At 60.3% G+C, this 110,736-nt stretch carries 108 protein-coding genes and 12 pseudogenes (2 of these 120 only partly in view); 53 read left to right on the forward strand and 67 right to left on the reverse strand.

Going from position 1 to position 110,736, the window contains the following annotated elements; all coding sequences use genetic code 11:
* From JOH52_RS30550 to JOH52_RS30575, 6 genes are all read right to left on the reverse strand, one after another.
* Positions 1 to 994 carry the 5' portion of an MFS transporter gene (locus JOH52_RS30550; RefSeq protein ID WP_014531926.1) on the reverse strand. 605 nt of this gene lie to the left of the window's left edge, so the window shows 994 of its 1,599 coding nt (coding positions 1-994); it begins with the start codon at positions 992 to 994; its stop codon lies beyond the left edge, outside the window.
* Positions 991 to 1,434: a DoxX family protein gene (locus tag JOH52_RS30555; RefSeq protein WP_010967202.1), complete on the reverse strand. Its 444-nt coding sequence runs from the start codon at positions 1,432 to 1,434 to the stop codon at positions 991 to 993. Before JOH52_RS30555 ends, JOH52_RS30550 begins: the two co-directional genes overlap by 4 nt.
* Positions 1,435 to 1,594: 160 nt before the next feature.
* Positions 1,595 to 3,577: an amidohydrolase gene (locus JOH52_RS30560; RefSeq protein WP_014531927.1), complete on the reverse strand. Its 1,983-nt coding sequence runs from the start codon at positions 3,575 to 3,577 to the stop codon at positions 1,595 to 1,597.
* The gene (locus JOH52_RS30565; RefSeq protein ID WP_003525954.1) at positions 3,577 to 3,864 is read right to left on the reverse strand and encodes a XapX domain-containing protein; all 288 of its coding nucleotides are present in this window, start codon (positions 3,862 to 3,864) and stop codon (positions 3,577 to 3,579) included. Before JOH52_RS30565 ends, JOH52_RS30560 begins: the two co-directional genes overlap by 1 nt.
* A 64-nt stretch (positions 3,865 to 3,928) precedes the next feature.
* Entirely contained in the window at positions 3,929 to 4,618 is a 690-nt protein-coding gene (locus tag JOH52_RS30570; RefSeq protein WP_010967200.1) for a hydrolase, read from the reverse strand.
* Positions 4,619 to 4,933: 315 nt separating this feature from the next.
* A complete protein-coding gene (locus tag JOH52_RS30575) occupies positions 4,934 to 5,866 on the reverse strand; it encodes a VOC family protein (RefSeq protein ID WP_014531928.1) in 933 nt (310 codons plus the stop codon).
* Positions 5,867 to 5,977: 111 nt separating this feature from the next.
* On the opposite strand from JOH52_RS30575, the gene JOH52_RS30580 reads away from it, so the two are divergent.
* Entirely contained in the window at positions 5,978 to 6,877 is a 900-nt protein-coding gene (locus tag JOH52_RS30580) for a LysR family transcriptional regulator (protein ID WP_010967198.1), read from the forward strand.
* A 441-nt stretch (positions 6,878 to 7,318) separates the two neighbouring features.
* Positions 7,319 to 8,319 (forward strand): annotated as a pseudogene (locus JOH52_RS30585) (IS30 family transposase).
* Positions 8,320 to 8,410: 91 nt separating this feature from the next.
* Here JOH52_RS30585 and JOH52_RS30590 read toward each other — a convergent pair.
* Positions 8,411 to 8,668: a plasmid partitioning protein RepB C-terminal domain-containing protein gene (locus JOH52_RS30590; protein ID WP_080567622.1), complete on the reverse strand. Its 258-nt coding sequence runs from the start codon at positions 8,666 to 8,668 to the stop codon at positions 8,411 to 8,413.
* A gap of 273 nt (positions 8,669 to 8,941) precedes the next feature.
* Between JOH52_RS30590 and JOH52_RS30595 the strand changes: the two genes are divergently transcribed.
* The gene (locus JOH52_RS30595; RefSeq protein WP_014531931.1) at positions 8,942 to 10,141 is read left to right on the forward strand and encodes an NAD-dependent formate dehydrogenase; all 1,200 of its coding nucleotides are present in this window, start codon (positions 8,942 to 8,944) and stop codon (positions 10,139 to 10,141) included.
* Between the two features lie 261 nt (positions 10,142 to 10,402).
* Here JOH52_RS30595 and JOH52_RS30600 read toward each other — a convergent pair whose 3' ends face one another.
* From JOH52_RS30600 to JOH52_RS30610, 3 genes are all read right to left on the reverse strand, one after another.
* Positions 10,403 to 10,693: a type II toxin-antitoxin system RelE/ParE family toxin gene (locus JOH52_RS30600; RefSeq protein ID WP_014531932.1), complete on the reverse strand. Its 291-nt coding sequence runs from the start codon at positions 10,691 to 10,693 to the stop codon at positions 10,403 to 10,405.
* Positions 10,690 to 10,998, reverse strand: coding sequence for a type II toxin-antitoxin system RelB/DinJ family antitoxin (locus JOH52_RS30605; RefSeq protein ID WP_010967242.1), 309 nt, complete (start codon positions 10,996 to 10,998; stop codon positions 10,690 to 10,692). Before JOH52_RS30605 ends, JOH52_RS30600 begins: the two co-directional genes overlap by 4 nt.
* Positions 10,999 to 11,383: 385 nt before the next feature.
* Positions 11,384 to 11,644 (reverse strand): hypothetical protein, encoded by a 261-nt coding sequence (locus tag JOH52_RS30610; protein ID WP_013845025.1) that lies wholly within the window; start codon positions 11,642 to 11,644, stop codon positions 11,384 to 11,386.
* 193 nt (positions 11,645 to 11,837) lie between these two features.
* Between JOH52_RS30610 and JOH52_RS30615 the strand changes: the two genes are divergently transcribed.
* On the forward strand, positions 11,838 to 12,044 hold the full coding sequence (locus JOH52_RS30615; RefSeq protein ID WP_013845026.1) for a CsbD family protein: 207 nt from the start codon (positions 11,838 to 11,840) through the stop codon (positions 12,042 to 12,044).
* A 1,044-nt stretch (positions 12,045 to 13,088) separates the two neighbouring features.
* On the opposite strand, the gene JOH52_RS30620 is transcribed toward JOH52_RS30615, so the two are convergent.
* The gene (locus JOH52_RS30620) at positions 13,089 to 13,364 is read right to left on the reverse strand and encodes a hypothetical protein (protein WP_014531159.1); all 276 of its coding nucleotides are present in this window, start codon (positions 13,362 to 13,364) and stop codon (positions 13,089 to 13,091) included.
* A 549-nt stretch (positions 13,365 to 13,913) separates the two neighbouring features.
* On the opposite strand from JOH52_RS30620, the pseudogene JOH52_RS30625 reads away from it, so the two are divergent.
* Positions 13,914 to 14,336 (forward strand): annotated as a pseudogene (locus tag JOH52_RS30625) (hypothetical protein); the annotation flags it as partial.
* Positions 14,337 to 14,711: 375 nt separating this feature from the next.
* Here JOH52_RS30625 and JOH52_RS30630 read toward each other — a convergent pair.
* From JOH52_RS30630 to JOH52_RS30640, 3 genes are all read right to left on the reverse strand, one after another.
* The gene (locus tag JOH52_RS30630; RefSeq protein WP_192937090.1) at positions 14,712 to 15,827 is read right to left on the reverse strand and encodes an AI-2E family transporter; all 1,116 of its coding nucleotides are present in this window, start codon (positions 15,825 to 15,827) and stop codon (positions 14,712 to 14,714) included.
* Positions 15,828 to 16,229: 402 nt separating this feature from the next.
* Complete coding sequence (locus tag JOH52_RS30635) at positions 16,230 to 16,646, reverse strand: DUF4112 domain-containing protein (RefSeq protein ID WP_014531152.1); 417 nt, start codon at positions 16,644 to 16,646, stop codon at positions 16,230 to 16,232.
* Positions 16,643 to 17,008 (reverse strand): DUF1810 family protein, encoded by a 366-nt coding sequence (locus JOH52_RS30640; protein ID WP_014531151.1) that lies wholly within the window; start codon positions 17,006 to 17,008, stop codon positions 16,643 to 16,645. The genes JOH52_RS30635 and JOH52_RS30640 overlap by 4 nt, the downstream gene beginning before the upstream one ends.
* Positions 17,009 to 17,301: 293 nt before the next feature.
* Between JOH52_RS30640 and JOH52_RS30645 the strand changes: the two genes are divergently transcribed.
* From JOH52_RS30645 to JOH52_RS30655, 3 genes are all read left to right on the forward strand, one after another.
* Positions 17,302 to 17,589, forward strand: coding sequence for a hypothetical protein (locus JOH52_RS30645; RefSeq protein WP_017271827.1), 288 nt, complete (start codon positions 17,302 to 17,304; stop codon positions 17,587 to 17,589).
* Between the two features lie 811 nt (positions 17,590 to 18,400).
* A complete protein-coding gene (locus tag JOH52_RS30650) occupies positions 18,401 to 19,462 on the forward strand; it encodes a sensor histidine kinase (protein WP_014531149.1) in 1,062 nt (353 codons plus the stop codon).
* Positions 19,459 to 19,845 carry a response regulator gene (locus tag JOH52_RS30655; RefSeq protein ID WP_014531148.1) on the forward strand — a complete coding sequence of 129 codons (387 nt, stop codon included), beginning with the start codon at positions 19,459 to 19,461 and terminating at the stop codon, positions 19,843 to 19,845. The genes JOH52_RS30650 and JOH52_RS30655 overlap by 4 nt, the downstream gene beginning before the upstream one ends.
* Before the next feature lie 338 nt (positions 19,846 to 20,183).
* Here the strand turns inward: JOH52_RS30655 and JOH52_RS30660 are convergent, their stop codons facing one another.
* A complete protein-coding gene (locus JOH52_RS30660; protein WP_013845034.1) occupies positions 20,184 to 20,708 on the reverse strand; it encodes a dihydrofolate reductase family protein in 525 nt (174 codons plus the stop codon).
* Between the two features lie 45 nt (positions 20,709 to 20,753).
* On the opposite strand from JOH52_RS30660, the gene JOH52_RS30665 reads away from it, so the two are divergent.
* Positions 20,754 to 21,317, forward strand: coding sequence for a TetR/AcrR family transcriptional regulator (locus JOH52_RS30665; RefSeq protein WP_013845035.1), 564 nt, complete (start codon positions 20,754 to 20,756; stop codon positions 21,315 to 21,317).
* A gap of 176 nt (positions 21,318 to 21,493) precedes the next feature.
* Here the strand turns inward: JOH52_RS30665 and JOH52_RS30670 are convergent, their stop codons facing one another.
* Complete coding sequence (locus tag JOH52_RS30670; RefSeq protein ID WP_234826756.1) at positions 21,494 to 22,126, reverse strand: 3'-5' exonuclease; 633 nt, start codon at positions 22,124 to 22,126, stop codon at positions 21,494 to 21,496.
* Here JOH52_RS30670 and JOH52_RS36660 point away from each other — a divergent pair.
* Entirely contained in the window at positions 22,094 to 22,978 is an 885-nt protein-coding gene (locus JOH52_RS36660) for an RCC1 domain-containing protein (protein ID WP_100220003.1), read from the forward strand. The genes JOH52_RS30670 and JOH52_RS36660 overlap by 33 nt on opposite strands.
* Before the next feature lie 126 nt (positions 22,979 to 23,104).
* Here JOH52_RS36660 and JOH52_RS30680 read toward each other — a convergent pair whose 3' ends face one another.
* The 3 genes from JOH52_RS30680 to JOH52_RS35550 all read right to left on the reverse strand — a co-directional run bounded on the left by JOH52_RS30680 (position 23,105) and on the right by JOH52_RS35550 (position 26,217).
* Entirely contained in the window at positions 23,105 to 24,181 is a 1,077-nt protein-coding gene (locus JOH52_RS30680; protein ID WP_014531934.1) for an ISAs1-like element ISRm21 family transposase, read from the reverse strand.
* A gap of 121 nt (positions 24,182 to 24,302) precedes the next feature.
* Entirely contained in the window at positions 24,303 to 25,388 is a 1,086-nt protein-coding gene (locus JOH52_RS30685) for a helix-turn-helix transcriptional regulator (RefSeq protein WP_013845039.1), read from the reverse strand.
* Positions 25,389 to 26,013: 625 nt separating this feature from the next.
* A complete protein-coding gene (locus JOH52_RS35550) occupies positions 26,014 to 26,217 on the reverse strand; it encodes a hypothetical protein (protein WP_026029935.1) in 204 nt (67 codons plus the stop codon).
* A gap of 516 nt (positions 26,218 to 26,733) precedes the next feature.
* Between JOH52_RS35550 and JOH52_RS30690 the strand changes: the two genes are divergently transcribed.
* The 3 genes from JOH52_RS30690 to JOH52_RS30700 all read left to right on the forward strand — a co-directional run bounded on the left by JOH52_RS30690 (position 26,734) and on the right by JOH52_RS30700 (position 29,395).
* Positions 26,734 to 27,114: a hypothetical protein gene (locus tag JOH52_RS30690; RefSeq protein ID WP_014531936.1), complete on the forward strand. Its 381-nt coding sequence runs from the start codon at positions 26,734 to 26,736 to the stop codon at positions 27,112 to 27,114.
* Between the two features lie 72 nt (positions 27,115 to 27,186).
* On the forward strand, positions 27,187 to 27,630 hold the full coding sequence (locus tag JOH52_RS30695; RefSeq protein ID WP_017274041.1) for a hypothetical protein: 444 nt from the start codon (positions 27,187 to 27,189) through the stop codon (positions 27,628 to 27,630).
* Between the two features lie 655 nt (positions 27,631 to 28,285).
* A complete protein-coding gene (locus JOH52_RS30700; protein WP_013845043.1) occupies positions 28,286 to 29,395 on the forward strand; it encodes a sulfite oxidase in 1,110 nt (369 codons plus the stop codon).
* A 546-nt stretch (positions 29,396 to 29,941) separates the two neighbouring features.
* Here JOH52_RS30700 and JOH52_RS30705 read toward each other — a convergent pair.
* Positions 29,942 to 30,739, reverse strand: a complete 798-nt coding sequence (locus tag JOH52_RS30705; RefSeq protein ID WP_014531940.1) for a hypothetical protein — start codon at positions 30,737 to 30,739, stop codon at positions 29,942 to 29,944.
* Between the two features lie 167 nt (positions 30,740 to 30,906).
* Positions 30,907 to 31,188: a hypothetical protein gene (locus JOH52_RS30710; RefSeq protein WP_014531941.1), complete on the reverse strand. Its 282-nt coding sequence runs from the start codon at positions 31,186 to 31,188 to the stop codon at positions 30,907 to 30,909.
* A gap of 171 nt (positions 31,189 to 31,359) precedes the next feature.
* On the opposite strand from JOH52_RS30710, the gene JOH52_RS30715 reads away from it, so the two are divergent.
* The 6 genes from JOH52_RS30715 (at position 31,360) to JOH52_RS30740 (ending at position 38,195) form a co-directional block, all read left to right on the forward strand.
* Complete coding sequence (locus tag JOH52_RS30715; protein ID WP_014531943.1) at positions 31,360 to 34,122, forward strand: ATP-binding protein; 2,763 nt, start codon at positions 31,360 to 31,362, stop codon at positions 34,120 to 34,122.
* A gap of 96 nt (positions 34,123 to 34,218) precedes the next feature.
* A complete protein-coding gene (locus JOH52_RS30720) occupies positions 34,219 to 34,767 on the forward strand; it encodes a type 1 glutamine amidotransferase family protein (RefSeq protein WP_014531944.1) in 549 nt (182 codons plus the stop codon).
* Between the two features lie 257 nt (positions 34,768 to 35,024).
* Entirely contained in the window at positions 35,025 to 35,855 is an 831-nt protein-coding gene (locus JOH52_RS30725; protein WP_041862579.1) for an alpha/beta fold hydrolase, read from the forward strand.
* Positions 35,856 to 35,963: 108 nt separating this feature from the next.
* Complete coding sequence (locus tag JOH52_RS30730; RefSeq protein WP_014531946.1) at positions 35,964 to 36,425, forward strand: membrane protein; 462 nt, start codon at positions 35,964 to 35,966, stop codon at positions 36,423 to 36,425.
* Positions 36,426 to 36,462: 37 nt separating this feature from the next.
* The gene (locus tag JOH52_RS30735; RefSeq protein WP_014531947.1) at positions 36,463 to 37,263 is read left to right on the forward strand and encodes an SDR family NAD(P)-dependent oxidoreductase; all 801 of its coding nucleotides are present in this window, start codon (positions 36,463 to 36,465) and stop codon (positions 37,261 to 37,263) included.
* On the forward strand, positions 37,260 to 38,195 hold the full coding sequence (locus JOH52_RS30740) for an MBL fold metallo-hydrolase (RefSeq protein WP_014531948.1): 936 nt from the start codon (positions 37,260 to 37,262) through the stop codon (positions 38,193 to 38,195). The genes JOH52_RS30735 and JOH52_RS30740 overlap by 4 nt, the downstream gene beginning before the upstream one ends.
* A gap of 319 nt (positions 38,196 to 38,514) precedes the next feature.
* Here JOH52_RS30740 and JOH52_RS36345 read toward each other — a convergent pair.
* The 7 genes and pseudogenes from JOH52_RS36345 to JOH52_RS30770 all read right to left on the reverse strand — a co-directional run bounded on the left by JOH52_RS36345 (position 38,515) and on the right by JOH52_RS30770 (position 43,965).
* Positions 38,515 to 38,704, reverse strand: a pseudogene (locus JOH52_RS36345) (hypothetical protein).
* Positions 38,705 to 39,261: 557 nt separating this feature from the next.
* Entirely contained in the window at positions 39,262 to 40,881 is a 1,620-nt protein-coding gene (gene tnpC / locus JOH52_RS30750) for an IS66 family transposase (RefSeq protein WP_014531950.1), read from the reverse strand.
* A gap of 75 nt (positions 40,882 to 40,956) precedes the next feature.
* Complete coding sequence (gene tnpB / locus JOH52_RS30755) at positions 40,957 to 41,229, reverse strand: IS66 family insertion sequence element accessory protein TnpB (RefSeq protein ID WP_011970902.1); 273 nt, start codon at positions 41,227 to 41,229, stop codon at positions 40,957 to 40,959.
* Between the two features lie 68 nt (positions 41,230 to 41,297).
* A complete protein-coding gene (locus JOH52_RS30760; protein WP_015008426.1) occupies positions 41,298 to 41,684 on the reverse strand; it encodes a transposase in 387 nt (128 codons plus the stop codon).
* A gap of 36 nt (positions 41,685 to 41,720) precedes the next feature.
* Positions 41,721 to 42,830, reverse strand: coding sequence for a hypothetical protein (locus JOH52_RS35555; RefSeq protein ID WP_014531952.1), 1,110 nt, complete (start codon positions 42,828 to 42,830; stop codon positions 41,721 to 41,723).
* The gene (locus JOH52_RS35560; RefSeq protein WP_234834455.1) at positions 42,827 to 43,771 is read right to left on the reverse strand and encodes an adenylate/guanylate cyclase domain-containing protein; all 945 of its coding nucleotides are present in this window, start codon (positions 43,769 to 43,771) and stop codon (positions 42,827 to 42,829) included. The genes JOH52_RS35555 and JOH52_RS35560 overlap by 4 nt, the downstream gene beginning before the upstream one ends.
* A 38-nt stretch (positions 43,772 to 43,809) precedes the next feature.
* Positions 43,810 to 43,965, reverse strand: a complete 156-nt coding sequence (locus JOH52_RS30770; protein WP_014531954.1) for a hypothetical protein — start codon at positions 43,963 to 43,965, stop codon at positions 43,810 to 43,812.
* Here JOH52_RS30770 and JOH52_RS36665 point away from each other — a divergent pair.
* Together JOH52_RS36665 and JOH52_RS30780 are read left to right on the forward strand one after the other, a co-directional pair.
* Positions 43,947 to 44,387 (forward strand): SDR family NAD(P)-dependent oxidoreductase, encoded by a 441-nt coding sequence (locus JOH52_RS36665; protein ID WP_164820540.1) that lies wholly within the window; start codon positions 43,947 to 43,949, stop codon positions 44,385 to 44,387. The two genes, JOH52_RS30770 and JOH52_RS36665, sit on opposite strands and share 19 nt — an antisense overlap.
* A 308-nt stretch (positions 44,388 to 44,695) precedes the next feature.
* Entirely contained in the window at positions 44,696 to 46,561 is a 1,866-nt protein-coding gene (locus tag JOH52_RS30780; protein ID WP_234942951.1) for an adenylate/guanylate cyclase domain-containing protein, read from the forward strand.
* Here JOH52_RS30780 and JOH52_RS30785 read toward each other — a convergent pair.
* Positions 46,553 to 46,771: pseudogene (locus tag JOH52_RS30785) on the reverse strand (transposase domain-containing protein); the annotation flags it as partial. The gene JOH52_RS30780 and the pseudogene JOH52_RS30785 sit on opposite strands and share 9 nt — an antisense overlap.
* A gap of 315 nt (positions 46,772 to 47,086) precedes the next feature.
* Here JOH52_RS30785 and JOH52_RS30790 point away from each other — a divergent pair.
* Positions 47,087 to 47,266, forward strand: a complete 180-nt coding sequence (locus JOH52_RS30790) for a hypothetical protein (protein WP_017266853.1) — start codon at positions 47,087 to 47,089, stop codon at positions 47,264 to 47,266.
* Positions 47,253 to 49,328: a recombinase family protein gene (locus JOH52_RS30795; protein ID WP_014531100.1), complete on the forward strand. Its 2,076-nt coding sequence runs from the start codon at positions 47,253 to 47,255 to the stop codon at positions 49,326 to 49,328. The genes JOH52_RS30790 and JOH52_RS30795 overlap by 14 nt, the downstream gene beginning before the upstream one ends.
* A 27-nt stretch (positions 49,329 to 49,355) precedes the next feature.
* Here the strand turns inward: JOH52_RS30795 and JOH52_RS30800 are convergent.
* From JOH52_RS30800 to tnpA, 3 genes and pseudogenes are all read right to left on the reverse strand, one after another.
* Positions 49,356 to 50,792 (reverse strand): annotated as a pseudogene (locus JOH52_RS30800) (IS66-like element ISRm14 family transposase); the annotation flags it as partial.
* 62 nt (positions 50,793 to 50,854) lie between these two features.
* Positions 50,855 to 51,208 (reverse strand): IS66 family insertion sequence element accessory protein TnpB, encoded by a 354-nt coding sequence (gene tnpB, locus JOH52_RS30805; protein WP_014531098.1) that lies wholly within the window; start codon positions 51,206 to 51,208, stop codon positions 50,855 to 50,857.
* Positions 51,205 to 51,651 (reverse strand): IS66-like element accessory protein TnpA, encoded by a 447-nt coding sequence (gene tnpA, locus JOH52_RS30810; protein WP_014531097.1) that lies wholly within the window; start codon positions 51,649 to 51,651, stop codon positions 51,205 to 51,207. Before tnpA ends, tnpB (JOH52_RS30805) begins: the two co-directional genes overlap by 4 nt.
* A gap of 382 nt (positions 51,652 to 52,033) precedes the next feature.
* Between tnpA and JOH52_RS30815 the strand changes: the two are divergent.
* Both JOH52_RS30815 and JOH52_RS30820 read left to right on the forward strand, forming a co-directional pair.
* A pseudogene (locus tag JOH52_RS30815) lies at positions 52,034 to 52,853 on the forward strand (alpha/beta fold hydrolase).
* A 306-nt stretch (positions 52,854 to 53,159) separates the two neighbouring features.
* Positions 53,160 to 55,049, forward strand: a complete 1,890-nt coding sequence (locus JOH52_RS30820; protein WP_014531959.1) for an adenylate/guanylate cyclase domain-containing protein — start codon at positions 53,160 to 53,162, stop codon at positions 55,047 to 55,049.
* A 115-nt stretch (positions 55,050 to 55,164) separates the two neighbouring features.
* Here JOH52_RS30820 and JOH52_RS30825 read toward each other — a convergent pair.
* The 7 genes and pseudogenes from JOH52_RS30825 to JOH52_RS30855 all read right to left on the reverse strand — a co-directional run.
* Positions 55,165 to 55,662, reverse strand: a pseudogene (locus JOH52_RS30825) (AMP-binding enzyme); the annotation flags it as partial.
* A 213-nt stretch (positions 55,663 to 55,875) separates the two neighbouring features.
* Positions 55,876 to 56,355, reverse strand: coding sequence for a (R)-mandelonitrile lyase (locus JOH52_RS30830; protein WP_013845055.1), 480 nt, complete (start codon positions 56,353 to 56,355; stop codon positions 55,876 to 55,878).
* 83 nt (positions 56,356 to 56,438) lie between these two features.
* Positions 56,439 to 57,542 carry a PQQ-dependent sugar dehydrogenase gene (locus JOH52_RS30835; protein ID WP_013845056.1) on the reverse strand — a complete coding sequence of 368 codons (1,104 nt, stop codon included), beginning with the start codon at positions 57,540 to 57,542 and terminating at the stop codon, positions 56,439 to 56,441.
* A 65-nt stretch (positions 57,543 to 57,607) separates the two neighbouring features.
* On the reverse strand, positions 57,608 to 58,597 hold the full coding sequence (locus JOH52_RS30840) for an aldo/keto reductase (RefSeq protein ID WP_013845057.1): 990 nt from the start codon (positions 58,595 to 58,597) through the stop codon (positions 57,608 to 57,610).
* A 10-nt stretch (positions 58,598 to 58,607) separates the two neighbouring features.
* Positions 58,608 to 58,982: a DUF2255 family protein gene (locus JOH52_RS30845; RefSeq protein ID WP_013845058.1), complete on the reverse strand. Its 375-nt coding sequence runs from the start codon at positions 58,980 to 58,982 to the stop codon at positions 58,608 to 58,610.
* Positions 58,983 to 59,134: 152 nt separating this feature from the next.
* Complete coding sequence (locus tag JOH52_RS30850; RefSeq protein ID WP_013845059.1) at positions 59,135 to 59,914, reverse strand: carboxymuconolactone decarboxylase family protein; 780 nt, start codon at positions 59,912 to 59,914, stop codon at positions 59,135 to 59,137.
* Positions 59,915 to 59,935: 21 nt separating this feature from the next.
* Positions 59,936 to 60,328: a putative quinol monooxygenase gene (locus JOH52_RS30855; protein WP_013845060.1), complete on the reverse strand. Its 393-nt coding sequence runs from the start codon at positions 60,326 to 60,328 to the stop codon at positions 59,936 to 59,938.
* 123 nt (positions 60,329 to 60,451) lie between these two features.
* On the opposite strand from JOH52_RS30855, the gene JOH52_RS30860 reads away from it, so the two are divergent.
* On the forward strand, positions 60,452 to 61,339 hold the full coding sequence (locus tag JOH52_RS30860; RefSeq protein ID WP_014528335.1) for a LysR family transcriptional regulator: 888 nt from the start codon (positions 60,452 to 60,454) through the stop codon (positions 61,337 to 61,339).
* Between the two features lie 557 nt (positions 61,340 to 61,896).
* Here the strand turns inward: JOH52_RS30860 and JOH52_RS30865 are convergent.
* From JOH52_RS30865 to JOH52_RS36040, 3 genes are all read right to left on the reverse strand, one after another.
* Positions 61,897 to 62,061: a hypothetical protein gene (locus JOH52_RS30865; RefSeq protein ID WP_014531164.1), complete on the reverse strand. Its 165-nt coding sequence runs from the start codon at positions 62,059 to 62,061 to the stop codon at positions 61,897 to 61,899.
* Positions 62,062 to 62,136: 75 nt separating this feature from the next.
* The gene (locus JOH52_RS30870; protein WP_014531163.1) at positions 62,137 to 62,865 is read right to left on the reverse strand and encodes a class I SAM-dependent DNA methyltransferase; all 729 of its coding nucleotides are present in this window, start codon (positions 62,863 to 62,865) and stop codon (positions 62,137 to 62,139) included.
* 38 nt (positions 62,866 to 62,903) lie between these two features.
* The gene (locus JOH52_RS36040; protein WP_017266777.1) at positions 62,904 to 63,227 is read right to left on the reverse strand and encodes a DUF1127 domain-containing protein; all 324 of its coding nucleotides are present in this window, start codon (positions 63,225 to 63,227) and stop codon (positions 62,904 to 62,906) included.
* A 95-nt stretch (positions 63,228 to 63,322) separates the two neighbouring features.
* On the opposite strand from JOH52_RS36040, the gene JOH52_RS30880 reads away from it, so the two are divergent.
* Positions 63,323 to 64,159, forward strand: coding sequence for an AraC family transcriptional regulator (locus JOH52_RS30880; protein WP_014531162.1), 837 nt, complete (start codon positions 63,323 to 63,325; stop codon positions 64,157 to 64,159).
* A gap of 76 nt (positions 64,160 to 64,235) precedes the next feature.
* Here the strand turns inward: JOH52_RS30880 and JOH52_RS30885 are convergent, their stop codons facing one another.
* Positions 64,236 to 64,637 carry a GFA family protein gene (locus tag JOH52_RS30885; RefSeq protein ID WP_014531161.1) on the reverse strand — a complete coding sequence of 134 codons (402 nt, stop codon included), beginning with the start codon at positions 64,635 to 64,637 and terminating at the stop codon, positions 64,236 to 64,238.
* Positions 64,638 to 64,927: 290 nt separating this feature from the next.
* Here JOH52_RS30885 and JOH52_RS30890 point away from each other — a divergent pair, with 290 nt between their 5' ends.
* From JOH52_RS30890 to JOH52_RS30900, 3 genes are all read left to right on the forward strand, one after another.
* Positions 64,928 to 65,128, forward strand: a complete 201-nt coding sequence (locus JOH52_RS30890) for a type II toxin-antitoxin system VapB family antitoxin (RefSeq protein ID WP_013851145.1) — start codon at positions 64,928 to 64,930, stop codon at positions 65,126 to 65,128.
* Entirely contained in the window at positions 65,125 to 65,508 is a 384-nt protein-coding gene (locus tag JOH52_RS30895; RefSeq protein WP_010968151.1) for a type II toxin-antitoxin system VapC family toxin, read from the forward strand. Before JOH52_RS30890 ends, JOH52_RS30895 begins: the two co-directional genes overlap by 4 nt.
* A gap of 261 nt (positions 65,509 to 65,769) precedes the next feature.
* Positions 65,770 to 66,483 carry a 3-keto-5-aminohexanoate cleavage protein gene (locus JOH52_RS30900; RefSeq protein WP_010967295.1) on the forward strand — a complete coding sequence of 238 codons (714 nt, stop codon included), beginning with the start codon at positions 65,770 to 65,772 and terminating at the stop codon, positions 66,481 to 66,483.
* A gap of 248 nt (positions 66,484 to 66,731) precedes the next feature.
* Here the strand turns inward: JOH52_RS30900 and JOH52_RS30905 are convergent, their stop codons facing one another.
* Both JOH52_RS30905 and JOH52_RS30910 read right to left on the reverse strand, forming a co-directional pair.
* Positions 66,732 to 67,055: a type II toxin-antitoxin system RelE/ParE family toxin gene (locus tag JOH52_RS30905; RefSeq protein WP_014531195.1), complete on the reverse strand. Its 324-nt coding sequence runs from the start codon at positions 67,053 to 67,055 to the stop codon at positions 66,732 to 66,734.
* Positions 67,052 to 67,327: a type II toxin-antitoxin system ParD family antitoxin gene (locus JOH52_RS30910; RefSeq protein WP_013845882.1), complete on the reverse strand. Its 276-nt coding sequence runs from the start codon at positions 67,325 to 67,327 to the stop codon at positions 67,052 to 67,054. Before JOH52_RS30910 ends, JOH52_RS30905 begins: the two co-directional genes overlap by 4 nt.
* A gap of 257 nt (positions 67,328 to 67,584) precedes the next feature.
* Here JOH52_RS30910 and JOH52_RS30915 point away from each other — a divergent pair, with 257 nt between their 5' ends.
* The 8 genes and pseudogenes from JOH52_RS30915 (at position 67,585) to JOH52_RS30950 (ending at position 73,685) form a co-directional block, all read left to right on the forward strand.
* On the forward strand, positions 67,585 to 68,067 hold the full coding sequence (locus tag JOH52_RS30915; RefSeq protein ID WP_013845883.1) for an NUDIX hydrolase: 483 nt from the start codon (positions 67,585 to 67,587) through the stop codon (positions 68,065 to 68,067).
* A gap of 445 nt (positions 68,068 to 68,512) precedes the next feature.
* A pseudogene (locus tag JOH52_RS30920) lies at positions 68,513 to 68,716 on the forward strand (chemotaxis protein CheB); the annotation flags it as partial.
* A gap of 284 nt (positions 68,717 to 69,000) precedes the next feature.
* Positions 69,001 to 69,954: an AraC family transcriptional regulator gene (locus tag JOH52_RS30925; protein WP_013845885.1), complete on the forward strand. Its 954-nt coding sequence runs from the start codon at positions 69,001 to 69,003 to the stop codon at positions 69,952 to 69,954.
* A 128-nt stretch (positions 69,955 to 70,082) separates the two neighbouring features.
* Positions 70,083 to 70,736 carry a nitroreductase family protein gene (locus JOH52_RS30930; RefSeq protein WP_014531189.1) on the forward strand — a complete coding sequence of 218 codons (654 nt, stop codon included), beginning with the start codon at positions 70,083 to 70,085 and terminating at the stop codon, positions 70,734 to 70,736.
* Between the two features lie 33 nt (positions 70,737 to 70,769).
* The gene (locus JOH52_RS30935; protein ID WP_013845887.1) at positions 70,770 to 71,339 is read left to right on the forward strand and encodes a carboxymuconolactone decarboxylase family protein; all 570 of its coding nucleotides are present in this window, start codon (positions 70,770 to 70,772) and stop codon (positions 71,337 to 71,339) included.
* Between the two features lie 19 nt (positions 71,340 to 71,358).
* Complete coding sequence (locus JOH52_RS35570) at positions 71,359 to 71,673, forward strand: NAD(P)H-dependent oxidoreductase (RefSeq protein ID WP_014531188.1); 315 nt, start codon at positions 71,359 to 71,361, stop codon at positions 71,671 to 71,673.
* A gap of 466 nt (positions 71,674 to 72,139) precedes the next feature.
* Positions 72,140 to 72,607: a DUF3788 domain-containing protein gene (locus JOH52_RS30945; RefSeq protein ID WP_013845888.1), complete on the forward strand. Its 468-nt coding sequence runs from the start codon at positions 72,140 to 72,142 to the stop codon at positions 72,605 to 72,607.
* A gap of 160 nt (positions 72,608 to 72,767) precedes the next feature.
* Positions 72,768 to 73,685 carry an NADP-dependent oxidoreductase gene (locus JOH52_RS30950; protein WP_014528821.1) on the forward strand — a complete coding sequence of 306 codons (918 nt, stop codon included), beginning with the start codon at positions 72,768 to 72,770 and terminating at the stop codon, positions 73,683 to 73,685.
* A 611-nt stretch (positions 73,686 to 74,296) separates the two neighbouring features.
* Here JOH52_RS30950 and JOH52_RS30955 read toward each other — a convergent pair.
* Positions 74,297 to 74,800 carry a cupin domain-containing protein gene (locus JOH52_RS30955; protein WP_014528822.1) on the reverse strand — a complete coding sequence of 168 codons (504 nt, stop codon included), beginning with the start codon at positions 74,798 to 74,800 and terminating at the stop codon, positions 74,297 to 74,299.
* 426 nt (positions 74,801 to 75,226) lie between these two features.
* On the opposite strand from JOH52_RS30955, the gene istA reads away from it, so the two are divergent.
* Together istA and istB are read left to right on the forward strand one after the other, a co-directional pair.
* Positions 75,227 to 76,756 (forward strand): IS21 family transposase, encoded by a 1,530-nt coding sequence (gene istA, locus JOH52_RS30960; RefSeq protein ID WP_012477342.1) that lies wholly within the window; start codon positions 75,227 to 75,229, stop codon positions 76,754 to 76,756.
* Positions 76,757 to 76,768: 12 nt separating this feature from the next.
* Complete coding sequence (istB, locus tag JOH52_RS30965) at positions 76,769 to 77,506, forward strand: IS21-like element helper ATPase IstB (RefSeq protein WP_014529841.1); 738 nt, start codon at positions 76,769 to 76,771, stop codon at positions 77,504 to 77,506.
* 339 nt (positions 77,507 to 77,845) lie between these two features.
* Here the strand turns inward: istB and JOH52_RS30970 are convergent, their stop codons facing one another.
* Together JOH52_RS30970 and JOH52_RS30975 are read right to left on the reverse strand one after the other, a co-directional pair.
* The gene (locus tag JOH52_RS30970) at positions 77,846 to 78,823 is read right to left on the reverse strand and encodes a hypothetical protein (protein ID WP_014531961.1); all 978 of its coding nucleotides are present in this window, start codon (positions 78,821 to 78,823) and stop codon (positions 77,846 to 77,848) included.
* 30 nt (positions 78,824 to 78,853) lie between these two features.
* Positions 78,854 to 79,288: a hypothetical protein gene (locus tag JOH52_RS30975; RefSeq protein WP_014531962.1), complete on the reverse strand. Its 435-nt coding sequence runs from the start codon at positions 79,286 to 79,288 to the stop codon at positions 78,854 to 78,856.
* Between the two features lie 529 nt (positions 79,289 to 79,817).
* Here JOH52_RS30975 and JOH52_RS30980 point away from each other — a divergent pair.
* The gene (locus tag JOH52_RS30980; protein ID WP_014531963.1) at positions 79,818 to 80,411 is read left to right on the forward strand and encodes a DUF6088 family protein; all 594 of its coding nucleotides are present in this window, start codon (positions 79,818 to 79,820) and stop codon (positions 80,409 to 80,411) included.
* Positions 80,404 to 81,426, forward strand: coding sequence for a nucleotidyl transferase AbiEii/AbiGii toxin family protein (locus JOH52_RS30985; RefSeq protein ID WP_014531964.1), 1,023 nt, complete (start codon positions 80,404 to 80,406; stop codon positions 81,424 to 81,426). Before JOH52_RS30980 ends, JOH52_RS30985 begins: the two co-directional genes overlap by 8 nt.
* 31 nt (positions 81,427 to 81,457) lie before the next feature.
* On the opposite strand, the gene JOH52_RS36045 is transcribed toward JOH52_RS30985, so the two are convergent.
* A complete protein-coding gene (locus JOH52_RS36045) occupies positions 81,458 to 81,589 on the reverse strand; it encodes a hypothetical protein (RefSeq protein ID WP_014531965.1) in 132 nt (43 codons plus the stop codon).
* A gap of 130 nt (positions 81,590 to 81,719) precedes the next feature.
* Here JOH52_RS36045 and ku point away from each other — a divergent pair, with 130 nt between their 5' ends.
* Positions 81,720 to 82,526 (forward strand): non-homologous end joining protein Ku, encoded by an 807-nt coding sequence (ku, locus tag JOH52_RS30990; protein ID WP_014531966.1) that lies wholly within the window; start codon positions 81,720 to 81,722, stop codon positions 82,524 to 82,526.
* A pseudogene (ligD, locus tag JOH52_RS30995) lies at positions 82,523 to 83,558 on the forward strand (non-homologous end-joining DNA ligase). Before ku ends, ligD (JOH52_RS30995) begins: the two are co-directional and overlap by 4 nt.
* Before the next feature lie 34 nt (positions 83,559 to 83,592).
* Here the strand turns inward: ligD (JOH52_RS30995) and JOH52_RS31000 are convergent.
* The 4 genes from JOH52_RS31000 to ligD (JOH52_RS31015) form a co-directional block, all read right to left on the reverse strand.
* Entirely contained in the window at positions 83,593 to 83,805 is a 213-nt protein-coding gene (locus tag JOH52_RS31000; protein WP_014531969.1) for a DUF768 domain-containing protein, read from the reverse strand.
* A 218-nt stretch (positions 83,806 to 84,023) separates the two neighbouring features.
* Positions 84,024 to 84,542: a DUF4334 domain-containing protein gene (locus tag JOH52_RS31005; RefSeq protein WP_014531970.1), complete on the reverse strand. Its 519-nt coding sequence runs from the start codon at positions 84,540 to 84,542 to the stop codon at positions 84,024 to 84,026.
* Positions 84,530 to 85,423 carry a hypothetical protein gene (locus tag JOH52_RS31010; RefSeq protein ID WP_017265962.1) on the reverse strand — a complete coding sequence of 298 codons (894 nt, stop codon included), beginning with the start codon at positions 85,421 to 85,423 and terminating at the stop codon, positions 84,530 to 84,532. The genes JOH52_RS31005 and JOH52_RS31010 overlap by 13 nt, the downstream gene beginning before the upstream one ends.
* Positions 85,424 to 85,454: 31 nt before the next feature.
* A complete protein-coding gene (gene ligD, locus JOH52_RS31015; protein ID WP_014531972.1) occupies positions 85,455 to 88,091 on the reverse strand; it encodes a DNA ligase D in 2,637 nt (878 codons plus the stop codon).
* Positions 88,092 to 88,441: 350 nt separating this feature from the next.
* On the opposite strand from ligD (JOH52_RS31015), the gene JOH52_RS31020 reads away from it, so the two are divergent.
* A complete protein-coding gene (locus JOH52_RS31020) occupies positions 88,442 to 88,831 on the forward strand; it encodes a response regulator (protein ID WP_003526842.1) in 390 nt (129 codons plus the stop codon).
* A 22-nt stretch (positions 88,832 to 88,853) separates the two neighbouring features.
* On the opposite strand, the gene JOH52_RS31025 is transcribed toward JOH52_RS31020, so the two are convergent.
* Positions 88,854 to 89,057 carry a hypothetical protein gene (locus tag JOH52_RS31025; protein WP_014531973.1) on the reverse strand — a complete coding sequence of 68 codons (204 nt, stop codon included), beginning with the start codon at positions 89,055 to 89,057 and terminating at the stop codon, positions 88,854 to 88,856.
* A 276-nt stretch (positions 89,058 to 89,333) separates the two neighbouring features.
* Between JOH52_RS31025 and JOH52_RS31030 the strand changes: the two are divergent.
* From JOH52_RS31030 to JOH52_RS31040, 3 genes and pseudogenes are all read left to right on the forward strand, one after another.
* Positions 89,334 to 89,441: pseudogene (locus JOH52_RS31030) on the forward strand (EthD family reductase); the annotation flags it as partial.
* Positions 89,442 to 89,727: 286 nt separating this feature from the next.
* Entirely contained in the window at positions 89,728 to 90,006 is a 279-nt protein-coding gene (locus tag JOH52_RS31035; RefSeq protein ID WP_014531975.1) for a hypothetical protein, read from the forward strand.
* An 8-nt stretch (positions 90,007 to 90,014) separates the two neighbouring features.
* Positions 90,015 to 90,161: pseudogene (locus JOH52_RS31040) on the forward strand (ATP dependent DNA ligase); the annotation flags it as partial.
* A gap of 232 nt (positions 90,162 to 90,393) precedes the next feature.
* Here JOH52_RS31040 and JOH52_RS31045 read toward each other — a convergent pair.
* From JOH52_RS31045 to JOH52_RS31075, 7 genes are all read right to left on the reverse strand, one after another.
* Entirely contained in the window at positions 90,394 to 90,684 is a 291-nt protein-coding gene (locus JOH52_RS31045) for a hypothetical protein (protein ID WP_014531976.1), read from the reverse strand.
* A gap of 6 nt (positions 90,685 to 90,690) precedes the next feature.
* Entirely contained in the window at positions 90,691 to 90,864 is a 174-nt protein-coding gene (locus JOH52_RS31050) for a hypothetical protein (protein ID WP_014531977.1), read from the reverse strand.
* The gene (locus JOH52_RS31055; RefSeq protein WP_014989742.1) at positions 90,861 to 91,649 is read right to left on the reverse strand and encodes a DUF1326 domain-containing protein; all 789 of its coding nucleotides are present in this window, start codon (positions 91,647 to 91,649) and stop codon (positions 90,861 to 90,863) included. The genes JOH52_RS31050 and JOH52_RS31055 overlap by 4 nt, the downstream gene beginning before the upstream one ends.
* A gap of 273 nt (positions 91,650 to 91,922) precedes the next feature.
* Positions 91,923 to 93,404, reverse strand: a complete 1,482-nt coding sequence (gene allB, locus JOH52_RS31060; RefSeq protein WP_227692166.1) for an allantoinase AllB — start codon at positions 93,402 to 93,404, stop codon at positions 91,923 to 91,925.
* Entirely contained in the window at positions 93,401 to 94,846 is a 1,446-nt protein-coding gene (locus tag JOH52_RS31065) for an amidohydrolase family protein (RefSeq protein ID WP_014531981.1), read from the reverse strand. Before JOH52_RS31065 ends, allB begins: the two co-directional genes overlap by 4 nt.
* Positions 94,847 to 94,859: 13 nt before the next feature.
* On the reverse strand, positions 94,860 to 96,056 hold the full coding sequence (locus tag JOH52_RS31070; RefSeq protein ID WP_014531982.1) for an amidohydrolase: 1,197 nt from the start codon (positions 96,054 to 96,056) through the stop codon (positions 94,860 to 94,862).
* Positions 96,053 to 97,441 carry an amidohydrolase family protein gene (locus JOH52_RS31075; RefSeq protein ID WP_014531983.1) on the reverse strand — a complete coding sequence of 463 codons (1,389 nt, stop codon included), beginning with the start codon at positions 97,439 to 97,441 and terminating at the stop codon, positions 96,053 to 96,055. The genes JOH52_RS31070 and JOH52_RS31075 overlap by 4 nt, the downstream gene beginning before the upstream one ends.
* A gap of 147 nt (positions 97,442 to 97,588) precedes the next feature.
* Between JOH52_RS31075 and JOH52_RS36050 the strand changes: the two genes are divergently transcribed.
* The 5 genes from JOH52_RS36050 (at position 97,589) to JOH52_RS31095 (ending at position 102,916) form a co-directional block, all read left to right on the forward strand.
* Entirely contained in the window at positions 97,589 to 98,629 is a 1,041-nt protein-coding gene (locus JOH52_RS36050) for an ABC transporter substrate-binding protein (protein ID WP_267880444.1), read from the forward strand.
* On the forward strand, positions 98,619 to 99,164 hold the full coding sequence (locus JOH52_RS36055; RefSeq protein WP_267880443.1) for an ABC transporter substrate-binding protein: 546 nt from the start codon (positions 98,619 to 98,621) through the stop codon (positions 99,162 to 99,164). The genes JOH52_RS36050 and JOH52_RS36055 overlap by 11 nt, the downstream gene beginning before the upstream one ends.
* A gap of 170 nt (positions 99,165 to 99,334) precedes the next feature.
* Positions 99,335 to 100,300, forward strand: coding sequence for an ABC transporter permease (locus tag JOH52_RS31085; RefSeq protein WP_014531986.1), 966 nt, complete (start codon positions 99,335 to 99,337; stop codon positions 100,298 to 100,300).
* Positions 100,300 to 101,196: an ABC transporter permease gene (locus JOH52_RS31090; RefSeq protein WP_014531987.1), complete on the forward strand. Its 897-nt coding sequence runs from the start codon at positions 100,300 to 100,302 to the stop codon at positions 101,194 to 101,196. The genes JOH52_RS31085 and JOH52_RS31090 overlap by 1 nt, the downstream gene beginning before the upstream one ends.
* Before the next feature lies 1 nt (position 101,197).
* Positions 101,198 to 102,916, forward strand: coding sequence for a dipeptide ABC transporter ATP-binding protein (locus JOH52_RS31095; RefSeq protein WP_014531988.1), 1,719 nt, complete (start codon positions 101,198 to 101,200; stop codon positions 102,914 to 102,916).
* Between the two features lie 623 nt (positions 102,917 to 103,539).
* On the opposite strand, the gene JOH52_RS31100 is transcribed toward JOH52_RS31095, so the two are convergent.
* The 6 genes and pseudogenes from JOH52_RS31100 to JOH52_RS36350 all read right to left on the reverse strand — a co-directional run.
* The gene (locus tag JOH52_RS31100) at positions 103,540 to 104,694 is read right to left on the reverse strand and encodes a M24 family metallopeptidase (protein ID WP_014531989.1); all 1,155 of its coding nucleotides are present in this window, start codon (positions 104,692 to 104,694) and stop codon (positions 103,540 to 103,542) included.
* Positions 104,695 to 104,765: 71 nt separating this feature from the next.
* A complete protein-coding gene (locus JOH52_RS31105; RefSeq protein WP_017265968.1) occupies positions 104,766 to 106,355 on the reverse strand; it encodes an ABC transporter substrate-binding protein in 1,590 nt (529 codons plus the stop codon).
* 30 nt (positions 106,356 to 106,385) lie between these two features.
* Complete coding sequence (locus JOH52_RS31110; RefSeq protein ID WP_014531991.1) at positions 106,386 to 107,981, reverse strand: ABC transporter ATP-binding protein; 1,596 nt, start codon at positions 107,979 to 107,981, stop codon at positions 106,386 to 106,388.
* Positions 107,982 to 107,992: 11 nt separating this feature from the next.
* Positions 107,993 to 108,856, reverse strand: a complete 864-nt coding sequence (locus JOH52_RS31115; RefSeq protein WP_014531992.1) for an ABC transporter permease — start codon at positions 108,854 to 108,856, stop codon at positions 107,993 to 107,995.
* Positions 108,856 to 109,797 (reverse strand): ABC transporter permease, encoded by a 942-nt coding sequence (locus tag JOH52_RS31120; RefSeq protein WP_014531993.1) that lies wholly within the window; start codon positions 109,795 to 109,797, stop codon positions 108,856 to 108,858. Before JOH52_RS31120 ends, JOH52_RS31115 begins: the two co-directional genes overlap by 1 nt.
* A 931-nt stretch (positions 109,798 to 110,728) precedes the next feature.
* A pseudogene (locus JOH52_RS36350) lies at positions 110,729 to 110,736 on the reverse strand (DUF1419 domain-containing protein) (its annotated part continues 82 nt past the right edge of the window); the annotation flags it as partial.

Here is a 110,736-nt window from a genome sequence, read left to right on the forward strand (position 1 = left end):
GGGCGGTGATCCACGCGCCACCGAGGAAGAGAAGAACGATGATGGCGACGACCTTCGGTGGAGCGAGAGCAAGGACTCCCATGACGGCTGCGGTGATCAGCGCGGCGCCGAGCAGCAGGCCGTCGGAACTCAGGCGTTCGCGAAGCTTCGGCATCACCAGGGCTCCACCGATCGCGCCTGCACCGACTGCGCCCAGCAGGATGCCATAGAAGCCGGCATCGCCACCGAGCAGTTGCCGCGCAACGAGCGGGAGAAGCGCCCAGACGGCGCTGGCGAAGGCGAAGAAGATCGCGGCGCGCAAGAGGACGACGTGCAGTGGCGTGCTTGAGCGGGTGTAGCGAAGCCCGGCCCGGAACGCACCGAAGAAGTTCTCCTGGAGAGCATCGTTGGCGTTCTTGGCCCGTGGCCACCAGACAAGAGCGGCTATGACCACGATGTAGCTGGCGACATCGGCGCCGTAGGTGATTCCGGCTCCGAAGGCTGCGAGAAGCAGGCCGCCCGCAGCGGGGCCGATCGAGCGGGCGATGTTGATGCCGAGCGAGTTCAGCGCCACTGCGCTCTTCACGTCCTCGCGCTTCACCAGTTCCGGAACGATCGCCTGCCAGGTCGGCCCCATCAGCGCGGCCCCAACGCCGCCGAGGAAGGTCAGGCCGATCAGCGAGCTGACCGAGAGCATGCCCGTCTGCGACAGGACCATCAGGGAGATGCTGACGGAGGCGAGCAGGAGTTGGACGGCGATCAGAAATTTGCGGCGATCAAGGATGTCGGTGAGAACGCCTGCGGGAATGGCAAGCAGGAAGATCGGCAGGGTTCCGGCCGCCTGAACCATGGCCACCGCGGCGGGCGATGCGGACAGATCCGTCATCAGCCAAGCGCTGGCGACATCGCGCATGAAGCTTCCGGTATTGCCGAGGACGGTCGCGGTCCACAGAACTGCGAAGACTGGCTGGGCAAGGGGCGCAAAGGTTCCCCCGGATGATTTTGCGGCGCTCATTTGCCTGCTCCCTTGGTGAGGTCGAATGCTGCAACAAAGACGAATGCGCCTGCGAGGCCGAGGTGCTCGAAGAAGGCGTTGGTCGCCATCATGCGATCCATTCCCGGCGCCATTTCCCAGAAGCGCAGAGCGATGAAGGTTGCGAGAAGCGTGAAGCCAGCCAGCGCCAGGGCACCTGCCCAACGCAGCAAGCCCGAGATCACCATGGCAGAGGCTGTCAGTTCGAACACGATGACAGCGACTGCGAAGAAGGGGGCCGGGTGCAGACCGAAATGATCCATTTCAGCCAGTGCACCATTGAAGTCGAAGATCTTGGTGAGGGGACCCTGTATGTAGGCTGCGCAAAGAGCCAGCAGTGACACCGTCCGCACGACAGGCGATCCGACGACGCGCGCCACGCCGCTCCGGATTGGGTTGGATAGTTGAGAATGGTAGGTCATATTTGCTCCTGCATGTTCGCCGCGAGGGCTGCGTTCGATGGAGCGATATTGGCTGGTTACCGAATTGCCAACAATTGCAGCAATAGTTTCGATTTAATTGCAAAATCAGCAATTATGGGGTGGCGCTCGGGTGTCGGTGGGCACCCGAGCTGAATGTTCGTCAGACCGCCCAGCAGGAGCAGCCGAGAGCGCCGAAGAAGCCCTTGAGGTCGGCTATCGGGAGCTTGGATGTCCAGGCCCCGGCATGGTCGTGGCCGTGCACGCCGCAATCACTTGCACATCCGCATGTGGAGATCGCGGTGCGGCGGAGTGAGCGGGCACCCGCTCTTTCCGGTTCGCCCCAGGCCGCGTAACCGCCGAATTTGCGCACCGGAGACCAGTCGGGCATCGCGGGCGGGATCTCGTTCTCGTCGAGCGTCTTGAAGTCGCCTGCGCCATAGACAATCTTGCCGCCGACCATGGTCAGCTCCGAGACGATGAAGGAGATCTCGTCCTCGGCGCAGGAGAAGAAGTCCTTGTCCGGCACCACGAGGTCGGCGAACTGCCCTTTTTCGATGCGGCCCTTCTTGCCTTCCTCGTTGGAGAACCATGTGACCTTTTCGGTCCACATTCGCAGCGCCGTCTCGCGGTCGAGGCAGTTTGCCCGAGGGTAGAGCTGCATGCCGCCGACCGTCTTGCCAGTTACCATCCACGACAGCGATACCCACGGATTGTAGGAGGCGACGCGGGTGGCATCGGTGCCGGCCGAGACGTTGACTCCCTTATCGAGCATGCGGCGGATCGGCGGCGTAGCCTCGGCCACGCCATGGCCATAGCGTTCGGCGAAATATTCGCCCTGATAGGCCATGCGATGCTGGCTAGCGATACCGCCGCCAAGCGCTGCGATACGGTCGATCGAGCGATCCGAGATGGTTTCGGCATGGTCGAAGAACCAGTTCAGTCCTTCGAGCGGGATATCCTTGTTGACCTTCTCGAACACGTCGAGCGCGCGGGAGATCGTCTCGTCATAGGTGGCATGCAGGCGCCATGGCCAGCGGTTTTCAGCCAGAACGCGGACGACCTCTTCCAGCTCACCTTCCATTTCCGGAGCCATCTCTGGACGGGGTTGGCGGAAATCCTCGAAGTCCGCGGCGGAGAAGACAAGCATCTCGCCCGCACCGTTGTGGCGGAAGTAATCGTTGCCCTGCTTGTATTTGACCGACTGCGTCCAGTTCAGGAAGTCCTGCTTCTCTTCCTTGGGCTTCTGGGTGAAGAGGTTGTAGGCCAGCCGCACCGTCATCTGGTTCTCGTCGGACAGCTTCTGAATGACCTCGTAGTCGTCAGGATAGTTCTGGAAGCCGCCACCCGCGTCGATCACGCCTGTCACGCCAAGGCGGTTCAGTTCGCGCATGAAATGGCGGGTCGAGTTGACTTGGTAGTCGAAGGGAAGCTTGGGGCCCTTGGCCAGCGTCGAGTACAGAATGCCTGCATTCGGCTTGGCCAGCAGCAAGCCGGTCGGGTTACCGTTGGCATCTCGGGTGATCTCGCCGCCGGGCGGGTTCGGCGTGTCACGGGTGTAGCCCACCGCGCGGAGAGCTGCCCCATTGAGCAGCGCACGGTCATAAAGGTGCAGAAGGAAGACGGGCGTGTCGGGCGCGACGGCATTGATCTCCTCGATTGTCGGGAGGCGCTTTTCCGCGAATTGATGTTCGGTGAAGCCGCCGACGACACGGACCCATTGCGGCGCGGGCGTGATCGCCACCTGGCGCTTCAGCATGTCCATCGCGTCGGCGAGCGAGCGCACGCCGTCCCAGCGCAGTTCCATGTTGTAGTTGAGGCCACCGCGAACGACGTGGGTATGGTTGTCGATCAGGCCGGGAAGGACGCCCTTGCCCTTGAGGTCGACGATTTTGGTGCCGGAACCAGCCAGCGCCATGACCTCGCTGTCGGATCCGACTTCCAAAAACAGCCCATCCTTGATGGCGATTGCCGTTGCATTCGGATTGGTCCGGTCAAGGGTCGTCACGCGGCCATTGTGGAGGATCAGGTCGGGATGCATGGTGTCTACTCCGGTCTGGTTGGGATCGGCGGCTTTCGCCGGGGAGAAGAGGTTCGCGAACGCCAGGCTCGACGCGCCTCCGAGGAAGGATCGACGCGTCGCCATCAGCTCCGCTCCTCTACACGCGCCTTTGCCTGATGGGCAATCTCGATACGATCGCTGCCCTTCGGGAGATGACCGAACATGTGCGGCTTGATCTGATGAAGCCATGAGATGGCTGCCGGCTCGCTTCTCCAAAGCGTCTTCGCGAACGGAATGATCTGTTCGCCGACAAGGATTCCGAGAAGGCCGACCAGAGCAATGACAGGCGGTGCTGGTGATCGGACGTTGAGCAGGCTGTAGACAATGCCGACAAGCAGGCCTGCGCCAAGCGATAGGAGGTAGACTTTCATGGGATGATCTCCGGTTGCGAAAGGGCCGCTCCGACCGGGTGATCGGAGCGGCCGGATCAGGCCCTTACTTTGCGGGGTTCGGGCCGATGCGCTTGCCGTGCTTAACGCGTTCTTCGGCGCCGTGGACCATCGTGTAGGCGTAGTCGATGCCCATGCCGTACGCGCCGGAATGTTCCTTCACAAGCGTGGTGACAGCATCGTAGGTCTCCTTGCGAGCCCAGTCGCGCTGCCATTCAAGCAGAACCTGCTGCCACGTGACCGGGATCACACCTGCCTGCACCATGCGGTCCATTGCGTATTTGTGTGCGTCGGACGAGGTACCGCCGGAGGCATCTGCGACCATGTAGATTTCGTATTCGGGGACATCATGGAGGGCAGAGAGGGCGAAGGTGGTGTTGCATACTTCAGTCCAGAGACCGGAGACGACGATCTTCTTGCGGCCGTTGGCGGCGTTCTTCGCCAGCGCGTCACGGACGTTCTGATCGTCCCAGGAGTTCATCGAGGTGCGCTCAAGGAGGTCGTTCTCCGGGAAGACGGCAAGCAGCTCGGGGAAGGTGTTGCCAGAGAAGGACTGCGTTTCGACCGTGGTGATCGTGGTCGGGACATTGAAGATCTTGGCGGCCTTGGCGAGGCCGACGACATTGTTCTTCAGCGTCTGGCGGTCGATCGACTGGACCCCAAAGGCCATTTGCGGCTGCTGGTCGATGAAGATGAGCTGGCTGTTTGCCGGGGTCAGGACTTCGAGCTTGGACATGGGTCAATTCCTCTTCGGTTGTTTGGGCCGCCTGGTGCGGCGTCAGAAAATGGGCAGCAGCTATCGATCGGACGCCCGCCAAGCGGCGCTCTTTCTGCAATCCTTGGAGTGTTGCTGGCTCCTTTTCGGGGCCGTTCACTCGTCGTCTTGGCTGCTGACAACAAATCTACCGCGCCGCTACTCACTGCGGAATTGCAATAAAAATTTCGAATGAATTGCGATATCTGCAACAGACGTCGGTTTGCCAGCACTTGGACGGAACAGCGCCGCGACCCTTTCGAATCGCGCTGACGTTCCAACTCTCAGTGACTGCTGTCATGCCGCCAGCGGCACGAGGTTAGCCTGGATCTGTTCGCGGTATTCCTCGTATCTGACCGGAAGCTTAAGAGCTTCCCCGAGGTGGGCTGTATCCTCGTCGCGGTTGAATCCGGGCTCGTTTGTGGCGACCTCGAAGAGGATACCGCCCGGTGTGCGGAAGTAGATGGCCCAGAAATAATCGCGGTCGATGACGGGGGTGACCTGGTAGCCAGTGTCCATCAGCGCCTTGCGCACCTCGAGCTGCTTCTCGCGGTTGTCGACGGCGAATGCAATATGGTGCACCGAACCTGCACCCTGTCGCGCGAAAGGAGTCTTTGGCAATGCCAGTAGATCGATCGTGTCCGCTCCGTTACCGTTGGATATGATGAAGCGTACAACGTCGCCCTCCTTCTCGGCGCGCTCGTAGCCCATGAAGCCGAGCAGCTCCTCCGTTGCAGCGGAGTCGTGCAGGCTGAAGCGTGCGCCAGCGAAACCGCGGATGGCCGCATCATCTGGAATTCCATCTGCCAGCCACGGAGCGCGCTTGTCGTCAGCGGACTCGATAAGCGCAAAGCTGTCGCCGTCCGGTCCCATGAAGCGGAGTCGGTCCGCGCCGAAGACAGTATCGCGTTCCAGACCGTCCACGCCTTGGGTTGTGAAGCGATCCTGCCAGAACTTCAGCGATCCCTTGGGAACGGAGAACTGGGTCTCGCCGACTTCACCGACACCGGGGCGGCCGAGCATCATGTTCGGGAACGGGAAGTAGGTCATCACCGTTCCGGCCGAGCCCGTCTCGTCACCATAGTAGAGGTGATAGACGCTCGGGTCGTCGAAGTTGACAGTCTGCTTGACGCGACGAAGACCGAGCGTGTCGGTGAAGAAGCGGTTGTTCTGCCGCGCGTCCGATGCCATCGAAGTCACGTGGTGCAGTCCCTTGATGTCCTTGATCATTTTGAAGCCTCTCGGTTGGTGTTCCGGTGTTGATAAGAATGTAGACCCGTTGATCGCCGCTCGTAATTGCAATATTCCTTTTGATTGAATTGCAGTTTATGAAACAATGAGATGAACGACTACAAAGCTCTCCGCACCTTTCTGCTCGCCGCTGAGAAGCGGAACTTTGCCCAGGTCGCGCGCGAACTGGACATGACGCCAGCAGCCGTCACACGGGCGATCGCCGCCCTCGAGGCGGAACTTGGCGTGCAGCTCTTCGTTCGCACGACGAGACAGGTATCGCTGACGACCGACGGCGCGATCTTTGCCGCGCAGCTCCAACCCGCTGTGAAAACGATCGAAGACGCACGGCGTGAAGTAATGAACGCCCACAAGGCCGATGAGGGGCGGCTCCGGATCAGCGCGCCGACGTGGTTCGGCAAGGCGGTGCTGCCGCCGATCCTTTCAGCGTTCAAGGAACGGTATCCCAAGATGAGCTTCGAGATCTCGCTTTCGGATGGATTGGTGAATATCGTCGATGACGACTACGATCTGGCGATCCGCATCTCGTCGCAGCCGTCGGACAAATTCACCATCTGGCGTAAGATCAGGGTTGTGCCGCGCATCCTGGTTGCCGCTCCCGGGAGCAGGTTCGTCGACATGCAGCACCCGAACGAACTGACACCGGACGACTGCCTCGCCTACAGCGGCGATAGCCGACGTGAGAACTGGGTGCTGTCGGACGGCGGATCGAGCATAACGATTTCGGCTGGCCGGGCATTCAGCGCCAACAACGGTGAAGTGCTCGCCGATATCGCCGCGGATGGCGCGGGTGTCGCCATGCTGCCAGGATTCCACATTTTCGAGCATCTTCGTACAGGGCGACTCGTACACGTCTTCAAAGGCTGGGCACCGCCGGATTTGTGGTTAACCCTTTACTATCCGCCCTACCAGGCCCTTCCGCCGCGGATCGCTTCCTTCTCCAAGTTTTTTGAAGAGCAGGTTCCAGCGCACATGGTCATGCTGGATTGAGGCCTATCCTTGCGGACATATCAGCTCGTTTGCTGTGCCTTGGTACGTTCGGCTACGAGCGCCGACGCGCCACCTCCGCTACCGAACTGCCGGACAGCTGCGCTTCTTCAACAATTCGCCATTTGTCTTCCAGCGACCAGTTTCGTCGAGCGCTTCGCTCATTCCCGATATCGGGTACCGCCATAGTATCCACCTAGCACTTGGTGGGCGCTATCCCACTCCAAGGTAGTGCCGGTAGGCGGCCATCACGCCACGCTTACGACCTTCGCGTGGAAAAACAATTGTGTTACGGGCAGCGCCACGCCCGAAACGACTTCGCTGGTTCGCTCTTCCAGTCGATACATTATGCGATCCTGACGAACAAGCCGGGAACGTTGGTACATTCTATTTCCAAGTGCGACATTCCAATAAAAACAAAGGCTTCGCCTTGGAGATTTTTGGATGTCGCTTTGCTATTCGCAACTCACCCTTTCCGATCGACGACGTTTGCATCAGCTCGTGGAACGCAAAGTTCCTGTCGGTGAGATCGCCCGCCAACTCGGTCGGCATCGATCGACGATCTATCGTGAACTGAAGCGCAATACCTTTCATGATGCCGAGTTTCCGGAATACAGCGGCTATTACAGCGGTATCGCCAACGACATCTCGAAGGAGCGTCGGCGACGGCTGCGCAAGCTCAGCCGCCACCCGCAATTGCGCGAACTGGTCATCGAGCAGCTGAAGGCACTTTGGTCGCCGGAGCAGATCGCCGGCCGTCTGCTTGCCGATGGTGTGAGCGCCGTCCGCGTCTGCACCGAGACGATCTATCGCTTCATCTATAGCAAGGAAGATTATGCGCTGGAGCTCTATCAGCATCTGCCGGAAGGCCGTCGTAAGCGCCGCCCACGCCGCTCCCGCAAACCCGTGACGGCTCGATCCCGTTGGACTGCAGGATCAGCCAACGCCCTGATTTCATTGCCGATCGCTCTCAGTTCGGCCACTGGGAGGGTGATCTCCTGATCTTCCGGCGCGACCTTGGTGAAGCCAATGTCACCTCGCTGGTCGAGCGCAAGAGCCGCTACACGGTGATGATCAAGAATGGCAGCCGTCACTCTCGTCCGCTCATCGACAAGATCATCGATGCCTTCTCACCGCTACCCGCCTTTGCCCGGCAGAGCTTCACCTTCGACCGTGGTACCGAGTTTCGCGGTTTCAAGGCTTTGGAAGATGGACTCGGCGCCAGGAGCTGGTTTTGCGATCCGAATTCACCGTGGCAGAAAGGCGCGGTCGAGAACACCAACAAGCGCATCCGTCGCTTTGTGCCGAGCGATACGGACCTGTCCGCCGTCAACCAGCCGCAACTGGTCGCCCTCGCCCACCATCTCAATTCACTGCCCAGGAAATGCCTTGGTTACCGCACGCCCGCCGAGGTCTTCATGGCCCATTTGCGCGATTGCGGGTAATCCCCTACCCTCCACCCGTCATTGTTGCACTTGGATTAGATTCTCCAGTTTCGTGATTCCAATGGGCCACGTCTCTGCCCCATAAGGAATTTTACGCCTCCGGGGCCTCCGGCTGAGGGCCGATCGCTTCGATCTCAGCGATTTTCTGAAACTCCCCAAGACATTCTGGGCGGTGATACGAAAGCCACCGAATGATGCGAGTGTTGGCGAGCAGCTTGGCAACGTATCCGCGTGCGACGGTAAGATGCAGATTGTCGATGCCGTAAGTTTCCTCGCGCTTTTCACTTGAGTCTGAAGTGCTGCCAGGTCCCTTTCCATCCGGGCAATCTGCTGGCCTGACGGCGTGGATGCAGCAGCGCCTGTCATCTTTTTGGCTGCGACCAACTGGCTGTCAGTCGTACGAATTCATCTGCCCGCATGCAGCGCTGCGGCCACTTGAAACCTCGCCCTGCTCCTCCATCTTCTCGCGCAGTACTAGCTCCACGAACGTGGGAGGGCCAGGAGCAAGCCTGCTGCCCACAGATCGTCAACAGAGCATGTCGCCCTGCTGTTCGTCCGCATTGACCGGCAGTCTTGAACAGGTCGCGCCCTTCCTCTTCGTTTCCGATGAAGGGAGATGGAAATGGCAAAGGTCGTTTGCGTGCTTTATGACGATCCGGTCGATGGCTACCCGACGGCTTACGCGCGGGATGGCCTGCCGACGCTGGAGCGCTACCCCGGCGGCCAGACGCTCCCCACCCCGAAGGCGATCGACTTTGAGCCAGGCGCCCTCCTGGGCAGCGTCTCCGGCGAACTGGGTTTGAGAAAATTTCTCGAAAGCCAAGGGCATACCCTGGTGGTGACATCGGACAAGGACGGTCCCGACAGCGTCTTCGAGCGAGAGCTCGTAGACGCCGAGATCGTCATCTCGCAACCTTTCTGGCCGGCTTACATCACCGCCGAGAGGATCGTCAAGGCGGCCAGGCTGAAGCTTGCGATCACCGCCGGCATCGGCTCGGACCACGTCGACCTTCAGGCCGCGATCGACCGCGGCATTACCGTCGCCGAGGTGACCTATTGCAATTCGATCAGCGTGTCCGAGCATGTGGTGATGATGATCCTCAGCCTCGCGCGCAACTATATCCCCTCCTACCAGTGGGTCGTAAAAGGTGGCTGGAACGTCGCCGACTGCGTTGCGCGTTCCTATGACATCGAGGGCATGGACATCGGCACGGTGGGCGCTGGGCGGATCGGCACCGCGGTGCTGCGCCGGCTCAAACCGTTCGATGTCAAGCTGCACTACACCGACCGGCACCGGCTTCCGGACGAGGTCGAGAAGGAGCTCGGCGTTACTTTCCATCAGACGGCGGCGGAAATGGTGCCCGTTTGCGACGTCGTGACGATCAATGCGCCCCTCCACCCGGAGACGGAAAACCTCTTCAACGAGGCGATGATCGGCAAGATGAAGCGCGGTGCCTATCTGGTGAACACCGCGCGCGGCAAGATCTGCAATCGCGATGCCATCGCACGGGCGCTCGAAAGCGGCCAACTCGCCGGCTATGCCGGTGACGTTTGGTTCCCGCAGCCGGCGCCCAAGGACCATCCGTGGCGCTCGATGCCCCATCACGGCATGACGCCGCATATTTCGGGTTCCTCGCTCTCCGCCCAGGCGCGCTATGCCGCGGGCACGCGAGAGATTCTCGAATGCTGGTTCGGGGGCAGGCCGATCCGCGAGGAATATCTGATCGTCTCCGGCGGCAAGCTCGCCGGCGCCGGCGCCCACTCCTACAGCGCCGGAGACGCGACTCGCGGATCCGAGGAAGCAGCACACTTCAAGACCTGAACGCGGGCGGGCTTTTCTGCGGCCGTGCGGGGCAGCCGCACGGCCGGTTGATGTTTCTCCAGCGGCCGTCTTACAGTTCACCGGTGTGATCTCTGCGATCACCGTGTTCAGCAAGCCGTCAGAATCACTCGGCCTGCCACAAGCATCTGCCGTGGAGATTTGAATCTTGGGCGCCTTGAACGGGATCGAACCTTCGACCTCTTGATAATCGGCGTGCCTAGGGAATTGCTGGGTCCCACGACGCGATGAATGAGGCTGCTTCTACCCGTCGTCGAGCTCGCTGGGCCACTTCTGGGCGCCGTGCAGGACACGCAGAATTCGAATTCTATCCTCCATTACCATGTAGGCTGCAATGTAGGTCCGAGGGATAACAAGCTCTCGAGTTGCGGCAATCCGGCCAGGGCGGCCGCTTTCCGGAAAATCAAGCAGACGACGTACCGCGCTGACGATCTCCTCGTCGACGTGGACCGCCGCCCTCGGATTCTCCCTTTCGATGTAACTGAAGATGGTGTCGCGATCGTCAAGCGCATATCGCGCCCAGACGAGCCTCATCGATCACCCGCCGCAGCCTTGCGCAAAGCTGCCGCCCGGCGCTCTCGAAAGTGCGCATCGGCGTCGGCATCGTCGACGTCGGGTCGGGTATCCTCGAGTGCCCGCAACACTTTGGCGCGGAACCAAGCGTCGTGCGCCTCGCTGTGGCTGAAGAGTTCCAGCGGCAGGGCGCCCTCATTCGCCGTCCGAGTTAACAGGATTCGAACAGCGTCCGAGACCGTCAGACCCATGTTCTCTAAAACCGCCGTGGCGCGCTCTTTGACCTCGGCATCGATTCGAGTCTGAACAAGTGCATTTGAAGCCATATGCAATCTCCTTCATCGCCAATGTAATGCACATGCACGACAAATTCTAGAGCCGCCGCAACTGTCTCATGGCCGAATCACCGACTCGGGCCGGCGACAACGCCGTTCCTGTTGATACATTATGCGATCTGTTGAGCACGGAACGAGAACACCCCTGGTGGTCAGCCTACTTTCATCCATCTGTCAGCACCCGGGTGGGCACGTCCTCAGTGGACAGGAAGCCGATTGGCCACGAAGCGGCGCAATACGTTGCTTGCAAATTGGGTGATAGATAACAACCGCATACATCCGCTCATCGCGAGCGGGGGCGCCGCTCGGCCTATGCGGGTAGATCGATGCCATGTGGGCGGCTGCCGCCTTGCGATCAGTTATTCGATCGCGTGAATCAACGAAGCCCGGAAAATTTCCGCTGCTCCCGAATGTAAGCGATTGCAGCAGCTTCTAGGCTTCTGCACTCCTCCTCGGATTTAATCAGGGTCTCGTCGTCTTTCTCGGCTGAGCATCGAAGAACGTCGCGCCGCAAACACGCATGCTCGTAGGCCTCGCAGAGCGTTAGAAACGCGCGGTTTTCCATCATCCACGCGCTACGACGCAGATCTGGGGCTGCCAAAAGCAGCCGCGCCATCCCTGCCTTCTTCACATCCATATTGGACCGCTCGGCACCGGTTCAAGGGCAGCATCTGCCAAGAAACCCATGTCTCTGATGAAAAGTTCCTCAAACGCGATATTCGAAGAACGCCGAAACGGCAGGCTCAGTTTACGGGGAAATCGAACCTAAGCGGCCGTCGCGAGTTTTATGGACATGGGTGTCTGATCAGGAATCACCCAGGAGGAAAAAGATGGATTGGAATCGCGTTGAAGGAAACTGGAAACAGATAAAGGGCAAGATCAAAGAGCAGTGGGGCGAACTCACTGACGATGATCTTGATCAAATCGCAGGCAATCGCGACCAGCTCGAGGGCAAGATCCAAGAGCGCTATGGCATCGAGAAAGATCGAGCGCGCCGCGATCTGGACGACTGGTACAGCCGACAGAGATGGGACTGAATAATCCCAATCCTTCGGAAGTTCAGCCCCGCGCCAGCGGGGCCTTTTTATTGTCCATAACCGACACTTCCTCCAGTTAAACTGTGACGGTCGCTTTGGGCCAGGTCCGGGACGAGGCTGGCCTGCAACAATTCAGTAGAGGATACGTTTCTTCACCAGGGGTGCACAAAAGGAGGATGGCGATGCGTCCTGCCGAACGCGTCAAGATTATAGAATGGATTTCATCCATAGCGGCTGTTGGATTGCTGGCATTGCTAGTAAATGCGGTGCTGGGTTGATTGAAGCTTCGCTTTTCATTGCCGACCTGGCGCTCGCGAATGAGCTCCACGCGCAGGCACCGCGCTAGGTCGAGGCCCCCTAAAAAAAGACCGCCAACGAGGTTCCACGGGCGGTCATCGCGGCCAGCTTTAAAGCTCTGATCCTGCGCGCTCCTTTGCCTCTCCAGTCGTAATCCATCTGGTCACCTTGGCGGTGAGATTGGCCGCCTCGGCGGCCTCCAGCCGCCTTCGTGTGAGCGCCAGCCCCAGGCGAGGCCAGCCGCCAGAAGCGCCCGACCTCTAACCGCCTCTCCTCGTACGAGACGGCTGAAAGAACTTACCGCCTAACCCCTGCTCAGGGCCATTAGCCCATCCGTCGTAATCCCGCCACTCAGGCACAATCAGGAGAAATCGATGGCGTACGGCCCCAAGCAGTCTCAGAGGTGTTTCGCCGACATGCACGAGCGTGAAGGGCACGCTGAAGTGCGATTCCGCAGCTTCCGCAAGATCGATAGTATGGTCTAGCGCATCACAGTCACCGAGCAGTCGTCGACGAATACGGCGTTTCGATCAAGGACCGCGGACGCTTCTCAGACAACAGGTGATCTAAAAGTTACGCGGGAAATCTTCCGGCTCATAGAAGGCGGCACATGCGGCGAAATTGTAAAGGCAGCGCCCGCGGCGAGGCAGGGCCTGCCTGCTCAGGTCGGCTCCAGCAGTTGGAGGGGACGTTTTAAGAAGCCGACATGAGTTCGCGCTGAGCATCGCAACTCGCTAGCGACCGCGCCTAACTCCTCAGTTTCCACATCGTTCCGAAGAATTCCGGTTCGGTCCACCACCTCGTGGGCGCGGGGCTGCCGTCGTCTGCGCCGGCTGGGTCTTCGTCATCGGGCAGCCAGCCCTGCCAGCCATTTCCCAGCGCATCCTGCGCCTGCTGCCCGTCGAGGCGGCTGGCCAACTGCTGGAGCAGCTGGCGCTCCGAAATGCCGCTCTCCGGCGCTAGGTACGCGGCTATGTCCCTCTGGTAATCCCGAATCAGCTTTCTCATCTTTTCTGAACTCATTTCGGTGACCACTCCCTTTGAACAGCAAACCCCGCGGCTGTGGCGGGGCTTGTTCTGTCCGGGACAGCCCGTTCAGGACAGAACATGATACTCCGGGCTGTCGTACTTCAATGCACAACTTGCTGGAGTAACGTTGGTTCCGCACCTAACTCTTAAGGATTATCGACGTTTGACGCTTCGAAGAGGCCGGCGTCCGCTGCCCGACCGGCTCCTCAGACTACGAGCCAAGCCAGGACGAACAGCGCAATGATAACGAGGAGGATCATGATACCAGCGACGTTGAGCGAGTGCATACGGCCTGCCTCTGTCTTTGCAAGTGAACCTTGCAGGCGACGGTATGTTCCGCATGGAGACTTCAAAGGCCCTGCAAAGTCACCAAGGGCCGGCCAAAAATGCGAGTGCCCGGGTGCGGGTCGACACGGCCACTGCTAACAGGTTTGGGGACCTGATTGCCGATTGGCTCGGCATGATAGGAATCCGCTGGACGCCGAGGCTGCCTTCGCGTGACGCAGGAACATTCTCGCGGCAATCTGCCTGTAAACTTGGCGCGCCGGAGGCGGCGTGGTCGGCCTTCTAACGGGGCTCGAGCTAATGGCAATCCTCGGAGTTGGGCCTGTGGTGGCCGCCGGATGGCTTGCGGCAACCGCCGCCGGTGCTGTAGCGGGCGCGGTGGCCGGCGGCGCGGCCGGAGGTTTGATCGGTGCGCTGACCGATTCCGGAGTCGATGAAGAGGATGCCCATGTCTTCGCCAAGGGCGTTCGGCGCGGAGGCACTTTCGTGACAGCAAGGGTGGACGACACTCTTGCGCCTGAAGCACAAGCAATACTGCAGGACCTGAACCGCTTTGACCCTGCCGCGCGGTGGGGCGTCTTTGCGCAAGAAGAATGGACGCGTTTTGACGAAAATGCCGACCCTTACACGCTCGAAGCGGTACCGCTCTATGATACCGTAACGGCATCGAAAGATTGGTGACGGCGCCGATGGGCGCCTTCACCGATGTCTCACCGGAAGCTCCATGGAACCAACCTCCCTGCGGAACGTTGCCGTAGCACCCGTGCAGAGCGATGCAGACGGCGGGACTGGAGGAGGTCCAGATGGATATCACCACGCTTTTAATTATTGTTCTTATCGTTCTCCTCCTAGGTGGCGGCTGGTACGGCCGAGGACGCTGGTATTAATCGGAACCTGAAGGGCCCGGTCTACCGTGGTGGCCAGGAACTCCGACGTCGAATATTCGTCTGGCAGTGCCCGGCAAATCAACAGCATTGGAGCCGACCGGCGGTTTGTGACGGCGGGCAATCCGCTCCGGGCGAGGCGCGCTCACGAAGCGCCGCGGCACCAACGAAGTTAGCCCCCCTGGCGCGGTCCCGAACGCTGATCTCGCCCCGTTGAAGAGGACGGAGGTTGTCTTCGCTCTTCAAGCTCCGCCGCGATCCACTCGCGAAATAGGCTGTAGGCAACCGCCAGCAGCGTGGGCCCGAGGAAAAGGCCGATGAGGCCGAAGGCCAGGACGCCACCGATTAAACCGAAGAGCCCCAGCAAAACGGGTAAGTTGGTATTTCTCCCGAGGAGATACGGTCTCAGGAAATTGTCGATACTGCTAACAAGAAGTAGGCCCCAAATCGCGACGAAGATGCCCCACCAGACTGATTCCTGCATGAAAAGCCACAGCGCGACAGGTCCCCATACAAAGGGAGGCCCCGCCGGCACGAACGACAGAACAAATGTCAGGCATCCGAGCAACAACGCCTGGGGCACACCGGCGATCCAGAAACCTACGCCGGCCAGGAGGCCTTGGGCCAGGGCTGTGCCGATGAGGCCATAAACAACGCCCGTCACTGTCACTCCAACCACGCTAAGCAATCTTCGAGCGCGGGCTCCCGCCACCCGTTCCGCGATCTGACGGGTAAGGGCAGTCATGCGCCGCCCGTGCAAGAATAAGAAAAAGCCGATGAAGATACTTAACGCGAGTTCGAGAAGACCGGCGCCAAACAGCGTTCCCCCAATCAGAGCGACATCGGCGAAAGGGCCGATCACCTTCTTCAGCTCGATGGTGAAGGCCGGCGCGTTGTGTGCCAAGCCCTCCCAATAAGTAGCCAAGCCCTCACCGGCGATGGGTAGCCCCCTCACCCAATCCGGCGGCGCCGGCGGGCCCTGTTCGAGGACATTGGTGACCCCTGCCACCAAGCTACTGATATTGTCCGCGAGTGTCGTTGCCAGCAATGCAAGCGGTGCGACGATGACAACGACGACCAGCACTGTCATGGCGGCCGCGGCGAGTGCCCGATAGCCGCCGACGGCTCGCTCAAACAATCTGTAGGCGGGCCATGTCGAGAAACATATCACAGCCGCCCACAGAATGGCGGATAGGAAGGGCCAAAGCACTAGGGTACAGCCGATCGCCAGCAAACCCAGTGCGCCGAACGCAAGAAGTTGCCCAATCAGTTTGCCCTGTGTAACCATCGACATTGCTCATGTTGCGCACCCTACCCGCACAATGCGGAAATGACGGCCGAGTTTCCACCTAGAAACGGCACACTTTTGGGAGGTCCTTGAAGCTAATGCGTTTACCGCGAACTGTCGAGCAACACAAAGTCACCAACGAGATCACCCCCTTTAAGTGGGGCATTCGTCCCAAAGGAAAACAATAAACCCGCGATTGTTGCCGCAGCTTCGCTTTCGGTACTCTCTACACGTTTAGCACAGAGCTCGACCGATCCCGAAACGCCCCAGACCTTATGCATCGTGCCCTCGAAACCAAGCTGGTTAAGAGTCTTCGAAGCTTGTGTTAAGGACCTACGCGAAATCCAGGACAATGCCGCGGTGTTCGATATCGCCACGCTTGGCGATCGCAGCTGACCGGCGTTACCGGTCGAGGTCGGCATGGTCGAGGCCGAAGTGATCCAGAACAAGCTGAAGATTGCGGCGATTGGATTTGAAGTAGACGTCGAAGACATCGCCAAGCACCGGCACACTTCCCGCAACCGTGTCAAAACCGACATTGACCAGCATCTTTACGAGCTTGTCGTTCGGCACGCCGAGACGCCGAGCCTCGTTGACGATGATGAGACTGACGGCGGCGGCCGCAAAATCGCCGACGCCGGGGATCAGGCCAAGGACCGAGTCAGCCCCGAGCGACATGCGTGTACCGGGAATTCGGAGCGCCGTATCCATCAGCCGCGCCAGTCCGCGTATCCGGCGAAGACGCGTGAGCTGTTCGATGGGTATGTTGGACTTCTTCATTCTTTTTGTGTGGTCTCCGCCCCGCGATTCAAATGTCATGCGGCAGCCTTGTGCTTGCCAAGCCGCTTGATGGCCTGCTCATGCGGGCGCTGTCCATCGCAGTATTCCTCCCATGCGCTTGCCTTCGCCAGAAGCGCCGGGACGGTGCGGACGGTAAAGCGCTTCGGGTCAAGATTGGATTGGACCTGCGTCCACGGGAGATAAGCCCGAGCCTCCTCGATAGAGCCGATGCCGTAGAAGTTCGCGGTGGGAGACCGTCCAAGCGCACGCAGTTGCGGGAAGATGAACCACATCCAACGGGTTTCCTTGCGGCCGGCCCTCAGCTCAGCAAGGACCGTCTCGAAGACGAGGTCTTGTGCTGCAACGAAGCGAGAAAGCTCGAAAGGATCGTCCTCTGCCATCGATCGTCCTTTCGATGATGATGTCAGATCGGTGCGGCCGCTAGCAGAACCGCGACGGGCACCGTTATTGCTGACGCGCTGATCGCTACCGCCGCGGCAAGCCTAACCAGGCGTGCGCTTTGCGCGCGCCGAGAATCTTATTCATACGCCAACTCCCTTCGAAGCCCAGAACAGCATGCGGAGGCGGGAGAGTCCATTCCTTCTTGAGCGTGCGTAATCTCGCGAGCGCTCGCCATTGCAAAGCGCCCCGCGGCTCTTATCTTTTCACGAGGAGGTCAACGGAGAAGCGGGCAATGAAGGAACTCGTCATCAACATCGTGTCGGAAGATATGGCCGAAATCGTGGTGCCGAGCGGAAACAATGGCCGGCTCCGATGCTCGGTCGTCTGCCTCTGTTGCCAGCGGGCCGACCAGCCGATGGACGACGATGGCTGCGGCATTTGCGATGCGTGCCTCGACTTGCCTGTTCGCGCAATGGATGCCTTGGACGGTCTTGATTACCGACGCCATTCCCCCATCTATCGCCCACTACCCGTAATCAATGACTACCTGCAGCGATGGAACTCTGTCGCGCGTTCGTAAGTCGTCCGGGTCCGAAGGGCGCTCCCCGAAAGTGTCGAGCGCCCTTCGTCATTTCGGGAGGGGTCGACGACGCTGCGACGATAATTTGACTTCCCGTTGCTGTGCACCAGATCAGCACCGTTGTCCGTCTTAAGCAGATGGACCGTGGAGGTACGAGCAGCCCCCGCTGCATCGAATCTCCCATAGACATGCATGTAGGAAACGATACCCTGGATGTCGATCCCTCTTGCTCAGGATGAAATAGCACCAATTCCATCGCCGGGAAAAACTGTCGCCCTAGCAAGACGCTCTCAATTCGCGAGCATGCGTCAGCCGAGTGATTTCCGCCATACCGATCTCGGCCGCCGCCATTATTCCACGGACAAACGCGAGCGATCTCGTGGCGGATGCCCGCCATTCGCCAAGGCAAATTGAGTCAACACATCCATTCCTAGTCGCGAAAAGTCCCGCCCGACCGGACAACAGATATTGCATTCGCAACTGCCTTGTTGTGCGATCATTCAACGATAAAACTTGATAGTACCGGGCATGACAGAATGGACGGCAAGAGGAAACTGCTATGCAGGGCTCCTCAGCCGGCTACGGTCTCACGCGGCCTTGCCTGAAGCCTCAAGCCCGACGGGCAGTCGGAAATCGAGGGGGCCCGCCCAGCGTTCGTTGCCCACTGAGATCCCTCCCACGAGAGATAGCGTGGTACGATTACCCATCAGGCGTGTTAAAGTCCTCTAGTCGAGCCTGCCCTGCGGGGCTTGTCGGCAGTGCCGCCGAGCAATGACTCGCTCCGTGAGTCTCCGGCCCTGAGGGCCATTTCATGTCAACCACCCCGACTGTGCATTTCGAAGCGGCAAGTACTCTTGCCGTCGTGGTCTCGTCCCACGAACCTCTGCTTTTCCTGTCCGACGACCTGAAAATCATCGCAGCGAGCGCCTCATTCTGCCGGGCCTTCGACATAGACCCCACGTCAGTTCCCGGCAAAAAGCTCGGCGAACTCGGACAGGGGGAATGGGCGATGCCCAAGCTTGAGTCACTCCTAAAAGCTACAGCCTCGCGAAGTGCGGACATTCAAGCCTATGAAATAGACCTAAAGCGGCCGAACCGCGGCACACGGCAGTTGGTCGTCAATGCACAGACGCTTGATGATGGTGACGTCGAACATATTCGCCTTCTTGTGGCCGTGACGGACGTGACCGATGCGCGCGCAGAGGCGCGACTGAAAGACGACCTGGCCCGCGACAAGGCCATCCTGCTGCAGGAAGTTCAACACAGGGTCGCCAACAGTCTCCAGATCATTGCAAGTGTTCTGATGCAGAGCGCACGGCGGGTTCAGTCGGAGGAAGCGCGTGGCCATCTTCACAACGCCCATCACCGGGTGATGTCGATTGCGGCTCTCCAGCGACAGCTTTCCACGTCGCCGGGCGGCAGCGTCGAACTCCGCACATATTTGAAGCAGCTTTGCCAAAGCCTCGGTGCATCGATGATAGCTGACCCTAGCCGGCTGTCGATCCACGTTTCGGCCGACGACAGCGCAGTGGAAGCGGATGTTTCCGTCAGCTTAGGACTTATCGTGACCGAGTTGGTCATCAATGCCTTGAAACACGCCTTTCCCGACGAGCGGACCGGCACAGTCATGATTGACTATCGATCCTCCGGCAGAGACTGGACCCTCGCGGTTGCCGACAACGGCATCGGCATGGCTGCAGGGCGCGACGCACCCAAGGCGGGCTTGGGAACCGGCATTGTGGAGGCGCTCGTCAAGAACCTGGACGGCGAGATCACGTTGAGCGATGCAGGTCCCGGCACCATGGTCACAATCGGCCATCAAGAAAGCGCTGGGTTCCAAGCAAATCTTTCTCCATTCGTATATGCCAGGTGAACGATCCGGTCATCCTGGTCGTCGAAGACAGTGCGCTGATCCGGATGGGTGCGATCGATCTGGTGCTGCATGCAGGTTACGAAGCGCTTGAGGCATGTGACGCAGACGAGGCAATTCGCATACTCGAAGTGCGAAATGACATCGATCTGGTTTTCACAGATGTCCAGATGCCGGGCACGATGGACGGCATCAAACTATCCCACTACATCCGGGACCGTTGGCCACCGGTAAAACTGATCGTCGCCTCCGGTGCAACAATTCTAGAGGAGAGCTTGCTCCCTTCGGGAAGCCAATTCTTCTCCAAGCCCTATGAGAACCACACAATCACAGATGCTATGGCACGTCTCCTCTTACCGGAAAGTTCGCGCGCGCCGACCGCTTGAACCGGCGTCGACGACAGGATGCAGACAGCAGGCTGCTCGAAGCCTCATCCAGCCATGTCGCACCGGGTCCAGAGCCTCCGGCACGATCGTGTTCGATGGGTGTTGCGTGACCGTTTGTGGCTAATTGGGTACCATGCCTTTCAAGGCTGCGCGTCATTCCATCGAATCTAAAATTCGATGGCAAAGTGCGAGCGGCACACCCCTTACGGTCAAGTGACAGCTTCACTGGCTATCCTGTCTGCCAAACAACAGGTAGCGCTCCCGTTGAATTTGAGAATCACAGAGCCGAAGAGCGGATTCGTGCGAACATCCAGCTTCGTCAACCCTCCCCTTCACTATCACAGACGATAATGAAGCCGAACGCAGCCCTTGTCGATCGGCATCGCGCTAATCAGCGTCGGGCTTGCTCGTAAACCGGTGAGGGGGAACAGCGGCAAACCGGACCCCAGTATCTCCGGGATAACATAGATTTCGATCTCATCAAGTGCGCCTCGCTGCATGAAGGACATCTGCAACTGACCGCCGCCCAGCATCCAGACGTCGCCGTCATCAAACGCGCGAAGTTCGGAGATCAGTGCATCAACATCGTTGCGAGTTTCAAGCGGCCCCTTCGGATTGTCCATCGGCCGAGAAGTGACCACGAACACTCGCTGATCTCCATAAGCCCACGGCGACGGCTCGTTGGCAATAAAGTCATAAGTGCCGCGGCCCATGACCACAGTACGGATCCGCTTTAGAAACCGGCGATAATCGTGCTCTCCCAGGTCCATGTCGTCATACTTGTAGAGCCAATCGAGCGAGCCGTCGCCGGAGACGATTAGCCCGTCAAGGCTCGCCGCGATATATCCCAAGATCTTAGCCATCAGCACCTCCTTGCCGAATAAGTAAACGTATGTTTATATATTTCGATGCCGAGGCACAAGAAGATTTCCGATGAGCAGGTCCTCGATGATCTGTATGAACCTATTCTCAAGTTTGGACCTGACGGGCTGACATTCGCGCTGTCAGCCCAAGCCTGCGGGCTGTCCGCGGCGACACTGGTCCAACGATATGGCAGCCGCTTGGATCTCGTCGAGGCCGTCTTGCTGCGAGCATGGGACAAGTTGGAGGCTGAGACAGCCGCGGCCGATGCCGAGGAAGCGTTGACCCCCGAGGGTGCCATAGACTTCCTCATCCGTTTAATGCCGCCACACGACGCCGAGCGCAATACCGCGAACGGACTACTGCTGTTGAGAGAGGACATCCGCAATCGCAACCTGCGGGCTCGAGGTGCGAGGTGGGGGCAAACCCTCGCCACCGCCTTGGGCCGTCGCCTTTCCAGCGATAGAGAAGAAGCGGAAAGGCTCGGCTGGTTGATGGCCGCTGTCTGGCAGGGCGCGCATACATGGTGGGCATTCAACCGCAATGGCACAGCAGAGCAGGCAATTCGACGCGTGCTTGAAGAATGGCTGACCTCCATGCATAAGGCTTAGACGCATCCGCCCTGTATCTGAAGGGGCGGTGAGCTCGTCTGCTATGCGCCAAAAGCTGCCAAGCGACACGGCGACAGCGCCGTCCCTGTTGATACATTATGCGATCCTAAACGCACAAGGCGGGAACATCGAACGAACAAGCCCTAGTTGAAGGTTGAAGACGCAGCTGCCGCGCCTTAGCGCCTTCTTCGCAATTTGGGAGCTGACCGCACGGGACCTCGCTCAATCCGACCGCAATCCGGAAACTGATTACACTCATAAAACACCGAACCCTCCCGATTCCGTATCTCGACGATCTGCCCCACCAGGCAGGTGGGACATTGCTGCAGGGCGGTCCCTTCGGTCGTCTCGAACCGGATCTCATCGCCGGCGATCTCGCAGAGTTCCCGAATGTATCGAGATGGCTGGCGGCTGCCCGTAAAAAGGAACACGCCTCGGCTGGCATGTGTTAGCGCGACATAGAACAGGGGCCTTTCTTCAGCGTACGCGAACTTTTCGGGGCGAGGAATCACCAAGTTGAGCAGTTCATCGTCCTCAATGCGGCTCGGTACACCGTAATTGCCCTGGCTGACATCAAGCAGGATCGTATAGTCCGCTTCGAGCCCCTTCGCCCGATCATGGTCGATGCTACCATCGTCAAGGTCCACCGCCACGGCCAAGGCGCAAAAGGGGGACTCAGAGCCAGGCCATGGGCCGTTCCAAGGGCGGCATGACGACCAAAATCCACCTTCGGCGCTGGCCAGACGGACACGCAGTCTTCGAACCCGATCACCTTCGTGGTTACCGCAAAGGAAGTTGTCGGACTCCATGAAGGCGTAAAATCCCTAAGCCTCGGGTACTACTCATCATGCGCCCTGATGGTCGACGGAACTGCCAAGTGTTGGGGTGAAAATGGAGGTCCAACTTATCGGCTACTCGCCACTGGCAGCACGGCGGAGTTCGTGACGACGCCGGAGACGGTGACACAGTCAGGGATTGTTCTCCACTCTCGCGGCCTCAGTAGCTCCTGCTTTGTCCTGAGCAAGGAGGTCCGTTGCACCGACAATACCGGAGCCAAGAAGTTGGTCAGCGGCCTAAGCACAGGCATCTCGGAAATCTCCTCAGGGTACGCACACCAGTGCGTCCGCATGAACTCTGGAGAGGTTCGTTGCTGGGGCGTTGGTAGAGCTGGTCAGCTTGGAAACGGGGGGACATCCTTCAGCAGTACACCTGTCGTCGCCACGGGCGTTTCGAATGCGGTCCAGGTGTCCGCGATGAATGACTTCACCTGTGCATTGACACAGGCCGGAGCGGTTATGTGCTGGGGAACGGGATATGGCGCGACACCGGCAGTGGTTCCAGGCTTGGAAAGCGGCGTGAGTGCTATCACGACGGGGCATGCTGCTTCGAACCTCTGTGTTATCATGCAAAACGGCGGCGTGAAATGTAAAGGAAACGGCACCGCTGGGCAGCTGGGCAACGGCCAAAACAAGAGTTTGAATGTGATGGTCGATGTCATCGGATTGGAGGCTCCGGCGATCTCGTTGTCCACTTCGCTCGCGAGCAGCTGCGTGGTTCTGTCCAATGGTAAGACGCTATGCTGGGGCAACAACGGAAACGGCCGTCTCGGCGTAGGCGATACGGCGAATAGGAACGTACCAACGCCGGTGGTGCTGCCGTGAAGATCAAGGAGGCGGCGAGACAGAGTTATCGCCGCCGCCGCCTTGATCTCGCCCGTGCCCGCATTTGTGTTCCTCGAAGTAAGGTGCTTTCGTCAACCACTCGCTGACCTCCCCCTGAAGGCAGGGCTATCGCATATGAGCGATAAGAGAAGTGAGGAATTGGTCATCCCAGCCCGCCTTTTTGATTTTCCGGCGGATGGAAGCCTTGTCGGGGTGAGATCGCAAGAGGTTGAGAGCGATCTTGCGCAAGAAGGCAATGTTCTGAGGGCCGTTGTCCTTGCGGTTTCTGGCGGCGTCCTCGCGGAAGTGGACATCCAGAACCCAATGCAGTTTGTTTTCGATTTGCCAATGGGTTCTTACAACCTCGATCAGCGCGCTCGGCGACATGGTGGTGGAGAGCAGGAAGTAGCGGACATGGCTGGTCAAATGGCCGTTGGTATGACGGCTTGTGGTCTCGACGCAGCCGATGGCCTGCAGGCCCGGAAAGTTGATGTCGTCGACAGCCACAACGCTGGCGCGGCGTGTCTCGGTGCGGTCATGGGCAGTCTCGGCTGCAATCTGGATGCTCTCGACGTGGTCGGCGTCCTCGATGCGGGCGAGCGCCTGGGCCAAGAGGCCGGGCTGGTTGGCCTTGAGTGCCAGAGCATAATCGCCGCCGGCAGCGAGGATGGCGCGGGCGGTGTCGGGCCGGCAATGCAGGGCATCGGCGGTGACGATAGAGCCCTCCAGTGCCAGCAGCGCGAGCGCATCGAGAGCCCCTTGCACCTCATTGCGGCCCGGCGCGAGCTTTTGGCCGACGACCAGACCGGGACCGGCAGCCCAGACATTGACGAAGTGGAGTGGCGTGGCCTTGGCGGCGCGCCGGTAGGCACCGCGCACCGCCTTTCCATCGATTGCTACCACCCCTTCGAGACCCTGCGCAAAGCTCGCCGTGAGACGGCGAAAGGCCGCATCAAAGGCATCCGGATCGAGATGGCGGAAGACGGTGGAGAAGGTGTCATGGCTGGGAATGCCATAGGGCAGCGGCACGATTGTCTTCAGCCATTTCTTCTTGGCAACGCCGAAATCGGCCATATCGGTACAGCTTTCCGCACCGCAGACAATCGCCGCAACGGCAATGAACAGGATCGACGTCAACGGATGGCGCGCATTGCGACCGCGCGGATCGGGCAAATCTTCAAAGCAAGCGGCAAATCTACTCATCGAGACCTCCAAGTCAGCGGAGAACTCCAAGAATCGATTTGCCGCAACAAAACAACCGCTTATTTGCTAAATGCGATTCCCCTGCCCCTGAAGGGAGGATTGCGCTCGGAATTTGTTCAACTCAGAGCCGCGAGAGCAGCGAGGCAAGCTGACATTGGCTGTGCGTGTCCGTTTTGGCAAAAACCGCCTTGAGCTGGTTCCGGGCCGTATCGTAGGCGATGCCGCATTCGTGGCCAATTCGTTCCAGAGACTTCCCGAGGGCAATGTTCTGGGCGAGTTTGGCTTCCGCCACCGTCAGTTCAAAGCACGCCTGCAAGGCTGAGAGCGTCGGCGTACGCGCTGCCTCGGGATCGGTCACAACGGCGACCGCCTGACCAGGAGCCAACGGGCTATAGGAGACCGATGGCAGTTTCTGTACGTATGCAAGCATCGGTCGCCGTCCTGGCCGTGGCAACAGTATAGGACCGGGGGAACGAGGCGATTCTCGGACGATGACCTCGTGCAGAAGCGTTTCAAGCGCCTGGGTGGCATTCCTATCCGAAGAAGTCAGTCGTCGCCCAGTGATCTTCAATGTATCACCCAACAGCATCTCCGCGCTGGCGTTCAATCTCAGGACGTTGCCAGAGACGTCGAATACGAATGCCGGCGTGTTGCTCCTTTCGTAAGCGTCGAGCGCCGCATCGACGCGGGAAAATCCAAGCATGTTCGAGACTGCGGATGCCGAAGCAAGCCGACGGGACAAATCGGCGAGTGTTTCGAGCTGATCCGGCGAGAACGGTCCTTGCTCTATGGATCGCTGGATCGACAGGCACCAAAGACTGTCGCCTGATGCCACTTTCACCCCTGCGAACCAACGCAACTTGTGAGGGGCGAGAAACTCCTGATAGTACGGGTGCCGCTCGATCTGATCGGCTGTGAACAAGTCGAGATCGGTCGCCACTCCTTTTTGGAGAAGCCTGGACAAAATTCCGTAGCGGACATCTCGCTCGCTCCAACCTCCCTGGATGTAGGCTTCGGTAGCGGCCTCCATGTTTTCGCTCTGGGGAATTCCAGGGAGGTGGCTCTGCGCATCGAAAAGGAGCGCCCCAGTCGAACCCGTGGCTCTGGCCGCGACGGTCATTGCCTCTTTCCATTTTGTCGGATCCACAGCGGCTTCGACAAAAGCACGCTCGATCGCCTCCAAGTCGAAGTTGGCATCCATCGGCATGGACCCCTCTGGATTTATCAATTTGTTCGTATGACTATCTAAAATCGCGCCAGTTCATGCTGGCCATGAGTATACGTTTCTATCCCTTGTGCGCTTGCTTCCCCCGAGATGCTATCCCACCGCGAACGCTCTCACCTCGGCGAAGCCGCAAAACACCGACGCGGCTTGCCCCTTGGCTGGGTTCACCCGCGAAGAAAGAATTTAGCTGACCGTATTTTAGTTTAAGCTGCAATACAACAGTCAATTGCACTGTGTTGCCTGCGCGACGCGGAATCGCGCCGTGATGTACTATCAGTCCGACCATCCAGAAACGGCGGCCATCTGGAGATTTCCCGAACTCACGGGTCTAAAACGGATGCGAGGCATTTGCCGATATTGTCCATCAGGGCGTCATCAGAAGGCGCTGTGGCGGCCATTTCCGTCGGAATCGGGAATTGCCGTCGGCTTACTACTCCAACGGCTCGCGAGGGACCCATGGGAGTGGTGTTGCGGAACGGCGTCAGGCATCCGCGAGCGGTACTCGCCGCCGCAGGTGTGCTGGAAAACCTTCAAGACAAGGGTGGTATTGCCTGTGGGAACTACACCGCGCACCGCTGAACCCTCTCGGGCTGGACTAGCATGGCGATCAGACGCCTTGCTCAACTTTTGGAAGCTCGCACCGCCATTTTGTCACCCTAAAGGCTGGATGCTGCTCCGACCATTGTGCGACATAAATGACGGACCGAGACATACACTGGGTCAGGGTTACTTGGTCCCCAAGTTGAAAGCGCTCCTCCCGGCATTTTTCGGGTGCCGAGTGAAGACATATAGTCAGTACAAGCGTCACCACGCCCGCGGCGACTTCCGGAACGTGAGCGAACGTCAAAGCAAGCGCGAAAAACGTGACGCCCCAACCGAGTGTAAACACGCCGCGCATTGTCGGTTCCCCGCGACTTTGACGGACACATGGTAGCGCGGGTTCACCAACTCCACATGCCCCATATGGGTCATATGCGCGCTCTGGATGGCTTGGGCCAATCGAGACGGCGGGGTTTCATCTGGGGAGGAGTCCGATACCGCTCCGTCAATCACGGGTCCCGACCCGTGCGAGAGTGGCTGGACTCTGAGTGAAGATGGATGACGCGCAATTGCGAACTGGTGCACTTGGGCTCGTTCCACGAGGATGTCGCCGCGTTGCCCGGGCACTCTGTTGCTCGAGGAGTTCCGGCATAGGCTCATGAATTGGCGTCTGCCAGGAAAGTACCCGCCGCTGGCTCATACCTTGTAGGCTTCCTTGCGGAATCTCGGGTATAGTGTGTTGACGGGCAGAGCAAGAGCAGCAAAGCCTTGTCGCCGGGGGAGCAGAATGACCGAGTTTGCAATCCAAGATGCCGATGCCGCGAAGCTCGAGGTGTTCGCGTCAGCCTTCCATCGCCTTTATGCGGGCAAGGGTCCAGACGCCGCGCTCAACCGTAACTCGGCTCGGAAGGTCGCCGACCTGGCTGTCGACGCCCTTGGGCAGCCTGCACGGGATTTCATGGCCATGGTCGATCCGTTGAACCCGCTCCGCCCAAAGGACCTCGACGATCTCCGGATTACCTATCCAGCGGAAGCCGGAGACGAAATCAAGGCGGCGGTTGCGCTTGTCTACTGCTACAGGCACCCTGAACAAATCGATCTTTCCGAGCTGGACGACGCCTATTCGCTGCTGGCGTCGTCCGACATGGAACATTCGCCGTCCCCCTGAAACCACCGGCGACACGAACATCACACGTTTTCGTCCTACTGTTCGGGTGGACGACTGAAAGAGTTTTGACGAATGTACTACGCATCACCACTCGACAGGCAGCATTTGCTGAGGAAACGAGCCGCCCACCGGATCATCGCCCGCTGTCTCCGTGGCGACAGGGGTGAATTCCTCATGGAGAAGGCGCGTATCGCCCTTTCGGAGATGGAGCGGTCTGACGGGCCGACACCCTACGTGCGTGGGTGGCAAGACTTGTTCTCGGGCGACAGGTTCGATGTCGCCCGGCGTATCGTCATGCGCGATGAAGCGGCCGAGGACCTGCGCGAAACGTCGCCCTTCATGAAACTGCACGGCTTCGACTACGGCCAGCGCATGTCGATCGTCTTGATGGACGAGGGTAGTGAGGCCAAGGGAGCGTATCGTTCTGCCGAACGCCATAGCGGACACTACATTGCCGCCCCCGCTTTCAAAAGAACCTTCGCGCCGCTGGCGGCGACCTCGCGGGCGAGAGCTTGAGGATCATCCGAGTGCGTGAACTCCCCCTCAAGCAGGAGTATCGGCGGGGCATTGTCGATAGGAATGCGCTGCACCGTTATGTCGGCATGGGCTGCCGCACAGCTCAAAAGGTTTGCCAACAAGGCCACTAGTGCGACACGACGCAAGATCACGGTGAAAATACCCAACCAATTTACCATCCACACTAGCGTTTCGATTGCGCGACGCAATACTGGGACGTGTTCGACGATTATCATTCGCGCGCCAAACCGAATCGACGCTTGCAGTTTTTGAGGCGGAGAGTTTCGTGGGAAGAATGGTTTTGCTCACCAATGGCAACCCAAAGGTCACCAACGGCGCTAGGACGCATCGCAGCGGCTCGAGTAGAGACGGAGGTGACAGACACTAGAGAGTAGCCCGCTATCGGTCCAAGCGGACCGTCAACTTTCAGGAAATGCCAAAGGCGACCTGAATGACCGACTTGGGCGCGCAAAAGAGACGTGGGCATATAGCATTCGGGCCCTTTGCTGCCGTTCGAGGTCGCAACGTGCGGTATGTGCTAGAATGCAACCGAAGGGCGGAACGCGACAGACGCACTGCGAGGGGCGGTGTGATCGAACCGGAATTCGCGCGACCGAGAGCCGGCGTTGTGCTCTTGGAAGGGGAGACGAGGACGATGCCGACACCAGAGCGACCCAGTCTAATAGTTCGACAGAAATCCCCACAGAACATCGAGTTTCCGTTTGCGTCGCTCTCCGATTGGCTGATCCCAACCGAGCTGTTCTTCGTGCGAAACCATTTCGCGTCGCCGGACCTCGATGCGCGAGACTGGAGATTGCGCGTTGGCGGGGCGGTGGAGCGGCCAATCGAACTTGACCTCGACAGCATCAAGGCGATGCGGAGCACGATTTTCACCGCCGTCGTCGAGTGCGCAGGGAACGGGCGCGTCTACTATGAGCCGCCGAAGGAGGGGTTGCAGTGGCAGAACGGAGCCGTCGGCAATGCCGCGTGGACAGGTGTTCTTCTGCGCGAGATCTTGGAAATGGCGGGCGTTAAGCGAACCGCACGTGAGGTTCTGCTCGTAGGCGCAGACAGCGGCGTCGTCGACACGAACAAGAAAACGGCTTCTCCCGGCCGCATCGCTTTTGCCCGCAGTTTACCGCTTGAGAAGGCAATGGCTCACAGCACGATCCTTGCCTATTCGATGAACGAGGAGGCGTTGACGCGCGATCACGGCTACCCGCTACGCGCGGTCGTGGGTGGCTGGTTCGGCATGGCTTGGGTTAAGTGGATCACGCATATCACGGTTGTGGAGCAACCGTTCCTTGGCTACTGGCAGGCGCGCGACTATTTCCGTTGGGAGCGCAGCCTCGGGGAACCCAGGCTGATCCCGCTTGCGGAGATGGAGGTCAAAGCACAGATCGCGCGTCCCGTGCAGGGGGCGCATCTCATCGCCGGCCAACCGTATCGGATTTTCGGAGCCGCCTGGAGCGGAGAGGCTGTTATCCGGCAGGTGCAGGTCTGCACCGGCGATGGCAGGGGCTGGCGCGAGGGAAGGCTCCTCGAAACAGAACGTCCCTTTGCATGGCGCTTGTGGGAGTACATGTGGACCCCTGAAGAAGTCGGGCGATATATACTGCGATGTCGCGCGATCGATGGGGCGGGGTGCGTGCAGCCCGAGCTCCCGCGTTCCGACTGCGAGAGCTACGCGGCCAATTGGATCGTTCCGGTGGAGGTTACGGTCGTTCCCGAGCCACAGACGTACGAGGAGGAATTCGTGATCTAATCACCCGCATGGGGCGGAATGGCGACTTGGCGCAACTGCGACCCGCGTTGTCACTGCGTCATGTCCGCTTTGGGCCGAAAGCTGCCAAGTTACTTCGGCAGCGTCGCGCCCCGGAACGGACGCGGCACTTCAATTCGCGTTCGAAGGCCAACACTGGGTGATCAGGTCAACCGTCGAGGCCTGTCTGACGACATGGGACGGCTTCACGAAGCCGAGTATTCGACCGTTACGCCGCGCTGCCTTTGTCCAGTTCAGGCGGAGCGAAGTGGCAATGTAGAAATTCCCAAAAGCCGACGCCCGCTGGAGAATCCGAGCGTTGCGGTTTTGCATTGGACGCAATGGCCGCGCCGCGTGCGTAGACGATGTCCTCCGGAGCCACGAGGCACGCCGAGGACCAGCACCTTTCCCAGTGCCTTGGGCCTCATCCTTCACGTCTTTGATTGACCGCCCCTTCGCGTCGAACACGTCATCTGGACCCAGATCCTGCGGCTTGAGGAACAGATGTTCGGTTTTGTCAGCATCCAACACCCATCTAAGGCGCACCCCTTAGCATTGCCTTCCGCAAACATGCCATTCCCCCATCTGATAGCCATATTCCCCTTCCCGGCCATAGCACCATCCCACTGCCTGGAGTTTTGCCCCGATCGCCTCCCGACGGCTGCAGGCTTCCCGCGTCTCGTCTGAGTCGCCAGAACCTCCCCTGCACTGTCCGTTTTGATCCTGCCATTGAGATATGATCCTGACTGGTTCGCGCGCCTTCCTGTCCGTCGCCAGGACTGGACCGGTTTCGGACATGATCCTGCTTGTCGAGGGGTCCCATGTCAGGGAAAAATCGGCTACTCCCGACGAAGATTTCGCTCGTCTCGGACTATGCGCGAACCATTCGACAACACCGCTGACGGCACACGTCGAGGCGCAGACCACCCGCTCTGAGCTATGCTTCACGCTGTAAGCCCGTACCGGCCACCTCTCAGCGAACGCAGCCTTTTCATTCAGGACCTCATCTCGTGATACAGCCTTGCCATAGAAGCCCACGCTCTCGGCGTAGACCGTGCTCATGAAAGCCAGTGCGTCTGGGTTCGCCCGCGACCACGCATCGTGATACTCGGCAATAAACCGAAGGGCTCGGGTTTCGTCCGACGGCGCTGCGATCGTGGGCATCTGCTTAGTTGGTGGGGTGTTCCCACCGTTTGCTGTGACGTTCTGATTTGTGGCCGGTAAGGATGTCGTCACCCCGAACTGCGTCATCTCGCCGGCAGTCAGGTACCGGATGTCCGAACTGGGAATCGAAAGGCTCAGCTGCAGGAGCTTTGGATCGACCCCCATCTCAATAAGGTAGGTCATGATTTCCGCCGTGATGGCCTGAACAGCTGCGACCGCCTCGTGACTTTAAGCGCCGCATCGCCCGAGAAGGAGGATTGATGGACCCCGATCGAACCTGGTTCGGCTGCTCGCCTGACGCCGCCGACGAACGCCAGCGCGCAAGCCGAGGCACACTCCGCTGCCCGCAACTAGATTGTCTCGAGTCCGAGAGCGCGGATCGTCCGTCCGAAGGCCATGGCCGCGTGGACGTTTCCGCCATCGCTGTTGAAGGTCACGACGCGCGCGCCGGATTGAGTGACCGCGGCACTCAGCGCTTCCGGCCGGTCTCCGAACTCGAACTCGCCACGAACCACAAGTACGATATCGCCGCCTTCGATTTGTAGCTGCTCGATTGAGACAGCCGCATGCGTGTGCGAAAACACTGCCATCAACCCGGCGAACAAACTCCAGACGCCCAGCCCAATACGCATGCCTCGCCCCCGAACACTCTTCCCGCTCTAGGAGAATATCGATGTCCTAGACAACTGCAATCGCCTTGTGGGTGCCAAGTCGCGGGGAGACGCAATCCGCTTCTTTTGCGGTTTCATTGACAACGAACGCGTCGCCGGCTCAATCTTCGGTAGTTCCAAGAGGACGGCGCTTTGGAAGAGGAAATACGCTTCGGGCCATTCCGGTTAATCCCCTCCAGGCGCAGCCTGTTGAAGGAGGGAGCAGCGGTGCCGCTGGGAAGCCGGGCGCTCGACATCCTGTCATTCCTCGCATCGCATCCCGGCGAGTTGAAGACCAACAACGAGATCGTGAAGCAGGTCTGGCCCAATACGTTCGTCGACGAGGCGAACCTCAGGGTGCATCTCTCGGCGCTCCGAAAGGCACTTGGGGATACCCAACGTTCTCCGCGGTTCTTAAGCAACGTTCCGGGACGCGGATACGCGTTCATCGCCCCTCTGGAACGGGACAACCAGGCAGCCTCCCCACGTGTCGCTCCGCTTGCGAATTCGCACTCCGGACGCTTTCCCGCGCGCATTTTCGGCCGGGAGGAAAGCATCGCAGGAATTGCGGGCCAGCTGACCAAGGAGCGGCTGGTCACGATCTGCGGACCAGGCGGCATTGGCAAGTCAACCGTCGCGAAAGCCGTCTTGTCGAGGTGTGCGGCAGACCTTAACGCTATCTGGATCGACCTCTCGGAAGTCGGGAACGGAGTTCTGATCCCCACCGTGGTCGCGTCGGAGCTGGGCATCCTGATCCGCACCGACAACATTTTGAAGGACATAAACGCACATCTTGATGGGCGTAATGTGGTGGTCGTCCTGGACAGTTGTGAGCACGTTGTGGAGCACGCTGCCGAATTTGCGGAAGCGCTGCTGGATCAGACAACATCCCCGCGAATACTCACAACGAGCCGCGAGCCTCTCCGCGCACGCGGCGAACGCGTCTACCGCCTGCAGCCTTTGGGTCTTCCTCCGTCTGCCGCCACCGCCGCGGCCGCTTTGATCTCCCCGGCGGTCCAGCTGTTCGTGGATCGTGCCGACGCCTGTCTTGGAGGGTACGAACTTTCGGATGTCGACGCGCCCTACGTCGCGGAAATCTGCTCGAGGCTCGACGGCATCGCGCTGGCAATCGAGCTTGCGGCGGGCCGCCTTGAGTCCCTTGGCATAGCCGCACTGTCACGGTCCCTCTCCGATTGCTTCCGCGTGCTGTCGCGCGGCCGAAGGACGGCGCTTCCCCGGCATCAGACGCTTCGTGCGACGATCGACTGGAGCTATCTGCGCCTCCCGCCCCCCGAGCAGCAGGCTCTGAAAGAACTTTCGGTCCTGCCAGGCGGCTTCACGGGAGAAACCGCGCGCGCCGTTATCTCCAGCGCCGAAGCCGACGACCTTCTTGCGGCGCTCGTGTCGAAATCGTTGCTGGTCGCGGACACCCATTACGGTGAGCCTATTTATCGCCTGCTCGACACCACCCGCCTTTACGCTTTGGAGAAACTGGCCGACGCCGGAGAGTTCTCCGTTGTCATGTCCAGCTTTTCCGAACACCTCATCGCGTTGCTGGAGGCGGCGGAAGAGGAGATTTATTCCGTCTCGATGGACGAGTGGTCGCAGGATTTCGCGCAGCAGGTGCCTGGCCTTCGCGCTGCGCTCGACTGGGGCTTCGGCAAATCGGGCGACATCCTCCGAGCGGTACGATTGACCGTGGCCGCTCTGCCCCTCTTCTTCCGCCTCTCCCTACTCGACGAATGTCTGGTCGCCGTAACCAAGGCGCTCGGCCACCTCGACGTGCGACCCGACCTCGACGAGCGGAGCAGGATGAAGCTGTACGCTGCGCTTGGATGGCCACAGATGCGATCCACCGATGCGTCGAAGCATGGCATAGCCGCATGGACGACCGCCCTGCACATCGCGGAAAAGCTGGGCGACATCGACTACCAGCTGCGTGCCATATGGGCGCTGTGGGTAGACGCCATAAACCGAGGGGAGCCGAGACTCGCCCTCGAGCTGGTCGATCGTTATCTGGCAGTCGCGCCATCCGCGCCCGACCGAGCAGACGTTATCATCGGACGCCGCATGCATGGAGCAACGCTGCACTGGCTCGGCCGACATGCCGAAGCGGCGGACGAGCTCCGGATGATGCTGGCCGATTACGAGACCGTTCCCGACGGGCGGCATTCCGTCCGTTTCCAGTTCGACCAGCGAGTGACCGCGAGGATCATTCTGGCGCGGTGCCTTTGGGTCCTGGGGGAAGAGGATGCCGCCCTCCGTGAGATCGCAGAGACTCTCAGTCACGCGCTGGACATCCGCCACCACCTTTCGCTCAGCAACGTCCTGGCGGAGGCGGCATGTCCCATAGCTTTGCTTTCCGGCCGGAACGAGCTCGCAGCAGAATACATCCAGCTTTTGCGCGAACACACGAAAGCGCTGTCACTCGATGTCTGGAACACCTATGCGGACTGCTTCGAGTCCGAACTTCAGCTCAGAGCGGGAAAGCCGGGCGAGTGCCTGACGCAGATACGCTCGAGCATGGGCGTGCTCGTCGGGGCAGGCTTCACGCTCTTCCAGACGATCTTCCAGACGACGGAGGCCAAGGCTCTTGCCGCCTCAGGCTGCCTAGATGAGGCGCTGGTGGTAATAAATGCAGCGCTCGGCCGCTGCGCCTCTTCTGGCGAGCGCTGGTGCCTGCCCGAGCTTCATCGAGTCAAGGGGCAGATAGAAGCCCAGACGGCGGGCGGTGGACCGTCGGCACTGGCCGCGTTCGAAACCGCTCTCGAAAGCGCCCTCGTCGACAGGGCGGAGGGATGGAAACGTCTCATCGTGGAGGACATCGCCCAGTGCCGCGCCGCGCTGGCCGCTGCCCAAGGCGGGATGCACCCACCGCCAATCAGTCCCCCAGGCGATCCTTCCGTGCCTTCGTGAGATTCTGTTAGAGCGTACCGTTTACACCGATTTACAACTCGCAACTCGTCCGCCCTCCCCGATCCGTGCACAAATGCCAGGAAGAGGAGAGTGCAAATGGACCATGCCACACCGATCCGCCTATTGGTCATTCTGTCGGCGGATATGGTCAGAGAGTCCCCGAACGATGAAATACGCATAGAGCGAATTGCGCACGTCTACTACATGTTCAAGGACTTAGAGGCGGACGTCGTTCTCGCCACGCCAACGGGCGGATATGCCGCACTTGCTTCCGATCTGCGCCAGTGCCCAAGCGAGGAGCCATGCGTTCAACGCTTTCTCTCGGATCGCGAGGCGCGAGATGACCTTGCGGATACCCTGAGCCTCGACCAGATCGTCATCGACGATTTCGACGCAGCGTTCTGCTTCGGATTTTCAGGATCAATCTGGGAGGCGGACGAGCTGGGCGTCGCGCCCGTAATCCGCGCATTCCTGGCAGACCAGAAGCCCGTGGCGATCATCCCCGGCCGAGGCCTCGACATCGCTGCCGAAGGTGCGGGGAGCGGCTTGCTGGTCGTCGGGGACAGTGGGCAGGCTGCGGCGCTCGCGGCACACGCACTCCTGAACGTGATCGAACTTCGCAGGCAGTTCGCGACGACGGCGTAACCGGCTAGCTACACCGCTCCTTTGCACGGATTTACGACACTTAACTCGCGAAAACGCCCTTTCTGGAGGAGGTTGTAATCGGTCAGGCACACACCGCAAGGAAGATGCAAATGGATGAACAATCAGACGCATTCACGGCGGAGGCCACACGGCGGGCCGTGCTGCTTGCGGGAGGTTTCGCCGTCGCCGCAATGGTATTGCCCGGCAAAACGTCGGCCGCGCCTCCAGAGACTTCAACCGGGAAGAGGAGTGAGGACATGTCGTTCATCAAGACCCAGGACCAAACGAAAATCTTCTACAAGGACTGGGGACCACGCGACGCCCAGCCCATCGTCTTCCATCACGGGTGGCCGCTGAGCGCCGACGACTGGGACGCCCAGATGATGTTCTTCCTGGACAAGGGTTATCGTGTCATCGCGCATGACCGCCGCGGCCATGGCCGTTCGACGCAGACGTGGTCCGGCAACGAGATGGACACCTATGCAGCCGATGTCGCGGCGCTGACGGATGCACTTGATCTCAAGGACGCGGTCCATGTCGGCCACTCGACGGGCGGCGGCGAGGTCGCGCACTATGTCGCAAGGGCCAAGCTGGGGCGCGTTGCGAAAGCCGTGCTGATCGGCGCGGTTCCGCCGGTTATGGTGAAGTCGGACAAGAACCCCGGCGGCTTGCCGATCGAGGTCTTCGACGGCTTTCGCGCCGCGCTCGTCGCCAACCGCGCCCAGTTCTTCCTCGACGTTCCTGCCGGGCCGTTCTACGGCTTTAACCGTCCCGGCGCGAAAATCAGCCATGGCGTCATCGACAACTGGTGGCGGCAGGGCATGATGGGTGGCGCGAAGGCCCATTACGACTGCATCAAGGCCTTCTCCGAGACGGACTTCACCGAAGACCTCGAGGGGATAGCGGTGCCGACGCTGGTCATGCACGGCGACGACGACCAGATCGTCCCTTATGCCGACTCCGCTCCGCTTTCGGTCAAGCTCCTAAAGAACGGCACGCTCAAGACCTACGAAGGCCTGCCTCACGGCATGTGCACCACCCACCCCGAAATCATAAACGCGGACCTGCTGGACTTCATCCGCGACTGACCCGCCGCCTTGGCGAGGCGAGCCGCACCGCGACCATCGTTTCGGTGCGGCTCGCCATCCTGTTTGCCTGACAAGGCGATAAAGACGCATCGAAAAGGGGGAATACTGGTGACAACCGTCCTCGCACTGCTCATCGGCATCATCGCAGGCCTTCGTGCAATGACAGCCCCGGCGGCCGTCGCCTGGGCGGCCCACCTCGACTGGTTCGATGTCTCCGGGACGCCGCTCGCTTTCATGGGATACAGGTGGACGCCCTGGATTTTTACGGCGCTGGCGCTCATCGAGCTCGTCACCGATCAGCTCCCGAACACCCCGTCCCGCAAAGTGCCGATGCAATTCGGCGCTCGCATTCTCATGGGGGCACTCGCCGGGGGCACCGTTGGCGCGGCTGGAGGGTCTCTCGCCGGAGGCTTACTCGCTGGCACGCTTGGTGCGATTGCCGGGACGCTTGGGGGTGCTGCCGCCCGAGGCAAACTCGCTGCAGCGTTTCGACGCGACACTCCGGCCGCCCTCATCGAGGATGCCGTAGCTACCGGCGGCGCTCTCCTCATCGTGGCGGCCGTGCCATGACCGCTCTCAACGCCACTCAAGCGAATAGGAAAGCAAAATGACACAAGGAACAGCACTTATCACCGGAGCCTCATCAGGCATCGGCGCGGTATACGCCGAACGCCTGGCTCGCCGGGGTCACGATCTCATTCTCGTCGCCCGTGACTTCGACCGCCTGAAATCATTGGCCAGCAGCCTGTCAGGCGACCACGGCGTGGTCGTCACGCCTCTGATCACAGACCTTACCAGCGCTGCCGATCTGGAACGGGTACTGGCGAAGCTTCGGACGGACGCCGGGATATCCCTGCTTGTGAACTGTGCCGGCATCGGCCCGAACGGCCCTTTGCTGGCATCGGACCTTAACGGTCTCAGCAAGATGGTGCAGCTCAATGTCGACGTCCTGCATTCCCTGACCGCGACGGCGGCGAACGCCTTTGCGCGCCGCCGCAACGGAGCGATCATAAACATAGCTTCCGCGGTGGCGCTGTTGCCCGAGCGTTTTAACGCGACCTATGTTGCGACAAAGGCGTTCGTTCTTGCTCTGACGCAGGCGCTCTCCGCAGAACTCGAGCCGCACGGCGTCCGAATGCAAGCCGTGCTTCCGGGCTTTACGCGCACCGAGATATTCGACAGAGCCGGCATCGACATCAGCGTGATCCCCGAGGACATGATGATGGATGCGGGCGAGATGGTGGACGCGGCCCTAGCTGGCTTGGATCGTGGCGAGGTGGTGACGATCCCCTCGCTCGCCGACAGCGACCTCTGGGAGCAGCATGAAAGGACAAGACGCGACCTCGGGCCGCACCTCTCGCTGAAACATGCGGCCGCACGGTATCGGCCGAGAGGAGAGACGAGATGAGCGATCCAAGAGCAGTGCTATTCACGCGTCGCGACTTACTCTCAGTCACCGCCGTGGCGGCTTCGGCCGCAATGTTCCCGCCAGGCGTGTACGCCTCCGGTTTCCATCGGTTCACGCACGGCGCGTTCGACATCACCGTCGTCAGTGACGGCTTCATTACACTGCCGGCCGAAATACTCCTGCCGGACACCACGCCCGAGGAACGGCAGATGATAATGGCAAGGCTCGGCGGCAACGACCAAGGCGCGCCCGTGCAGGCCAACATTCCACTCATCCGCCACGGCGACGACCTCATTCTGATCGACAACGGCTCCGGGTCGAATTTCCAGTCCACGGCCGGGAAGCTCGCGGTCAACCTCAGCGCCTTGGGCGTGGACCCCGCGAAGATCACGAAGGTCGTCTTCACCCATGCCCATCCCGATCACTCGGGCGCGACGACCACCTCCGACGGCAAGGTTCTGTATCCCAATGCCCATTACTTCGTCAGCCGGGTCGAATGGGATTTCTGGACCGACAAGAACTTCGAAGCCAAAATGCCTCAAGTCCTGCACGGTTTCGCGCAGGGGGCCCAGCGCGACCTGTTCGCCGTACGGGACCGACTGACACTCGTCAAACCGGGCGAGGAGATCGTGCCTGGCATGCTGGTCGTTGGCACCCCAGGCCATACGCCAGGTCACATCTCAATCGAACTCGCCGGCGACGGGAACCTCCTCGTCACAGGGGACGCCTGCACCAATGATGTCATCTTCTTCGAGCATCCTTCATGGCATTTCGGCTTCGATACCGATGCGGAGACCGCGCTCAAAAGCAGGCAAATGCTCTTGGATCGGGCTGCGTCCGAGAAGTTGCGGATGCTCGGTTACCACTGGGCGTATCCAGGCATCGGGTATGCGGAGCGTCGCGGGAGCGGCTATGCGTTCGTGAAGGCATAGGACGTCACTGTGCATTGGCGGCCCGGCGTCCACGAGATCATGAGGCTCATACCCAACAATCTCATCCGAGCTCCCCCGTTCTCCCGCTGGAAGACGCCCACCACGAAGTCCCGAACGCCCGTGTCTTGGATGGCGGGGAACCGAGCTGTAAAGAAGCGACCCGGCGGAGAACGATGCGCAGGGGACCGTGCCGAAGACGAGGATTCATTCGCGCCCTGGACCTTGCTCCGCTCGCTGGCGTGAAGAATCAAACTCCTTCGAGTTCGCAGCAGGACATCCAGACGGCCATTCACCCCGTTGACGTTGTAGGGGGCGATCTTCAGCGATCGCCCTTGTCGCCCTGGCCTGGTTTCGCTTCGTGCTTCGCCTTCTGTTCCCCTGTCCGACGACAGGGAACGGCCGGCATCCACCGACTCTTTGAACTTCCCGCTTTCGTCGCGCCGCACATAGCGCTTGTCGGTCCCGGTATCGATGAGTTCGCGCTTCGACTGAGGCCCTGTGAGTGGAATGGGCGAGACCGTTTAGGATTATTGTTCGTCGCCGCCAACAACTTGCACAACAAAAGCGTACTGCCGTTGCGCGGAATGGTGCAACATTGCTGCTGGCCTGAGGCCGAGTCCGGCGGCCGCGAAGTCGCTCGAGATCGTTGTCCGGAATCGTAGAGCTACGGATGCATATGCGCATAGCGTCACGGATAGTACCATTTCATCTCGAACTAACGGTCCGGCAAAGATGACGTGAAATGATCTATACTCATGCCGAACCGCTCAGTTTCCCGTGATCAGGATGAGCACCTGCGAAGGAAGTCTAAGCCAGTCACAGACCGATCTCACTTAACGACCGAGAATTCGAACCTGTCCGACTGGAGAACTAGCAGATACTCGTTTTTTTGAGCGAAAGTGCTGTCGGACTTGCGGAAAACGACGCCGCAGAAACGCCACCGCGTTGGATAGATAGAACAAAGCATGTCGCCCTCGACTGTGCTAATCCCATGGTCAGTCCAATCGCCGACGGTCATTCGTGTCGTGCCGTCTTCCGCCGTCACCCGCCGATATGACGTAAGCGGTTAGCTGACGGCGTCTGACCTGAAGTTCCAGGGCATGAGAGCTTCGATTTCGGATGCGGGCCAGCCTTGAGCGATGCGGGTCAAGGTCTCCGAGAGCCAGTCGAGCGGATCGACGCCGTTCATTTTGCAGGTCTGCAACAAGGTGGCCACCGTCGCCCAAGTTCGTCCACCGCCCTCGCTGCCGGCGAATAGGCTATTCTTTCTCGTAATTGTTTGGGGCCTGATCGCCCGTTCGACGATGTTGGAGTCGATTTCGATGCGACCGTCCGTCAGAAAGCGCTCCAGCGCCTCGCGCCGGGTGAGCGCGTAGCGGATCGCCTCGGCGGTTTTGGATTTTCCCGAGACTTTGCCCAGTTCCTTTTCCCAGAGCTCGAAGAGGCTGGCGACGGTGGTCGAGGATTTCTCCTGGCGCCGGGCCGCGCGGCTGTCGGCATCCTTACCGCGAACTTCATCCTCGATGCGCCAGAGCTCGGTCATTGCCAGGACAGTGTCTGTGGCGGCCTGCGAGACTCCGCTGATGTGCAGGTCATAAAACTTGCGCCGTAGATGTGCCCAACATCCTGCAAGCTGGACCGTTTCGTTGCTGCCGGTTTTGGCCCGCGTCTTGGCGAGATTAGTATAGGCCGAGTAGCCATCCACTTGCAGGATGCCGGTGAATCCGGAGAGATGACGCGTCACGCAATCCGCACCTCTGCTGTCTTCAAATCGATAGGCCACCATCGGCGGACTGGTTCCGCCATAGGGGCGGTCGTCGCGTGCGTAAGCCCAAAGCCAGGCCTTGGTGGTTTTGCCCGAACCGGGCGCAAGAGTGGGTAGGGTCGTCTCGTCGGCAAAGATCCTTTCGCTCTCCTTGACCCTCTCCAGGATATAATCGGCCAGCATCTGCAGTTCGAAGCCCAGATGCCCCATCCATTGGGCCATCAGCGATCGGCTGATCTCGACGCCATCACGCAAATAGATCGCTTCCTGCCGATAAAGAGGAAGGCCATCGGCGTATTTGGAAACGGCGATATAGGCGAGCAGCCGTTCCGTCGGCAGGCCGCCTTCGATGATGTGTGCCGGCGCCAAGGCCTGGACCACGCCGTCGCTGCCCCGGAAAGCGTATTTGGGGCGACGCGTCACGATAACCCTGAACTTCGGCGGCACTACGTCCAGCCGCTCGGAGCGGTCCTCTCCGATCAGAACCTTTGCCAGCCCCTCGCACCCGGCCGGGATTTCCGGCTCGATGACCTCTTCGATGCGCTCGAGATGGGCGGCAAAACCCTTGCGCGGACGCGGCGCTCGCTTCGGCTTGTCCTTGGCTGCGCGATCGAGTTCGCTGCGGATTGCCGATAGGCCGGTTTCGACCTCTTCGAAGGCAAAGGAGACCTGCTCGTCATTGACCCCGAGGCGGAGCCGCTCAGAGCGCTTGCCATTTTGCGTGCGCTGCAAAACCTTCATGATCAAGGTCAGGTTGGCAATCCGCTCGTTGGCGCTCTTCTCAACCGCCTCCAACCGCGCGATCTCAGCCTCGGCCACCTTCAGCCGGACCTCTTTCGCGGCTTGTTCGCGCGCCAACGCGAGAACCATCGCTTTCAGCGCATCAACGTCGTCCGGCAGGTCGCTAAGGGGCAAATCCATGCGGGCGAATAGAGCACAAAAACAGCCGCTTTCCCAATCATTACAGCAGCATGATTCATCTTGCCGCAGTCCTGTTCAGCCCGTCAGCAACGGCCGTCTGACCTTGGTTGGCCGGATCTTCTTCCAATCCAGACCGGCCAGAAGCGCCATTAATTGCGAATGGTCCAGACGTATCCTGGCGGCCGATATGCCCGGCCAGCAAAAGCTCTGCTCCTCGAGGGTTTTCGAATAGAGGCAGACACCGCTGCCATCCCACCAGACGATGCGAACACGGTCCGCCCGTTTCGACCGGAACACATAAAGCGCTCCGTTGAACGGGTCGAGACCGCCATCTCTGACCAGAGCCATCAAGGATGCCGCACCTTTTCGGAAGTCGACCGGCTGGCACGACACGTAAACGACAACGCCGGACGCGATCATGCCTTGCGGACCGCTCGGAGTATCTTCACCAGGTGATCCGACTCGATATCGCCGCCGACGCGCACCACGACATCACCGAGGACGATTTCGACCGCAGAGCTTGCCACCGGCTCAACGCGCGCGAACTTGACCTCCTTCTTCGCGGTTTCCGTCAGGGGCGCAACCAACCCCGATGACAGTGCCTTGCGACGCCACCCGTAAAGCTGCGAGGGATCCAATCCCTCAGCGCGCGCGATCGCAGAGACATTGGCTCCAGGCAACAACGTCTCGGCAATCAGGCGCTCCTTCTCCTCGTTCGGCCAGTCTCGCGGCTTGCGCCGCGCCCGCACCGGCGCCGCCGTCAAAACCTCGAATGTTCGTGGCTGATTCACACTGTCGCTCATAGGATTCTCCGCATGACTCATGCAGAAAATCCTCGATCAGCGCGTCAATTGATACGTGGGGGTCCCTACGCGCTTACGATATGACTCGCCTGTCCGGACATTGCGCCCCTGAATTTCGTGACCGAAGAGCAACGTCCTTACACTTCCCGCGTCGAGGCGAACTCCCCGCTTTGGGGTGAAGCCGTCGGGGAGCTCCGGCACGACTGCCTTGCGCAGACCCACGAGTAGTCGTTCGAGGTTGACGTAATCCTTGAACGGAAATTCGACGGCGGCCATCAACCCTGTGTATTCAGGCTCCTGTGCTTGGGCCAGATATGGCTTGAGCCTCTCACGAGCTGCGGTTGCATCGGCGTCTCTGTCCAACTGACCGTAGGAGGAAATGAGCACCATGAGGCCAGAGTAGCCCGACCAAAAGTCCCAATACGAGGTTTCCTTCAGTTCCGGACCGATCTTTTCGAGGGCGACGACAGCTTCCTCGTAACGGTCCGTCGAGAAGTAGGCGAGTCCGGCAAGGAAGTAGCGCCAGCGCGACCAAGCGGGATCGACACGTGCTGCGGCATCAAGATTGTCGAGCCCATCCTCGACCCTGCCGTTAAAAATCATGGCCATACTCAGCGACTCGTAGTTGGAAGGGTCGCTGGCGTCGAGTGCTATCGCCCGCGAGGCGGCGGCGATAGCCTCATCGGACTTCTGCATCATGTTCAGTCTTCCGGCAAGGAGGCGGTAGTACGCCGGAGAGGGGTTCTTGGCGGCCTGTGCGAAGTATGCGTTTGCCCTGCTACGGGCTTCGTCCTGCGAAACCCCGAGTAGTTTTGAACGGGCCTCGGTCCAATGAGCTTCCCTATACATCCAGGCGAGTGCCGCCGCTGCATTGCCAAAGGCATCATCATGGGCCAACGCCTGCTCGTAGTACTTTACCGCCTCTATCCAATCCTCTGGCTTTTCCCTCAGCTCCAGTTCGCGGCCGAGCAGATATGCCTCGTACGCGGCAGGGTTAGTTGTTCCACCAGCGACCGCAGTTTGCTCGCTCGTGACCAGCCGAAGCTTGAGCGCCGTTGCGACCTCCCCAACCATCCTGTCCTGCAACTCAAACACTGCTTTCCATTCGCCGTCGAACCGCTCCGCCCATATGTTGCCATTGGTCATGGAGTCGATGAGTTTGCATTGATGCGCATTTGGCCCCCGGTGCGACGCAGGCTGCCTTCCAGGATGTAGCGAACGCCCAATTGTGTCGAAACGTCTGATGGCAGGCGGGGCTTGTCTTTGAAGGTGAATGCGGCATTGCGTGAGATCACGAACAGCCCGGGAATGCGTGCCAGTTCCGTTGTCAAATCCTCGGTGAGTCCGTCGGCCAGATAGCCCTGTTCTGTGTCGGTGCTCAGGTTGTCAAAGGGCAACACGACAAGCGAGGGGCGGGTATCAGAGCTAACAACGGAGGCATCGCCCCCCGGCTGCCATGGCTGCCACCATGTTAGTCCCGCAAATAAAAGGGTGGCGATCCCTATGGCGGCTACATGAACAGCTCCGGATTGCCGGTCTCTCCTTGCTCCGCTGATTTTGCCCTCTGTCACCGGATCGAGCACCACGCGATAGACCCGGATGGGCTCCGAGATGCTCTTGACCTTCTGCTCGCCCAGCGCACGGTAGCCGATGGCGAGCTTGGATTTGACGTGGTCGTATGTGGTTCCGGATATCGCGATGCCGCCGGGTTCCGCCAGCACCTGCATGCGGTCAGCTATGTTGACACCGTCGCCGTGAATGTCGTCGCCTTCGACGATGATGTCGCCTAAATTGACGCCGATGCGGAAAACCATTCGCTGTTCGGGCGGCAAGGCCGCGTTGCGCCGAGCTTTCTCCTGCTGCAGTTCCACCGCGCAGTGCAGGGCGTCCACCACGCTGTGGAACTCGACAAGGACGCCGTCTCCCATTGTCTTCACAAGCCGGCCGTGATGCTGGGCGGTTCTCGGTTCGAAGAGTTCGCGCAGGTCGCTGTGGAAGAGAAGACGCGTTCTCGCTTCATCGATCTCGCTCATCCGGCTGTAACCGACGACATCCGCAATCAGCACTGCTGCTAGACGGCGCTCCATGCCCGTCTCTTCCCGGGGGCGACCCCCAAAACAATATCTTACAACACGTCGCGTGCCGGTGCCATCACCGTCACTGCGGCTTCCAATACCTGGCCCAGCAGAGGGGAGTTGCGGTACACGGCGGCGGGCCGATCCTGTCGCGGGAATTTGGAAGCCTGCTGAAAATAGGAAAGCAATGACACATCGAACAGCACTTATTACCGGAGGCTCCTCGGGCATCGGCGCGGTTTACGCCGAACGTCTGGCGCGCCGGGGTCACTATCTTATCCTCGTCGCCCGCGACTTCGACCGTCTGAAATCGCTTGCCAACCGTCTGTCCGGGCGATCACGGCATGGTCGTCACTCCTCCGGCCGCAGACCTCACGAGCGCGGCCGCCCTAACCTGCCCCACAAAGAGCATACGAGATGTCAGGTTGCCCAAGGGACTCCGCTGCCCAAACCGGCAGATAACAAGGAGGTCCGCACCGCAGGAGCGGACCTCCGCCCCCCACTAGATCGTCGGTCGCCGTCGCCTCACCGCAAAGGATGCCTGCCGCGGCGCGCGTGCTTAGCTTCACGATCCATGAACATGCCTCGCGCGCTGCAACGTGTCGGGCGCGAGGATCAATCGAGGTGATCGAATGGGCGAGCCGACTCGATTGCTATTCACCGAGAAATGTGCCGAACAGTCGTGCGAGCGTCTCGGCATCTTCCCACATCGACGCCTATCAGTCCAATACCGACGCCTCCCACATAAGCAGCCAGGGTCTCACCAGCATTTTTGTGTCCGCCGCCATAAAGACCGCCGACGGCTGAAGCGAAGCCGGTGCTATCGGCCACCCTTGTCATAGTGGAACAGGCCGAGCTTGTTAAGCAGGCCTTTGAGGTACTATATTAGCACCCCCGAAGATAATTGCCCGATCTCGCAAAATGTTAGGGATAGTGATGTGTCCGGTTCATGAGACAACGACGCATCCCCTGAAGCGTAAACTCGTAGCGATCCTTGCGGCGGACGTTGTGGGATATAGCAAACTTGTGGGAGACGACGAGGAGGGTACGCTTACTCTCTTTCACCAATACGCCGAGATTGTCTCTGAATTGGTCTCATCGCACGGCGGCCGGGTTTTCAATACAGCAGGTGACGCTTTGATGGCCGAGTTCTCGAGTCCCGTCGAGGCAGTCAGAGCTTCGCTGGCGATCCAGCGGGAAATAGAACGGCAGAATGAAAGCATCGCCAAACACCGCCGGATACACTTCCGGATAGGAATTCACACCGGCGATGTCGTGGTGGAACACGACAACCTGGAAGGGGACGGTGTAAACATCGCCGCGCGTCTTCAAAGCCTGGCAGATACGGGCGGGATACTGATCTCGGGTGACGTCCACCATCACGTTCTCGGAAAACTCGATGCCGCCTTCGAAAGCTTAGGCAGGAAGAGGTTGAAAAACATCTCCGCGCCAGTGCCGGTCTACCGCGTGCTGCCAAAGCCCCGGTCGTCGCTGCGTCAATTGCTTCGTCGAGCCGATGAGCACCGGACGTTGGCTGTCGTCACGGCGGCAGTCGTCGCGATCGTAACGGCCATCAGTTTAACCTCCTCCCCGAGCGCTATCTGGAACACCATAGCCAGTAGGATCGAGGGGCTTCCGAAGGAACCTTCGATTGCTGTTTTACCCCTGAGGGCGCTGGGCGACGATTCGCAGGAGGAATACCTGAGCGATGGCCTCACCACGGACATAACCGGAGAGTTGTCGCGCTTCAAAAACCTGTTTGTGATCGCGAGTAATTCCAGCTTTCCGTATAAGGACAAGCCGATCGACGTGCAATCTGTCGGACGGGAGCTGGGAGTCCGATATCTTCTTCAGGGAACCTTACAAAGGGATGGTGCTCGTGTCCGGATCAGCGCGCAGCTGGTCGACGCGCCGAGTCGTCGGCAAATTTGGTCTGATCGATATGACGGTCGGGGCAACGACATCTTTGCGATCCAGGACGACATCATAGAGACTGTCGTGGCTAGGCTCGCCGTCCAAGTCAACGTCGCAGAAAGGGAGCGTATCATGCAGAACCCGACCGACAGTGCCGAGGCTTACGATCATTACCTGAGAGGACGCCAGCAGTTTGACTTGTACTCCCGGGAAGGCAACGCCAGGGCAAAGGAGGAGTTCTCAAGGGCCATCGAGTTGGACCCGAAATTTGCTCGCGCCTATTCATGGGCGGGTTACGCCCATCTCGAAGACTACAAGCAAGGATGGGCCGACAGCCCGGACACGGCGGTCAGATTTGCAACCCAGGCCGTCAAAATGGCTCCGGATGACTACTACACACATTGGACGCTTGCGTCCGTCTACATGGAATTGAAGGATATGGTCGGCGCGCGCAGGGAGTACGACCGAGCTTACGAGCTGAATGGTAACGATCCTGACCTGCTGGCCGAGAGGGCGGACATGCTGAGCTTCCAAGGCGATCCTGCCAGCGCCATTACCGATATTGAAAGGGCCAAACGCCTGAATCCGAGTTTTCCGGAGTGGTACCAGTGGTCGCTTGCCTTGGCTCATTTCCAAGACAGGAACTATGATGAGACAATCAGGCTGCTAACCGCGATGTCTGATCTGCCCAATGAGGCTTATTTGATGCTGGCCATGAGCCAGGCAAGAGTGGGACACTCCCCCTCACATGCCGCAATCATGAGGGATTTGCGCGCTAAGGAGTATGCGGCGTCCACGCCCCATCGATTATTCAGTTGCGGCGATCTGAGGTTGATCGACGGGCCGTCAAATGAGCTCACCGAAGAGTATCTGACGAGCTCATTGTGAGGCCTGGATGCGAGCGGCATAGGCCCATGGCATCAGGGCATCGATGTCTTTGGCGAGGTGGCCGTTTGCGAGGCGGGTGAAGAGGTTGCACAGATAGGCGTAGGGCTCAACGCCGTTCATTTTACAAGTGCCGATCAGGCTGGCAAACCGGGCCCAATTGCGGCCCCCTTCATCGTGCCCCGCAAAGAGCGCATTGCGGCGGTTCATGGCCATTGCAAGGTCATTCTACCCATATCGGCGAATATGTGACCATTCATTACCCACATCATCCGCTTTTTGGGAAGCGCGTGAGACGTCAGGGCGTCGATCATCGCAAAGGCGGGGCGGTCGCGCACATCGAGACGACGCCCGGTAATGTCATTGTCATTCCGACGTGGATGCTGGATCCGATTGCCTGTGCGGGCATGGAGATTGGCGAGCCCCGTGCTTCCCTTGAAGCGCTCATTGAACTCGCCAGTCTATTGACCCCTCAAGGTGAGAGGGCACCCTCGTCAACTGCCAAAGCAGTTGACGAGGAGGTTCCAGATGAAACTGCCAACGCCAATTCCACCCGAGGGTCCGCGCCAGATGATCATGGCGTTCGACTCGGTGAAGACGCGTGGGATGAGCCCGCGCCAAAGGGAAGCCGCACTGATGGCATTGGCCATGTTGTTGATGGAGGCGGCCTGTGTAGCGGAGAAGGAGGCGCCGCATGAACGCGTTTAGCCCTCTGCCGCCAGCGCTTCTGAAGCGTAAAGCCGTCGTCTATGTGCGACAATCGAGCCAAAGCCAGGTCATGCAAAATCTCGAGAGCCAACGGCGCCAATACGATCTTGTGGATGCTGCGCGCCAGCACGGTTTCCGACGGGTCGAGGTGATTGATGATGACCTCGGATTGTCGGCGAGCGGCGCGGTCGCCCGTCCGGGGTTCGAACGTCTTGTCGCCTGGCTCTGCGCCGGAGACGTCGGCGCCGTTTTGTGTTTCGATGCTTCGCGTCTCGCCCGAAACGGGCGTGACTGGCATCATTTGCTCGAACTTTGCGGCCTCGTGGACGCCCGCGTCATCGACCAGGACGGCGTCTATAATCCGTGCTCTCCTAATGATCGTTTGCTTTTGGGCATGAAGGGCACGATCAGCGAGTTCGAGCTTGGCATTATTCGCGCGCGCATGCTCGACGCTGCGCGTGCCAAGGCCAGACGCGGAGAGCTGCGCATCAGCGTTCCTATCGGTTATATCTGGTACCGCGATGCGGGCCTTGGTTTCGATCCGGATCTGCGCGTGCAGGAAGCCGTCCGTCTGATCTTCAGCCGGTTTCGAGAGCTGAGAAGCGGTCGCCAGGTACTGTTGTCGCTGACGGAAGACAAGCTTTGCTTCCCACGTCCGACGGACGGACGCAACACGACGACTTTCGACTGGACACCGATCCGATATCGCAATGTCATCTCGGTGCTAAAGAATCCGTTTTACGCTGGCGTTTATGCTTACGGCAAAAGCGAGAAGCGCACCGAGATTATCGATGGCCGCGCCCGCAAGACCTATGGCCATGGCAAACCGAAGGAGGAGTGGGAAGTTTTTCTCAAAGATCACCACGACGGTTATATCGAATGGGACGAATATGAACGCAACCAGGCGCTGCTCGCCGCCAACGCCTATGGGCAAAAGGGCGGTGCAAAATCGGGCCGCGGTGGGCGTGCGCTGCTTTCTGGGCTCCTTTCCTGCGGTCGTTGCGGGCGGCGCCTGTGCGTCGCCTATACCGGCAAAACGCCACGTCCGGTTTACCGCTGCGAACGCCCCAATTTGATGTTAGGACTCAATCGATGTCTTGGCTTCGGCGGCCCGCGAATTGACAAAGCGGTTGCCGCGGAGCTTCTGCGCGTAGTCCAGCCGATGGCGATAGAGGCGGCGATGCAAGCTGAACACATGCAGTCTGAGGCGCGAGCTGAACGCCGCCGCGCCGCTGAACTCGACCTGCAGAAGGCGCAATATGAAGCTGCGCTCGCAGAACGACGCTACGCCGCCTGCGATCCCGACAATCGCCTGATCGCGGCAACGCTGGAGAAGAACTGGGAGGTCGCTTTAAAACGCCTGGAGGCCTGCAAGACACGCCTTGACGCCGAACAGCTCCCGGATACCCCGGCAAAGCTGCCTGATTTAGATGGCTTGGCGGAAGATCTGCAGGCCGCCTGGAATGCGCCGGGCGTCAGCACGCGGGCGCGGCAGCGCCTCGCGCGGGCGCTGATCAAGGACATCATCGCTGATGTCGACGAAGAAGCGCGCGACGTCGTCCTGACAATCCATTGGCAGGGTGGTCAGCACTCGCAACTGCGCGTCAGAAAGCCCAAGACCGGCGAACATGGTTGCAATACGTCCGAAGACGCTCTTGAGGTCATGCGTTCCATGGCTGGAAGATGGAGCGACAGCGATATCGCAGCCACTCTCAATCGCATGGGCATACGCACAGGCTTTGGCCACACCTGGACGGCTCACCGCGTCTCTTCGATCCGCCGTGTCAACGATATTCACGCATACTTTTCTGCCGAAAAGAGCGGCAAATGGCTGACGATGACGGAGGCGGCCACCAAACTCGGCGTGACAAACCACGTCATCCGCAACCTGATCAAGGCAAAAATCCTGCCGGCCGAACAAGTCGTGCCCAGAGCGCCTTATCAGATTAAAGCCGTTGATATCGAACGCGAAGATATCATTGAAGCGATTAACAATAGACGACGGAAACGCCCATATCGCGACCCTCGGCAAATCGCCCTTCCAATAAATTCAATTACTTAGAAAGGGGGTGCATAATGACTCATGTCCGGCGGGTCGGCGGATCGCGTTTTCCACCAGGTTGGAGTCGATATCGACGTGGCCGTCGTCCAGGTACAGCCGGAAGCCGTCCTGCCGCGTTAGCATATAGGCCAGGGCTTTTCCGAGGTCAGACTTGCGTGAGATGCGCTTGGCTTGCGCTGCCAGCCAGGTGAAGAACGCGTCCACCAGCGGGAGGGACAGCTCCTGTCGAACTGCCCGGCGATGTTCGGGATCTGAGCCACGGATGCTGTCTTCGATCTTGTAGAGCGCGGCGATCCGCACCAGCGCCTCGTCGACGATGGGCGATCCACTCTTTGGCGTGGCCTTGATCAGCTTTCTGCGCCCGTGCGCCCAACAGAAAGCCAGCCTCAAGGGATCGCCACCCACCCGGTCCGACGTGGCGAGGTGAGAGTAACCACCGTAGGCATCCACTTGGATTGTCCCGTTAAACCCGTCGAGGATTTCAGCGGCATATTCGCCTTTACGCCCGGGCCGGTAATGGAACACCACGCCTGGCGGCGCAGAGCCATTCCAGCCGCGATCGTCACGCAACACGGCCCATAGATAACCGGTCTTCGTTTTGCCTCGCCCCGGATCAAGCACCGGAGCCGTTGTCTCGTCGACATAAAGCCGCGTGCTTTCCCACAGCAGCCGTTTGGCCATATGGTCGACCACCGGCGCGATCGCAGCACCCGTCCTGCCCATCCAATCGGCCAGGACGGTGCGGTCTATCGGCACCCCGTGTCGCGCCATGACCTCGGCCTGCCGGTTGAGCGGCATATGTTCGGAATGCTTGGAGACGGCAATCTCAGCCAGAAGGGCTTCGGTCGGCCAGCTCCCTTCTAAGAGATGCGCCGGCGCTCTGGCCTGGACGATGCCCGTTCGACCCTTGGGGCAGGCGTATTTCGGGCGGATCGTGACGATCACCTCGTAGCGCGCCGGAATCCGGTCGAGCCGTTCCGTCCGGTCTTCGCCGATCCGGACCATGTTGCCGCAACCGCAGGGACAAACGATGCTCTCAGGCTCGATCACCCGCTCGACCCGCGGCAAATGTTCGGGCAGTGCACGGGCCTTACGCTCCTTGCGAGGAGCGACTTTTTCCGGATCAGATGCGCTGGCTTCGATCTTTTTCTCGACGGCGGCAATCCGCGCCTGTGTTTCGGCAATTGCCGTTTCAAGGTCTTCCAGCGCCAGTTCCATCTGCGCCGGATCGAGCTTTTCCGATTTCGGCCCGAACTTCGTGCGCCGATAGTCGTGAACCTGACCTTCAAGCTTCTCGACCAGTTCCTTCAGCTCGGCGATGAACGCATCCTTTTCGGCAACCACAGCCTGCTCATGCTGACGTGCAGCACGCTCGACCGACAGCTCGAACTGCATCGCCGCAAACGCCTTCACCACCTCGGGCGGAAGGTTCGGAAACAGGCTGAGATCAAGGGGTGACGACATGCGGCCTTATAGCAAGGCAGCACAAAAAAGCCAAATAAAACAATGCAAAGGCAGCCGTATATTTACCCTGCCGCCGACGGCGCGGTCACCCGTTGCGCCATGACCCGTCGCCAATCAAGACCTTCGAACAAAGCTTCGTATTGCCCCCTGGAAAGACGCATCGTCCCATCCTGCACCTTGGGCCAGGCAAAGCTTCCATGTTCAAGAATTTTGTAGGTTAGCACCATGCCGGTGCCATCCCATACCAGGATTTTCAGACGATCACCGCGCTTCGACCGGAAGATCACCGTCACCCCGGAATGCGGGTCGAGCTTCAACTCGGTCTGCATCATCAGAGCCAGCGCCTGATGCCCACAGCGGAAGTCCACCGGCCGCGTTGCAACCAGGATCGGCAGTCGTTGGCCCGCGACGATCATGCCGTCCCTCGAATGGCGCGCACCAGGGCCGCCACACGTTCAACCGATACATCGCCGGGAACCCGCATCACAACGTCCGGGCCGATCGTGAGCGTCAAGACTGACGAAACCGCCTCCCGCAGTTTCAGCGGCGCCAAAACATTCACAGCCTCGCTCGGCTCTGCCGCAATCGCCAAAGGCACAAATGCAGGCTCGGCATCGCCGCTCTCCGATAGGCCCGGCATAGACTCAAAAGGCAGCGCCAAAATGCCCTCGCGCGCTTGCCGACGCCAGAAGGAAAGCTGGTGCGGAACAACGTCATGACGGCGCGCGACATCAACAACTCGAACACCCGGCTCAAGGCTCTCCGCGACAATCCGCGCCTTCACATCATCGGGCCAACGCCGGTTTCCGCGGCGCGGCTCGACAACTTCGTAGCGCCCAACAAATCCATCATCTGCCATGCAAATCTCCAGATAGTCCTGGAAACCTTCTCGCACGCCCAGCCAGCCTCAAAATACAGCCTATCCAATGGGGCGGAGACGGCGCTTACGCTAAGGACCCACAATGGACAACCGAGCATCTTGATCGAATGCCATTCGCGAAAGCAGAGGATCAAGAGCACTGGATGAAAGGACTTGAGATGATAGGAATCGCGAAAAGCAAATAATCCCAGTTCTTGGACCTCAGTAATCTGGAGGCCCATATCGACATTCCATCGATTCGGGCGGCCTGCAAGCCAAGCCGAAGCGATCTCAATTCGCGGAAGGGGACTCCCGACGCATGCCAGACCTCGGCAACCGGATGAAGCCTCCTTACCGTTGATAGTATAATGAGGGTTTAGGTGTGGTCGAAGCGATTTCCCAAGAGCACTTTTCAGCGCTGAAGCAGACCGTCGTGCTGGCGAACAGGCTCCGGCTCGCGTACGTCGAGATGGGTGATCCTGACGGCGTGCCCATCCTTCTCCTACACGGGTTTACAGACAGCGCTCGAAGCTGGAGCCTCACCGCGCCTTATCTCGCCACGGGCTTTCGCGTCATAGCGCCGGACCTGCGGGGCCACGGGCATTCGGACCAGCCTGAGGGCTGCTCCACTATTCCCGAGATGGCGAATGATGTCCGGTTCCTGATAGAGGCTCTGGACCTTGCGCCGACGCACGTGGTCGGCCATTCGCTTGGGGGGCGGCTTGCGCAGGCGATCGCCGAGCGATGGCCTCATCTCGTCCGAAAAATCGTTCTTATATCGACCTCCGCCGCGCTGCGCGAACGTCGGGGGTGGTTGTGGGAAAACATCCGGATGCTCCGCGATCCGATCGATCCAGAAAGCGGATTCATCCGGGAATGGTGTTCTGGCGCAGTACCGATCGACGAGAATTTTCTAGACCATGCGCGCCGTGAAAGAGCCGCGGTGCCGTCACGAATCTGGCATTCGATCTATTATGAGCAGCTTGCCTATGATCCGTCGCCGCTCTTGCAGGATATCTCCGCGGCGCCCTCATCCTGCGGGAAAGGAGGACATGATCGCGACTGAGGAGCATCAGATCCAGATGAAAGATGCGATCGTCGGCGCGAAGTTCATTTCTCTTTCCGACCACGGCCACAACATCCATTGGGAAGCCCCCGAAAGGGTGGCCCATTTGATCTTGACGTTTCTGGAGCGTCCGTGACCGCTTCTGGCGCTTCTTCGTATTCAGATCGACGGTGGCAACGTGAACTTTCCACCCATTTGCGACGGATGGGAACCGGACAAATCGACCCGTTGCTGTCATTGCCCAAGGCACGCTCCAATGTCTGGTGAAGCCGAAAGTGCGACATTGAAGTGCTAAGAGACTCGCCGTGACCATCTGCCACGCTTGTTGAAGCAGTCCGCCCTTACCGATGCGCAAGTGAGATCGTGTAGGTGCGATGGTCGGGCCAGTCATTTCATTTTGATGCGACCAATCCTATAATGCGCCGGGGAAGGGGCAATCCCGATGGAACGCAAGCTTTGTGCTATCCTCGCCGCCGACGTCGTGGGCTATTCCGCCCTGATGGAGCGCGACGAGGCCGGGACATTCGAGCGTCTTCATACCGGACGCAAGGAGCTGTTTGAGCCCGAAATTGCCCGCCACCACGGCAAGGTTTTCAAGCTTATGGGCGACGGGCTGCTCGCCGAATTCGGCAGCGTCGTTGACGCCGTGGAATGCGCGGTCTCGCTACAGCGCGGGCTAACGGAGCGGAACGCCGCCGTTCCCCATGATCAGCGGATACGGGTCAGGATCGGCATCAATCTCGGCGAGGTGATTGTCGAGAGGGAAGACCGGTATGGCGAAGGCGTCAATGTCGCGGCCAGGCTTCAACAATTGGCGGAGCCGGGTGGCATCTGTGTCTCGGGAAAGGTAGCCCGGGAGGTCGAGAAGAAGCTGGCCTTCGGTTTCGAGCCAATGGGCGAACAGAAGGTGAAGAACATCATCGAACCAGTGCAAGCGTTCCGCATCATCATCGAACGGCAAGCCAGACGCCGACCGGTGATACGGTTTCAACGGTATTGGGTTGGGACAGGAACAGCGGTGCTAGCCCTTCTTCTTGTTTTGGCAGGCGCAGCCTGGCAGTTTTGGCCGACGGCCACGGTGAGCGGTAAGCCTTCTGTAGCGGTGTTGCCGTTCGACAACTATGGCGGCGACGAGGCAACCGGACGCCTCGCTGACGGCCTCACCGAAGACATCATCACCGATCTGGCGCGGTTTCCGGAATTTAAGGTCATCGCCCGAAACTCGACCGAGACTTACAAGGGAAAGGCGATAGATGTCCGCGAGATCGGCAAGGCGCTCGATGTCGGCTTTGTGGTTGAGGGCTCGATCGCGCGCGAAGCTGACCGCGTACGCGTCACTGCGCAGCTCATCGACTCGAAGCAAGGCCGCCACCTTTGGTCGCAGCGTTGGGATCGGCCGGACAAAGAGGTATTCGTCATTCAGGCCGAGATCGCCGAGCAGATCGCGAACCGTCTTGGAGGCGGCGCCGGGCTGGTCCAGGAGAGCGGCCGGATCGCGGCCCATCGCAAGGTGCCCGGCAATCTTAACGCCTATGAGCTCTATCTCCTCGGCACCGAAAGGCTGGAGCAGTTAGACCAGGCGAATCTCGAGGCGGCACTCTCGCTCCTCACTCAAGCGGTTCAGTCCGACCCCGGACTCGCCCGCGGCTGGGTCGAGCTCTTCCACACGCACGACCTGCTCGCCGGTCTCGGGATTGAGCCGGAGCGGAATCGGGCCCTGGCTGATGCGGCCGCGGAGCGCGCGCTTACGCTCGACCCAAGCGATCCGGAGGCGCACGCTGTCTACGGCAGCAGTCTCGGCATGCGTGGCGACTTCGCAAGGGCGGAGGCCGAGTATGAAGCGGCCCTGCGCATGGCGCCAAACGCCGCCGAAATCCTGATCTTTTATATCGGCTGGGCGTCTACCTTCGGGAAGCCCGAGCGCGGCGCCGATCTAGTCGAGCGGGCGATCCAGCTCGACCCGAACTACCCCGGCTGGGCCAACAGGCCCTTCGGCCTTGCCTATTTCATGGCCGGGCGCTACCCCGAGGCGGTAACGATGTTCGAACGGCTGGGGATCGAGCGGCACAACCGCTGGAGTTGGGCGGCGCACGCAGGGGCGCTGGCCGCAGCGGAGCGGCGGACGGAGGCGGCAGCGCTCGTCGCACGGGCGATGGCGGCGCATCCCGATCTCAGCATCGAGTTGATAGCGAACGAACCCGGTTGGAGTGACGCCGAGCGTCGTCGCTTCATCAATACGATGCGACTTGCCGGCTTTCCCGCCTGCACCAAACCCGAGGTTCTTGCAAAGATTGAAAAACCGTTGAGGCTTCCTGAATGCGCGTCCCTTTGATCTTCGAGCGACATAATAACTCGCGGTCGTCCTACATAAACGCGAGGCGCAACTTCAAGACGGCCTGACAAACAGGCCTGCCGTGCCGCAGAAGTGTCGCGGCAGCCGTTGTCACTCAAACGCTGAGTTCCACCATTGCCACAAACTGGTCAAGCGCTTCCGGATTTGCCAGCGCTTCCTTGTTGACAACAGGGCGACCGTGGTCAACGTCGCGAACCGCCAGTTCGACAATCTTTCCAGACTTCGTCCTTGGAATATCGGACACCTGGACGATCTTTGTCGGCACGTGGCGCGGCGAGGCTCCCGTTCTAATCTTCGCCTTGATCTTGGCCTGAAGCTCCTCTGTGAGGTCAAAGCCATCGCGGAGCAGCACGAACAGTATGACGCGTATGTCATCGTCCCAATCCTGGCCGATACACAGGGATTCGGCGACCTCATGCAACTGCTCGACCTGACTGTAGATTTCGGCCGTGCCGATCCTCACGCCGCCCGGATTCAAGGTCGCATCCGATCGTCCATGGATGACAATTCCGCCATGCTGGCTAACATCAAATACGGGCTCGGCGACCTGGTCAATTCGCGCGCTTTCATCGCTGTATGAAGATCGAAATTCTAAATATGAAGTCGTCTCAAAGAGTGAATTGATACTCAGCCCACGCAGCGAACTCCTCAAGCCGCTCCAATGCCCTTGCCGCGTCCTTGCGAGTCTTTGCCCGAGCCGTATTGCACTTCGAGGAGGGTTCGCAAGTTTGACTCCTGCTTTGCAGGCAATGCTTTCCTCAATGCCGCTTTTAGTAGCTTGATGACGGCCTGATGATCGCCCTGATTAATCTCGCGGCGGAACTTGGCCTACGAACTCCTCATCAGTGACGAGCTTGCCCCATTCGACGTTCTTGCCCTCCTTCATGTAGGAAATCGCGATGTGGCCCATGCCGGTCTTGTTGGTTGCCCCATGCCAGTGATTGACGCCTACCGGAATCCAGACGACATCGCCGGAGTTGATCTCCCGCTTTTCGCCGCCTTCCTGCTGCACCCATCCCTTGCCAGAGGTGACGATCAGCATCTGGCCGGCGGGATGCGTGTGCCAGGCGGTCCGAGCCCCCGGTGCGAAGGTTACATGGCCGCCGGTGCCGTGCGTGAACTCGTTCGCCGGAAACAGCGAGTCGACGACGACATGCCCACTGAACAGCTTGGCGTCGCCTAGCGCGGATGGCGCTGATGCATTCGGTGTGATCTCGATCGTCTGTGCACGAGCAATTGCGGTCGACAGGATGACAAGCGATGCGGCTGCGATCAGTTTCTTCATCTCGTTTCCTTTCTGGAGCTTAATAGTCCATGATGGTCAAACACCTCGGGATTGCCGAAGTCTCAGGCTGAGCGCAGCGGCCGTCAGTTCTGCGCGGATAGTCTGACCAGTCGGTCCTTCGAAGGTCCTTGTCCTCGTGGTGATCGATTGGTGGTGATGAGCAGGAGATCGTCGCCGACTGGAAGCACATGCCGGACACGCTCACCCAGACTGACGACGGGCTGGAGCGTTCGGGCTTGCCGATCGAGCACATAAAGTCCGCGCCCCTGGAGGGCCGTTACCAGGAGTTCGTTGCCGGCGAACGCTATTCCCGACGGCGCCCAGGTGTCGCCGCCCGAATGGACGAACGGCGGCTGCATACCCTCCTGGGTTTCATCGCCCGAGATGATCGGCCAGCCGTAATTGGCGCCGGGCGCAATCAGATTGATCTCATCGAGAGCGGCCTGACCGTGTTCGGAGACGAACAGCTCACCCTCAGCATTCCATGCCAGACCTTGCGGATTGCGATGGCCAAAGGAATACACGAACGAGCCCTGAAACGGATTGTCTTCGGGAACGCCACCGGCAAGCGTCAGGCGGAGAACTTTTCCGGCGAGACTTTGGAGATCCTGCGGGCGCTCGTAATTTTCGGTCCACCCCGTCGTGACATAGAGATGGTCGTCAGGACCGATGGCGATGCGGCCGCCATTGTATAGTCGATGACCAGGGATGGCATCGACGAGCACAGCGGTTTCACGCCAGGTGTTCCCATCAAATCTGGCGGCAACGACCCGGTTGGCTGATTCCGAGCCGGATGAATAGGAATAATAGAAGAATGCCCGACCGCTATCGGCGAAGTCCGGCGCAAGCGCGATGCCAAGCAGCCCCGCACCGCCTTCGGTTCTCAGCGGATCGGATGTTTGGAGGGTGGACCGCTGAACGTTCCCGCCCTCGATAATCACGACGGTACCAGCTTTTTCGGTGAGGATCAGCCGTCCGCCGTCGCGAACAATGTCCCAAGGGTAGTCAAGGCCGTCGGCCAGGACGCTGGAGCTCCATGCACCCTCACCACGGTCCAGGATAGGTGTGGAGGCATCCTGCGCCATCGATGTGCCAGATAGACAGCATCCCCCCACTAAGATCGACAGTGTGGTGCAAATCAGTCGCTTCCTCATGCCTGTCCTTCTCTTCTCCGGCAAAATGGGCATGCGTAACCCTTTCCCCGCCAAGCAAGCGTGAGGCGGTAGAGCGGTTTCCTCGGGTGCGTCGCCCGCTATCGACCTGATCGCCGCAACATCTCCTCAGGGTATCGCGCCCCTTCGATCCTGATGGCGGCTGCTCCGCTTTCGATTTGCTCGAGGTCGTCGTCCGAGAGCGTCACCGATAGAGCGCCGAGATTTTCTTCAAGCCGTTCGAGCTTGCGCGTGCCGAACAGCGGTACGATCCACGGCTTCTGTGCCATGAGCCAAGCGAGCGCCACCTGGGCAGGCGTCGCACTAGGGCGTTCGCCGACGGACCGGATCAGATCGACAAGCGCCTGATTGGCCTCACGCGCCTCTGACGCGAAACGCGGGATCTGGCTGCGGAAGTCGTTCGCGGCAAACGCCGTGCTCGCGTCGATCTTGCCGGTGAGGAAGCCCTTTCCGAGCGGGCTGAAGGGAACGAGGCCAATGCCGAGTTCTTCCAGCGTGGGGATGATCTCGGCCTCCGGCTCACGCGTCCACAGCGAATATTCGCTCTGCAGCGCAGCCACCGGCTGGACGGCGTGAGCGCGGCGGATCGACTCCGCACCAGCCTCCGACAGCCCGAAATACCGGACCTTGCCTTCGGCTATCAGGTCCTTAACCGTGCCGGCGACATCTTCCATCGGCACGTCGGGATCGACGCGATGCTGGTAGAGGAGATCGATAAAGTCCGTACGGAGCCGCTTGAGGCTTCCCTCGACCGCGCTGCGGATCTGGGTCGGCTTGCTGTTGACGCCACCACGGTGCTCTCCAGTGGACTGGTCGATGTCCCAGCCAAACTTCGTTGCGATCTTCACCTTGTCCCGCATGCCGGCGAACGCTTCGCCGACCATTTCTTCATTCGTCCAGGGACCATAGACCTCCGCGGTGTCGAAGAAATCCATGCCGAGATCGACCGCCCTGCGCAGCAGTTCGATCATCTGTGGCCTGTCAGGGATGTCGCGGGCCTTTCCATAGCCCATGCAGCCAAGAGAAAGGGCTGAAACCTCAAGACCCTGACCGAGTTTGCGCTTTTGCATCTTGGCGTCCTCAATCCTTCGGGGTGATTTTTACGGTTGCCGCGCGGGCGCGTTCACCGATCATCGGCGCGAGATAACGGCTCGTGGCGTATTTGCGGCGGTAGCCTTCATCGATCTGGTCGTTGATTGCGCCTTCGACCGGCTCGAACGAAACCTCCTTCGTCATGCCGGCGGCCGTGATGCGGCCCGCCTTCTGACGGATCGCGGCCTGATACCAACGCGACTGTTGGCCGTTGTAGCCGCGAACATAGAGTTCGCCATCAACCACAACCGACCAGATCCAGGTGAGCGTGCCATAGGTCCTGCCGTTCTCGCGGAACGGGGCGATGTGCAGGTCGTCGCTTTCGGCGATCTGCCGCAATTCGTCCGTGGGCCATATGTTCATTGGAAGCACTCCTGATCATGGGCACAGCAGCGCCTTGCAGCGCGCCGGGGAAGAAGATCCTTCGAGCATCGGGCATGGCATCACGCTGCATACTGCTCGTCTGACACATGCTCGAGCCAGTCCACGACCTTGCCATCCTTGTCGCCGCCAGATTAGCCGCGCCGCTTTTCAAAGACGGCCTTCGCCACCGGCAACGCCGACATCGCGTTGGGCCAGCCTGCGTAGAAAGCCAGATGCGTGATGACTTCGGCGGCCTGTTCTTCGCTCAGCCCATTGTCCAGGGCTTTGTTCAGGTGGAAGGTGATCTGTTCGACCTGGCCAACTGAGATCAGTGCAGCGATTGTCACAAGGCTGCGATCGCGCGGCGCCAGGTCGGGGCGCAGCCATAGGTCACGGAAGAGATAGTCCGTCGTGTACTGAACGAGGCCGGGGGCAACGCTGCCGAACTGGTTGCCGACAGTGGTTGCGCGTTGTGCTTCCGCCTCTTCGTCCAGCGGCAACGGCGTGGATTCGACGGCGGCGAGCTGATCCTGACCGATGCCGCGCTTGGCGAAGGCTTCACTCACCGGACCGACCGTGGCCATGGCTTTTCCCCAACCCGAATAATACGCCAGATGCGTGATCGTCTCCGAGATCTCGGAAGGCTTCACTCCGTTCTCAAGCGCTTGATCGGCGTAGTAGGTGAGAGCCGGGGCTTCTCCCCGCGCAATCAGCGCGGCGATCGTGACAAGGCTGCGATCGCGCCGATTGAGGCCGGGGCGCTGCCAGACGTCGCCATAGAGGCGTTGTTGCGTGTACTGCTCGAGGGCGGGCGCCACCGATCGAACCTGATCGGGCGAGAAACGGCGACCTTCAACATTGGGCTGTTGAGCCCCTGCATTCGAGGTGGTCATCATCATGACTCCCATGAGAGGTGCGATTAGGCGTTTCATCTGGGTCTCCGTTTCACCCGCTCAACGCAGCTTGGCGCTTAGCTGGAAGTTGTCAGTCTCGAGAAGCTTGCGGGACGTGATCATGTCCTTGGTGGTCTCGACGTATTTCCTAAAATGCGGAGATTCCCGGTGGGACTCGTAGGCGGCCTGATCGGCATACATCTCGAAGAATCTGAGATGGTGGGGCTGGCCCTTGATCGACACCGCATAGAGCGCCAGGACGCCCGGCTCGACGCGCATGGATTCCTCCATCTCCTCTTTCACGGCAGCCGAGTAGGCGGCCATCTGGGCCGGGTCGATTTCTAGTTCCGCGATCCGGATCACGGGACCCTTCGCCTCCTGTGCGACGACCTGTTGGACGGGAAGCGGAGCGATGATCGAAGCAGCGATGATGAGAAGCCTTTTCAAACCCATGACACGGCTCCAAATTGTTTGGTTTGCAAAGACGCCAGAGCTCCTTGCGAGGGAAATATAGACTTCACCGTTTGTTTCGATTAGACGCCAATATGAGATTGTACTTATATCGAGGATCAATAAATGCAGCGGGAAGAACTCGGAGACCTGCTGGCCTTTCTCGCCGTTGCCGAGGAGGAGAGTTTCACGAAGGCTGCGGCCCGGCTTGGCACGTCGCAGTCTTCGCTCAGTCTGATTATCAAGCGTCTGGAGGCACGGCTCGGCGTTCGCCTGCTAACCCGAACGACACGAAGCGTTGCCCCGACCGAAGCGGGAGAACAGCTATTTTCCACCCTCGCTCCAGCGTTCGGCACCATCGAAGCCCAGTTGTCGGCGCTGAGCGAGTTCAGAGACAAGCCGGCGGGGAACTTCCGGATCACTGCGGGCCAGCATTCGATCGACACGATCCTTTGGCCTAAACTATCCGCATTCCTCCTCGCTTATCCCGATATCAAGGTCGAGCTCGTCGCCGAGTCGGCGCTGACGGACATCGTGGCCGAGCGGTTCGATGCCGGAGTCCGGCTGGGCGACCAAGTCGAGAAGGATATGATCGCGGTCCGTATCGGGCCGCCGGCGCGTATGATCGTCGTTGGAGCCCCTTCGTGCTTGAGGGATCGGCCGCCACCGAAGACGCCGCAGGAACTGACGACGCACCGCTGCATCAACCTGCGCCTGCCTAGCTATGGTGGATTCTATGCGTGGGAATTCGAACGCGACGGACACGAGGTCCGGGTCAGGGTCGACGGTCAGGTGGCGTTCAACGGCGTGCCGCAGATCGTGAAAGCCGCCCTGGACGGATTCGGCCTCACCTACGTTCACGAGGACGTCGTTCGGGAGTATCTCAAGAACGGACGGCTTGTGCAGGTCCTAGACGACTGGACGCCGCCGTTTCCCGGATATCATCTCTACTATCCCTCGCGCCGGCACCCCTCGCCCGCGTTCACCTTGCTGGTGGAGGCCTTGAAAGAGTGATCGCTCGGCAAAAAGACCAGAAGCGCTCACCCAAAGGCGACGTAGTGGCAACACCGTCAAAGCACGGTCGCTGTCAGCTGACAACTCGCGGTGCTACTGGAGCATCGGCCGCGAGATCTCGGCACGCCGGATCACCGAGGATGGCGCCCGCGCCATCGATCGGCCCGCCCACCAATCTTCAGCGCGATTTTCCCGAGACAGGGATTTTGCCACGGATATGGCCCTAGGTGTTGGTGCAACAAGTTGTTGCACGATCCGTTCACGCCTCAGCAAAGGCGCATATATATTTGAGGTTCCACAGAGGACTGCCAGCGTTCGTTGTTCCAGGCGATACAATATGCGATCTTCTTAGCCCAGAACGTGAACATCCTCGCAACGAGCCGTGCACAGGGCTCGTGACGAACGGCTCCCTTCGCCCGCAAGTGGTCGTCAGCGATGGGCGCAATGAGCGGCTCGAATCAGCCCAGAGCGGACTTGAGCACCGCCCTGAAAATGATCCTCAGGTGATCTCTCACTGCCCAAGCGCGGGCTCTCGCTTCCTCACGCCGACAGTGCGCCTAATAGTGCCTTACTTGGCGCACTTCGTGATGTGTGGACCGCTCGTCCCAACGTCTGAGTATCTTCCTGGCCTCCTGAGGCACATAGGCAGCCTCGTAGTCCTCCCCCTGAAACGCGATGACGTTGTCGAGCGAGTCGAATTCCATCACGGTTGTGAACTGCACCTCCTCGCCTACAATCCGCCGCAGCAGTTCAATTGACCGATATCCCGGTATCCGCTTTGCCTCGATTCGCTAAGTCTACGTCTTCTGCCAGACCGAAACATGTTTGTCGCTGACAGAAGTGAAGGGCTCTTTCTTCCACCCACCCCAACGATGCCGTAGCTCCATGTCTGCCAGCCTCGCCATAAGATCGAGTTCGGCGGGCCAAACATAACGAAACGGAACTGTCAATTGCCGATAGCTCCCGTCCTGGAGCCAGATGTGGTGCGACGAGAAGTTCTGGCTCACCACATCATACGCGTCGATCCCCCAGCGCGTGTCGCTGCAGGCGAACGCTAGGATCGTCTCGCCCACAGACAGCCGTTGAAGTGGCGGAACTCCTACCTCCACCAGAAAGAAGCCACCGGGCCCCAGATGCGCGGCCGCATTCTGGAAGCAGGCGATTTGTGCATCCTGGGTGATCAGATTGTTGATCGTGTTGAAGGCCAGGTAAACCAGAGAGAATCGTCCGTCGACATGGATGGTCGCCATGTCGCCTATCGCCACTGGAAGAGTGTCTCCTCCTTCCTTGGCGCGAAGGCGGGATACCATGGCTCGTGAAAGCTCTACGCCTTCCACTTCAACGCCTCTTTGTGCGAGCGGGAGCGCAAGCCGCCCTGTGCCGATTGCAAACTCTAGGGCTCGTCCTCCTTCCGCCAAATCGACCAAAAGGTCGACGATTGGATCAACCACCTCCGGAGCCGAGATCGCATCATCGTCATCGTAAGACGCTGCGACCATTCCATCGAAAACGCCATCCTCATGCATCTTGCACTTCTCCTATGCTGGTTGTTGTCGTGGAGAGCTTAGTTGAAGAGCGGCCCATTCAAGGGTTTACGAGTGGTTCGAGAAGCTCCGGCACCGACAGGTTTGCTCTTATGACGTGTGACCGTTGGGTCGTTTTGGGGCTCGGCAGTCGCGCTCGCGCGTGCACGCGCTACCTTGCGTATGTCGCGTCGAGCGACACCTATGTCTGCCAGATAGCGGTCTGAAAGCCACCGCAGTTCGTGTTCGGTCGTCGCTCGTTGCCACCACCGCGAAACGGAGTTCGCTTTGTGCCCATAAACTCGCGCCACCTTCGGAAAGCTGCGAAAGAAGCGTGCAACGGCTTCAAGTAGTTCTACTGACACATTAACCTCCAGCTTCTGTTGCTGTGACGGCCAGTCTAGGGATTTGCCCGCAGACCTGTTATTGGTATCCTGACAAAAAATGTCTGGGAGACGCCATGATTGCTCGTGACAACCTGATCAACGCGCACTTGCCGGAAGATGAGGTTGGAGATTACTCGTTCACCGCTGTCGGCCAAGGTGGAGCAGAGCCCGCCGGGAAGACATACGCCTATCATGCGCACCACCGCGCCCAGCTCTTTCAGATCGTGCGCGGATCGCTAAGGCTTGAGACCGAGGGCGGGTACTTTGTTGTCCCACCTGAGCGGGGCGTCTTCGTTCCGTCTGGTGTCCTCCATGAAGTCACCTACCTGCAGGAAACCGAGCGCAGTTACCTCTTCTTCCGCCCCGAGGCTGTCGCAGACCTCCCGATGCAGGTCTCGGTCATTGGCACGACGCCGCTCCTGCGCGAACTCATCCTCGCATTCTTGGAGATACCTCGCTCAGACGCAGGCGGTCCTCCCGCTGAACGGCTTGCGGCAGTCATCATCGATCAGCTTCAGACAAGTCCGGTCGCGCCGCTATCACTTCCTTCGCCGATGTCAGATCGTCTTCGGACTATTGCTACTGACATCCGCGACGAGCCGGGCGAGGAGTGGCCCCTTCAAGAACTTGCATCTCGTGCGGCCATGTCGTCACGAAGCTTCCAGAGGCACTTTCAATCTGAGACGGGCATGAGTTTTCGGGCGTGGCGTCAGCAGGCAAAGCTTTTGAAGGCGGTGGAGTGGCTGGCTGCTGGGAAAAGTGTTGGGGACATCGCTTTCTCTCTCGGCTATTCAGGGTCCAGCGCCTTCATTGCCGTATTCAGAGCCGCCTTCGGAACCTCACCGGGACAGTATTTCCAAGGCACACCTACAGGCTGCCGTAGTGGAGCCGCTACGAATTCGGCCGATTAACCCTGAGGACTCGCCTCCACTGGTAACGTTCAAGCCGATGACGCCTTTCGGCCCGAAACAGACACGTAGCATGCTGTTAAAACCAAAGATCGCGCACGCAGCGCCCTTTGGAAGGAAGGTCTTCAAAAGTGTCCAGGCCGTCGAAATGATCAATGGGCAGATCCTGAACGAGGCCCGGTGGCGCGAGCCGCAAGTTTACAGCCATGCGCCGGCGGCCATCCTCTTGAAGCCGTAAACCGCGCCAGCTCAATACACAGGCGCAGGATGGGCAGAACAGTATTTCGAGAGACGATTTGTCCCTTCCGGCGCGGGTGTAGGAGGCAATCTGCCCGGTGACCGTAATACGCTCTCCTTCGTAATCATAGGCCCACAGAGCGCCGTAGCGTCGGCAGAGCGTGCAGTTGCACGCTGTTATCGAGCCGGGATCACCTTTGAGTGTCCAGCTCGCCTTGCCGCAATGACATGAGCCCGTCAGCATGAGCGTAGGTTCAATCCTGCTCGTGTTTCAAGAACGGCATCCTGCCCCAATCACGCGATGACCGCAATTGGCGCATTTCGGCGGTCCCGTGTGCTGGCCATGGGCGACTTCTCACCACCCATTGCGGTCTCCGAGGTGAGTTTCGGTCCTTCGCCTTGAGTGGAATCGAACCCTCGGCCCCTAGCCAGTCTTAAGCTTGTGCGGCCGATGCGGTCGCTAAGACGGCCGATTCAGGCGTAGATTTCTTCACCAAATGGTGCTATTTGTAACACTAAAGCTAGGAACCGACGATGCGATCGACTATCAACCTCGACGACACTCTCATGGAAAGGGCTAAGTCCCTAACCGGCACAAAAGAAACCGCCGCTCTGGTCCGCCAGGCATTGGAGACGCTTGTTCGTGTGGAGTCAGGAAAACGCCTCATCGCGCTCGGGGGAACTATGCCGGATGCGGAAGCAGCTCCACGCCGCCGGAGCGCAGCTGCCAAGTGATTCTTGCCGACACTTCAATCTGGATTGATCATTTCCGGCATACCGATGCCGAGCTGCGTAGGATTATTGAGGACGATCGTCTCCTCTGCCATCCGGCCGTGATCGGAGAGCTTGCACTTGGCAGCCTTCGGGAACGCAGTAGCGTGATAGCATTCCTGATGGCTCAGCGCGAAGCACTCGTCGCAACGCACCAGGAGGTCATGATGATGATCGATCGCCACGCCATTTTTAGCATGGGGATTGGCTACACGGATGCCCATTTGCTGGCCTCGGTTCTCCTCGATCAGCGAATGGCTTTGTGGACGAGAGACAAGCGTTTGCAGGCAGCGGCCGAAAAGGCGGGGGCGTCGCTGCACACCCCCGCCCATACGCGGAACTGAACACTAAATAAAAGGCCATGGCCGTTGCTCTTGCTGGTCAACCGGTCGAGCCACACGGCGCAAAATTCCGGTTGATACAATATGCGATCTTCTTAGCCCAGAACGTGAACATCCTCGCAACGAGCCGTGCACAGGGCTCGTGACGAACGGCTCCCTTCGCCCGCAAGTGGTCGTCAGCGATGGGCGCAATGAGCGGCTCGAATGAGCCCATTGCAGACCTTCTCTCTACAGCTAACATGCCCACAAATACTGGAGACCAACATGATCGTCCAAGCCTGCCTTAACGGTGCACGTCCTAGCGACTATCACCCGCGGCTACCGCTCACGGCGGATGCCATTGCCCTCGACGGTGCGGCATGCATCTCCGCGGGGGCTGCCGAACTTCACATACACCCCCGCGGCCCGGACGGACGTGAGAGCCTCCTGGCGGTCGATGAGGCGATATACGCCGTGCGGCGCGCTTGTCCGGGAAGTCTTGTCGGAGTGTCAACGGGCGCGTGGATAGAACGCGACGAGAAGCAGACGCGAGACTGCATCTCTGCCTGGCGGCAGCTGCCCGACTACGCCTCCGTCAATATCTCCGAGCGAGATGCTCCAGCGGTTATCGCGTTGCTGCACCGCATGGGTGTCGGCGTCGAAGCGGGATTGGCCACGGTCGCGGATGCCGAGCGATTTGTCACGCTTCCGGATTGCCATCGAGCTTTCCGCATCCTCATCGAGATCGAAGAACAGGACCTCGGAAAGGCTGACGCAATCGCGGATGGGATCGCGCAAGTTCTTGAGCGCGCGAATATCCTACGACCAGTCCTTCTACACGGGTTGGACGCGACCGCTTGGCACTTCGTCAACCGCGCGCATCAACGGCGCTGGTCTACGCGAGTTGGATTGGAGGATGGGTGCCAACTTACGAATGGTGAAATAGCGGGTGGGAACGCCGACCTCGTGGCAGATGCGCTTCAAATCTTTCGCTCGTAACATGCCAGATTGGCCTTCCATTCAGCACGGTAACACCTCGCTCGAATGGCAGCTTCGTCCGCATTTCGGCGGTCCCGTGTGCTGGCCATGGGCGACTTCTCACCCACCCATTGCGGTCTCCGAGGTGAGTTTCGATCTCTCGCCTTGAAGGAAGCAGAACCTGAGACCCCCGTCATTTGACGTCTGACGCAGTTGAGAGGATACGAACCGCCGGCCCACCAATAGCTTCGGCGGGAATGTCCGAGCGGTCAGTGATTGTTCGGCTCCTGCATCCATTGCGGAATGTCTCGCTTGGCATGTAGCACGCGCCACACATCGACATGATCTGGCTGGTCGCGATAGAAAATGAGATAGGGATATCGCTTCAGAGAGACACTCCGTAGGTCAGGCAATCCCAATTCGTATGCATATCGCAACGATCCGGCCTCCGGATGGCTCGCGATCGAAGCGTACGCCGCTTGAAGTGCGTCGATAAATCCGAGGGCGACCTCGGTTCCTGCTTCGCGTGCATAATAGTCAATGGCCGCCTCGACATCGCTGCGCGCCAACTGCCGCGGGATAATAGTCGTCACTTGCTGTGCTCACCACGAACTCGATCGCGCAGACTGGTGAAATAATCCGCGTCGACCGGCTCAGTCGGTGCGGACGAGGCTCCGTCAAGCAACAGCCTGCGTAACGCGAGGCGATCCTGATCTCGACGTATCAACTCCCGAATATACTCACTACTTGTCCCATAACCCCGTCCGGCGACTTGCTCATCGACGAAGCTCTTAAGGTGGTCCGGCAGGGAAATGTTCATTGTGCCCATGCAAGTGACTATACCGGTTTTGGCAAAAATTGGCAAGACCGGGCTTCCCTTCGACCACGAGACCGACGCCGCAATGCCGAATCCGCAGCATGGCAGTGACGCAGGTTCCCGTCGATACATTATGCGATTTCTCTAGCACAGCCTTTAAGCTCGACTTGTGACTCCCTTTCTGCTCCATTGGACGCAAGGACGGAGCATTTATGGAACTTCTGCAGCGTGAATAAGCGCCTCTCTGGCAGACGATTTTCTTTGGATTTCGAAGCGCTCTATCTGGTGCAGATAGAGGATGCGGAATGAAAAAAACCGAACGCTACCTCGCGAGACTTGCGCCACATGCGAGCACCCTAACGAAGGGTGGCGCCGCCCATCAGATCGGAGCGATCTGCTACCGAGTCAACGAAATGGGCGCCGTCGAGGTGTTGTTGATCACAACGCGCGCTTCGGGCCGGTGGACGATTCCGAAAGGCTGGCCCATTAAGAACCTGAAACCACACCAGGCGGCCGAAAGAGAAGCGTGGGAAGAGGCTGGCGTAGCTGGAAAAGCGAAGAAGCGAGCACTTGGCTATTTCACCTATTTAAAAACTCTCGACGACGGACACAAAACAGCATCGATCGTCGAGGTGTTCAGGCTGAAGGTGGACGAACTGCACCACAAGTTCCCGGAGCGAGGAGAGAGACAGATGGCGTGGCTGTCCCCGGTCGAGGCCGCCAGACGTGTGCAGGAGCCGGAACTGAAAGGGTTACTGCTGCGCATGCTCAAAGAACCCAGTAGCTAAATTCCGGCCTGGTGGCCTGATGGGCAGCACTAAGCAGAGATTGCGAGAAATTCACTCGACCAGCATCGGAAACCGTGCCCATATGGTTGAGCCGGAGCCGTCGTTCGGATCACGAAGAGGCGAACACAATGTCTTACGATTGGGATGGCAGGCAATCTCATCGAAAGAGCGTGATCAGGTTCCTCGCCGCGCTGGCGCTGCCAGCGGTATTGCTCAGTTCAGCGATTGCTGTCGCCGAATGGGCGAGAGATCCAACCGCTAAGACCGCGGCCACTGAAACGCCGGCAGCTCGGGCATGAACTCTTCGCTTGATCTGTAGCCAATTGAAGGGAACCTTCAAGGCCGGAGGTAGCCCATCCCACGTTTCCGGCACGTTCCTCTTATATCAGCGGACGTGTCGGCCATGATAGCATTGACTGGGAAAATCTTCCCTTCGTCCTCCAAAATGCGAGGCAATAGAACTTATCCGCGTGCGGAGCGTTTTTGCCCCGTGGAGCATACTATGGGCCGCCGAGACGTCATAGCCATAGGAGGTTCGCTTGGCGCGGTGGCAGCCCTGAAGCACTTGCTTGGCAAACTTCCGGGCGACTTCGCCGCCGCTGTATTCGTCGTCATACGTGCCGGCGCACGCGGAAAAGATCTACTCGCGAGATATTCAACATGACCTTCGCCGTCGCCTGAAAGCTGTCGATCGGCCGAGCGCCGGCCGTTGCCAACTTCTCGATCGTTTCCAAACGTGACGGCACATCGATAGAGTCGGTAGTTGGACGTTATGGGGCGCCCTGAAACAGCCCCCTGCTCCGATCAGGAGGCGTTCGGTGGCTGGTTAATGATCTAGGCCCAGTACGGAGCCAGGTTTGGAAACGTGGGCGATAAGTAGAACCAATGCACAATTGCGATAAGATGTTTCATCATGTCCGTTCTTGAGGTCCAATGTCTGAAGTCGATTGGCTGAGCCGTCTCCTACAAATCGTCACCGTAACCGGTCAGCTCGAGGTCCGCTGTGCCTATGGTGCGCCGTGGCGCGTGGCCTGGGGCCGGGCGGCGGCGAATGAAATCCCCTACCACGTCATCGTCAAGGGCCGGGCCATTTTCGAGGATCCGGAGACGAGAACAGCGAAGGAGTTGGTGAGCGGAGATATCGTGCTGCTACCTCACGGTGCGGCGCATGTACTGCACGACGGTAGCGGCCAGACGCCGGTCCCCACCCAGCAGCGCCAGGGAGCTGCCGGATGGATGCTGAGCGAGAACGATAGCCAGGGTGAGCAACTTGATTTGTTGTGTGGCCGATTTTTCATCGCCCCGCCCCATGATCAACTGATCCGTAATTATCTGCCCACAAATCTGGTGGCACGGACGATCGACGGCCTCGGAAAAGACGGGATCGGATCTGCTACCAATCAACTGGCCAGTTTGGTGGGCCTGATGCGAATGGAGTCCGCCGGCGATCGCGCGGGAGGACGCGCCGTTCTCAACGCGCTTTCTTCGGCCCTCTTCACATTAGTGCTGCGAGCTGCAAGTGAATCCGCGAAAGCCCCTGAAGGCTTGTTGGCCCTCGCCGGCCACCCACGACTGGCACCGGCAATTACGGCTATGCTCGCCGATCCGGGCAAGCCCTGGAAACTGCCTGATCTGGCGGACTTGTGCGGCATGTCGCGCGCCACATTCATGCGCCACTTTCAGGACAGGCTGGGTTGTTCGGCCCTCGATCTGTTGACTGATCTCCGCATGAGCCTGGCAGCCAACGAGTTGAAAAAGCCGAAGATCAGCACCGAGGCTGTGGCCGAAACGGTCGGCTATCAATCTGTTTCGGCATTCCGCCGTGTGTTTACTGAGAGAATGGGGATGACGCCCGGGGAATGGCGCAGACAAGCGCATACCGGCTGAGCGCGCGCGGACTAGGATCACCCGTAGGATTGATCCTTTCGCGCATTATTCTGATGCAAATCAGTCTCGATATTCTCGCTGACGGCCGTAATTTGGGTTCCGTAATCACTTGATGAGGGAGCCACCCAATGAACTACATCAGCAACGCAGCCAACGAACTGACGCCGACGAACGCCGTCATCGAAACCATCCTGAGCCGTAGTGCTGCCAAGTACTACGACACCGCCGCCACACTGAGCGACGATCAGATTCGCGACCTGGTGCGGATCGGCACGTCCGCGCCGACATCCTTCCACCTGCAGAACTGGCGGTTTATCGCCGTCCGTACGCCTGAGGCCAAGGCTCGGTTGCGTCCGATCGCCTGGAACCAGCCCGCGATCACCGACGCCGCCGTTACCTTCATCATCGTCGGCCAGTTGGCCAATGCTAGCACCGTTCCCGTGCGCCTGGCGCCGGTCGTGGAAGCCGGCATTATGCCGGCACATCTGGTGCCGGAATGGGAAATGCCCGCTCGCGGTCTGTATGACGATCAGCCGCAGCGCCAGCGCGACGAGGCGGTGCGCTCCGCTACCTTCGGCACCGCCGCAATCATCTATGCAGCCCGCTCGCTCGGCCTGGGTTCGACACCGATGATCGGTTTCGACGCAGAGGCCGTGCATCGCGAGTTCGGCCTGGCCGAACACGAAATCCCGGTGATGCTGCTGACGGTCGGGCCAGAGCGGGCCGGCAACTGGCCGCAGAAGCCGCGCATGCCGGTGGCCGATGTCCTGGACTTTGCATAATTCCAAACCGCTCAATCACTTATGGAGATTATAATGGCAAGAATTGCTGCTCTGACGCCGGAACAGGTGCCGGCTGAATCGAAACACACCCTCGATACGTTTACGAAGAACATCGGGTTCACCCCAAACATGATGGTGGCCTTCGCGCAGAGTCCTATCGCGTTCAACGCGTGGGCCACCCTGCTCGGCTCCCTGAGCAAGGCACTCGACGTAAAGACACGCGACAGCATCGGCCTTGCCGTCTCCGAGGTGAACGGTTGCAACTATTGCCTGACGGTTCACAGCTTCACCGCCGAACATATGGCCAGGCTGCCTGCCGATGACATCATCCTCGCCCGAAAGGGCCACGCCAGCGACCCGAAGCGGGATGCCGCTATTCAGTTTGCGCGAAAAGTCATCGGGACCCGCGGGCACGTCAGCGACGCCGATCTCAAAGACGTCCGCGATGCTGGCTATACCGATGCGAACATCATCGAGATCGTCGCGCTTGTGGCCATGTATTCCCTGACGAACTTCTTCAACAACGTGTTCGATCACGAGAAGGACTTTCCCCCCGTGACACCAGCGGCTCGATCTGAGTTTTCGCCTACCGCAACCTTTTGAAGCTGTTGGGATCAATCACATGAATATTCTCTATGTCGATAGCAGTCCGCGTCAGGAATCGCACAGCCGTCAGCTTTCGGCGGCGATCATCGAAAAGCTTCTTGAGGTTGCCCCCGGCGCGAGCATCACTCGGCGTGAATTGGGGGCTGAACCCCTGCCCCAAACCGAGGCCCTCTACGCCGCCGCGTTGGCGTCGCCGGCAACGTTGACCGCCCCGCCAATGGGTTCTCTAGATCTTTCCGAAGCGCTTATTCGGGAAGTCGAAGCGGCCGATGTGATTGTCATCGGAACGCCGATGCATAATTTGACAATTCCCTCGGTCCTCAAGGCGTAGGTCGACCAGATCCTGCGCGTCGGCCGCACAATGAAGTCAACGCCGGCCGGCAAGGTGAGAATGCTCCGGGACCGTTCGGACTTTATCGGCGCGGCTTCTGGTGGCTTCTTCACCGGTGAGCGAGCCAACCAGCCGGATTTTCTCACGCCCTATTTGTGGCTGGCACTCAGCTCCATTGGGCTGAGGACTCAACAATTTCTCCCGCTTCAAGGCACTGCCTTCCTGGATCGGAGTCAGGGGCCGTTAGCGAGGGACAAAGCGCTCGCCGCTCTCGACCTCACCGCCGCGGAGCATTTTCGAGAATTCCGCGATCGTCCTGCGGTGCTCTCGAGTACTGGCAGACCGTACCGCGATGTCCCCTCGCTCGGGCGACCGTCACCAGGAGCATTCTGAGGGCGCGCACAAGCTTCGGGCGCCCGCATCCTAACCCTCTGGCCTCCGCCGGACCATTGAATATGAGGCTCAGATGACCTTATCAAATCGTACCCCTTCTCAAATCGGCGCCAGGATTTCCGACAGATCAGCACCGCCTGATGACAGCGCCGTTCGGGACTGGCTTGGACCAGAGGCATTCGGCCATTGGACCGAGCTGCGGACCTGGATTGACGAATTCTATATGGGGGTTTTCGCGCCGGACTGGCTGTACGGCGGCAAGAACCGTGGTTGGTCCTTGCGCTATAAGAAAACGAAGGCGTTCACCACATTGGTGCCGGAATACCGGCGGTTTTCGGCTGTTGTGGTTATGGGTGGAGCAGAACGTGAGAAATTCGAGGAGCGGCGTTATGTCTGGCGCCCGCAACTGGTCAAGCTTTACGATGAAGCCAAAACATATATCGACGGAAAATGGCTGAGACTTGCCATCTTATCGGCAGACGATCTGCATGATGTGACGGAACTTTTGACGATGCAGCGCCCGCCACTGCCGCGCGGTTGAAGCCAAAATAAGGTGGGCTTGCCGCGCGAAATCACACAGCAATTCGACAACAAGGTCTTCGCGAAAGGCGTCAAGCCGATAACGAGTTGCGGGAGAGATCGAAAAGACCTTCCACGCCTGCAATTTACCCAAACAAACAAATACTGAGGAGACAATTCCCATGAAAGCGATCGTAGTGACCGACCAGGCTGCGGGAACAGCCGGAATGAAGCTGGTGGAGCGACCCGAGCCGCAGGCCGCGATAAACGACGTCGTCGTACAGGTCCATGCGGCGGGGTTCGTCAACACCGAACTGGATTGGCCTTCGACCTGGACCGATCGGGCCTTTCGTGACCGGACGCCATCGATTCTCGGCCATGAGCTGGCCGGTGTGATCACCGGGCTGGGCTATGGCACCACGGGACTGTCGATCGGCCAGCGGGTGCTCGGCCTGTCGGACTGGTATCGCGACGGCACACTCGCTGAGTACGTCGCTATGGAGGCCCGAAACCTCGCGCCATTGCCCGGCAACGTCGACTTCACGGTGGGCGCAAGCCTGCCGATATCTGGCCTGACCGCATGGCAGGGACTGTTTCAGCATGGCCGCCTTCGGGCGGGGCAGAGCGTCCTCGCACACGGCGCGGCTGGCGCCGTCGGCTCGATCGTGACGCAGCTTGCGCGGGAAGCCGGCGCCTATGTTATCGGCACCGGACGCGCCGCTGACCGCCAGAAAGCTTTGGACTTCGGTGCAAATGAATTCATCGATCTTGGAAACGACATCCTGGAAGACGTCGGCGGCGTCGATCTGGTATTCGACGTTATCGGCGGCGATGTTCAGAAGCGGTCCGCAGCGCTGATCCGGTCCGGAGGAACGCTTGTGACAGCCGTCGGACCGACGGACATTCGACCTGTGGATGGCCTGGCGGTTGACTTCGTCGTCGAGGCTGATCGTGCCCAGCTATCCGAGATCGTTCAGCGGGTCCGGGACGGAAGGCTGCGGACGAACATCGGCAAGGTTTCAAGTCTGGACGATGCGGTCGCCACCTTCAATTCGGCGGAGCGGCGCGCAGGAAAGACGGTCATTCGCGTTCTCCCGTGAGGACGCGGCGAGGATATTCGCGGGGCACTTGAACCCGTCGTATCTTCCCGACGGATTGGCCTCCACGCGCACTCCTTGGAGGGGTTCCTCTAGGGAGTGCGCAGTGCACACAAGATGCGCGTTCCTAGCGTCTCAGATTCGTTTACCCGATGGCCTCAGTCGTTCAGCGTTTTACAGAGGCGAGATATCTCTCACGCCCGATATCGCAAAGCGGCTACTGACCGTGCTCGATGGCTTGGTCGACCTCGGCAACAGACACAGCGCGGTGCTGAAACAAACTGATGCTTGCAAGTGAGTGCAAGGCAGGGTTTAGACTAGCGTTGTGAGAACCACGATAAGATGGCCGAGGTGCTTTCTGCCGACGGCAACTCTCTCCAGAATTGAGTTGAGACACGGACAGTCAGCACTCCGGCCCCAGAGGCGACTTCCATCCCTCGCCTCGAAAGGATTCGAAGCGCAGACCCTGCGATTAGGCGGACGCGTGATCCTGGCGCAAGCGGTCGACTTCCATAGCGCTTCCGACGACGCGCACTGCAAGCAACGTGAGGCGAAAGTCCGTCCCGCAAACGGGACAGCCCGTCCCGCCGAACGAAACAGAGGCGCCCAAACGGTCAACCTGGATGTTTGTGGATCGGATCGACCCAATAGACTTCCTCCGGCTTTTCCACCGGATCGACATCGGTGATATTGACCACGACCGCCTCGTTGTCGGATCGCACCAGCACGCATTCGAGCACGTTCTCGGGATCGGCATTGATTTCTTGGTGTGGCACAAAGGGTGGTACGTAGATGAAGTCGCCCGGGCCGGCTTCCGCGACGTATTCGAGCCTGTCGCCCCAACGCATGCGCGCCTTCCCGCGAACGACGAAGATTACGCTTTCGAGCGGACCATGGTGATGCACGCCGGTCTTGGCATTGGGCTCGATCGCAACGGTCCCGGCCCAAATCTTCTGGGCGCCAACGCGTGCATGATTGATGGCCGCCTGCCGATACATGCCGGGCGTCTGGGCCGTGTTGTCATCGAGCTGGTCCCCCTTGATGACGCGAACGCCGTTATGTTTCCACCGGTCCTCTGCCTGGTGGTCATGACCGTGATGACGAGGGTGATCCGACATGCTGGCCTCCGTTTTTCGGCATCGGGACCGCACCAGGTCCTAGATCGGCTCGCTAGAATTTAGCAGCCTATTGGTGCCGTTCAAAATCGTTTCCAGACGATACATTATGCGATCTTCTTGGCCAGACCGTGAATATCTTGGCAACAAGCCGTGCACAGGCCTCGTGGAAGAACGGTTCTCCCCCACGCCTAAGCGACGTCCACGCTTAAGTCTGTGAACGGCAGCCCTGCGCCCCTTTCAAGTCGTTTCGAACCAGTTTGCCTGCCCCGAAAGCGGCAGTTCTGCAAATTCCGAGGCAATCCGCCCCCTGATTCCGAGATGATGCCGCCCCCATCGGAAAGCATCTGGCGTGGGTGTTCTGCTGGTGTGAAGTTTCTTCCTTCGACGTGACGAGGAAGGAACGGGATGCCTGCGGAGAGACTGGAGATGCGGCGTGTCCGCGAGATATTGAGATATCGCTTCGAACAAGGACTTGGCCACAAGTCGATCGCGGTTCGGGTTGGAGCTGCGCCATCGACGGTGCGCGAGACGCTTCGGCGTGCGGCCATTGCGGAGCTATCGTGGCCGTTGGGTGACGACGTCAGCGATGCAGTCCTGGAAGCGGCGCTTTACAAGGCAGGCGGGACGAAGACGGGTCATCGTCGGAGCCCTGAGCCGGACTGGGCGCAGGTCCACCGCGAGCTGAAGCGCAAGCATATGACGCTGCAGATCCTTTGGGACGAATACATCAGCCGTTATCCGGAGGGCTATCGCTACAGTCGCTTCTGTGACCTCTACCGCGGCTGGGCGATGAAGTTGCCTGTGACGATGCGGCAGGATCACGCGGCCGGCGACAAGCTGTTCGTCGACTACGCCGGCGACACGGTCACGGTTGTCGTTGATCGGCTGTCCGGCAAGACACGGCAGGCGCACCTGTTCGTGGCGGTTCTGGGAGCATCCAGCCTTTCATATGCGCAGGCACGTTGGAGCGAGACGCTTCCCGACTGGATTGAATGCCATATCCTGGCGCTGGAGTACTTTGGCGGTGCGCCAGCCTTGCTGGTTCCCGACAATGCCAAGGTAGCGATCATCAAGGCCTGCCACTTCGATCCCCAGGTCAACCGGACGTATTGCGGGATGGCGGCCCATTATGGCAGCGCCGTCTTGCCGACGCGGCCGCGACGCCCGCGGGACAAGGCGAAAGTGGAAGCTGCGGTTCGTATCGTCGAACGCTGGCTATTGGGCCGGCTGCGCCATCGCATCTTCTATAGTTTGGCCGAGGTCAATGCGGCGATTGGCCAATTGCTCCATGATCTCAATGATAAGCGCGTTCTGCGCCGTGTCGGCGCCACGCGCCGCCAATTGTTCGAGGAGCTTGATCGTCCGGCTTTGCGACCGCTGCCTGTCGAACGTTATGTCTTTGCCGAATGGCGTATCCGGCGCGCCGGGCTGGATTATCACGTCGAGATCGAGCGGCACTATTATTCCGTTCCCTATCGCTTTGCCCGCGAGCAGGTCGAGGCTCGTATCACCGCCAATACGATCGAGATCTTCCACAAGGGCGAGCGAATTGCCGCTCACCGGCGCTCCAGCGGCAACGGCAAGCACACGACGATCCCCGATCATATGCCCTCTGCGCATCGCCGCTTTGCCGACTGGACGATTGAACGGATTCAACGCGAAGCCTCTGCGATGGGGCCGGATGTTGCGCTGTTGTGCGAGCGCATTCTTGCCGACAGGCCTCATCCCGAGCAGGGCTTTCGAGCTTGCCTCGGCATCATCCGCCTCAACAAGAGCTTCGGCCGCGACAGGGTCAATGCCGCTTGCGGCCGTGCGTTGGAGATTGGCGCACGAACCTATGGCTCGGTGCGATCCATCCTCGACAATCACCTTGACCGGACGGCTGCCTCAAATGGAGCGGCGCCGCATGAACCGATCCATCACGCCAACATCCGCGGACCTCGCTATTACCACTAAGGAGAACGAAAGATGCTTGCCCATCCAACACTGGATAAATTGAATGCCATGGGCCTGGCCGGCATGGCAAAGGCCTTTGGCGAACTTGTTGCCAACGGCGAAGCCGAACATCTCTCGCACGCCGAATGGCTCGGACTGCTGCTCGAACGGGAATGGAGCTCCCGTTACGATCGGAAGCTTGCGGCACGCCTCAGGTTTGCCAAGCTTCGCCACCAGGCCACCCCAGAAGATGTCGACTATCGCGCCGACCGCCGCCTCGACCGTGCTCTCTTCATGAAGCTGCTCGGTGGCGACTGGATCAACGCCCATGACAATCTGGCCATTTGCGGCCCCTCGGGTGTCGGAAAGAGTTGGTTGGCTTGCGCTCTCGGCCACAAGGCTTGCCGAGACGATCGCTCAGTTCTCTATCAGCGTGTCCCAAGGCTGTTTGCCCAGCTTGCGCTCGCGCGTGGTGATGGCCGCTACGCCCGCCTGCAACGAACCTTGGGCCATGTTCAGCTCCTGATACTGGATGATTGGGGGCTCGAGCCGCTCAACGAACAGGCCCGCCACGACCTGCTGGAAATCCTCGAAGATCGCTATGGACGCAAATCAACGATCATTACCAGCCAACTTCCCGTGTCCGCATGGCACGGCGTCATTGGCGACCCAACCTACGCCGATGCCATACTCGACAGGTTGGTCCACAATGCCCACCGCATCGAATTGAGCGGCGATAGTCTGCGCCGAAATCTACCGCGCAAAGCTTGACACCTCGCCTGAATGAACTGACAACAATCATCGCCTGCAGACCCCACTAAACAGGGGGCGAGATCATCCCGGAAACCGGGGGCGCAATCATCTCGGAACAAAGGGGCGGCTTCATCGGAATCGGCAGCAGTTCATCCGCGGGTGCGGCAAACCGACTACAATGACGAACTGACGGGAATGCTGGCTTTCGACGGATCAATCTGTGCGCGCGAGCTGCGGCTTTGAGGGCAAAATCGGTCGAAATGTCGCGGCGACGGACGAAGTACCACTTCTATCCCGCCTGGTTAAGAGGCGATCGAAGAGCACTTTTGGGAGGACCGAACAGGCTGCCGCTGCGCTTCAAAGCGATCGAGAGCCGGCGCTCAATTGCTCGCCCACTCCGCTCGATTCAAGCCAGGGACCGAGCACCTCAGCGGTTTGCTCGATCAGCACTAACGGGTAGCGCTGCGGAGCGCGCAGGCGGGCCAAGGCCTCACCTAGCTCGGCACCGTCGATGGATTCATCTTCTGCGGCGTGGGCCACGGCATTCTGAAGCCACAGTGCCACCTCCTCCATCCGCGCGCCGCCATTGCCGAACCAGTAGGCGAAATGCAGCCAAACGTGCCCGCGCAGCATAGGAAACTCCAGCGCGGCGAGGTATTGGTCGAGATCGAGCGCAAACTCGTAGAACGATGCCATCCCCTCGAGCAGTTGCCAGCGATCGGGCCTCGTCAGCCAACCTCCAAGCCGTGCAGGCTGTTCAAGCACCCGACGGAATTCATCGATATGGGTGTCGAACACATAGAAATCGTCGAGCAATTCGATGAAGTATCCAATCACATCGTTGGAAATGAAGCGAGCGTTAAGGTGGAGGAATTGGCGATAGGCCGCGTCGAAGCCTTCCTGCTCCAGCTCAGCCTGCCACTGCGAACGATAGGTATCGGGTAGCCGCCTGTCTCCTGCGGCACGTAACAACAGCGGCGGCGCGAACGGGTAGTGCCGTTCATAGTAGGCGATCACGGCAGGATGGCACAGCAACTCCCAGACGAACTGGCCCTCAGGATCGCGCCAGATCTCCGCGCCCTCGGCCTGCAGTCCGCCGATATGGAGCGCTGACAGCGCTCCAAGCAGGAGGTCAAGTTGCTCCCGCCAAACCACGTCCTCCCCCTCTACAATGTCGTTCGCGATAACCCTGTGCGAACGGAACACTCTAAACGGATCGATAGCGCCTTGGCTGAACACCGGCTTTAGCCCCGCGACCTTTTCGCCCACTGCATAGGCATGCTCGACATCGCGCAGCAGACTGGTTGCATTTCGGGTCAGGCAGATCTCTGTCATGCCAGGTAGCTCGCGATAGCCGGGGCAGTTTTATCGCAACGGCGGACGGAGCAATGTCCATCCCGGGCCAGACGGTGTGCGGAGGATCCTCCAGGAAGCGCTGCACCATGACCACATTTTCCCCATCCCCAAAAACACCTGCCGCGCTTTGACCTGCGCATCCCAACCGTTCGCGAGTTCTTTGCTGGAATCCTCCATCAACTGGGTGAGAAAGGGGCTGCCCGGCTCCAGCCCGTCGAGCGAGAGAACGCCGAATTTGGTCAGGGCGGTCAGCGATGCGATCAGACGCGAGGCTATCCCGAGTTCCTTGCGCACTTTGTTAAGATAGGCTCCCATGTGCGCGGGTGCAAAGAGCTGCAGCCGTGTCTTGCCCGCCCAGGACGCCTGGTTGCGGATTGCATCTAGCAGCGCTCGGCGTGATACAGGCGCTCCAAGTGAATGGGCGATCACTGTTACTTTCGTCATACTCGCGGACAACCGATCCACCGAGCGCACGGCTGGCAAGCGCGTTCCACTCGGCGTTAGCCCCGGCCGCTTCGTCGAGGAAGTGCCTAAGGGTGCCCGCCGACATTTCTGGCTGGGCGCTGAAGCTGCGATAGCCGAAATAGGCTAGGTCGCAAGTCCTGGCCCGCGAGTCAGCTGCTAGTGCCGCTTCCGTACCGGCTCAGGTTTTCAATGCATTACCGCCGAAGCCATGCACAAACACCAGCAACCGCTGTGCCGGTTGTTTGGCGAAATAGCCAACCGATTCTGTCCCCACGGCAGCGCAATCGCAACAGAATGGATCAAGTCTCTGCCCCCGCATGTATCCCTGCGCCCAATGCCGGCGCGGTCCCATTAGAAGGATAGGACCGCCCGCAAGCCTTTGACCAGACTGCATCTTGGCCGCGGGCTGGCTCCGAATCACGTCACTCCCCGGACCGACAATTTGATCCGCCGCCTTTCCGTTGCAAGCTGTCAGAAACTCGCATATATTTCTGACAGGAGAATGGCGATGCAAAACCTGACGTCTCAGATCCTGGGCTATGCCGAACAAATGCCGGAAGGATCTCCCCTTTCGGCCAAGAGCCTTTTGCATCTCGGAAATCGTGCTGCAGTCGACCAGGCCCTTTCGCGGTTGACCGAGCGCGGAGAACTCATCCGGGCTGGTCGCGGCATCTACATGCGGCCCGTCAAAAGTCGCTTTGGCAGCCGGCCGCCGACGGTCGAGCAGGCCGTGGAGGCAGTGGCGCAGCAGCGCGGCGAGATCATCGTTTCCAGTGGCGCCGCCGCGGCAAACGCGTTGGGATTGACGACACAGGTTCCGGTCCGCTCCGTCTACCTGACATCCGGCCGCAGCCGAACCATGAATCTTGGAAAGCAGAGTGTCGAGCTCAAGCACGTGCCTCGCTGGCAGCTGGCTCTGGCCGACCGGCCGGCGGGCGTGGCGGTCCGGGCGCTTGCATGGCTCGGACCCGAAAAGGCCGAGGAGGCACTGTCGAGGATCAAGCGAAAGCTCCCGCCGGCCGAGTTTGGCGAGTTGGTGGCCGCAGCACCGCAGTTTCCGACGTGGCTCGCAAGAAGCGTGAACAGGGCTGCGCATGGCTGATCGTTTTCTGGCGCTGTCAAAAGACGACAGGCGTGAGGCCTTGGCTGTCGCAGCCGCCCGCACTGGACGGCCCATTCATCTGCTGGAAAAGGATGTCTGGGTCGTCTGGACACTCGAGACGCTCTACTCGTCAAAACTTGGCGAGCACCTGGTGTTCAAGGGTGGCACCTCGCTCTCGAAAGCCTATGGCGCCATTCGACGGTTTTCGGAAGACATCGATCTGACTTACGATATCCGGGCTTTGGCTCCCGATCTTGTCGGTGACAATGACGAGGCACTGCCGAAAACCCGTAGCGAGGAGAAGCGCTGGACCAGCGAAGTGCGAAAGCGCCTTCCTGTCTGGGTGGCCGAGTCGGTGGAGCCGGTCATTGCAGCGGCAGTGCGCGGCCAATCCCTTCCCGCACGGATCCGCATCGAGGGCGATACGCTCTATCTCGACTACGAAGCCGTGAGCAGCGGATCAGGTTATGTCGCACCGAGCGTCATGCTTGAGTTCGGAGCACGATCGACCGGTGAGCCGGCCAGCATCCGCGATGTGGGTTGCGACGCCGCGGGTCATGTCGATGGTGTTGAATTCCCGAAGGCAAGCCCACGCGTCATGCATGCCGAGCGGACATTCTGGGAGAAGGCGACCGCGATCCACGTCTTCTGCCTGCAGGAGCGCCTCCGCGGCGATCGGTTCGCGCGCCACTGGCATGACGTCGTCCGGCTGGACGATGCCGGTTTTGCCGACAAGGCTTTTGCTGAACGGCAGCTTGCCAATGCGGTGGCTAAACACAAATCCATGTTCTTTGCGGAAAAGGCGGCCGACCGGTCACCGATCGACTACGCCGCAGCCGTCGACGGTCATCTGGTTCTGACACCGTCCGGAGATGGTCTCCGCGCGCTCAGTGAGGACTATGCAAAAATGGTCGACGACGGCCTTCTGCTTGGGGATTCTGAACCGTTTGAGCAGCTGATCGAGCGATGCGCGCTCATTCAGGAGCGGGCAAATAAGGTCGGTACGACAGAATAGTCGTAATCGTAGGCGGCAGCTTCGCCATGTCTCAATGTTTGCGGTCGCCCTTGTCACCCTGGCCGGGCTTGGCATCGTGTTTCGCATCTCGGCGGGCATCGGCCGACAGCGACCGCGAGACGTCGTCGCTCTCCTTGAACTTGCCCTCCTTGGCGACGGACATAGCGTTTGTCGGTCAGCGCACTGCCGCCAATGCTAACCGCGGCGTCGGCCGCCAGAAGGCAGCCAAGCCCGCGGCGAAAGCAAAGCAGGCCCAGGCGCCGGCGCGGCGAGCCAGTTGATCGGAGGTCGCCATGGCCCTGCGTTCCTATTGGAAAGGCTATCTCAAACTCTCGCTCGTCACCTGTCCGGTGCAGATGATGCCGGCGACCTCCGAAAGCGAGAAGGTCCGCTTTCATACCCTCAATCGCCAGACCCAAAACCGCGTCGTCAGCCACTACGTCGACTCCGTGACCGGCAAGGAGGTCAAGGAAGAGGATGAGGTGAAGGGCTATCAGCGAGGGGAGCACGAATACGTTATTCTCGAAGACGAGGAGCTTGAGAACGTTGCTCTCGAAAGGACCAAGACGATCGACATCTCCACATTCACGCCGCGCGATAGCATAGAGTGGATCTGGCTCGACACACCCTATTATCTCTCGCCCAACGATCCTGTCGGACAGGAGGCATTTTCCGTGATCCGCGACGCGATGGAGGCGCAGAACATGGTCGGCATATCCCGGCTAGTGATCTCACGCCGCGAGCGTGCCGTCATGCTCGAGCCACGTGGTAAGGGTATCGTTCTGTGGACGCTGCGCTACGGAGACGAAGTTCGCGATGAAGACAGCTATTTCGAGGCGATCGGCGATGAACGGGCCGATTCCGAGATGATGCCGCTCGTCCAGCAGTTGATCAAAAAGCAGACCAAGGACTGGACCCCGAAAATGGTCCCCGACCCGGTCCAGGAGCGGCTGCTCGAAATCATCGCAGCCAAGAAGAAGGCGTTGAAGCCGCAGAAGGCCCAGGGCAAGACAGCACCTTCGTCGTCGCCGAGCAATGTTGTCAGCATCATGGATGCCTTGCGGAAATCAGTCGCGGCTGAGAAACGGGCGACCAAATGAGCCGTCGTGCCAAACCTTTGCTGCAGGACGATTCCGTCGCCAAGTCCAAACCGGCCCGGCCGCGCGATCCGGCACAACCCAATCTTCCGTTCGACCCGATGCCCGAGCGCATCGAGCCGTGCCTGGCGCTCCTGAAGCCGGTCCCGCCGAAAGGCCCGGATTGGGTGTTCGAGGTGAAGTGGGACGGCTATCGCCTGGCAATCCATATCGAGCCGAAAGGTGTCAGGATCATCACTCGCGGCGGTCACGACTGGACGCATCATTTCCCGGCAATCGCCGAGGCCACCAGCAAGCTCGGTGTCGGGACCGCGATCCTCGATGGCGAGGCCGTCGTGCTCGATGAGGAAGGACGGTCCGATTTCGGGGCGCTGCAGCGCTCGCTCGGCGGACGCGGTGGCAAGCGTTCGTCGACGGAGTCGGTGTTTTTCGCTTTCGACCTGCTCTATTTCGATGGCCACGACCTGTCGGGCACCGAACTCTCCGTGCGCCGGCATCTGCTTGAGGGCTTTCTCGACGGCCCCACTGGCGCGATCCAGTCGTCCGAGGAAGTGTTCGGGGATGGCGCACTTCTCGAGAAGGCTTGCTCCATGGGCCTCGAGGGGATCATCGCCAAGCATCGGGATCGGCCCTATCGCTCCGGCCGCACCGGCGACTGGCTGAAGATAAAATGCCTCCAGAGCGAAAGCTTCATGATCGTCGGCTACGAGCAATCGCTGACCGCCCGCGGAGGGCTTGGCAGCCTGCTTCTCGCCGGTCGCAAAGGACATGACTGGATTTACGTTGGCTCCGTCGGAACCGGGTTTAATACGAAGGATGCCGAGTATTTGCGCAAGACGCTCGACCGGCTGAAGACAAGTAAACCGGCCGTGCCGCTCAAGGGCAAGAACCTGGTGTTCGCCCAGCCGACCTTGATCGCGGAGATCGAGTTTCGTGGCCCATGACGGGAGCCTGCGCCACGCATCCTACAAGAGCCTTCGCGAGGTTCAGGACAATGCCGCGGTGTTTGACATGAGCGAACGGGCGACCCTCTGAAAGGCAGGGTGGCGAGCCGGCCACGAATGACTCGCTACCAGAGCTCCTCCTCGACCGCCTCTTTGATAGCGCCGACGATATAGTTGACGAGCCCGCCGCCGGCCGCGTCCACCAGCATGTCGCGGCTGATGCCCTCCTTCTCCGCATCAGCGAGAAGATCCTCAACCAGCCTCGCCGCGTCGCTCTGCTGCGTGCCGCTGTCGATATGCTCCGATTTCCAGCGTTCAAGGAATTGTTCAGGCTTCATAGCTTGGACCTCCTGACGTGGCGAACCCTTAGGAACGGAAATGGTTCTCAGTATGACGCCACCGAGCTTTAGGAAAACCCGACTGACAAAAGAACAGGGCGCTCGACCCTTGCGGGGAGCGCCCTGTCGGACCCGGACGACCGCGGCAGACAAGCTGCTCGGCAAGGCGATCATCGATACGGGTGGTGAGCGATAGATGATGGCCGGCTGCGCGCATTTCAAGGTCCGTCGACACGCTGGAGTTCGAAGAAATAGATCCGCTCGTCATTCCTGATGGACATCGCGCCCATGATCCTGTCCGCATGGATCCGCCGGAAGTGGTCGACGATCGGCTGGTGGTCATAGACCATGGCCGCGCTCTCGACGCCGCCAAACACCATTGTCTTCAAGGAAGCGACCGGACCCTTCGCCCGCAGCCGGCGTTGCAGGTAGGAAAACAGGTTTCGCGCGACGCGCATCCTGCCAACTTCATGAAAACGCAACGCCAGCCGAAGCGGGATCCACTTCGGATCAATGGCAACCAGCCTCCGGTCCCCCGATCGAAACAGCAAGGCATCGACGCGCATGTCGGGCGTGAACCGTTTGCCGAACCAGCTGAGATTTTCGAGCACACCGTCGAATGGATGCCCCGTCGGGATGCCGTGTCCTTTCCACAGCCCGACCAGTTCGCGCGGCGCGATGGGCGGCAGGCTTCGGAACTCCTCAAGCGCTGTCTGCTGGTCTTTCACCGGGAGCATTCTCCCTTCTCCTTGCGCTCTCTGGCCCGACGCCTGGACTGGGCGTCGCGCCGCGCGATCCGCAGTTCCCCCAGATCAGGTATCCACCAGCCCCGTTCGAGCTCGTGCTCGTTCGGCGGCGTTCGGGCAGGCCAGGTCGTCACCAGTTCTTCCAGGGAACCCAATCGCCACGACGCCCAGACATATTCCTCGCTATTTGCGGCGCGGAAGTAGAACGCGGTGACTGTCGCCGGATCGGCCAGCTCGCCGTCGGTGCCGAGGAAGAAGACCACGCCGACATGCGTGCCGATGGCGCGGTCGGAGGGCGGAGCATCATCGGCAGGAACGGGATAGCGTTTCCGACGGCGCTCCCTCATCCTCGCCTTGGATGCCTCGTCTTGTTGCGTCCCCTTGATCGCCTCGCGCCGGGCCCGGCGTGCTTCCGGCTCACTGCGCTCGGCCGCCGCCTCGATCGTGGGCCATCGCCTCCGCAGTTCATCGAACGAGCGGTAAGGAACGGTCCATAGCCGGCGATCGGCGTCCCAGCGTGCGTGCGGAATTTCCCGGATCTCGTTGACGACCGTGCGTGAATAGGGCGTCTGGATCTGTAACGTGGCGGGCGTCGCCTCGAGATAGCGACTTTCGATCGGATCGAAGGCGAATGCGTCCCTGCCCTTCTCATCAGCGAATCTATCGGCCTCCGCTTCCATCTCGGCCAGCCAGCGGCTGATGCGCTTCTCGGCAGTGCGACCCGGCACGAACCAGGCATTCAGTCTGTCGCTCCAGCGCGCCCGCGGGAACGCCTCCCGAAACCGCGCGAGCGTGATGCGGTCATGCGGCAGGTCGGTTGTCGCACCCACACGGGTGGAGGTGGAAGATTGGTCTTTCGTTTCTTCGTCCATCGGCCATGGTCCGAGCCAGCACCCCTGGTGCTCACGCAGCCCGTCTTGATTTTCCGAGGCGCTTGATCGCCTGTTCGAGCGGCCGCTCGCCATCACAATAGTCTTGCCAGGCAGTGGTTTTCGCAAGCAGCGCCGGCACGGTGCGGACGGTAAACCGCTTCGGGTAGAGATCGGACTTCACCTGCGTCCAGTTGAGCGGCATCGAGACTGTGGCGCCGGGCCGTGCGCGCGGCGACAGTGGCGCCACGGCGGTCGCCATGCGGTCGTTGCGGAGATAATCGAGGAAGATCCTTCCGCCCCTGAGGCTCTTGCTCATCTTGATGAGATAAAGATCGGGATTATCGCGCGCCATTTGCTCGCAAACGTCATGCGCGAATCCCTTAGCCTCGGCCCATGACAAAGGCTTGCGCTTATTCACAGCGAATGGCGTGACGACATGCAATCCCTTCCCGCCGGTGGTCTTGCAGAAACTGACGAGGCCGAGCTCGTCGAGCCGGTCACGCATTTCCCGCGCGGCCGCGACCACTGTCGCAAACGGCACGTCGGGACCAGGATCGAGATCGAACACCAGACGGCCGGGCACTTCCGGCTTGCCGGGTTCGCAGTTCCACGGATGTAGTTCGATTCCGCCGATCTGGGCGATCGCCGCGAGCCCTTCGATCCGATCGATCTGAAGGTAGGGCTTCTTGTCCCCGAAGACTTTCACCAGTTTGAGCAGATTGGAGGTGCCTGGCATCGCATGGCGCTGGAAGAACTGCTCGCCGCCAATGCCGTCGGGCGCTCGAATGATCGAGCAGGGCCGGCCCTTGATGTGATCGATGAGCCAGGTTCCGACGGCTTCATGGTAGCGGACGAGATCTTCCTTGGTCACGGGTTCGCCATCGCCGGCGTCCGGCCAGAGTGGCTTGTCGGGACTGGAGATGAGGACGCCCATGACCTCGGCCTTGGCGCCCTTGCGCCGCACCGGTCTGGTCTTGACGGACGGCCCAGGCTCGGGCGTGTCGGTCTTGGCGGGCGGTGACGGCTTCTCGGCCTGGACCTCTTTCGCCGGCTTGTCCTCGCGCAGGCCTTTGAAGGCTGCCTTACGAACTAGGCCGTCGGCCGTCCAGCCGGCGAACTCGATCTCGGCAACGAGCTCCGGTTTCAGCCAGGTGACTTCCTTCTCCTTTTTCGGCGCACCGATGCCGGTGAAGGGTGACTTCGATGCTTCCAACGCCTTCAGCTTGGGAAAGAACCGCTCGACCTTCGCGGCGCCGAAGCCCGTGCCGACCCGGCCGACATAGACGAAGTGATCGCCGCGGTGAACGCCGACCAGGAGAGATCGAAACTTGCCGTTGGTCGTAGCATAGCCACCGATCACCACCTCATGACCAGCCCGGCATTTCGACTTCGCCCAGGTGTCGGTGCGGCCCGATTGGTAGGGCGCATCCATCTGCTTGGAGACGATACCTTCGAGCGACAGCTTGCAGGCGGAGCGAAGCACCGCGTCACCGCCGGATTCGAAGTGATCGACGTAGCGGATACGCGGATCGTCGCTCCCGGCCGCGAGGAAGTCTCCGAGCCGCTTCTTCCGCTCGACCAATCGCATCGACCGCAAGTCCTCGCCGCCATCAAACAGCAGGTCGAAGGCGAAGTAGACAAGGTTGCCGGTCTTGCCTTCCGAGAGCGCGGCCTGGAGTGCTGCGAAATCGGGCGCGCCATTGTCGTCGAGGGCGCAGATTTCGCCATCAATGATGCAATCGGGCAATTCGGACGCAGCATCGGCGATCTCTGGATATTTCGCGGTCCAGTCGAGACCCTTGCGCGTCTTCAGCGTCACCTTACCGTCGGCAACCCGCATCTGGATCCGATAACCGTCGAACTTGATCTCATGCAGCCAGTCGTCGCTGGCCGGCGGCCGCGCAAGCGTCTCGCAGAGCTGCGGCTCGATAAAATCCGGCAGGTCGGCTGCCGTGGAGGTCGCGAGATCCCTGCGAGACCCCTTCTTGCGCTCTTCCGCTGCCAAGCCATGCTTGCTGTCCCAGACGGCATCTGCCTCGACATCCGCGTTCGCCATCATGAACGGTCGCGGCTTGCGGCCCGTGCCCTCGGCGATCTGCTCCATGCTGCGGGCGGAGGCGATGGAAGTCGCGTTCTCCTCCAGGATTGCCGCGCCGTTCTCGTCAACGGAGTAATCGTCACGATGTTTGATGAGCAGCCAGTTGGTCCGCTTGCCGCCATCGCGATCGTTGCGCATCCGCACCAGGACGAAGCTGCCATGCAGCCGCTTGCCATGAAGCGTGAACTTGAAGTCGCCCTTCTTCAGGGCCTCTTCAGGCGACTTCCTACCTTCTGGCTCCCAATAGCCGCGGTCCCATAGCATGACCGTGCCGCCGCCATACTGGCCCTTTGGAATCGTGCCTTCGAAGTCGCCATAGTCGAGCGGGTGATCTTCGACTTCGACGGCCAGTCGCTTGTCACTAGGATCGAGCGATGGGCCCTTGGTCAACGCCCAGCTCTTGAACACCCCGTCCAGTTCAAGCCGCAGATCATAGTGAAGCCGGGTGGCGTCGTGCTTCTGGATCACGAACCGCCGGCGGTTCGACTGCTTGACCTGAGCCTCGCCGCTTGGTTCTCTGGTCTTCTTGAAATCGCGCTTGGCACGGTATTTCGAAAGATTGTCAGCCATTGGTGTCGCGGACCCTTCCAGTGATACGAGGCGGTGTCTGCCTCCCGATCGTCGATGTTCACAGATGACAACGCCGGCGGCGGCCCGTAGTTTCGCGGGGCACGTGGGTCCTGATCGGTCGAACAGTTGATATCGCGGTAAAGGCTGGTATGTTCCCTATTTGTTTTCGGCGCCCAGATCAGCTTCTTCATTTTGAGCGTATCGGCCACGATGATTATTCCTAATTCACGCCGAACTCGCTTACACGTTGCGGGTGCATGGGCATGTAGATCCATCTTACCAAGCAAACAAAGGGGGAACTGTTTGCGCCTCGCAGCGTTCGGCGAGATAGCATCGCGCGAGGATCTGGCATGGAATCGGCTACTATATTGCTTGCGGACGACGAAGCACTGCTCCTGATCGAGTTAGAAGGCGCGCTCGCAGATGCCGGGTTCCTCGTTCTAGCGGTAACCAGCGGCCTGAGGGCGATAGAACTCCTAAACTCTGCAGATTCCGAAATAGCAGGAGTGGTGACTGATATTCGGTTCGGTTCGTTCCCTGACGGCTGGGAGGTCGCGCGCGTAGCGCGAGAGAACGATGCGGATATGCCCATCGTTTATATCAGTGGACATGGCTCGCTTGACTGGCAGTCACAGGGTGTCTCGAACAGTCTCATGCTCGAGAAGCCGTTCCGCTTAGAACATTTAGTGGCGACAGTTTCTCAGCTGCTCGATGCCAGACCACCGTTGGGCTCAGCTTGATGGCCAAATCGAGAGTTCTTGTTCAGCCAACCTCCACCATCTGGCGCAATCGGTCCCGCTCACGCACGCCGGACAGGTAGATGGAAAATAGTGCTGTTGCGATCCGTGCAGCAGCTTCGCAGTCGCGGGGAAGCCCTTTGTCCGTGAGAATTTCGGTGAAAACTTCATCCAGTAATTTGATGCCATCAGGCAAAATCGTATTTGCCTGTTCGTAGTGCCTCAACATCGCGCTAACTCCTCATGGCCCAAAGGTCCGCCGCCTGAGCAGAGGTACCTCGGATAAAATAATGCACCTGATCCAAGGCACCTGGTAAGAAGAGGCTTTCGCGACTTCGCTCTTGGAGGAAGTGTCATGCGCTCGGCCGGATAGGGCCCTTTGCAGCGTTCTGGGGTACTTCCAGTCGGCCTTCAGCCATAGTTCGATTTCCTCCGGCTCGGTCGAGATAACGGGCATCGATTTGCCGCAACATTCCAAGATGGCGGCCGCATCGCCAGATGAATGTCCTTTCAGGAGGCGTTGGGTCCCCACCGCTCGGAGATCGCCGCGGACGTCGCCAACTATACGGACATCGCCCCCATCGTGCAGATCAGCGAAGTCGTTGAAGGGTAGAGAGGCTTCGGCGCGTCAGGCGTAGCCGTTGAACTTTCCGGGATAGGCGTAGTGCTGGCGCACCGACCCATGGTGACGTAGCCAGCGGCGATCCGGGACGATGATGTGGGGGCTTTCGAGCTGAGTTAGGCCGGTAAAAGCAAATGCAAAAGCAGCGTCCCCGAAAGGGCCGAGGATCTGCGGTTTGAGGGAACGAACCTGGGCTTGCGTGGTTATTTTTTGCGAGTTTACCGACGAGGCGGCGGCTGCCTGTTCTGGGCGCGATTCCGCGAACGGGAGCAACTCTATGGCGCAGAGTACCAAGCGTAAGCTGATGAAGGTGAGCGACATTCCCGCCTTCGTCGATGAGATCGTCGAGACGGGCTGCGACATCTGCGCGGTCGGCCACGACAAATACGTCCTCGGAGACGCAGACCTGTCACCCGACGAATATGAAAAGGTACGCCGTAAGCTGGACAAGATCGAAGATAACTACGGCGACCGTGACTTCCTCAGGTTGGAGATCGTGGCGCACCTTCGGTCGATCGGGCGGTACATAGACGTTGGTGCAGACGGAGCTGGTTAGGTACGGGACAGCGCAAGGGCGACGCGGTCGTCGAGCCCGTGCTAGTCGCTGAGGTTGAATATCCCGCCTGGACCGATGACGGGAAGCTGCGGCACGCTTCCTTCAAAGGCATCAGGCCGAGAGAGGATGACGCGACAGTACTTGAGTTATGGTGATGCTGAAGCCGTACCCTTCGGGTGCGACAATAGCGTCCTAAGCGCGCCGTGCCGGCGACCACTTCCCGGGTTTCCCGGTCATCTTTGGATCCATCAGAGTATCTGTCCCTGCCCTAGGATCTTTGCCGGCGGCTCTGTTTCACCCCAAGCATTCTCCGCAATTCGCGGTCAACGGACGTGCCCTTCATTGACGCTGAGCGTAAAGTGGCATCAGGCGGGTCGAACGCCGGCGTCATTCCTTCCCATCCAGCACGATCTTCAACGTTCTGATGATGTCGGCCGCGTCCAAGAGGACGTCTCTGATCTCCGCCGCAGATAGGCCGCGGGCGCGTGCCGAGGCGACTTGGAGATCGATCACAACGTCCCGGGAGCGGTGGCTGCCTGCGATGCCCGTCTGTCTGCGCATGTCGCGGATCGTGTCAATCGAACGGTCAAGCAGCCGGCTTATCTCGTACGGACTGAGCTTGTCCGTTTCGTTTGCGGCTCTGATTAGTTCGGCGATGAAAGCGGTCGTGAGGCTCATTGGTACTTACGCCCAGCCGACGTGCTCGCGCTTTGCAAGCTTCAGGAAAAGGCCGAACCAAAACCGATACTCATCGTTCTCACGACCGTCGTAAGCCTCCAGCGCGCAGTAAGCGATAGACATCGTCGCGCCCGAGACGGGCGATCCGATTTCGGTGCGTTGCAGCGTGCCCTTGCTCACTCTTCGATGATGCCGTACGGCCCATAGGCGGCGCGCCAAAGTGCACCGTAGCGCTTCTGCCGCCCCATTGCGATTTCGCCGTTGGCATTAAACGTACCGCTTGCGATCTCCGCCTGGCGGAACTCGAAGCCTTCCGGCAGGACGATGCGGGCGCGATGGGGGGCGCCGGTCACGGGATTCCTGATCGGCTCGAGTTCGAGTTCGAGATGGCCGTCTATGCGAAAGCCGCCGGTGCGTTTCTCTATGTCGCTGTGAAACTCGATCGGGGCGAAAATCGGCTCGAGCTCTTGGGCGATGGTGGAGCCATAAATATTGAAGACGGTTGTCGGCTCCTGTTCCTTGCCGCCGAGTATGGTGAACAGGGCATCGATCTGCGCCTGGTTCGCATTGGCATCGAAGAACCCGCGTACGACGCCGCCGCCCTCATGCACGGGTCCAGGCCAGCGATAGACGGCAGCAACCTTGAGCCCATCGAGCCGCAGATCGCCGAACCATCCCTCTTCGATAAGCATGCATTCAAGACCTTCGCACAGGCCCTCGGTCGGCTTGCCGTTGAATTCGCACGGGCAGCCGTAATCGCAACTGCACGATGCTATCTTGGGGCCCTTGATCCCCCAATCAACATAGGCCATGGCAACACCCCCGATTGTTCCCGGAAAGGCAGAATGTATCAGATACTGCTTCGACCGGCCAGGAACGCCGTGACTGTCCAGCGGATCGCTGAAGCCCTTGCAAGCCGCCGGACTGTTGCCCGACGGCTTGGCACCGCCAACTCGAAGCTCCATGGGCTCTTATCTGGTATGTTGTATCATCATGTCCGGACCGCCACCTTCTCCCTACGAAGAAAAGGCAGCTCGCGTTTCCCGATGATACATTATGCGATTTTTTTGGCCAAGAACATGGACGTGCCTTGCAACAGCTCGACCACGGCGGCTGATGCTGCGTGTTCGACGTCGAGGCCTATTTGTCGCGGCTGCAACGCGGGTGAAGGCTGAGAGGATTGCCCGACAACAACTGACGACCCTGCCCGCACCATCGTTAATCATCGCGGAAGTGGGTTACGGACCCATTTCCGGAAATTGTTCTGGCGGAAGATCTGAACTCAAGAGGCATCTGCCATGACCAACGGGGCCAACAATACGTCCATCATCATAGATAATCTGGCCACGACTGACAGTTTTCTTCACCGCCCCGGAGAACCGTGTTCCGATATAAGCGCTGTGCCGATTTCGATAGAACAAGTCGTCCGCCTTTAAAATGAAGTTCTCCTCTAGGTCGATGAGGACGAAGTCTGCGTCCGCGCCGGGAACCAGGTTGCCCTTTTGGTCATCGAAACCGAACAGCCGGGCCGGCGCCGCAGCCATCATGCGCACGAGTTCGACGAGGCTTAGGTTGCGCTTGCACACCCCTTCCGTCAGCATGGCGGGTAAGCTGGATTGGAGACCGGAAATGCCGCCCCAAGCAGCAAAGATATCCTTCTCGCCGACCGTCTTCTCCTCCAATAGGCAAGGTGAATGGTCTGAGGCGATGACGTCAATCTCACCTGCCAGAACCCGCTCCCAAAGAGCCTCCTTCTCATCGGCCCGGCGCAACGGCGGCGCACATTTGGCGACTGGTCCAAGGCGAACTAGATCCTCACTGTCGAAGACGAGATAATGGGGGCATGTTTCAGCGGTAACATTGATCCCCTTGCTCTTTGCACGACTAATCCGGTCGACTCCCGCAGCGCAGGAGACGTGCACGATGTGGAGCCTTGCTCCCGTTGCACCGGCCAGCGCTATCGCTTCATCTATGGCCGCGAGTTCGGCTTCTATCGGCCGGGCCTCGCCCCAAGCGTCCGGATCTCGGCGCCCCTTTGCCCGCAAGCCGGCGGTTAGGCTCAGCGTCATAGCTTCGTCTTCAGCATGCACGGCAACGAAGGAGCCAAGGTTGGCAATACGCCTCATTCCTTCCCCGAGGATGCGGGCATCCGAACGGGCGAAATCAGTTGCTGTGACCATGAACGCCTTGAAGCCGACCACCCCACCACGCCTGAGATCAGCAAGGTCATCCAGGTTGTCGTCGACCAGTCCTCCCCAGAGGGCATAGTCGATATGGCTTTGTTTGGCGGCTGCCTTCTTCATGACGAGTGCAGCGGCGTCGATAGTGGCCGGCTGGGCGTTCAGTGGCATTTCCACAAAGGTCGTGATGCCACCCGCAGCGGCCGCTCGGCTTCCGGTCTCGAAGCCCTCCCAATGACCGCGTCCGGGCTCGGAAAAATGCACATGGGCGTCGACCAGTCCGGGAAGCAACAGCAGACCGCTGGCGTCGATAATCTGCCGGGCGGCGATGTCCCGTTGGCCTACCACCAACTCATCGATTCGGCCGTTCGACACACTGATCCCACCGTCGAACGTGCGCTCCTCAGTAACGACCGTGGCATTGCGGACAAAGAGGTCGCACATAGCTGTACCTTGGAAAGTGGTCATCGCGTCGATTGACGGGTTACCTTTTCTGTCGCGCGCAACCGGCCGTTTGCGCTCAAAATTGGATGAACTCACGTTCTTGTCACTTCATAGCTGGGAGGGAAGATCGATTGAACCGCAGGGTGTCGCCATGTACGGCGCGGATACTGGGCCACCAGTCTCTCGAACTGGGCTCCGGCACGCGCATGGGCTTCGGCGAAATCAAAACCGGGAATTGTACCTTCTGACATGACACGACGCCCGGCGATGAAGACGGTGCGGACGTCGCTCCCGTTCGCCGACGCCACTAGGCCAGCGATGGGGTCCCTCACGTGGCCGAGATGGTGAGCGGCGAGATCGATGACCACGATGTCGGCCGCGGCGCCGGCCTGCAGGCGGCCGAGATCTGGGCGGCCTAGCGCATCAGCTCCGCCCAATGTCGCTACATCGTAGAGATCGGCCGAGCTGGGGCTGTCGAGCTCTCCACCCATTACCCGGCCTAGCATGAGCCCGATCTGCATATTAAGGATCATGTCCGGCGGCCAGGTGTCGGTTCCCATGCCGAGACGCAAGCCCGCTCGCCGCAGATCGCCGAAGTGGTTCAATGCGGCACCGTGGCGCGCCATCACCAAAGGGCAATGCACCACTGTGGCACCCGAGTCAGCAATGATGCGGAGACCTTCACGGTCGGTATGCGTGCCGTGCGGGAGCAGTGCCCGCTCGGACAGGAAGCCGATGTTATGTAGCCATTCAGCCGAGCCCGTTCCGAAGCGACCGCGAATCGTTTCCACCTCGAAAGTAGATTGACAGCAGTGAAGGCGAACTGGCACGCCGAGGTCGCGCGCGACACCAGCCGTCCGTTTCAACAAGTCCGCGGTCCAGTACTCAACGCGATCCGGGGCCAGCATGGCGCGCACCAACCCCCCATGGGTGTTGTCGTGAGCGGCGCAGAAGGCAATTGCCGCGTCCAAGCCGGCGCGTCCCCGAGCCGCGTCGACCTCGACTGTGAGCGTGCCGTCGGCTTCAATGACCGAATGGCCAGCGCGGAACGCCGGACCGAGATACACGCGCAGGCCTAGGTCCGCAGCGCTTTCCGCGGCGGAGGCGAATTCCTCGGGCGTTTCGTTCCAAGCGCGGTAGAAAAGAGAGGCGATTGGCAGCGCCGTGGTGATGCCGTTCCGAATTAAGTGGGCAAAGGCGTAGCGTTTCTGAAATGCAAGCTCCTCGGGCGTTAGCATTTCCACGGGCCCCTCCTCGACATAGTCGCGCGGCCAAACGCGCCCTTTTTTCCAGCCGGGCTGATGGTCGAGGCCAAGAACGCCTGTATCGATGTCGGATAGAGCGTCGAGATCGATGAAGCCAGGCCCAATCAGTGCCATACCGAAATCGAACCTACGAGCGGTCGGTCCGTCATAGCCGTGACCGACAAACAGAATGCGATCGTTCTCGAAGACGACCTCGCCGTTTTCGTAGAGGACATGGCGCCCGTCACGATGTCCGGCGACCCAGCGGGCAGTAAGTAGCGTCGCGCCCGCCATTCGAAGACCATCCTCATGCGACATGGGGCAGATCTCGGGCGAGAGTACCTGTGCGAACGAGGATGCGACCGCGGCGGATCACCGTACGCTTCTGCGGCGTCAGCGCCACCGCTTCCGCCAACGTACGCCCTTGCACCAGGACCAGGTCGCCGAAATCGCCATCGGCAAATCCGTAGCCGGTAAGATTAATGGCTTCCGCGCCGCCAAAGGTACAGACGCGCGCCGTCTCCTCCAGATCAGCATCGTTCGTCATGCCATTACGTTGTGCCAAAAATCTTGCGCGCTCGAGCATGTCACCGTTGCCCCATGGCTCCCAGGTCCCCTGGATGCCGTCCGAGCCGGACGCGACGACGAGGCCGCACTGCCGCATAAGACGCAAGGGGAGCGCCGGCGCCGACGGACTACCAACGGTCATCACCGCAATGCGTTCCGCCGCCAGCTCCTCGATCACCGCCCGCTGGCGAGCTGTGTCCAGCATGCCGAGGCAATAGCCATGACTGATCATTACCTTGCCCTGCATCGCATGAGCGCGGGCGCGCTCCACGATAAGCTCGAGACAGAATGCGCCAAGCTCGCCGAGTTCGTGCAGGTGAATGTCTATAGGTTTGGCATGGCGCTCAGCCAGCGCGAACATGGCATCGAGGTGGCGCACCGGATCGCGATCGATCGTGGCGGGATCGATGCCGCCGACGATGTCGGCACCGGCCTTCATCGCCGCATCCATAAGTTCAAGCGTGCCCTCGCATGCGAGCATGCCGCTTTGTGGGAAGGCGACGATCTGCACATCGGCCAGGTCGCGGAGAGCCTCACGCGTCTCCAGCACGCCCTCGATATTGGCAAGGCCGATCTCGGTGTCGACGTCGACGTGGCTACGAATGGCCAGGACGCCGTGTTCCAGGGTCTGAAATATCTGGCGAGCGGATTGCCGGCGCGCGTCGATACCAAGGTCGCGTTTGGCCTTGCGATCCGCCAGAATGCGGTCGTTGCGGTTCGGGGCGATGCGGTTCTCGAACCAGTCCATGCCGATCAGCGTCTTGTCGAGATGGGTATGCGCTTCGACGAGACCGGGCAGCGCGATGTATCCGGCAGCGTCGATTTCCTCCGACGGCCGGTCACCGCCGGGCGCGCCGAAACGGCCGCTGCGGATGACGAGATCGACGGGATCCTTGCCGAACGGACGTGCGTTCCGGATGAGAAGGTCGTGTGTCATGGCATTCTCCTTTCGGCGGTCAGACGAGTCTGGCGCGCCATCGCGCGACGGAAGGCCTTTTCTGCCCGGTCGAGGATCGCGCCCTCATCGGCGTCGACCAGTTTACGCCCGCGCATCAACACACGGCCGCCAACGATGGTCGTGTCGACATCCGCGCCGTTGGCGAAGCGCGCGAGACGTTGCACCGGATCGACCGGCGGCCACAGATGCGGCTGGCGCATGTTGATCAGCAGGATATCGGCGCGCTTGCCGACTTCCAGCGAGCCGATCTCATCGTCCATGCAGAGTGCCCGGGCGCCCGCGATCGTCGCCATTTCGAGAAGCTGGAGGGGCGGGAGCACGGCGTCGTCGCGGAAATGGCGGGCGTGATAGCGATGCGCCTGGAACATGTTGCGAAACATATCGAAGGAGCGGTCGGGCGCGGCGGCATCGGTGCCCAGCGAGACGGTGACGCCGTCCTGCATCAATTCCGGTGCAGGGCAGCGGCCGGAAACGGACATCAGTGCGCTCGGATTGTGCGCCACCTTGGCGCCGGTGCGCTTTAGCACGGCTCGGTCTTCCTCGGTGAGGTCGATGCAATGGGCGAGGAGCGAACGGTCGTCGAAAAGCGCGAGGCTGGCATCGTTGGCGGCAATCGAGCCGTCGCGGTGGCCGTCCTGCACCAGCAGCACGCCCTTTTCCCGAGCCAGATCGCGGGCCTTCAGCGAAAGTGTGCGCACGGCGGGGTCTTCAAGTTCGCTCGCATTGAAGACGGGAAGCGAGACGGCGAGCTGCACCCGGTCGTCGCGGCCGGCCCAACGGTCGATAAGTGCGGCGCTGACCGCAATTTGGGTGGCGGTGCAAACCGCGACCTCCTGATAGGAGTCGCCCTCGTAGAGCCTGTACACACTTTTGGCAGAAGGACGGTTGGGACCGACCGCGAGAATCTCGCGCACGCCCATCTCCGTAATAGCGGTGAGATGAGCCTCGGCTGCATCCGGTCCTTCGGTGCGCATGATGTCCGGCCCGCCGCCGAACAGAAGGGCGGCGGTGGTGGTGCCACACTTGATACGCTCCAGCGCCGACAGCGCAGCTTCGGCCGCCCAAAATTCCGGATCCGTCGCTTCGGCGTAGATCCGGCCGGTCGTTGCCATCCAGTCGTCCGATCTATTGCCCAGCCCCTTGGTCAGCGTGTGTCCGGCATGGGCATGGGTATCGATGAGCCCGGGCATCACCACCATACCGGCGGCATCGATACGTGGCACGTTTAGGCCAACTGCCGGCGCCTCGAGACTGATCGCGGCGATCCACCCGTTTTCGACCAGCACGAAGCCTCGCTCCAGCACGCGCCCGCCAGCGTCAAGGGTGAGAACCAAGCCGTTTTCGATCAGCAAGGAATCTGCCATCTCATTCTCCCAAATTATTGCGTACATAATTGGCCTATTTTGTTGCCAAAATGTGTGTACAATAACTTGAGGGGGAAGGCAAAACATGCACAATCACTTTTGGAGTGCTCGTATGCATTTTTGTGCATGCAAAATGGGAGAAAGATCGTGAAGACCTACATGAAGACCCTTTTGGCGGGGCTTGCCATTCTGGCGCCGCTTTCCGCACCCGCCCTAGCCGAGACGCTTCGCTGGTCGGCCTCCGGCGACGTCATTTCCTACGACCCCAATGCGCAAGTCGACAGCTTCACCCAGAGCGTCCAGCACATGGTCTTCGATCCGCTCGTCCGCCGCAACAAGGACCTGAAGCTTGAGCCGGCGCTGGCGACGTCCTGGGAGATTGTCGAGCCGAACCGCTGGCGCTTCAAGCTGCGCCAGGGCGTAAAATTCCACGAGGGCCAGCCCTTCAACGCCGACGACGTGGTGGCGACCATTCAGCGCCAGATCGATCCGGGCGCGCGCAACCGCGAAAACCTCTCCGCCGTGACCGGCGTCGAGAAGGTCGACGACTACACCGTCGACCTCATCCTGCGAGGCGCCTATCCGCTGCTCCTCAACGACCTTGCCGCCATCTACATCATGAGCAAGCCGTGGATGGAAGAGCACGACGCGCTGAAGCCGGGCAACACGGCAACCGGCGTCGTCACCTATGCCAGCGCTCATGCCAACGGCACCGGCCCCTTCAAGCTGAAGAGCTACGAGCCGGATGCCCGCTCTGTCTTTGAAGTGAACAAAGACTGGTGGGACAAGCCGCAGCATAATCTGACGGAAGTCGAGTTCCGTCCGATCGCCTCCGACGCCACCCGCGTCGCGGCGCTGCTGTCCGGTGAAGTCGACATGATTGTCCCGGTTCCGCTGCAGGACGTCGACCGCATTAATGGCACCGACGGCCTGAAGGTGGTGGAAAACCCGTCTCTGCGAACCATCATGCTGGCGCTGAACTTCAAAAAGGAACTGCACGCCGCTCCGGGCGTCGCCAACCCGATGACGAGCGTCAAGGTGCGCCAGGCACTCTGGCACGCCATCGACGTCAACACGATCCAGAAGCGCCTAATGCGCGGCAAGTCGCGCGTCGCCGGCATGCTCGTCGCCCCGGCTGTCACCGGTCACGACGATGCGATCGACGTGCCGCTGGAATATGATTGTTGACAAGGCAAAGACCCTATTGGCCGAAGCGGGTTATCCGGATGGCTTCAAGACGGGTCTTTCCTGCTCGAACGACCGCTACATCGCCGACGAGCAGATCTGCCTTGCCATCTCCTCGATGTGGGCAAAGATCGGCGTGCAGGTGGACCTCAGCGTCGAGAGCAAGACGACCTATTTCCCGCGCATGGATAACGGCGAACTCGACGTCTACCTGCTTGGCTGGGCCTCTTTGCCGGCGATGGACGGCTACAGCGTGCTCCAGGCGCTGCTCGCGACCAATGACGGCACCTTCGGCGGCTCGAATCCGAACGGTCTTTCCGATCCGCGCATCGATGCTCTTGCCCGCTCGGCTTCGGTCGAACTCGAGGAGACCAAGCGCGTGGACATGCTGAAGGAAGCCTTCCGCATCACTCATGACGACGCCCTGTTCATTCCGCTGCACCAGCAGCCGGTCGCCTGGGCTATGAGCAACAAGGTCGACATTCCGCAGTTCCCGGACGAATATGTTCGTCCGTGGTTCGCACAGATCAAGAAATAGCAGTTCTCCCGAGGCAGGACCCCCGACCGGCAAAAGCCGGCCGGGGTCCACCGCAACGTTTTCCCGGTCGATTCCTCCGCAGCCATTTTTAGGGCACGGAGCGATGGAGCAAGACGGCCGGCATTCCGCCCCCAGTTGGGCATGAGCGCTCCCCGCTAAGGATGATTCCGATGCTCAGACTTCTCTCGGTGCGGCTGCTCCAGGCCATCCTTGTGATGCTTGCCGTGACGGCCATCGCCTTCGTCATGTTCCGCTTCGTCGGCGATCCCGTCTCCTCCATGGTGCGCGAAGGCGCTACCCAGGCGGAAAAGGACGCGCTACGCGTCGCGCTCGGCCTCGACAAGCCGGTCCTCGCGCAATTCTTCAATTTCGCTGGCCAAGTGCTGACGGGCGATCTCGGCACCAGCTTCCGCTACCAGCAGCCGGTCGTGAGCCTGTTGATGAGCCGCCTTCCGGCAACGCTGGAACTGGTGGTCGTTGCCACGTTCCTGGCGCTCGCCGTCGGCATCCCGCTCGGCGTGCTCTGCGCGCTGAAACCGAACGCTTTTCTGTCTCGGCTGACGCAATCGGCGACGCTGGTCGGCATTTCCATGCCGACCTTCGTCACCGGCCTGCTGCTGATCCTGGTCTTCGCGGTGAACCTCCGCTGGCTGCCCTCCTCTGGGCGCGGCGAGCTCGTCGATCTCGGCCTCTGGCAGACGGGTTTCCTGACGCTCTCAGGCCTCAAGTCGCTAATCCTGCCGTCTATAACGCTGGCGCTCTTCCAGTTGACGCTGATCATGCGGCTGGTGCGCTCGGAGATGATCGACGTCCTGTCATCAGATTACATCCGCTTCGCCTTTGCCCGCGGCCTGCCGCGCGCCTATATCTATGGCCGCCTTGCGCTGCGCAACGCGCTCATGCCTGTCGTGACGGTCACCGGCCTCCAGATCGGCCAGCTCATCGCCTTCGCTATCGTCACCGAGACGGTGTTCCAGTGGCCGGGCATGGGCCTGCTCTTCACCAATGCCGTCGGCTATCCCGACATGCCAGTGCTCGCCGCCTACCTGCTCTTCGTCGGCTTCCTCTTCGTCATGATCAACATGGTTGTCGACATTCTCTATACCTTCATCGATCCGCGCCTGAGGACACGATAATGGCCACGCAATCCCTGGTACGCCGGCTTCCGCCGGTTTCCGTGATGATCGCCGGCCTGGTGCTCGCCATCATGCTCGTGCTCGTCCTCTTCGCCCCGCTGATCGCACCGATGGACCCACGCGACGTCTCCTCCTTTTCGCTGATCGACATGGAGATCCCGCCCGCCTTCATGGACGGCGGCGATCCACGCTTCTTGCTCGGCACGGACAACCAGGGCCGCGACCTCGTCTCCGTCATCCTGTTCGGTCTGCGCATCTCCGTCGTCATCGGTCTCGGTGCAGTGTTTTTTGCGGCGGCGCTCGGCGTGATCCTCGGCCTGGTCGCCGGCTTCTTCGGCGGCATCATCGACAATGTGGTGATGCGCATTGCCGACGTGCTGGTGAGCTTCCCGACCATCCTCGTGGCACTCCTCATCAGCGGCATCGCCCGCGCGCAGCTCAGCACCGAGACGATGCTCGCCTGGGCGCCGCTGGTCCTGATCTTCTCCATCGCGGTCAACGAATGGGTGCAGTATGCCCGCACCGTGCGCGCCTCGACCATGGTTGAAGTCGCCCGCGACTATGTGCGCGCCGCCAAGGTCATCGGCCTGCCCGCCGGACGCATCATGGGCCGGCACATCTTGCCGAACGTCATGAGCTCGGTCATGGTCATTGCCACGATCAACCTTGCGGGCGCGATCCTGACGGAGGCGACGCTCTCCTTCCTCGGCGCCGGCATGCCGCCGACCTATCCCTCGCTCGGCACGCTGATCCGCATCGGCAACCAGTTCCTGTTCTCCGGCATTTGGTGGATCGCCGTCATGCCGGCGGCAGTTCTCGTCGTCCTCGTGCTCGCTGTCAACGTGATCGGCGACTATCTGCGCGATCGCTTCAACCCGAAACTGATGGCCCGCTGATATGACCGATACGACAACCCCAGTTCTCGACATCAAGGCGCTCCGCGTCGAGTATCCTCTGGCAAACGGTGACACGCTCGTCGCCGTCAAGGGGATCGACCTTCTAATCCGCCCGGGCGAGATCCACGCCCTCGTCGGCGAATCCGGTGCGGGCAAGACCACGGTCGGCAACGCGCTAATGGGCCTGTTGCAGGCCCCCGGCAAAATCGTCTCCGGCTCCATCGAGATCGCCGGCAAACCGATCGATCTTCGCACCGGACGCACCGCGGGCATCATACCTGGCCGCGATGTCGGCGCGATCTTCCAGGACCCGATGACGAGCCTCAACCCGCTCTTCACGGTGGAAAGCCAGCTCTGCGAGGGCATGCTGACGCATCTGAAACTCGCCCGCGCCGAGGCGAAGGCCCGCGCGCTCGAACTGATGAAGGACGTCGGCATTCCCGAACCGGAACGCCGGCTCGGCTCCTATCCGCACCAGCTTTCCGGCGGCCAGCGGCAGCGCGTGGTCATCGCCACGGCGCTGGCCTGCGGCCCGAAGCTCATCGTCGCCGACGAACCGACGACGGCGCTCGATGTCTCCGTCCAGGCGCAGATCCTGAAACTGATCCGCGACCTTGCGGACCAGCGCGGCGTCGGCGTGCTACTCGTCACGCACAATATGGGCGTCGTTGCCGAAATTGCCGACCGCGTCACGATCATGCAGAACGGCGCGGTAGTGGAAAGCGGTTCGGCCCGTGAGGTGTTGACCACCCCGAAGGCGCCCTATGCCCGCACCCTGATCGCCGCCGTGCCGCCTATCGAGCACCGGCTCGAACGCCTGCCGGTACCGAGCGAAGAAACGCAGGTGACGCTGGATGCGCGCGCGAATGTGCGCAGCAAGAACACGAAAAGGGAGACGGGCGGCAAGGACGATGTGATTCTTTCCGTTCGCGACCTTGCGGTTGAATACGGCGACCGCTCGCTGATCCCCGGCCGCAAGTCCTCCGTCTTCCGCGCGGTCAAGAGGGTTTCCTTCGAGGTTCGCCGCGGCGAGATCTTCGGACTCGTTGGGGAATCCGGCTGCGGCAAGACCACCGTCGCCAACACCATCGCCGGTCTCGTCACTCAGAGCTCGGGCAGCATCGACTTCCAGGGCACGGCACTCGGGGCGAAACGTGAAAAAACCGTCCGCAAGTCCTTGCAGATGGTGTTCCAAGATCCCTACTCGGCGCTCAATCCGCGCCTGCGCATCAACTCCGCCATCGCCGAGCCGATCCTGTTTTACAAGCTAGCCTCCAATGCCGAGGAGGCCAGGCTGGATGCGAAGACGCTGCTCGAAGTCGTGGGTCTGCCCGCAGATGCCGGCAGCCGCTTCTCGCATGCCTTCTCCGGCGGCCAGCGCCAGCGTATCGCCATCGCCCGCGCGCTTGGACCGCGCCCGTCGCTCCTCATCTGTGACGAGCCTACCTCGGCGCTCGACGTTTCAGTGCAGGCGCAGCTCCTCAACCTCCTGAAGGACCTGCGCGATCTCGCCGGCCTTTCCATGCTGTTCATCAGCCACGATCTCGCGGTGATCCGCCAGATGTGCGACCGCATCGCGGTGATGAAATCGGGCGAGATTGTCGAGCTGGCCGATACCGAGACGCTGTTTACCGCCCCTCAGCACGATTACACGAAGGAACTCCTGCGCCTCGCGCCCTCGCTCGACCGCATCCTGTCGCGGCAGAGCGCGGTACAATAGGCTGAGCGGACTTGGAAGAGCGAGGGGTGTGGCTGCCCCCGCTGTGCTACAGAGTATTCCTGGAAGGGGAGATCGGCTCGGGTGTGTTGGCCCGCGCGAACAAGCCCTTTCGAGCGCGATCCCGCTTTCTCCCAATCGCATCCTCGCCGGGGCACGTGTTTTCCAACCGGCAGTCAAGCAAATCCCATGTTACCTGCCGTTGCACTGGCTCTCCGCCTAGCTAAACACCTGGGCCAGCGGTTTTGGCATACCGGAGCCGGTACGACCGGCAGCGATATCAGACAAGATGTATAGCAAGTGCTCACGCGCGATAACGCGAACGGAGCCGCGAACAATTCGACCAGTTCATCGCCCAATCAGGGCCAGCCGCGCATGACGACTATCTCGCAGTCAGCAACGCAGTAGAGAATTGTAGCAGTTTCACGAAAGGAACCTGAACTGGGCAGTTGAACACGGACTGACCGGCACGGCAAGGCCACTTCGACGCGCCGCGGAATAGCGTCTCAAGCTTTCGGCAATTTGCGATGGAGCGTCGATCGAAATGGCCGGAGTGCTTCACGGACCGCTCACTGCAACGTCAGCGGTCCGTCGGCATTTTCTTGGCACGGATGTCAGTGCGGTGCCTATTTCACGCCGAATACAGCTTCGTCGCCGCTGAGCGATTCAAATCCGTTGGCGGTGAGCACGGAGGGCATGCTGGCGCCCACACAGCCGATGCCGTCCTGATAGAGCACCGGGCTGATGTGGAAGCACATGCCCTCTTCGAGGACGGCATCGTGATTGCGGCGGATCGCCATGACATTGTCTTCACCCCAGCCGGGAGGGAAGGTCCCACCGATACTGTAGGCCGGACGGGTAACCATCCATTCGGCAAAGCCGCGCCGCTCGAAGACGCTTTCGAATATCCGCGCAGCCTCGTGAGAAGTCATGCCGGGGCGCACGTTCGCATAGCCTTCGTTCAGTGCCTCCTTACAGACTTCGAACATGGTGCGGACTCGTGCCGAGGGTTCGCCGATGGAGTAGAACCGGTAAACAGGTGTATGATAGTCGAAAACAGACCCTGCCGGCTCGATATTGATAAGATCGCCGCGGGAAATCGGCGCTCCGCACCAGGTAACGTGCGCACGCGCGGTGCGCGGACCTGCACACACATTGGGCATTTGCGCGACACGATGGCTACCGTTCGCAAGCAGACTATTCGTGACGACGGCTGCAAGCTCTGCGTCAGTCATCCCTTCGCGAAGAGCGGCAAACCCATCCCGGCACGATTGCGCGGCAATAAACCCGGCTTTGCGCAGGAGCGCGATTTCGGCCGGGCTTTTGACACGACGCAGGTGCTCGACGAGGCCGGAAGCATTGAGGACCGCGTCGTCCGTCGGTTTCACAAAGCCCCGCAAGGCTTGCTGCACATTACCATATTCCACGGCGACGACTGGCTTGCCGGGCGCAAGGTCTGCAATGGTGCGTGCAAGGACCGTAGCGTAGTCCTCCCCATCTCGCACACCAACGCCCTCGTCGACCCATATCTTACCCTTGAGCGCGCGAATGTTGCTAAGTTCGGTAAGGCGCATCACCCAAATGGCTCTCCCGTCCGCCCTTACGATTAGCGAGGTTGCACCATAAGCGAGCGATCCGAAGCCTGTCAGGTAGTACATATTGGACGTGGAATTGAGCACGCAGACATCGATGCCGCGCTCGGCCATGAGGGCACGCAGGGCATCGCGGCGGGCGAGGTATTCTTCCGGCTGGAAGGGCAGACGATCGTAGTCGATGGACATGATATTCACTCTGATGTCAAAATTGAAAAGGGTGGAGAGCGGCGACGGATACCGCTCTCCGCGTTGAAACCTCAATCGCTCTTCTTGAGGTTCCAGAAGACGGGTACGTCCTGCGTCACAAGAACGTCGGATACTTTGTCGGAGAAGGCGACGAATGTATTCCACTGGCCGAGCGGGATGTGGTGGCCGGTTTCGAAAGCGCGGGTGGAATATTCAGCGGCGACCGCCTTGCGGGCCGCCTCGCCATCGGCAAGGGCGAATTTCAGGCGCATATCCTCAAGCGCCTGGTCGCAGGGCCAGCCGAAGATACCTTTGTCGCAGGCCGCCGAGAAGGTGATGCTCCAGACCGGGTTGGAGACGACCTGGCCGCCGACATAGGAGTGCAGCAGGTTCCAGCCGCCCTTGTCTGCCGGCTCCTTGGAGTTGCGGCGCTTCAGAACCGTCGCCCAGTCCATGGCCTGCACGTCGACATTGAGGCCGATGTCGCGCAGCGCCTGCACCGTCACCACGGTTTCCGGATGTACGATGCTCTCGTCGGTCGGGTCGAGAATGACGATGGGTTTCGAAAAATCCCAGCCGGATTCCTCGAACAGCGCCTTGGCCTTCTCCGGATCGGGCTTCTTCAAAGCGTCGAGGCCGGCATCGGTCTCCATCGGCGTGCCGCAGATGAAGAAGGAGGCGCAGGTGCGGAAATATTCGAGATTGCCGTTGACGGCCTGGAGGTAGGCCTGCTGGTTCGTCAGGTAGAACATCGCCTGGCGCGCCTTGGCATTGTCGAAGGGCGGCTGGGTGTGATTGAAGAACAGCGTGCCCTGCGTGCCGGTCTCGTTGACGACCTTGGTCTTCAGGTTGCCGGCCGCCTCGATGACCGGAAGCAGGTCGAGCGACGGGTTCTGCCAGAAGTCGATCTCGCCGCTCATCAACGCCGAAAGCGCGGTCTGCTGGTCCTTGATGATGTTCCATTCGACCACGTCGAACTGAGCCACCTTGCCGCCCGCAAAGGCGCTTGCCGGCTCGGAGCGCGGCACGTAGTCGGCGAATTTTTCGTAAACCACCTTGCTGCCGGGCACCCACTTGTCCTTGGCGAACTTGTAGGGGCCGGAGCCGGTATAGTCGGTGATCTCCTTGTAAGCGTCCGTCTCGGCGACGCGCTTGGGCATCATGAACGGGATGTTCGAGGCGACCTTGCTCAGCGATTCCAGCACGATGCCGTAGGGCTCGTTGAACTCCAGCTCGAAGGTCTTGTCGTCGACGACGCGCATCTCCTTCAACTGCCGCGCCATCAACTGGCCGGCGGCATCGCGCTGCTGCCAGCGCTTCAGCGAGGCCACGCAGTCCTCCGCCTTGACCGGCTGGCTGTCATGCCATTTCAGGCCGTCGCGCAGGGTGAAGCGATAGGTCTTCTTGTCTTCCGACAAGGTCATGTCCTGGACCATCTGCGGCTGTGGCTTGAAGTGCTCGTCGAGCGCATAGAGCGTGTCGTAGATCATGAAGCCGTGCATCTTCACGAGGTCGGCGGTCGCGCCCATCGGGTCGAGCACCTGGAGGTCGGCGCTCGGCACCACCTTCAGCGTAGTCTCGGCAAGCGCTGCGCCCATGCCTGCGAAAAGGACGGCCGAGGCTAGCAGGGCCCGGCAGGATGTTTTCACATGGTTGAACATTGTCATTCCCCTTTTTGTTGAAGCGTGTCGTCAGGCCGGAACCATCTCATCCGCCCTGCCGGGTATCGATGCGAGAAGCTCGCGTGTATAGGGATGGGCGGGGGCGGCGAAGACGGAGGCCACCGTGCCCTCCTCGACGACCTCGCCGCGATGCATGACGATCAGCCGGTCGCAGATCTGCGCGGCGACGCGCAGGTCATGGGTGATGAAGAGGATCGCCAGGTCGAACCGCTTCTGGATGTCGTCGATGAGGCGCAGCACCTGCGCCTGCACCGAAACGTCGAGCGCCGAGACGGCCTCGTCCGCAACGAGGATATCCGGCTCCATGGCGAGCGCCCGGGCAATCGAGATGCGCTGGCGCTGGCCGCCGGAGAACTGGTGCGGAAAACGGTCGATCGCGTGCGGCTCCAGCCCGACGAGCTGCATCAGCTCCTTGGCGCGCTCCGTCGCCTCCGCCTTGCCCTGGCCGAAATTCATCGGTCCCTCGACGATCGACTGGCCGACCGTGCGCCGCGGGTTGAGCGAGCGGTACGGGTCCTGGAAAACCATCTGCAGGCGCTGGCGGAAGGCCCGGCCGTCCTTGCCGGCCGCCAGCGTCACCTTGCCGGAGGAGGGCTCGATCAGCTCCGTGATGCAGCGGGCGAGCGTCGACTTGCCCGAGCCGGATTCGCCGATGATGCCGAGCGTCTCACCGCGGCGCACGGTGAGCGACGCCCCTTGCAGGGCGTGCACCGTACGCTTGTCGCGGAAGAGGCCGCCGCTGTGGTAGGTTTTTGCGAGCCCCTCCACGGTGATCGCGACATCGCCGGTGACGACATGGTTCTTTCGCTTCGGCTCGAGCGTCGGCACGGCGGCGATCAGCATGCGGGTATAGTCGGTTTCCGGCGCGTCGAGCACCTTGGCCGCCAGCCCCTGTTCCATCACCTTGCCGCCCTTCATGACGACCACGCGGTCGGCGATCTCCCGCACCACGCCGATATCGTGGGTGATGAACAGCACGCCCATGCCGCGCTCGCGTTGCAGGTCGCGGATCTGCTTGAGGATCTGCGCCTGCGTCGTGACGTCGAGCGCCGTCGTCGGCTCGTCGGCGATCAGCAGCTTCGGGCCGAGGATGAGGGCGGCGGCGATCAGCACGCGCTGGCGCTGTCCGCCGGAAAGCTGGTGCGGGAAGGCATGGTACATCCGCTCGGGATCGGGCAGGCGCACCTCCTTCATGGCGTCGATGACGCGGGCGAAGCGGTCGCTGCGCGAGAGCTTCAGGTGGGTGCGCAACACCTCGTCGATCTGCTTGCCGACCGCGTGCACTGGATTGAGGGCCGTCATCGGCTCCTGAAAGATCATGCCGATGCCGCGGCCGCGCAGGTCCCGCATTTCCGCCGGCGTCGCCTTGGTGATGTCGCGGCCCTCGAAGAGGATGCGACCTTCCGGCTTCGGGAAGACCTTTGGCAGGAGGCCCATGATGGACTGGGCCGTGACGGACTTTCCGGAGCCGGATTCGCCGACAACGCAGACGATCTCGCCGGCGGCAACCGAGAGGGAGATGTGGTCGACGGCAAAGCCGCGGTCGCCGTCGCCGGGTAGCGCAATGGCGAGGTTCTCGACCTCGATGACGGGCGGATTGTTCATCAGCATCACCTTCACATCCGTTTTGCAATCCGGGGGTCGAGCGTGTCGCGCAGGCCGTCCCCGAGCAGGTTGATGCCGAGCACCGTCAGCGCCAGGAAAAGGCTCGGCAGGAAGACCAGCCTTGGGGCGACCTGGAAGAAGGTGCGCCCTTCCGAGATCATATTGCCCCAGCTCGGGATTTCCGGCGGAAGACCGGTGCCGAGGAAGCTGAGGCCCGCCTCGATGAGGATGGCGGAAGCGCAGATATAGGTGCCGAGCACCATCAGCGGCGCATAGGTGCTGGGCAGGATGTGCCGGATGAGGATTTTCGGCGTCGACGTGCCGACGGAGATCGCCGCCTCGACGAAGGATTCTTCGCGCACCGTCAGCACGACGCTGCGCACGAGCCGCACGACGCGCGGGATTTCCGGAATGGTGAGCGCGACGACGACGGTGGCGACGCTGGCGCGGGTGAGCGAGACGAGCGCGATGGCGAGCAGGAAGGTGGGGATCGCCATCAGCCCGTCCATGATCCGCATGACGATGGCATCGACCCAGCGGAAATAGCCGGTGACGAGGCCGATCGCGACGCCGACGAGAAGCGCAGCGGCGGCGACGAACAGGCCGATGAGGATCGAGCTGCGCGCGCCGTAGACGGCGCGGCTGTAGACGTCACGGCCGAAAAGGTCCGTGCCGAACCAGGCGAGCTCCGACGGCGGCTTCAGCCGCATGGCGGGTTCGATGCGGCTCGGGTCGATCGTCCCGAGCAGCGGTGCGGCCAACGCCATAAGGGCGACGGAAAGGATCAGCAGCCCGCCGACGAGGACGGACGGGTGGGTGAGAAAGGCCGGCAGGCGGCGCTTGGCGGCCGCCGAGGGGGAAACAAGGCTGTTCATCAGTAGCGCACCCTTGGATCGAGGAAGGCATAGCCGATATCGATCGCCAGATTGACGAAGACATAGACGCCGGAGAACATGAGGATGACGCCCTGGATGACCGGATAGTCGCGCTTGAGGATCGCATCGACCACGAGGCGTCCGACGCCGGGGATGTTGAAGACGGTCTCGATCACCACAACGCCGCTGATCAGCAGCGCCACGCCGATGCCGATGACCGTGAGGATCGGGATGGCGGCATTGCGCAGCGCATGGCGGGTGACGACGAGGCGTTCCTTGACGCCCTTGGCACGGGCGGTGCGGATGAAGTCTTCCCCCATCATCTCCAGCACGCTGGCGCGGGTGATGCGGGCGATCAGCACGAGATAGGCAAGGCCCAGCGTCACCGTCGGCAGCGCAATGGAGGAGAAGAACGGGCCGATGCCCTCGCGGATGCTGGCAAAACCCTGCACCGGCAGTATGCGCATCTGCAACGAGAAGACATAGATCAGGCAATAGCCGAGCACGAAGACGGGCACGGAAAAGCCGAGCACGGAGACGAGCATCAGCGCCCGGTCGAGCCAGCTTCCGGCCGTCGCGCCGGCCAGCGTGCCGAGCGGCACGGCAATTACGATGGCGAAGACCAGCGTCGTCAGCGCCAGCGAGGCCGTCGGCTCCAGCCGTTGAAGGATGAGATCGCTGACCGGAATATTGGAAAAGATCGAGATGCCGAGGTCGCCTTGCAGCAGCGCGCCGGCCCAGATGAAGAACTGTGTGATGAGCGGCTGGTCGAGGCCAAGCGAGGTGCGGATGCGCTCGATAGATGCCGCATCGGCATTGTCGCCGGCGATGACCACCGCCGGATCGCCGGGACTCAGCCGCAACAGCAGAAAGACCACGATGGAAACGACGAGGATGACGGGAATGAGGCCCAGTAACCTCTTTGCCACAAAGGAAAGCATCAACTCCTCCCGAGTAGATATGCAATTATTGTACGCAATTTTGTATACATATTGCATACAATAGGTGGGAGGTAAAGGCATTTTCTTTCCGCGGCACAACGGCTGCTACGCCCAAAAGCGCCAAGCAGACCACAGCGTAAAACCGCTGAGAGAAATCATGTCCATCGCATAGATGTTTGCCAACGGTGCGTTTACGGAGAAACCATCCGCCGACCGCTATGCCGCAACGACGCAGGGCAAAGGTGAGAAAATTGTCCACATTGTTAGCCGATTGGGACGGCACAGCCGAACGATTCGGCTCGGTGCCTGTCGCGCGAGACGAATTCTCGGAGAGGCATACGCCCGCAGCACGGAATAGGAAGCAATTCGAGCGCTCGGGGTCAAAGCATATATACGCTCCGCGGACCGATGTGCGAACGGGACATCCAGGGCGCCCCTTTATCATCCCATGCAGCCGGGCCCCCCGGCGTATTACACGGGTTCATTCGCACTCGGCCTTCCGACCGAGAGCATTTTCTAAACCTCAGGATCTATGTCGAACTCCGCGAGATTGCAGGCTCCTGCGGCTCTTTCCAGCGCCGTGCCATGCCTGCGAGCTTAGTAACAGTACGGCACCGAGCGCGGCAGCTTGCACACCGGCATCATCAGGTTCCGAAAAGCCGCGTGCAAATGCCGAGTACGGCCCATGTGATTCAACGGGGTTGCCAACAACGCCGGGCGAGCGTCTTACCTAGGAGAAACGTCTCGGCGACAAATTTCACGCCATGGCCAAGCGGACTGTTGGCTTACCATTCCATTTTCGTTCGCATACCCGCTATAGCGGCATCATGTCTAACGGCGAGTGAACCACACAAATTGAGGAAGACCCTCTTTAAATGCAAAACCTGGCTGAAACAGCCGCATTCTCACATTTATCTGCCAAGCGACACCCGCCTTCCC

The organism is Sinorhizobium meliloti (assembly GCF_017876815.1).
In the GTDB taxonomy this organism is placed as follows: Bacteria; Pseudomonadota; Alphaproteobacteria; order Rhizobiales; family Rhizobiaceae; genus Sinorhizobium; species Sinorhizobium meliloti.

Coding starts and splice junctions, on each gene's coding strand:
- JOH52_RS30835 (WP_013845056.1), bottom strand. CDS start 57,542: ATGCCCATTTTGCCGGAGAAGAGAAGGACAGGCATGAGGAAGCGACTG.
- JOH52_RS30740 (WP_014531948.1), top strand. CDS start 37,260: ATGAGCGATCCAAGAGCAGTGCTATTCACGCGTCGCGACTTACTCTCA.
- JOH52_RS31095 (WP_014531988.1), top strand. CDS start 101,198: ATGACCGATACGACAACCCCAGTTCTCGACATCAAGGCGCTCCGCGTC.
- JOH52_RS35560 (WP_234834455.1), bottom strand. CDS start 43,771: ATGGAGCGCCGTCTAGCAGCAGTGCTGATTGCGGATGTCGTCGGTTAC.
- JOH52_RS30670 (WP_234826756.1), bottom strand. CDS start 22,126: ATGGAGTCCGACAACTTCCTTTGCGGTAACCACGAAGGTGATCGGGTT.
- JOH52_RS30700 (WP_013845043.1), top strand. CDS start 28,286: ATGCCGACACCAGAGCGACCCAGTCTAATAGTTCGACAGAAATCCCCA.
- JOH52_RS31075 (WP_014531983.1), bottom strand. CDS start 97,441: ATGGCAGATTCCTTGCTGATCGAAAACGGCTTGGTTCTCACCCTTGAC.
- JOH52_RS30575 (WP_014531928.1), bottom strand. CDS start 5,866: ATGATCAAGGACATCAAGGGACTGCACCACGTGACTTCGATGGCATCG.
- JOH52_RS30605 (WP_010967242.1), bottom strand. CDS start 10,998: ATGGCTTCAAATGCACTTGTTCAGACTCGAATCGATGCCGAGGTCAAA.
- JOH52_RS30630 (WP_192937090.1), bottom strand. CDS start 15,827: ATGGTTACACAGGGCAAACTGATTGGGCAACTTCTTGCGTTCGGCGCA.
- JOH52_RS30915 (WP_013845883.1), top strand. CDS start 67,585: ATGAAAAAAACCGAACGCTACCTCGCGAGACTTGCGCCACATGCGAGC.
- JOH52_RS31000 (WP_014531969.1), bottom strand. CDS start 83,805: ATGAAGCCTGAACAATTCCTTGAACGCTGGAAATCGGAGCATATCGAC.
- JOH52_RS30830 (WP_013845055.1), bottom strand. CDS start 56,355: ATGAAGAAACTGATCGCAGCCGCATCGCTTGTCATCCTGTCGACCGCA.
- JOH52_RS30860 (WP_014528335.1), top strand. CDS start 60,452: ATGCAGCGGGAAGAACTCGGAGACCTGCTGGCCTTTCTCGCCGTTGCC.
- JOH52_RS31005 (WP_014531970.1), bottom strand. CDS start 84,542: ATGCTCCCGGTGAAAGACCAGCAGACAGCGCTTGAGGAGTTCCGAAGC.
- JOH52_RS30690 (WP_014531936.1), top strand. CDS start 26,734: ATGACCGAGTTTGCAATCCAAGATGCCGATGCCGCGAAGCTCGAGGTG.
- JOH52_RS31120 (WP_014531993.1), bottom strand. CDS start 109,797: ATGCTTTCCTTTGTGGCAAAGAGGTTACTGGGCCTCATTCCCGTCATC.
- JOH52_RS30780 (WP_234942951.1), top strand. CDS start 44,696: ATGTGTCCGGTTCATGAGACAACGACGCATCCCCTGAAGCGTAAACTC.
- JOH52_RS30640 (WP_014531151.1), bottom strand. CDS start 17,008: ATGGCAGAGGACGATCCTTTCGAGCTTTCTCGCTTCGTTGCAGCACAA.
- tnpC (WP_014531950.1), bottom strand. CDS start 40,881: ATGGATTTGCCCCTTAGCGACCTGCCGGACGACGTTGATGCGCTGAAA.
- JOH52_RS30635 (WP_014531152.1), bottom strand. CDS start 16,646: ATGACATTTGAATCGCGGGGCGGAGACCACACAAAAAGAATGAAGAAG.
- JOH52_RS30705 (WP_014531940.1), bottom strand. CDS start 30,739: ATGACCTACCTTATTGAGATGGGGGTCGATCCAAAGCTCCTGCAGCTG.
- JOH52_RS31045 (WP_014531976.1), bottom strand. CDS start 90,684: ATGAGCCTCACGACCGCTTTCATCGCCGAACTAATCAGAGCCGCAAAC.
- JOH52_RS30595 (WP_014531931.1), top strand. CDS start 8,942: ATGGCAAAGGTCGTTTGCGTGCTTTATGACGATCCGGTCGATGGCTAC.
- JOH52_RS30795 (WP_014531100.1), top strand. CDS start 47,253: ATGAACGCGTTTAGCCCTCTGCCGCCAGCGCTTCTGAAGCGTAAAGCC.
- JOH52_RS30620 (WP_014531159.1), bottom strand. CDS start 13,364: ATGAGTTCAGAAAAGATGAGAAAGCTGATTCGGGATTACCAGAGGGAC.
- JOH52_RS31070 (WP_014531982.1), bottom strand. CDS start 96,056: ATGACACACGACCTTCTCATCCGGAACGCACGTCCGTTCGGCAAGGAT.
- JOH52_RS30665 (WP_013845035.1), top strand. CDS start 20,754: ATGCCGAGGCACAAGAAGATTTCCGATGAGCAGGTCCTCGATGATCTG.
- JOH52_RS30650 (WP_014531149.1), top strand. CDS start 18,401: ATGTCAACCACCCCGACTGTGCATTTCGAAGCGGCAAGTACTCTTGCC.
- JOH52_RS30600 (WP_014531932.1), bottom strand. CDS start 10,693: ATGAGGCTCGTCTGGGCGCGATATGCGCTTGACGATCGCGACACCATC.
- JOH52_RS30885 (WP_014531161.1), bottom strand. CDS start 64,637: ATGCTGACGGGCTCATGTCATTGCGGCAAGGCGAGCTGGACACTCAAA.
- JOH52_RS36055 (WP_267880443.1), top strand. CDS start 98,619: ATGATTGTTGACAAGGCAAAGACCCTATTGGCCGAAGCGGGTTATCCG.
- JOH52_RS31055 (WP_014989742.1), bottom strand. CDS start 91,649: ATGGAGCTTCGAGTTGGCGGTGCCAAGCCGTCGGGCAACAGTCCGGCG.
- JOH52_RS30790 (WP_017266853.1), top strand. CDS start 47,087: ATGAAACTGCCAACGCCAATTCCACCCGAGGGTCCGCGCCAGATGATC.
- JOH52_RS31110 (WP_014531991.1), bottom strand. CDS start 107,981: ATGAACAATCCGCCCGTCATCGAGGTCGAGAACCTCGCCATTGCGCTA.
- JOH52_RS31020 (WP_003526842.1), top strand. CDS start 88,442: ATGGAATCGGCTACTATATTGCTTGCGGACGACGAAGCACTGCTCCTG.
- JOH52_RS30970 (WP_014531961.1), bottom strand. CDS start 78,823: ATGACAGAGATCTGCCTGACCCGAAATGCAACCAGTCTGCTGCGCGAT.
- JOH52_RS30880 (WP_014531162.1), top strand. CDS start 63,323: ATGATTGCTCGTGACAACCTGATCAACGCGCACTTGCCGGAAGATGAG.
- JOH52_RS30850 (WP_013845059.1), bottom strand. CDS start 59,914: ATGAAACGCCTAATCGCACCTCTCATGGGAGTCATGATGATGACCACC.
- JOH52_RS30760 (WP_015008426.1), bottom strand. CDS start 41,684: ATGAGCGACAGTGTGAATCAGCCACGAACATTCGAGGTTTTGACGGCG.
- JOH52_RS31090 (WP_014531987.1), top strand. CDS start 100,300: ATGGCCACGCAATCCCTGGTACGCCGGCTTCCGCCGGTTTCCGTGATG.
- JOH52_RS31115 (WP_014531992.1), bottom strand. CDS start 108,856: ATGAACAGCCTTGTTTCCCCCTCGGCGGCCGCCAAGCGCCGCCTGCCG.
- JOH52_RS30945 (WP_013845888.1), top strand. CDS start 72,140: ATGACCTTATCAAATCGTACCCCTTCTCAAATCGGCGCCAGGATTTCC.
- tnpA (WP_014531097.1), bottom strand. CDS start 51,651: ATGGCAGATGATGGATTTGTTGGGCGCTACGAAGTTGTCGAGCCGCGC.
- JOH52_RS30580 (WP_010967198.1), top strand. CDS start 5,978: ATGAACGACTACAAAGCTCTCCGCACCTTTCTGCTCGCCGCTGAGAAG.
- JOH52_RS30955 (WP_014528822.1), bottom strand. CDS start 74,800: ATGTCGGATCACCCTCGTCATCACGGTCATGACCACCAGGCAGAGGAC.
- JOH52_RS30975 (WP_014531962.1), bottom strand. CDS start 79,288: ATGACGAAAGTAACAGTGATCGCCCATTCACTTGGAGCGCCTGTATCA.
- JOH52_RS30685 (WP_013845039.1), bottom strand. CDS start 25,388: ATGCCGATGGATGCCAACTTCGACTTGGAGGCGATCGAGCGTGCTTTT.
- JOH52_RS30680 (WP_014531934.1), bottom strand. CDS start 24,181: ATGAGTAGATTTGCCGCTTGCTTTGAAGATTTGCCCGATCCGCGCGGT.
- JOH52_RS30710 (WP_014531941.1), bottom strand. CDS start 31,188: ATGCGTATTGGGCTGGGCGTCTGGAGTTTGTTCGCCGGGTTGATGGCA.
- JOH52_RS30935 (WP_013845887.1), top strand. CDS start 70,770: ATGGCAAGAATTGCTGCTCTGACGCCGGAACAGGTGCCGGCTGAATCG.
- JOH52_RS30890 (WP_013851145.1), top strand. CDS start 64,928: ATGCGATCGACTATCAACCTCGACGACACTCTCATGGAAAGGGCTAAG.
- JOH52_RS31100 (WP_014531989.1), bottom strand. CDS start 104,694: ATGTCCATCGACTACGATCGTCTGCCCTTCCAGCCGGAAGAATACCTC.
- JOH52_RS30695 (WP_017274041.1), top strand. CDS start 27,187: ATGTACTACGCATCACCACTCGACAGGCAGCATTTGCTGAGGAAACGA.
- ligD (WP_014531972.1), bottom strand. CDS start 88,091: ATGGCTGACAATCTTTCGAAATACCGTGCCAAGCGCGATTTCAAGAAG.
- JOH52_RS30735 (WP_014531947.1), top strand. CDS start 36,463: ATGACACAAGGAACAGCACTTATCACCGGAGCCTCATCAGGCATCGGC.
- JOH52_RS30720 (WP_014531944.1), top strand. CDS start 34,219: ATGGACCATGCCACACCGATCCGCCTATTGGTCATTCTGTCGGCGGAT.
- JOH52_RS30870 (WP_014531163.1), bottom strand. CDS start 62,865: ATGCATGAGGATGGCGTTTTCGATGGAATGGTCGCAGCGTCTTACGAT.
- JOH52_RS30610 (WP_013845025.1), bottom strand. CDS start 11,644: ATGGATGTGAAGAAGGCAGGGATGGCGCGGCTGCTTTTGGCAGCCCCA.
- JOH52_RS30725 (WP_041862579.1), top strand. CDS start 35,025: ATGTCGTTCATCAAGACCCAGGACCAAACGAAAATCTTCTACAAGGAC.
- ku (WP_014531966.1), top strand. CDS start 81,720: ATGGCCCTGCGTTCCTATTGGAAAGGCTATCTCAAACTCTCGCTCGTC.
- JOH52_RS30845 (WP_013845058.1), bottom strand. CDS start 58,982: ATGAACATATGGCCCACGGACGAATTGCGGCAGATCGCCGAAAGCGAC.
- JOH52_RS30645 (WP_017271827.1), top strand. CDS start 17,302: ATGAAGGAACTCGTCATCAACATCGTGTCGGAAGATATGGCCGAAATC.
- JOH52_RS30660 (WP_013845034.1), bottom strand. CDS start 20,708: ATGGCTAAGATCTTGGGATATATCGCGGCGAGCCTTGACGGGCTAATC.
- JOH52_RS30615 (WP_013845026.1), top strand. CDS start 11,838: ATGGATTGGAATCGCGTTGAAGGAAACTGGAAACAGATAAAGGGCAAG.
- JOH52_RS31035 (WP_014531975.1), top strand. CDS start 89,728: ATGGCGCAGAGTACCAAGCGTAAGCTGATGAAGGTGAGCGACATTCCC.
- JOH52_RS36665 (WP_164820540.1), top strand. CDS start 43,947: ATGACACATCGAACAGCACTTATTACCGGAGGCTCCTCGGGCATCGGC.
- JOH52_RS35570 (WP_014531188.1), top strand. CDS start 71,359: ATGAATATTCTCTATGTCGATAGCAGTCCGCGTCAGGAATCGCACAGC.
- JOH52_RS31085 (WP_014531986.1), top strand. CDS start 99,335: ATGCTCAGACTTCTCTCGGTGCGGCTGCTCCAGGCCATCCTTGTGATG.
- JOH52_RS30555 (WP_010967202.1), bottom strand. CDS start 1,434: ATGACCTACCATTCTCAACTATCCAACCCAATCCGGAGCGGCGTGGCG.
- JOH52_RS30900 (WP_010967295.1), top strand. CDS start 65,770: ATGATCGTCCAAGCCTGCCTTAACGGTGCACGTCCTAGCGACTATCAC.
- JOH52_RS35555 (WP_014531952.1), bottom strand. CDS start 42,830: ATGACCAATGGCAACATATGGGCGGAGCGGTTCGACGGCGAATGGAAA.
- JOH52_RS30840 (WP_013845057.1), bottom strand. CDS start 58,597: ATGCAAAAGCGCAAACTCGGTCAGGGTCTTGAGGTTTCAGCCCTTTCT.
- JOH52_RS30855 (WP_013845060.1), bottom strand. CDS start 60,328: ATGGGTTTGAAAAGGCTTCTCATCATCGCTGCTTCGATCATCGCTCCG.
- tnpB (WP_014531098.1), bottom strand. CDS start 51,208: ATGATCGTCGCGGGCCAACGACTGCCGATCCTGGTTGCAACGCGGCCG.
- JOH52_RS36045 (WP_014531965.1), bottom strand. CDS start 81,589: ATGTCCGTCGCCAAGGAGGGCAAGTTCAAGGAGAGCGACGACGTCTCG.
- JOH52_RS30570 (WP_010967200.1), bottom strand. CDS start 4,618: ATGTCCAAGCTCGAAGTCCTGACCCCGGCAAACAGCCAGCTCATCTTC.
- JOH52_RS30930 (WP_014531189.1), top strand. CDS start 70,083: ATGAACTACATCAGCAACGCAGCCAACGAACTGACGCCGACGAACGCC.
- JOH52_RS31025 (WP_014531973.1), bottom strand. CDS start 89,057: ATGTTGAGGCACTACGAACAGGCAAATACGATTTTGCCTGATGGCATC.
- JOH52_RS30985 (WP_014531964.1), top strand. CDS start 80,404: ATGGCTGATCGTTTTCTGGCGCTGTCAAAAGACGACAGGCGTGAGGCC.
- JOH52_RS30560 (WP_014531927.1), bottom strand. CDS start 3,577: ATGGCGACGCGTCGATCCTTCCTCGGAGGCGCGTCGAGCCTGGCGTTC.
- tnpB (WP_011970902.1), bottom strand. CDS start 41,229: ATGGCTCTGGTCAGAGATGGCGGTCTCGACCCGTTCAACGGAGCGCTT.
- JOH52_RS31010 (WP_017265962.1), bottom strand. CDS start 85,423: ATGGACGAAGAAACGAAAGACCAATCTTCCACCTCCACCCGTGTGGGT.
- JOH52_RS30820 (WP_014531959.1), top strand. CDS start 53,160: ATGGAACGCAAGCTTTGTGCTATCCTCGCCGCCGACGTCGTGGGCTAT.
- JOH52_RS31065 (WP_014531981.1), bottom strand. CDS start 94,846: ATGGCGGGCGCGACGCTACTTACTGCCCGCTGGGTCGCCGGACATCGT.
- JOH52_RS30950 (WP_014528821.1), top strand. CDS start 72,768: ATGAAAGCGATCGTAGTGACCGACCAGGCTGCGGGAACAGCCGGAATG.
- JOH52_RS30565 (WP_003525954.1), bottom strand. CDS start 3,864: ATGAAAGTCTACCTCCTATCGCTTGGCGCAGGCCTGCTTGTCGGCATT.
- JOH52_RS30925 (WP_013845885.1), top strand. CDS start 69,001: ATGTCTGAAGTCGATTGGCTGAGCCGTCTCCTACAAATCGTCACCGTA.
- JOH52_RS31105 (WP_017265968.1), bottom strand. CDS start 106,355: ATGTTCAACCATGTGAAAACATCCTGCCGGGCCCTGCTAGCCTCGGCC.
- istA (WP_012477342.1), top strand. CDS start 75,227: ATGCGGCGTGTCCGCGAGATATTGAGATATCGCTTCGAACAAGGACTT.
- JOH52_RS30980 (WP_014531963.1), top strand. CDS start 79,818: ATGCAAAACCTGACGTCTCAGATCCTGGGCTATGCCGAACAAATGCCG.
- istB (WP_014529841.1), top strand. CDS start 76,769: ATGCTTGCCCATCCAACACTGGATAAATTGAATGCCATGGGCCTGGCC.